At 59.5% G+C, this 115,343-nt stretch carries 93 protein-coding genes, 1 tRNA gene, 1 pseudogene and 2 riboswitches (2 of these 97 running past the window's edge); of the genes and pseudogenes, 43 read left to right on the top strand and 52 right to left on the bottom strand.

Going from position 1 to position 115,343, the window contains the following annotated elements:
* On the top strand, positions 1–454 hold the end of the coding sequence (locus tag ACIPZE_RS01030; protein ID WP_400770633.1) for an acetoacetate--CoA ligase. 1,502 nt of this gene lie to the left of the window's left edge; only the last 454 of its 1,956 coding nucleotides appear in the window; its start codon lies off the left edge, out of view; the stop codon is at positions 452–454.
* A gap of 6 nt (positions 455–460) precedes the next feature.
* Here the strand turns inward: ACIPZE_RS01030 and ACIPZE_RS01025 are convergent, their stop codons facing one another.
* Positions 461–1,567 (bottom strand): PilT/PilU family type 4a pilus ATPase, encoded by a 1,107-nt coding sequence (locus ACIPZE_RS01025; RefSeq protein WP_400770631.1) that lies wholly within the window; start codon positions 1,565–1,567, stop codon positions 461–463.
* A gap of 130 nt (positions 1,568–1,697) precedes the next feature.
* On the opposite strand from ACIPZE_RS01025, the gene ACIPZE_RS01020 reads away from it, so the two are divergent.
* Complete coding sequence (locus tag ACIPZE_RS01020; RefSeq protein ID WP_283436356.1) at positions 1,698–4,235, top strand: PAS domain S-box protein; 2,538 nt, start codon at positions 1,698–1,700, stop codon at positions 4,233–4,235.
* Between the two features lie 51 nt (positions 4,236–4,286).
* Entirely contained in the window at positions 4,287–4,562 is a 276-nt protein-coding gene (locus ACIPZE_RS01015; protein ID WP_007912322.1) for a peptidylprolyl isomerase, read from the top strand.
* A 131-nt stretch (positions 4,563–4,693) separates the two neighbouring features.
* On the opposite strand, the gene ACIPZE_RS01010 is transcribed toward ACIPZE_RS01015, so the two are convergent.
* From ACIPZE_RS01010 to ACIPZE_RS00965, 10 genes and pseudogenes are all read right to left on the bottom strand, one after another.
* Complete coding sequence (locus tag ACIPZE_RS01010; protein WP_283436355.1) at positions 4,694–5,638, bottom strand: sugar kinase; 945 nt, start codon at positions 5,636–5,638, stop codon at positions 4,694–4,696.
* 130 nt (positions 5,639–5,768) lie between these two features.
* Positions 5,769–6,983: an amino acid deaminase gene (locus ACIPZE_RS01005; protein WP_400770628.1), complete on the bottom strand. Its 1,215-nt coding sequence runs from the start codon at positions 6,981–6,983 to the stop codon at positions 5,769–5,771.
* Between the two features lie 39 nt (positions 6,984–7,022).
* Positions 7,023–7,787 (bottom strand): IclR family transcriptional regulator, encoded by a 765-nt coding sequence (locus ACIPZE_RS01000; RefSeq protein WP_129396138.1) that lies wholly within the window; start codon positions 7,785–7,787, stop codon positions 7,023–7,025.
* Between the two features lie 226 nt (positions 7,788–8,013).
* Positions 8,014–8,403, bottom strand: a complete 390-nt coding sequence (locus tag ACIPZE_RS00995; RefSeq protein WP_007912330.1) for a RidA family protein — start codon at positions 8,401–8,403, stop codon at positions 8,014–8,016.
* A gap of 31 nt (positions 8,404–8,434) precedes the next feature.
* On the bottom strand, positions 8,435–9,232 hold the full coding sequence (locus ACIPZE_RS00990; protein ID WP_283436353.1) for an amino acid ABC transporter ATP-binding protein: 798 nt from the start codon (positions 9,230–9,232) through the stop codon (positions 8,435–8,437).
* Positions 9,229–9,891, bottom strand: coding sequence for an amino acid ABC transporter permease (locus ACIPZE_RS00985; protein ID WP_129394116.1), 663 nt, complete (start codon positions 9,889–9,891; stop codon positions 9,229–9,231). Before ACIPZE_RS00985 ends, ACIPZE_RS00990 begins: the two co-directional genes overlap by 4 nt.
* 9 nt (positions 9,892–9,900) lie before the next feature.
* Entirely contained in the window at positions 9,901–10,563 is a 663-nt protein-coding gene (locus ACIPZE_RS00980) for an amino acid ABC transporter permease (protein ID WP_129394118.1), read from the bottom strand.
* 51 nt (positions 10,564–10,614) lie between these two features.
* Entirely contained in the window at positions 10,615–11,466 is an 852-nt protein-coding gene (locus ACIPZE_RS00975; RefSeq protein ID WP_283436352.1) for a transporter substrate-binding domain-containing protein, read from the bottom strand.
* A gap of 282 nt (positions 11,467–11,748) precedes the next feature.
* A pseudogene (locus tag ACIPZE_RS00970) lies at positions 11,749–12,018 on the bottom strand (type II toxin-antitoxin system RelE/ParE family toxin); the annotation flags it as partial.
* Positions 12,008–12,256: a type II toxin-antitoxin system Phd/YefM family antitoxin gene (locus ACIPZE_RS00965; protein ID WP_283436351.1), complete on the bottom strand. Its 249-nt coding sequence runs from the start codon at positions 12,254–12,256 to the stop codon at positions 12,008–12,010. The pseudogene ACIPZE_RS00970 and the gene ACIPZE_RS00965, both read right to left, overlap by 11 nt.
* Positions 12,257–12,503: 247 nt before the next feature.
* Here ACIPZE_RS00965 and ACIPZE_RS00960 point away from each other — a divergent pair, with 247 nt between their 5' ends.
* The 6 genes from ACIPZE_RS00960 to ACIPZE_RS00935 all read left to right on the top strand — a co-directional run bounded on the left by ACIPZE_RS00960 (position 12,504) and on the right by ACIPZE_RS00935 (position 21,527).
* Positions 12,504–12,935: a thioredoxin family protein gene (locus ACIPZE_RS00960; RefSeq protein ID WP_283436350.1), complete on the top strand. Its 432-nt coding sequence runs from the start codon at positions 12,504–12,506 to the stop codon at positions 12,933–12,935.
* Between the two features lie 176 nt (positions 12,936–13,111).
* Positions 13,112–14,266: a non-hydrolyzing UDP-N-acetylglucosamine 2-epimerase gene (gene wecB, locus ACIPZE_RS00955; RefSeq protein ID WP_283436349.1), complete on the top strand. Its 1,155-nt coding sequence runs from the start codon at positions 13,112–13,114 to the stop codon at positions 14,264–14,266.
* A complete protein-coding gene (gene nrfB, locus ACIPZE_RS00950) occupies positions 14,263–16,437 on the top strand; it encodes a cyclic di-3',5'-guanylate-activated glycosyltransferase NrfB (protein WP_129394127.1) in 2,175 nt (724 codons plus the stop codon). Before wecB ends, nrfB begins: the two co-directional genes overlap by 4 nt.
* Positions 16,434–19,595: a phage receptor gene (locus ACIPZE_RS00945; RefSeq protein ID WP_400770623.1), complete on the top strand. Its 3,162-nt coding sequence runs from the start codon at positions 16,434–16,436 to the stop codon at positions 19,593–19,595. Before nrfB ends, ACIPZE_RS00945 begins: the two co-directional genes overlap by 4 nt.
* Positions 19,595–20,467, top strand: a complete 873-nt coding sequence (locus ACIPZE_RS00940; RefSeq protein ID WP_283436347.1) for a DUF4434 family protein — start codon at positions 19,595–19,597, stop codon at positions 20,465–20,467. Before ACIPZE_RS00945 ends, ACIPZE_RS00940 begins: the two co-directional genes overlap by 1 nt.
* Positions 20,451–21,527: a diguanylate cyclase gene (locus ACIPZE_RS00935; RefSeq protein ID WP_400770621.1), complete on the top strand. Its 1,077-nt coding sequence runs from the start codon at positions 20,451–20,453 to the stop codon at positions 21,525–21,527. The genes ACIPZE_RS00940 and ACIPZE_RS00935 overlap by 17 nt, the downstream gene beginning before the upstream one ends.
* A gap of 202 nt (positions 21,528–21,729) precedes the next feature.
* Here ACIPZE_RS00935 and ACIPZE_RS00930 read toward each other — a convergent pair whose 3' ends face one another.
* Positions 21,730–23,289, bottom strand: a complete 1,560-nt coding sequence (locus ACIPZE_RS00930) for a transporter associated domain-containing protein (protein ID WP_400770619.1) — start codon at positions 23,287–23,289, stop codon at positions 21,730–21,732.
* A gap of 292 nt (positions 23,290–23,581) precedes the next feature.
* Positions 23,582–23,986, bottom strand: coding sequence for a MerR family transcriptional regulator (locus ACIPZE_RS00925; RefSeq protein WP_283436345.1), 405 nt, complete (start codon positions 23,984–23,986; stop codon positions 23,582–23,584).
* A 77-nt stretch (positions 23,987–24,063) separates the two neighbouring features.
* On the opposite strand from ACIPZE_RS00925, the gene ACIPZE_RS00920 reads away from it, so the two are divergent.
* Positions 24,064–25,287 carry an NADH:flavin oxidoreductase/NADH oxidase family protein gene (locus ACIPZE_RS00920; protein ID WP_400770617.1) on the top strand — a complete coding sequence of 408 codons (1,224 nt, stop codon included), beginning with the start codon at positions 24,064–24,066 and terminating at the stop codon, positions 25,285–25,287.
* On the opposite strand, the gene ACIPZE_RS00915 is transcribed toward ACIPZE_RS00920, so the two are convergent.
* From ACIPZE_RS00915 to cobW, 5 genes are all read right to left on the bottom strand, one after another.
* A complete protein-coding gene (locus ACIPZE_RS00915; RefSeq protein WP_400770615.1) occupies positions 25,284–26,930 on the bottom strand; it encodes a phospholipase D-like domain-containing protein in 1,647 nt (548 codons plus the stop codon). The two genes, ACIPZE_RS00920 and ACIPZE_RS00915, sit on opposite strands and share 4 nt — an antisense overlap.
* A 153-nt stretch (positions 26,931–27,083) precedes the next feature.
* The gene (locus ACIPZE_RS00910; protein ID WP_400770613.1) at positions 27,084–27,824 is read right to left on the bottom strand and encodes a VWA domain-containing protein; all 741 of its coding nucleotides are present in this window, start codon (positions 27,822–27,824) and stop codon (positions 27,084–27,086) included.
* The gene (locus ACIPZE_RS00905) at positions 27,749–28,750 is read right to left on the bottom strand and encodes an ATP-binding protein (protein ID WP_400770611.1); all 1,002 of its coding nucleotides are present in this window, start codon (positions 28,748–28,750) and stop codon (positions 27,749–27,751) included. Before ACIPZE_RS00905 ends, ACIPZE_RS00910 begins: the two co-directional genes overlap by 76 nt.
* Before the next feature lie 145 nt (positions 28,751–28,895).
* Positions 28,896–32,744 carry a cobaltochelatase subunit CobN gene (cobN, locus tag ACIPZE_RS00900; protein ID WP_400770609.1) on the bottom strand — a complete coding sequence of 1,283 codons (3,849 nt, stop codon included), beginning with the start codon at positions 32,742–32,744 and terminating at the stop codon, positions 28,896–28,898.
* Positions 32,745–32,747: 3 nt separating this feature from the next.
* Complete coding sequence (cobW, locus tag ACIPZE_RS00895; protein WP_400770607.1) at positions 32,748–33,821, bottom strand: cobalamin biosynthesis protein CobW; 1,074 nt, start codon at positions 33,819–33,821, stop codon at positions 32,748–32,750.
* Positions 33,822–33,919: 98 nt separating this feature from the next.
* A riboswitch (cobalamin riboswitch) is annotated at positions 33,920–34,132 on the bottom strand.
* A gap of 889 nt (positions 34,133–35,021) precedes the next feature.
* Positions 35,022–35,244, top strand: a riboswitch (cobalamin riboswitch).
* Positions 35,245–35,366: 122 nt separating this feature from the next.
* Here cobW and ACIPZE_RS00890 point away from each other — a divergent pair.
* The 4 genes from ACIPZE_RS00890 to cobM all read left to right on the top strand — a co-directional run bounded on the left by ACIPZE_RS00890 (position 35,367) and on the right by cobM (position 37,512).
* On the top strand, positions 35,367–35,564 hold the full coding sequence (locus ACIPZE_RS00890) for a CbtB domain-containing protein (protein WP_093430890.1): 198 nt from the start codon (positions 35,367–35,369) through the stop codon (positions 35,562–35,564).
* Between the two features lie 11 nt (positions 35,565–35,575).
* Positions 35,576–36,274 (top strand): CbtA family protein, encoded by a 699-nt coding sequence (locus tag ACIPZE_RS00885; RefSeq protein ID WP_397482822.1) that lies wholly within the window; start codon positions 35,576–35,578, stop codon positions 36,272–36,274.
* Positions 36,271–36,684, top strand: a complete 414-nt coding sequence (locus ACIPZE_RS00880; RefSeq protein WP_400770604.1) for a cobalamin biosynthesis protein — start codon at positions 36,271–36,273, stop codon at positions 36,682–36,684. Before ACIPZE_RS00885 ends, ACIPZE_RS00880 begins: the two co-directional genes overlap by 4 nt.
* A gap of 81 nt (positions 36,685–36,765) precedes the next feature.
* The gene (gene cobM / locus ACIPZE_RS00875) at positions 36,766–37,512 is read left to right on the top strand and encodes a precorrin-4 C(11)-methyltransferase (RefSeq protein WP_283436336.1); all 747 of its coding nucleotides are present in this window, start codon (positions 36,766–36,768) and stop codon (positions 37,510–37,512) included.
* 170 nt (positions 37,513–37,682) lie between these two features.
* Here cobM and nfuA read toward each other — a convergent pair whose 3' ends face one another.
* The 3 genes from nfuA to ACIPZE_RS00860 all read right to left on the bottom strand — a co-directional run bounded on the left by nfuA (position 37,683) and on the right by ACIPZE_RS00860 (position 41,812).
* Positions 37,683–38,267: a Fe-S biogenesis protein NfuA gene (gene nfuA, locus ACIPZE_RS00870; RefSeq protein WP_007912592.1), complete on the bottom strand. Its 585-nt coding sequence runs from the start codon at positions 38,265–38,267 to the stop codon at positions 37,683–37,685.
* A gap of 57 nt (positions 38,268–38,324) precedes the next feature.
* Positions 38,325–39,347 (bottom strand): acyltransferase family protein, encoded by a 1,023-nt coding sequence (locus ACIPZE_RS00865; protein WP_400770602.1) that lies wholly within the window; start codon positions 39,345–39,347, stop codon positions 38,325–38,327.
* A 170-nt stretch (positions 39,348–39,517) separates the two neighbouring features.
* On the bottom strand, positions 39,518–41,812 hold the full coding sequence (locus ACIPZE_RS00860; RefSeq protein WP_283436334.1) for a fatty acid cis/trans isomerase: 2,295 nt from the start codon (positions 41,810–41,812) through the stop codon (positions 39,518–39,520).
* A 156-nt stretch (positions 41,813–41,968) separates the two neighbouring features.
* Here ACIPZE_RS00860 and metH point away from each other — a divergent pair, with 156 nt between their 5' ends.
* Positions 41,969–45,679 (top strand): methionine synthase, encoded by a 3,711-nt coding sequence (gene metH / locus ACIPZE_RS00855; protein ID WP_400770600.1) that lies wholly within the window; start codon positions 41,969–41,971, stop codon positions 45,677–45,679.
* Positions 45,680–45,736: 57 nt separating this feature from the next.
* Here metH and ACIPZE_RS00850 read toward each other — a convergent pair whose 3' ends face one another.
* Positions 45,737–52,795 (bottom strand): NEL-type E3 ubiquitin ligase domain-containing protein, encoded by a 7,059-nt coding sequence (locus tag ACIPZE_RS00850; protein ID WP_400770598.1) that lies wholly within the window; start codon positions 52,793–52,795, stop codon positions 45,737–45,739.
* A 177-nt stretch (positions 52,796–52,972) separates the two neighbouring features.
* On the opposite strand from ACIPZE_RS00850, the gene ACIPZE_RS00845 reads away from it, so the two are divergent.
* Positions 52,973–53,191, top strand: coding sequence for a DUF2970 domain-containing protein (locus ACIPZE_RS00845; protein ID WP_129394150.1), 219 nt, complete (start codon positions 52,973–52,975; stop codon positions 53,189–53,191).
* Between the two features lie 6 nt (positions 53,192–53,197).
* On the opposite strand, the gene ACIPZE_RS00840 is transcribed toward ACIPZE_RS00845, so the two are convergent.
* Complete coding sequence (locus ACIPZE_RS00840) at positions 53,198–54,271, bottom strand: ABC transporter substrate-binding protein (RefSeq protein WP_283436331.1); 1,074 nt, start codon at positions 54,269–54,271, stop codon at positions 53,198–53,200.
* Between the two features lie 524 nt (positions 54,272–54,795).
* On the opposite strand from ACIPZE_RS00840, the gene ACIPZE_RS00835 reads away from it, so the two are divergent.
* Positions 54,796–56,454 (top strand): nitrite/sulfite reductase, encoded by a 1,659-nt coding sequence (locus ACIPZE_RS00835; RefSeq protein WP_129394152.1) that lies wholly within the window; start codon positions 54,796–54,798, stop codon positions 56,452–56,454.
* Entirely contained in the window at positions 56,438–56,932 is a 495-nt protein-coding gene (locus ACIPZE_RS00830) for a DUF934 domain-containing protein (RefSeq protein ID WP_129394153.1), read from the top strand. Before ACIPZE_RS00835 ends, ACIPZE_RS00830 begins: the two co-directional genes overlap by 17 nt.
* A 66-nt stretch (positions 56,933–56,998) precedes the next feature.
* Here the strand turns inward: ACIPZE_RS00830 and sohB are convergent, their stop codons facing one another.
* Positions 56,999–58,030 (bottom strand): protease SohB, encoded by a 1,032-nt coding sequence (gene sohB / locus ACIPZE_RS00825; RefSeq protein WP_129394154.1) that lies wholly within the window; start codon positions 58,028–58,030, stop codon positions 56,999–57,001.
* 206 nt (positions 58,031–58,236) lie between these two features.
* On the opposite strand from sohB, the gene ACIPZE_RS00820 reads away from it, so the two are divergent.
* Positions 58,237–58,947 carry a histidine phosphatase family protein gene (locus ACIPZE_RS00820; protein ID WP_400770595.1) on the top strand — a complete coding sequence of 237 codons (711 nt, stop codon included), beginning with the start codon at positions 58,237–58,239 and terminating at the stop codon, positions 58,945–58,947.
* A 64-nt stretch (positions 58,948–59,011) separates the two neighbouring features.
* Entirely contained in the window at positions 59,012–59,329 is a 318-nt protein-coding gene (locus ACIPZE_RS00815) for an SCP2 sterol-binding domain-containing protein (protein WP_053120860.1), read from the top strand.
* Positions 59,330–59,477: 148 nt separating this feature from the next.
* Here the strand turns inward: ACIPZE_RS00815 and ACIPZE_RS00810 are convergent, their stop codons facing one another.
* From ACIPZE_RS00810 to ACIPZE_RS00765, 10 genes are all read right to left on the bottom strand, one after another.
* Positions 59,478–61,052 (bottom strand): ABC transporter ATP-binding protein, encoded by a 1,575-nt coding sequence (locus ACIPZE_RS00810; protein WP_400770593.1) that lies wholly within the window; start codon positions 61,050–61,052, stop codon positions 59,478–59,480.
* Position 61,053: 1 nt separating this feature from the next.
* A complete protein-coding gene (locus tag ACIPZE_RS00805; RefSeq protein WP_400770591.1) occupies positions 61,054–62,076 on the bottom strand; it encodes an ABC transporter permease in 1,023 nt (340 codons plus the stop codon).
* Positions 62,076–63,140 carry a microcin C ABC transporter permease YejB gene (locus ACIPZE_RS00800; RefSeq protein WP_283436328.1) on the bottom strand — a complete coding sequence of 355 codons (1,065 nt, stop codon included), beginning with the start codon at positions 63,138–63,140 and terminating at the stop codon, positions 62,076–62,078. The genes ACIPZE_RS00805 and ACIPZE_RS00800 overlap by 1 nt, the downstream gene beginning before the upstream one ends.
* Complete coding sequence (locus ACIPZE_RS00795) at positions 63,127–64,977, bottom strand: extracellular solute-binding protein (RefSeq protein ID WP_400770588.1); 1,851 nt, start codon at positions 64,975–64,977, stop codon at positions 63,127–63,129. The genes ACIPZE_RS00800 and ACIPZE_RS00795 overlap by 14 nt, the downstream gene beginning before the upstream one ends.
* A 173-nt stretch (positions 64,978–65,150) precedes the next feature.
* Positions 65,151–67,805, bottom strand: coding sequence for a TonB-dependent receptor (locus ACIPZE_RS00790; protein ID WP_400770586.1), 2,655 nt, complete (start codon positions 67,803–67,805; stop codon positions 65,151–65,153).
* 117 nt (positions 67,806–67,922) lie between these two features.
* The gene (locus tag ACIPZE_RS00785) at positions 67,923–68,426 is read right to left on the bottom strand and encodes an RES family NAD+ phosphorylase (RefSeq protein ID WP_283436325.1); all 504 of its coding nucleotides are present in this window, start codon (positions 68,424–68,426) and stop codon (positions 67,923–67,925) included.
* Positions 68,423–68,899 (bottom strand): antitoxin Xre/MbcA/ParS toxin-binding domain-containing protein, encoded by a 477-nt coding sequence (locus ACIPZE_RS00780; protein WP_400771024.1) that lies wholly within the window; start codon positions 68,897–68,899, stop codon positions 68,423–68,425. Before ACIPZE_RS00780 ends, ACIPZE_RS00785 begins: the two co-directional genes overlap by 4 nt.
* Before the next feature lie 271 nt (positions 68,900–69,170).
* Complete coding sequence (locus ACIPZE_RS00775) at positions 69,171–72,098, bottom strand: TonB-dependent receptor domain-containing protein (RefSeq protein ID WP_400770584.1); 2,928 nt, start codon at positions 72,096–72,098, stop codon at positions 69,171–69,173.
* 283 nt (positions 72,099–72,381) lie between these two features.
* On the bottom strand, positions 72,382–73,338 hold the full coding sequence (locus ACIPZE_RS00770; protein WP_400770582.1) for a FecR domain-containing protein: 957 nt from the start codon (positions 73,336–73,338) through the stop codon (positions 72,382–72,384).
* Positions 73,335–73,841, bottom strand: a complete 507-nt coding sequence (locus ACIPZE_RS00765; RefSeq protein WP_129394164.1) for a sigma-70 family RNA polymerase sigma factor — start codon at positions 73,839–73,841, stop codon at positions 73,335–73,337. Before ACIPZE_RS00765 ends, ACIPZE_RS00770 begins: the two co-directional genes overlap by 4 nt.
* A gap of 297 nt (positions 73,842–74,138) precedes the next feature.
* On the opposite strand from ACIPZE_RS00765, the gene ACIPZE_RS00760 reads away from it, so the two are divergent.
* The gene (locus ACIPZE_RS00760; RefSeq protein WP_400770580.1) at positions 74,139–75,857 is read left to right on the top strand and encodes a hydrogenase maturation protein; all 1,719 of its coding nucleotides are present in this window, start codon (positions 74,139–74,141) and stop codon (positions 75,855–75,857) included.
* Between the two features lie 169 nt (positions 75,858–76,026).
* On the opposite strand, the gene ACIPZE_RS00755 is transcribed toward ACIPZE_RS00760, so the two are convergent.
* The 3 genes from ACIPZE_RS00755 to ACIPZE_RS00745 form a co-directional block, all read right to left on the bottom strand.
* Positions 76,027–76,101: transfer RNA gene (locus tag ACIPZE_RS00755), tRNA-Gln, on the bottom strand.
* A gap of 290 nt (positions 76,102–76,391) precedes the next feature.
* Entirely contained in the window at positions 76,392–76,910 is a 519-nt protein-coding gene (gene mug, locus ACIPZE_RS00750) for a G/U mismatch-specific DNA glycosylase (protein WP_400770578.1), read from the bottom strand.
* Positions 76,911–76,965: 55 nt separating this feature from the next.
* Positions 76,966–77,406, bottom strand: a complete 441-nt coding sequence (locus ACIPZE_RS00745; protein WP_400770576.1) for a hypothetical protein — start codon at positions 77,404–77,406, stop codon at positions 76,966–76,968.
* 168 nt (positions 77,407–77,574) lie between these two features.
* On the opposite strand from ACIPZE_RS00745, the gene ACIPZE_RS00740 reads away from it, so the two are divergent.
* On the top strand, positions 77,575–78,435 hold the full coding sequence (locus tag ACIPZE_RS00740) for a GyrI-like domain-containing protein (RefSeq protein WP_400771022.1): 861 nt from the start codon (positions 77,575–77,577) through the stop codon (positions 78,433–78,435).
* A 45-nt stretch (positions 78,436–78,480) separates the two neighbouring features.
* On the opposite strand, the gene ACIPZE_RS00735 is transcribed toward ACIPZE_RS00740, so the two are convergent.
* Positions 78,481–80,679 carry an OsmC domain/YcaO domain-containing protein gene (locus ACIPZE_RS00735; protein WP_400770574.1) on the bottom strand — a complete coding sequence of 733 codons (2,199 nt, stop codon included), beginning with the start codon at positions 80,677–80,679 and terminating at the stop codon, positions 78,481–78,483.
* Between the two features lie 222 nt (positions 80,680–80,901).
* Here ACIPZE_RS00735 and ACIPZE_RS00730 point away from each other — a divergent pair, with 222 nt between their 5' ends.
* On the top strand, positions 80,902–83,514 hold the full coding sequence (locus ACIPZE_RS00730; RefSeq protein WP_400770572.1) for an EAL domain-containing protein: 2,613 nt from the start codon (positions 80,902–80,904) through the stop codon (positions 83,512–83,514).
* A 13-nt stretch (positions 83,515–83,527) separates the two neighbouring features.
* Here the strand turns inward: ACIPZE_RS00730 and cydB are convergent, their stop codons facing one another.
* From cydB to ACIPZE_RS00705, 5 genes are all read right to left on the bottom strand, one after another.
* A complete protein-coding gene (gene cydB, locus ACIPZE_RS00725) occupies positions 83,528–84,529 on the bottom strand; it encodes a cytochrome d ubiquinol oxidase subunit II (protein WP_400770570.1) in 1,002 nt (333 codons plus the stop codon).
* Between the two features lie 12 nt (positions 84,530–84,541).
* Entirely contained in the window at positions 84,542–85,918 is a 1,377-nt protein-coding gene (locus tag ACIPZE_RS00720; protein ID WP_400770568.1) for a cytochrome ubiquinol oxidase subunit I, read from the bottom strand.
* A gap of 167 nt (positions 85,919–86,085) precedes the next feature.
* Complete coding sequence (locus ACIPZE_RS00715; RefSeq protein WP_129394173.1) at positions 86,086–86,298, bottom strand: hypothetical protein; 213 nt, start codon at positions 86,296–86,298, stop codon at positions 86,086–86,088.
* A gap of 94 nt (positions 86,299–86,392) precedes the next feature.
* A complete protein-coding gene (locus ACIPZE_RS00710) occupies positions 86,393–87,490 on the bottom strand; it encodes a catalase family protein (RefSeq protein ID WP_400770566.1) in 1,098 nt (365 codons plus the stop codon).
* A 118-nt stretch (positions 87,491–87,608) separates the two neighbouring features.
* Positions 87,609–88,748: a glutathione-independent formaldehyde dehydrogenase gene (locus tag ACIPZE_RS00705; RefSeq protein WP_400770564.1), complete on the bottom strand. Its 1,140-nt coding sequence runs from the start codon at positions 88,746–88,748 to the stop codon at positions 87,609–87,611.
* A 299-nt stretch (positions 88,749–89,047) separates the two neighbouring features.
* Between ACIPZE_RS00705 and ACIPZE_RS00700 the strand changes: the two genes are divergently transcribed.
* Positions 89,048–89,788, top strand: coding sequence for an NAD-dependent epimerase/dehydratase family protein (locus tag ACIPZE_RS00700; protein ID WP_400770562.1), 741 nt, complete (start codon positions 89,048–89,050; stop codon positions 89,786–89,788).
* Between the two features lie 109 nt (positions 89,789–89,897).
* Here ACIPZE_RS00700 and ppk2 read toward each other — a convergent pair whose 3' ends face one another.
* A complete protein-coding gene (gene ppk2 / locus ACIPZE_RS00695; protein ID WP_283436309.1) occupies positions 89,898–90,713 on the bottom strand; it encodes a polyphosphate kinase 2 in 816 nt (271 codons plus the stop codon).
* A gap of 186 nt (positions 90,714–90,899) precedes the next feature.
* Here ppk2 and ACIPZE_RS00690 point away from each other — a divergent pair, with 186 nt between their 5' ends.
* From ACIPZE_RS00690 to ACIPZE_RS00645, 10 genes are all read left to right on the top strand, one after another.
* Positions 90,900–93,026 (top strand): TonB-dependent receptor family protein, encoded by a 2,127-nt coding sequence (locus ACIPZE_RS00690; protein ID WP_400770560.1) that lies wholly within the window; start codon positions 90,900–90,902, stop codon positions 93,024–93,026.
* A 170-nt stretch (positions 93,027–93,196) separates the two neighbouring features.
* Positions 93,197–93,535, top strand: coding sequence for a hypothetical protein (locus ACIPZE_RS00685; RefSeq protein WP_283436307.1), 339 nt, complete (start codon positions 93,197–93,199; stop codon positions 93,533–93,535).
* A gap of 301 nt (positions 93,536–93,836) precedes the next feature.
* Complete coding sequence (locus tag ACIPZE_RS00680; RefSeq protein ID WP_283436306.1) at positions 93,837–94,367, top strand: glyoxalase superfamily protein; 531 nt, start codon at positions 93,837–93,839, stop codon at positions 94,365–94,367.
* 51 nt (positions 94,368–94,418) lie between these two features.
* Positions 94,419–94,796, top strand: coding sequence for a c-type cytochrome (locus ACIPZE_RS00675; RefSeq protein ID WP_400770557.1), 378 nt, complete (start codon positions 94,419–94,421; stop codon positions 94,794–94,796).
* Positions 94,797–94,881: 85 nt separating this feature from the next.
* On the top strand, positions 94,882–95,595 hold the full coding sequence (locus ACIPZE_RS00670; RefSeq protein ID WP_400770555.1) for a DUF695 domain-containing protein: 714 nt from the start codon (positions 94,882–94,884) through the stop codon (positions 95,593–95,595).
* A 310-nt stretch (positions 95,596–95,905) separates the two neighbouring features.
* Positions 95,906–97,510 (top strand): GIY-YIG nuclease family protein, encoded by a 1,605-nt coding sequence (locus tag ACIPZE_RS00665; protein WP_400770553.1) that lies wholly within the window; start codon positions 95,906–95,908, stop codon positions 97,508–97,510.
* A gap of 16 nt (positions 97,511–97,526) precedes the next feature.
* The gene (locus tag ACIPZE_RS00660) at positions 97,527–98,612 is read left to right on the top strand and encodes a hypothetical protein (protein ID WP_400770551.1); all 1,086 of its coding nucleotides are present in this window, start codon (positions 97,527–97,529) and stop codon (positions 98,610–98,612) included.
* Between the two features lie 92 nt (positions 98,613–98,704).
* The gene (locus ACIPZE_RS00655; protein WP_400770549.1) at positions 98,705–99,766 is read left to right on the top strand and encodes an alpha/beta hydrolase family protein; all 1,062 of its coding nucleotides are present in this window, start codon (positions 98,705–98,707) and stop codon (positions 99,764–99,766) included.
* 157 nt (positions 99,767–99,923) lie between these two features.
* Positions 99,924–100,145 carry a hypothetical protein gene (locus tag ACIPZE_RS00650; protein ID WP_064390312.1) on the top strand — a complete coding sequence of 74 codons (222 nt, stop codon included), beginning with the start codon at positions 99,924–99,926 and terminating at the stop codon, positions 100,143–100,145.
* A 38-nt stretch (positions 100,146–100,183) separates the two neighbouring features.
* Complete coding sequence (locus ACIPZE_RS00645; RefSeq protein ID WP_400770547.1) at positions 100,184–100,657, top strand: hypothetical protein; 474 nt, start codon at positions 100,184–100,186, stop codon at positions 100,655–100,657.
* Between the two features lie 204 nt (positions 100,658–100,861).
* Here ACIPZE_RS00645 and ACIPZE_RS00640 read toward each other — a convergent pair whose 3' ends face one another.
* Positions 100,862–101,986 (bottom strand): alkene reductase, encoded by a 1,125-nt coding sequence (locus ACIPZE_RS00640; protein WP_400770545.1) that lies wholly within the window; start codon positions 101,984–101,986, stop codon positions 100,862–100,864.
* A gap of 191 nt (positions 101,987–102,177) precedes the next feature.
* Between ACIPZE_RS00640 and ACIPZE_RS00635 the strand changes: the two genes are divergently transcribed.
* The 4 genes from ACIPZE_RS00635 to ACIPZE_RS00620 all read left to right on the top strand — a co-directional run bounded on the left by ACIPZE_RS00635 (position 102,178) and on the right by ACIPZE_RS00620 (position 105,723).
* Complete coding sequence (locus tag ACIPZE_RS00635) at positions 102,178–103,131, top strand: GlxA family transcriptional regulator (RefSeq protein WP_283436298.1); 954 nt, start codon at positions 102,178–102,180, stop codon at positions 103,129–103,131.
* A gap of 142 nt (positions 103,132–103,273) precedes the next feature.
* Complete coding sequence (locus ACIPZE_RS00630; protein WP_129394187.1) at positions 103,274–103,954, top strand: alpha/beta hydrolase; 681 nt, start codon at positions 103,274–103,276, stop codon at positions 103,952–103,954.
* A 31-nt stretch (positions 103,955–103,985) separates the two neighbouring features.
* The gene (locus ACIPZE_RS00625; RefSeq protein WP_400770543.1) at positions 103,986–104,741 is read left to right on the top strand and encodes an SDR family oxidoreductase; all 756 of its coding nucleotides are present in this window, start codon (positions 103,986–103,988) and stop codon (positions 104,739–104,741) included.
* Between the two features lie 52 nt (positions 104,742–104,793).
* A complete protein-coding gene (locus ACIPZE_RS00620; protein ID WP_129394189.1) occupies positions 104,794–105,723 on the top strand; it encodes a LysR family transcriptional regulator in 930 nt (309 codons plus the stop codon).
* A 119-nt stretch (positions 105,724–105,842) separates the two neighbouring features.
* Here the strand turns inward: ACIPZE_RS00620 and ACIPZE_RS00615 are convergent, their stop codons facing one another.
* Positions 105,843–107,048, bottom strand: a complete 1,206-nt coding sequence (locus ACIPZE_RS00615; protein WP_400770541.1) for an MFS transporter — start codon at positions 107,046–107,048, stop codon at positions 105,843–105,845.
* Between the two features lie 275 nt (positions 107,049–107,323).
* Here ACIPZE_RS00615 and ACIPZE_RS00610 point away from each other — a divergent pair, with 275 nt between their 5' ends.
* Positions 107,324–108,436, top strand: coding sequence for a Gfo/Idh/MocA family protein (locus ACIPZE_RS00610; protein WP_400770539.1), 1,113 nt, complete (start codon positions 107,324–107,326; stop codon positions 108,434–108,436).
* A 168-nt stretch (positions 108,437–108,604) separates the two neighbouring features.
* On the opposite strand, the gene ACIPZE_RS00605 is transcribed toward ACIPZE_RS00610, so the two are convergent.
* The 3 genes from ACIPZE_RS00605 to ACIPZE_RS00595 all read right to left on the bottom strand — a co-directional run bounded on the left by ACIPZE_RS00605 (position 108,605) and on the right by ACIPZE_RS00595 (position 110,664).
* Positions 108,605–109,285, bottom strand: coding sequence for a hypothetical protein (locus ACIPZE_RS00605; RefSeq protein ID WP_283436294.1), 681 nt, complete (start codon positions 109,283–109,285; stop codon positions 108,605–108,607).
* 86 nt (positions 109,286–109,371) lie between these two features.
* A complete protein-coding gene (locus ACIPZE_RS00600; RefSeq protein ID WP_400770537.1) occupies positions 109,372–109,680 on the bottom strand; it encodes a cupredoxin family copper-binding protein in 309 nt (102 codons plus the stop codon).
* Positions 109,681–109,695: 15 nt separating this feature from the next.
* Positions 109,696–110,664: a metallophosphoesterase family protein gene (locus ACIPZE_RS00595; RefSeq protein WP_400770535.1), complete on the bottom strand. Its 969-nt coding sequence runs from the start codon at positions 110,662–110,664 to the stop codon at positions 109,696–109,698.
* 153 nt (positions 110,665–110,817) lie between these two features.
* On the opposite strand from ACIPZE_RS00595, the gene ACIPZE_RS00590 reads away from it, so the two are divergent.
* Both ACIPZE_RS00590 and ACIPZE_RS00585 read left to right on the top strand, forming a co-directional pair.
* Positions 110,818–111,330 carry a sigma-70 family RNA polymerase sigma factor gene (locus ACIPZE_RS00590; protein WP_400770533.1) on the top strand — a complete coding sequence of 171 codons (513 nt, stop codon included), beginning with the start codon at positions 110,818–110,820 and terminating at the stop codon, positions 111,328–111,330.
* A complete protein-coding gene (locus ACIPZE_RS00585; RefSeq protein ID WP_400770531.1) occupies positions 111,323–112,066 on the top strand; it encodes an anti-sigma factor family protein in 744 nt (247 codons plus the stop codon). Before ACIPZE_RS00590 ends, ACIPZE_RS00585 begins: the two co-directional genes overlap by 8 nt.
* Before the next feature lie 233 nt (positions 112,067–112,299).
* On the opposite strand, the gene ACIPZE_RS00580 is transcribed toward ACIPZE_RS00585, so the two are convergent.
* From ACIPZE_RS00580 to ACIPZE_RS00570, 3 genes are all read right to left on the bottom strand, one after another.
* Positions 112,300–112,554, bottom strand: a complete 255-nt coding sequence (locus ACIPZE_RS00580; RefSeq protein WP_400770529.1) for a hypothetical protein — start codon at positions 112,552–112,554, stop codon at positions 112,300–112,302.
* 134 nt (positions 112,555–112,688) lie between these two features.
* The gene (locus ACIPZE_RS00575; RefSeq protein WP_400770527.1) at positions 112,689–112,985 is read right to left on the bottom strand and encodes a hypothetical protein; all 297 of its coding nucleotides are present in this window, start codon (positions 112,983–112,985) and stop codon (positions 112,689–112,691) included.
* A gap of 77 nt (positions 112,986–113,062) precedes the next feature.
* Complete coding sequence (locus ACIPZE_RS00570) at positions 113,063–113,428, bottom strand: hypothetical protein (protein ID WP_400770525.1); 366 nt, start codon at positions 113,426–113,428, stop codon at positions 113,063–113,065.
* A 37-nt stretch (positions 113,429–113,465) separates the two neighbouring features.
* Between ACIPZE_RS00570 and ACIPZE_RS00565 the strand changes: the two genes are divergently transcribed.
* Together ACIPZE_RS00565 and ACIPZE_RS00560 are read left to right on the top strand one after the other, a co-directional pair.
* On the top strand, positions 113,466–114,776 hold the full coding sequence (locus tag ACIPZE_RS00565) for an NYN domain-containing protein (RefSeq protein WP_400770523.1): 1,311 nt from the start codon (positions 113,466–113,468) through the stop codon (positions 114,774–114,776).
* A 137-nt stretch (positions 114,777–114,913) separates the two neighbouring features.
* Positions 114,914–115,343, top strand: partial view of a hypothetical protein gene (locus ACIPZE_RS00560; protein WP_283436286.1) — the 5' portion only. Its footprint extends 131 nt past the window's final position; 430 of the gene's 561 nt are visible here — the first part of the coding sequence; it begins with the start codon at positions 114,914–114,916; its stop codon lies off the right edge, out of view.

Here is a 115,343-nt window from a genome sequence, read left to right as displayed (position 1 = left end):
GGCGCAGGGCGATTACGCCGAACAACTGCATCACGGCAGCATGATGATTCACGGCCGCTCGGATGCCGTGCTCAACCCCGGTGGCGTGCGCATCGGCACCGCAGAGATCTATCGTCAGGTCGACAAAATCCCGCAAGTGCTGGACAGCGTGGCCATCGGTCAGCAATGGCAGGATGACGTGCGCGTGGTGTTGTTCGTGCGCCTGGCAGACGGCGTAACCCTCGACGAAGCCCTGCAACAGCAGATTCGTCAGGTCATCCGCGCCAACACCACGCCCCGGCATGTGCCGGCGAAGATTGTCGCGGTCAGCGACATTCCGCGCACGATCAGCGGCAAAGTCGTCGAACTGGCGGTACGTAATGTGGTGCACGGCGAGAAGGTCAAGAACACCGACGCGCTGGCCAATCCCGAGGCGCTGGAACAGTTTCGCCAGCGTGCCGAACTCAACGACTGAGTCCACTCAATCCATCAGGCCCCACTCACCCGAGGTGGGTGGCGCCGGGACGGCATCGGCCTGCAATTTCAAGCGCAGGCGCAGGTTGTTCACCGAGTCGGCATGCTTGAGCGCCTCGTCTTCGCTGATCGCGCCCTCCAGCACCAACGCGTGCAGCGCGCCGTCGAACGTCTGCATGCCGAGCTCGGTGGATTTTTCCATGATGCCCTTGAGTTCGCCCAACTCATTGCGCCGGATCAGGTCGCCGATGGTCGGTGTGCCCAGCAGCACCTCGACGGCAGCCCGCCGCTGCCCATCCAGCGTGCGCACCAGGCGTTGAGAAACAAAGGCTTTGAGGTTGTTGCCCAAGGCGTGCAACAACTGCGGCCGGCGCTCCTCGGCAAACAGGTTGATGATTCGCTCGAGCGCCTGATTGGCGTTGTTCGCGTGCAGGGTCGACAGCACCAGATGACCGGTTTCGGCAAATGCCAGCGCATGCTCCATGGTGTCGCGGTCGCGGATTTCACCGATCAGCACCACGTCCGGCGCCTGACGCAGGGTGTTTTTCAGTGCTGCATGAAAACTGCGTGTGTCGACACCGACTTCACGCTGGTTGATGATCGACCGCTGGTGCCGGTGGATGTACTCGATCGGGTCTTCAATGGTCACGATATGCCCGCTGCTGTGACGATTGCGATGATCGATCAGCGCCGCCAGCGACGTCGACTTGCCGGAATCGGTGGCGCCGACGAACAGGATCAGCCCCTGCTTGAGCATCACCGCATCGAGCAGCACCGGCGGCAGCTTGAGTTCCTCAAAACGAGGAATGTCGAGTTTGACATTGCGGATTACAATCGACACGTCATTGCGCTGTTTGAACAGGTTGACCCGAAAACGTCCGATGCCGGCGCGCGAGATCGCCAGGTTCATTTCCAGATCGCGGTCGAACTCCTGGCGCTGCTCGGCGTCCATCAGTGAATTGGCGATGATCGCGACCTCACCGGGTTTGAACGGCTGCTCACTCAGCGGCGTCAGTACTCCCTGGAAACGCGCACTGGGCGGCGCTCCCGTGGACAAGAACAGGTCCGAGCCGTGCTGCCCGGCAAAACGTGTTAACAGTGCATCGATTTCCATGGCCACAAGCACCCGCGAAGCTTCCTGAATTCAGACATGCCCTGCTGCCGTGACGCAGCAGTACATTGAGCGTCTACCGTCCTGAAGGATAGTAGACGCCGCTTAACGAACGACACGCAGGACAGACGTGATGAATGCCGTACCCACCCACGACGATGCGCAGGCGCTGATCGCCCGCACCGATTGGAGCCGTAGCCCGCTGGGCGATGCCAGTGCCTGGCCACAAAGCCTGCGCACCGCGGTGGACATCGTGCTGCACTCGCCAATGCCGATGCTGTTGCTCTGGGGCCCGCAGCTCACGCAGATCTACAACAACGGCTTCGCCATGCTCGCCGGCAACAAGCATCCGCACGCTTTCGGACAACCGGCACACCTTGTATGGCCTGAACTTCGAGACTTTACCGACCCGATTTACAGCGCCGTCCTACAAGGTCAGGTGCGCACCTACAGCGAGCGACGCTTTACCCTGCAACGTGAAGGGCAAGAATCCGACTTCTGGCTGGACTTGACCTACAGCCCGATCCGCGATGAAACCGCGCAAGTGGCCGGCATTCTGGTCACCGCCATCGAAACCAATGAACGGCGACGGATCGCCCTCGAACTGAAACAACGTTCGGAAGACAGCCTCAAGGCCCAGCGCGAATCCGAGGAACGCCTGCAATTGGCGCTGGCCGCCACTGACGCAGTCGGCACCTGGGATTGGGACATCGGCGAAGACCGTTTCATCGCTGATGCGCACTTCGCGCAGTTGCACGGTGTCGATCCGGCACTCGCCGATCAGTTGCCAATCAGCGACTATCTGCAAGGCGTGCACCCTGAAGACCGCGCGATGATCGCGCGCAGCATCAAACACTGCATCACCCACGGCACCGAGTACGCCGAGGAGTATCGCCTGCTGAGGCCCGATGGTGAGTTGCGCTGGGTATTTGCCCGAGGCCGCTGCTACAAGGATCATCATGGCCGGCCAGTGCGCTTTCTTGGCGCCGCGCTGGACCTGACCGAGCGCAAACACACCGAGCAGGCGTTGCGCCAGAGCCAGACGGAATTGCAGCTGATCATCAACGCGATGCCGATCCTGATCAGCTATGTCGACCGCGAAGAACGCTTCCGGCTGAACAACGCAGCCTATCTGGACTGGTACGGCCTGACCCCGCAAGAACTCTATGGTCGAACCATTCGCGACGTCATCGGCGAGGAAGCCTACTTCCTGCGCGCGCCGTACATTGCCGAAGCGCTGGCCGGCAGATCCTGTTCGTTCAGCCTGTACACCACGCACCGCGACGGCAGCAATCGTCACGCCTTGATGAACTACTTGCCGCGCCACGGCGCGGACGGCGCGGTCAATGGTTTCTACATCTTCGTGATCGATGAAACCGAGCGCAAGAAAACCGAAGAAGCCCTGCGCAACCTCAATGAAACCCTCGAAGAACGGGTCAGCGCCCGCACCGAGCAACTGGCGCAGGCCAATCAGCGTTTGCAGAACGAAATGTTCGAACGCGAACGCGCCGAGGATGCCTTGCGCCATGCGCAAAAAATGGAAGCGGTCGGCCAACTTACCGGCGGCATCGCCCATGACTTCAACAACATGCTCACCGGAATCATCGGCAGCCTCGATTTGATGCAGCGCTACATTGCCGATGGCCGCGCCGACGAGATCGGCCGCTTTACCGAAGCAGCGGTGTCGTCTGCCAATCGCGCGGCCGCTTTGACCCACCGTCTGCTGGCGTTTTCACGACGCCAGTCGCTGGATCGCAAGCAGCTCAACGTCAATGAGCTGATTCATTCACTGGAAGATCTGATCCGCCGGACCAAGGGCGATCCGATCGAACTGAAGTTGCGTCTGGCCGCTGACCTCTGGCCGGTCAGCACCGACGTCAGCCAGTTGGAAAACGCCCTGCTCAACCTGGTGATCAATGCGCGTGACGCGATGCCTGAGGGCGGTGAGCTGTTGATCGAAACCGCCAACGTCTACCTTGATGGCAGCGACATCACCACGCTGGAGCCGGTCAAGGCTGGTGATTACCTGATGCTCGCGGTCAGCGATAACGGCACGGGCATGACGCCGTCGGTCAGGGCCAAGGCCTTCGATCCGTTCTTCACCACCAAACCGATCGGTCAGGGCACCGGCCTTGGCTTGTCGATGATTTACGGATTTGCCCAGCAATCGGGTGGGCATGTGAGCCTCGACAGTCTGCCGGGGCAAGGCACTTGCGTGCGCCTGTACTTGCCGCGCCTGCATAGCCTGGAGCGGGAGCAACCGGCCGTTGCTCCGGTCCGGCAGCCAGTGCCGTCGGCGACCGGTGAAACCGTGATGGTGGTCGAGGACGATCCGGCGGTGCGCATGCTGGTGCTCGACCTGCTCCGGGAATTGGGATATCAGGCCTTTGAAGCCGTAGACGCAAAAAGCGCTTTGCCGCTATTGGAGTCGGATCTGCGCGTCGACCTGCTGGTCACGGATGTCGGTCTGCCGGGCATGAATGGCCGGCAACTGGCGGAGATCGCCCGCCAGCATCGCCCAGGCCTGAAAATATTGTTCATGACCGGTTACGCGCAGAAGGCTGCCGAACGTCAGGGCTTTCTCGAAGACGGCATGGACATGGTCGCCAAACCGTTTGCGATTGAGCTGCTGGCGAACAAGATCCGCACGATGATCAGTCAAAAGCCGTGACTTGAGGCATAATCCGCGCCCCGCCGTCACCCCGTTATCAGGTACCGCAAGATGAAAGCCCAAGCCCGCCACATTCTGGTGAAAACCGCCGAAGAGGCCGAACAGCTCAAACAGCGCATCGCCAAGGGTGAAGCGTTCGATGTCCTCGCCAAGAAATTTTCGACCTGCCCGTCCGGCAAACGCGGCGGCGATCTGGGTGAAGTGCGGCCGGGGCAGATGGTCGGCGCGATTGATGCGGTGATTTTCAAAAAACCGCTGCGCACCGTGCATGGGCCGATCAAGAGCAAGTTCGGTTACCACCTGGTGCAAGTGTTCTACCGCGACTGACAACTCCATGTAGGAGCTGCCGCAGGCTCGGGCCGCGATCGGACGATCTGTTGATCCTGTTGTTAAAAATCAGGATCAACATCAACAGATCGTCCGATCGCGGCCCGAGCCTTCGGCAGCTCCTACATGGGTTATTGCTTCGCTTGTTTGGGGATCAGGGCGCCGGGGACCTGGATCACTTGGCTGGCCAATTGATGCCCGGCCTCGGCAGCTTCGACCGGGCTGCCGCCGAGTAAACGACTGGCCAGATACGCGGCACTGAACGAATCCCCCGCCGCCGTTGTGTCGACAACCTTCGCAACCTTCTGCGCCGGCACCTCAAACGTCTGTCCATCACAACGAATCAGACACGCCTCGGCGCCACGCTTGAGGACCACTTCCGGCGTGCCGATCTGCGCATACGCCTCGAACACGGCAGCGTCATCGACATAACCGAACAATGCCTGCTCGTCATCGACCGTCAGCAACGCCAGATCGACATACGGCAAGACACTGCGATAAGCCGCCTGCGCGTCTTCCCGTGAGGCCCACAGACGTGGCCGGTAGTTGTTGTCGAAGACGATGCGGGCGTCACGTTGCCGGGCTTCGATCAGCGTCTGGATCAATTTCTCGCGACCGAACGCACCCAGCACCGCGAGGGTGATGCCGCTGAAATACAGCACGTCATAGTCGGGCAATGCCGCCAGAATCGGCTCGGCGGCCGGTGTGGTGAAGCAATCGCGCACCGCCGCTTCGTTGCGCCAGTAAAGGAAACGCCGCTCGCCATTGGCGTCGGTCTGAATGCAATACAGGCCGGGCAAGCGTCCGGGCAGGCGCTGCACCCGTTCGAGGCCGATGCCTTCGCTGGTCCAGATCGCGCACATGGCATCGCTGAAACTGTCATCGCCCAACGCGGTGACGTAATCGACCTGCGCCTTGTCGCCCATGGCGCGCGACAGGTAAACCGCCGTGTTGAGCGTGTCGCCGCCGAAGCTCTGTTGCAGGCTGCCGTCGGCGCGCTGCTGGAGTTCGATCATGCATTCGCCGATCAGGGCGATGCGCGGGGTGTTCGGGCCCAAGGGGCTGAGGGTGTTCATCTTGTGGTGTCTCTGTTGATTCGCAGGTGTCTGGACTGGCGCCTTCGCGAGCAAGCTCGCTCCCACAGGAGAATGCATTCCAAGTGTGGGAGCGAGCTTGCTCGCGAAGGCCGCGACTCGGTCTCACGCCTTAGAAACAGGTTTCCATACTTTCGATCACCGACAACTGCTCATCCACCAGCAAGCCCACTCGCCACTTGTCAAACGTCAGGCACGGGTGCGAAGTCCCAAAGGAAATGATGTCGCCAACCCGCAATTCAACGCCCGGCGCCACGCTCATGAAGGCATGCTGATCCATCACCGCCGTCACCTTGCAGGCACCGACATCGTCGCCCACCGCCGGCACCACACCCGCCTTGTAGCGCAACAACGGCACCGGCAAGCCAGCGTCGTAAGCGACATCACGCTTACCCAGTGCAATCACCGCAAAACCCGCTTCCGGCAGCGACTGCACATGCGCCCAGACTTCCAGCGCCGGGCGTAAACCTTCGTGCAGATCACTGCGGCGGTCGAGCACGCAGCACTGCGCTTCTTTATAGATGCCGTGGTCGTGCGCCACATAACTGCCCGGACGCAACACGCTGAGGAACCGCCCGCCGGCGTTCTGCGCTTCGAACGATTCGGCAATCAGGTCGTACCACGCCGAGCCCGACGCGGTAATGATCGGCTTGCCGATGGCAAACGCGCCGCTGTCCTGCAACTGCACCGCCAGACGCACCAGCGACGCAGCAAACTGCCGAATCCCGCTGACCGCGTGATCGCCGTGAATCACCCCTTCGTAACCTTCGATACCGGTCAGGGCCAGCGCCGGCTGTGCGTTGATCGCCTTGGCCAATTCGATGACTTCCTCCTCGCTGCGGCAACCGCAACGGCCACCGACCACGCCGTACTCGATCATCACGTTCAGCTTCACCCCACGTGAAGCGAAGAACGCCCCGAGATCGGCGACGTTGTCCGGGTGATCGACCATGCAATAGAAATCGAAAGACGGATCAGCCAGCAGATCGGCAATCAACGCCATGTTCGGCGTGCCGACCAGTTGATTGGCCATCAGCACCCGACGCACGCCGTGGGCATAGGCCGCCCGGGTCTGCGTGGCGCTGGCCAGAGTGATGCCCCACGCGCCGGCGTCGAGCTGACGCTTGAACAGCGCCGGGGTCATGCTGGTTTTGCCGTGAGGCGCAAGTTGTGCGCCGCTGTCACTGACAAACTTCTGCATCCAGCGGATGTTGTGCTCCAGCGCTTCGCGATGCAGCACCAGCGCCGGCAGGCTGACGTCGCGCGCCAGGTGCGCGCCGATGGCAGCTTCGCCTTTTTCCCCGGCAGTATTGATGGCAGTCGTCATGGTCGAACTCCTCACTTTCGCGGCCGTAGGCAGCCGCGGTTATTCGTTGATGCGCCGGGCGAGGCTATTGGCGCTCTCGATCAGCACCCGGCGATAGTCGTTGTAATTGTTCTTCGCATCGGCCCGTGGAGCGACGATGCACAGGGTGCAAATGGCCACGCCGTTACGGTCTTTGACCGGGGCGGCGAAGCAATGGGTAAAGGTGTCGGCGACGCTGTCGAAGGAGAAAAATCCGTCGATGCCGGCCTGACGGATTTCCGCCAGGAAGCGCTCCAGCGGCAGGCGTTCGCCGTCGGGCAGGATGTAATCGCCTTCGTCGATCAGGTCGATGATCTGTTGATCGCTCAAGTGCGCCAGCAGCAAGCGCCCGGAAGCGGTCCACGGAATCGGCGCGTTTTCACCGATATCAGAGGAAATGCGGAAATGCCGCTCGCCCTCCTTCATCAACGCCACCGTGTATTTGCGCCCGTTGAGCAGGCACATTTGCGCGGTTTCATGGGTCTGGCTGACGATTTCCTGCAAGGCGTGATCGGCCTCGCGACTGAGGTCGAAATGACGCAAATGCGCCTGACCGAGGAAGTACAACTGGCGCCCCAGATAGACATGACCGTCCTTGCCCACCGGCTCGAGAATCCGTCGTTCCAGCAACGAGGCAACCAGTTCGTAGACCGTGGATTTCGGGCTGCCGATGCCGTTGGCGATGTCGTTCGGACGCAACGGCTGGCCGATCTCCTTGAGGAAATCGAGAATATCGAACGCCCGGTCCAGACCGCGTGCCCGGCGCTTGATGGTGTCTTCGGTCATTTCATTGGTTCCCATTCAAAGTCGCCGGATGGTAACTGGCCCGTGAGGTTGTGTCAGTTGGATTGCTGCCCTCACCCCCCGCCCTCTCCCAGAGGGAGAGGGAGCCTGACTGTATCGATGCACATGTTGTGATCAGCCGCCAAAACCTGCATCGATGCAGATCAGTCCCCTCTCCCTTGGGAGAGGGTTAGGGTGAGGGGCTGCGGCCTAAGCAACGCAGCAATTTTCAAGCCTTTTTCTTGTACGCGATGCAGTCGATCTCGACCTTGCAGTCGACCATCATGCTCGCCTGCACACAGGCCCGCGCCGGTGCGTGCTCGGGTTTGAAGTACTCACCAAACACTTTGTTGAAACTGCTGAAATCCCGTGGATCGTCCAGCCACACGCCGGCACGCACGACATCTTCCAGGCCATAACCGGCCTCTTCGAGAATCGCGATCAGGTTCTTCATGGTCTGGTGGGTCTGCTCGACGATGCCGCCAACGATAATCTCGCCATCAACCGCCGGCACCTGCCCGGAAACGTGCAGCCAGCCATCCGCTTCAACAGCGCGCGCGAAGGGACGTGGCTGGCCGCCAGCGGCGGTGCTGCCGGTGCCGTAACGAGTAATGCTCATGGGTATTTCTCCTGATTACAAAAGTGAAAAGTCAGAACCGCGTGCTTTTCAGAAACTCAGCCAGACGCGGCGATTGCGGGCGTTCGAACAAGTCCTTGGGAGGCCCCTGCTCTTCGATCCGCCCCTGATTCATGAAAACGATCTTGTCGGAAACCTCGAAGGCGAACCGCATCTCGTGGGTGACCAGCAACATGGTCATGCCGTCTTCGGCCAGACCCTTGATCACGTTGAGCACTTCGCCGACCAGCTCCGGGTCGAGCGCCGAAGTGACCTCATCGAAAAGCATCAGGCTCGGATTCATTGCGATCGCCCGGGCAATCGCCACGCGCTGTTGCTGACCACCGGACAACTGGCCGGGAAAGTGATTGCGCCGCTCCAGCAGGCCGACGCGCTCCAGCCATTTCTCGGCGAGCACTACGGCTTCGTCCTTGTGCATCTTCTTCACCTTGAGCAAGCCGAGGGTGACGTTCTGCAACGCGGTCAGATGCGGAAACAGATTGAATTGCTGGAAAGCCATGCCCGTCATCGCGCGATGCCGAGCGATGACTTTTTCCGCATGACGCACACGCTTGCCGTTGGTCTCGTCATAGCCGATGGATTCGCCGTCGAGCAGAATCTGCCCGCCCTGGAACTCTTCGAGCATGTTCACGCAACGCAGCAGCGTGGTCTTGCCCGAACCGCTGGAACCGATCAGCGTCACCACGTTGCCGCGCTGCATGCTCAGGTCGACACCTTTGAGTACTTCGACCGCGCCGTACTGTTTGTGCAGGCCACGGATATCCAGCAGGGGCTGGACGTTTTCAACGTTGGAAACTTGAGCTTCAGTCATGGCAAGGCCACCCGTTTTTCAATGTGCCGGCCGAGTAATTCGATGCCGTAGTTGATGACGAAGAACAGAAAACCGGCGAACAGGTAGAACTGCAGGGTCATGAAGTTCCGGGCGATGATCTGTTGAGTGCTGAGCAGCAATTCGGCGACGCCGATCACCGAAAGCAAAGTCGAGGCCTTAACGATTTCGGTGGACGAGTTGACCCAGGTCGGCAGGATCTGCCGCAGCGCCTGAGGCAACAGCACGTAGCCGAGGGATTGATAAAACGTCAGGCCGATGGCTTTGCCCGCTTCCATCTGCCCGCGCGGCAGCGCTTGCAACGCACCACGGACAATTTCCGCGACGTGCGAGCCGCAGAACAGTGTCAGCCCCAAGGCGCCCGCCTGAAACGCACTGATCTGCCAACCCAGCGCCGGGGCCATATAGAAGCAGGCCAGCACCAGCACAAACACCGGCGTGCCGCGAATCAGATCAACGTAAAAGCGGAACGGCGCGCGCATCCAGAACTTGCCGTAAGTCAGCACCAGACCGGCGACCACGCCAACCATCGTGCCGAGCAGAATCGCCAGGGCCGACACTTGCACGCTGGTCAGGAAACCCTGCCACAGCGGCTCGCGCGCGACCCACAATTCATGTAACCAACTGGGAGATTCGTACATCGCAGGCTCCTATCGGCGAATTGCCAGACGCTGCTCGAGGTAACGCAGCAGCAAGGCGATGAGGTAACAAGCCGCGACATACAGCGCCGTGGTCACTAGCCAGGTTTCGATCACCCGGTAGCTCTCGACGTTGATCTTGCGCGCGTAATAGGTCAGCTCCGGCACCGCAATCGCAGCGGCCAGCGAAGTGTCCTTGAACAGTGAAATGAAGTTGTTCGACAGCGCCGGCAGCACGTTGCGCAGCATCACCGGCACAGTGACGTAGGCCTTGACCTGCCATTCGCCGAGACCGATCGCCAGCCCGGCTTCGCGCTGACCTTTGGGAATGCTCAGCAAACCGCCACGAAACACTTCGGTCAGGTACGCGCCGGCATACAGCGACAACGTAATGATGAACGAGGGGATCTTGTCCAGACGGATCCCCAGGCTCGGCAGTGCAAAGTAGATCAACAGAATCAACACCAGAATCGGCGTGTTACGCACCACCGTGACGTACACCGAGGCCAGCACCCGCAAGGCGCGATGCTTTGAGAGCAAGGCAAACGCCATCAGCAGGCCGATCACGCAGCCGATGGCGATCGACACCAGTGCCAGTTCGAGGCCCAGACCGAGCCCCGCCAGCAAGGTGTCGAAATCGCGCCACACGGCGGCAAAATTCAACTGATAGTTCATGGTCAGCAGTACCTTGAGCGGGGCGACGACAATCGCCCCACTCTCACGGGATCATTTGAATTCGACTGGGAAACCGATGGCTGGCGACGGCAGATCGACGCCGAACCATTGCTTGAAGGAGGCGGCGTAGGTCGGGAACTCGACGCCAGTCATGGCTTCATGCAGCGCGGTGTTGACGAAGTTCAGCCAGTCCTGATCGCCGCGTTTCACCGCACATGCGTAGGTTTGCGGGCTCCACGCATAGGTCGGGCTGCGGTAGCGGCCAGGGTTCTGCACCATCAGGTATTTCACCGAAGACTGATCGGTGGCGGCGGCATCGGCGCGGCCGGAGTTCACTGCCTGATACATCAGGTCAACGCTGTCGTACTGATCGACCTTGGCTTTCGGTAGTGCCTGATGCACCAGTTCTTCGGCATACACGTTTTGCAGCACCGCCACGGTCACGCCGTCGCCAGCGGCTTGCAGGTCTTCGATTTCCTTGTACTTGCTGTTGTTCGGCAGCAACAGGCCAACGCCTTCGCGGTAGTACGGCAGCGTGAACGCGACTTGCTGCGCACGGCTGGCGGTCACGGTGATGAACTGGCAGCTCATGTCGACCTTGTCGGTGAGCAGGTTGGGAATTCGCGCATCGGACGACTGCACCACGAACTCGACCTTGCTCGGGTCGTTGAACAGACCTTTGGCGACGATCCGCGCGATGTCGATATCAAAACCCTGCAATTTGCCATCCGCGCCCTGGAAGTGCCACGGCGCATTGGTGCTGCCGGTGCCGACAATCAATTTGCCCCGGGCCAGCACACTGTCGAGCTTGCTGTCAGCCGCCTGGGCGGACATGCCCATGACAGCGGAAGAAGCCGCGAGAACAAAAACACACGCTTTGAACAAGGAAGGTCGGCGATGCATGGCAAGCACTCCAGGGTTGTTTTATTCCGCTATACCGGAACACGGTTTGTTACTACGGAATAGACAGCAGAAAGTGTGCCACAGGATTCGCGAGGAATCTGCACTGCAATGAAATGATTTTTGAATCAACGAGATACGTAAGATAGGCGGCGAGGTATCACCGGGCGTGGCCGCTGCCAGGCGCTACCGTTGGCAACAGAACGCGGGTAGCAGGTTCCCAATTGGGTCATTGCGCGTCGATTTGGTGCGACCTAGGTTAAGGACTGATTGTTCAACGCTTGCTGCGTTTTCATAAATATCGCCTCCCTCTCTCTTACCGATGGCTATCACTGTGACAATCAACACTTCATCCTTTACCCGGTAAACCATTCGATAACCGGCACTCCGAAGCTTGATTTTGTATGCATTGCCCAAGCCTTTGAGGCGATCCGCAGAGACATGGGGATTGAGCAGCCGCTCCGAGAGCTTTTTTTTGAACTGCTCCTTCAGACCTGAGCCCAACTTAGCCCATTCTTTCCAAGCCTTTTCTGAAAACTCCAGCTCATAGGTCATCTAATGACACCCTTATGGTCGGGTCGTTTTCTCGCTCCTTGCAAAGCGCAATCAGCTCCAGATCTTCAATGCGCGCCATCATTGCCTCGTATTCCTTTGCAGGTACGCAATAAAACGCGGGTTCATTTCGATTAAGAATCGCTACCGACCTCCCGCCACCGGCAGCCACCGTCCCCATTGGATTTTTTTTCAATTCAGAAATACTCGCGACTACATCAGAAAGAACGATATGGACCATAAGAGTGCTCTTTAAAGTGCTTTAAGTAGCGCTAAAAATAGCATCTCAAGAAGCTCACGGCTTCAATCGATTGAAGGTATCACGCGATATCCATCAGCAGTTCTGCATTACCTGTCAGCCCGCTCACGCATTTTGGTAGGAAAAAACCCGCACCTGCCAACGACACCTGTAATTTCTGACAGTAGACCCACCCCGCGTCCTCCTTTAGCGTCATCCAACCCCCGAGGTTGTTGAAAAGGAGAGTTCAATGAGCGTCGTCATTCCGAGTGAAGATCTGGCTCCGGTCTATCGCAAGGCCCTGAAAACCTGGCGCCCGGTGATCCTGTATTTCGCCAATGAGCACTGCCCGGCGTGCGAATGGGCGGGGCCGGTATTTCGCCAAACAGCTGAGCCCTATCGGCATCGCGCCAATATCTACATGCTCGACACCAGCCAATCGCCGCGCCACCCGCTGGTCACCGGCACTCCCACGGTGCTGTTCTACAAAAACGGCAAGCTGCTGAAAAAGCTCAAAGGCATCGGCACCGAAGATACTCTCGCGCGGGATTTCGCCCTGCACATCGGCAAAACCAAAGCACCGACCTCCCCGCGCAAACCAAAGCATGATCTGAGCTGGTTGCGCCGCACTTTTCGTTCCCTGTGCACCGTCCCGCGTGCACATCGATGGAACTTTTCCTGAAAGTGCCACCTAAGAGCCATCAACCGATGGCACTTTCGTTCCAAATCATCGGTAACAAACTAGCCTGAGGCCGGATTGGACAAGCTCCCATCCGGCTGCTTTCCTTTATTTCTCAGCAAGAGAACACACGTCAAAGGCGCTTTTGCCCTGGCGTTGCCATGTCCCAGGAGGGGTCAATGTCTTTCAAAGTCATGATGGTTTTCGGTACTCGTCCGGAGGCCATCAAAATGGCCCCGCTCGCTCGGGTTCTGCGTCAGTGGCCGGACATCCAACTGAACATCTGTTCTACCGGCCAGCATCGCGAGATGCTCACGCAAGTGCTCGATGCCTTCGAACTTTCGGTCGACGAAGACCTGCAAGTGATGACTCAGGGCCAGACCCTCAACGGTCTTTCGCAAAATCTGCTGGCGCAACTGGATCAAGCCTATGCACGGGTCAAGCCCGACATCGTGCTTGTCCACGGCGACACCACCACCAGCTTCATTGCCGCCCTCGCCGCCTTCAATCGGCAACTGCCCATCGGTCACGTTGAAGCAGGCCTGCGTACCGGCAATCTGCGCGCGCCCTGGCCGGAGGAAGCCAATCGGCGCCTGACCGGCGTCATCGCTGACCTGCACTTTCCGCCGACCTCGAAATCCGCCGCCAACCTGCTGCGCGAAGGCGTGCCTGAGGACAACATTGAAATCACCGGTAACACCGTCATTGATGCCTTGCTGTGGATGCGCGCGCAACAGCAGCAAACCGGTTGGCACCCGGCAGCGGATTCGCCGTTGGCCGTACTCGATGATCAGCGCAAGATGATTCTCATCACCAGCCATCGACGGGAAAACCTCGGCGACGGTTTCCGCAACATCTGTGAGGCGCTGGCCGAACTGGCCGAGCGCTATCCGCAGGTGCAATTCGTTTATCCGGTACACCTCAATCCGCTGGTGCAGGAAGTGGTGTACGGCATGCTTGCCAATAAACCGAACATCTATCTGGTTGCGCCGCAGGACTACCCGAATTTCGTCTGGCTGATGGGCCGTGCGCACTTCATCCTCACCGATTCCGGCGGTGTACAGGAAGAAGCGCCGGCGATCGGCAAACCCCTGCTGGTGCTGCGCGATGTCACTGAACGGCCATCGGTGCTGGAAAGCGGCACCATGCTGCTGGTCGGCACCGACAAGACCCGCATCGTCAAGGAAGCCGCACAACTGCTCGACGACGAAGAGACCTATACGCGCATGAGCCGTGTGCATTTCCCTTATGGCGATGGCCACGCCAGCGAATTGATTGCCACCCGCCTCCACGCCTGGCTGAGCACTCGCTCGGCGGCGGGTGAAGGGGTATGAGTCTGGGTTGGGTCGACTTTTTTGCGTATGTGCTGTTCGGTCTCAAATATGTGGCGATTGCCCTCGCCCTGCTGATGTTCGTCCTCGGTCTCGATGATCTGTTCATCGACCTCGTGTACTGGTCCCGCAAGCTGATCCGGCGCTGGCGGATCTACGAAAAATTCGACCGCGCCGATGAAGAGCGCCTGTACGCGATCCCGGAAAAACCACTGGCGATCATGGTGCCGGCATGGAATGAAGTCGGTGTGGTCGGCGAAATGGCGCGCCTGGCCGCCTCGACCATCGACTATGAGAACTACCAGATTTTTGTCGGCACCTATCCCAACGACGCCGAAACTCAAGCGGACGTCGATGCGGTCTGCCAGCACTACCCCAACGTGCACAAAGTAGTCTGCGCGCGCCCCGGCCCGACCAGCAAGGCCGACTGCCTGAACAACATCATCGACGCGATCCTGCGCTTTGAAAGCGAGGCGAAAATCCAGTTCGCCGGGTTCATCCTGCACGACGCCGAAGACGTGATTTCACCGATGGAATTGCGCCTGTTCAACTATCTGCTGCCGAACAAGGACCTGATCCAGATCCCGGTCTACCCATACGCGCCGGAGTGGAAAGGCTTCACTGCCGGCCACTATGTCGATGAGTTCGCCGAGAACCACGGCAAGGACGTCATCGTCCGCGAGGCCTTGACCGGTCAGGTGCCCAGCGCTGGCGTCGGCACCTGCTTCAGCCGCAAGGCCATCAGCGCCCTGCTCGAAGACGGCGACGGTATCGCTTTCGATGTGCAGAGTCTCACCGAGGACTACGACATCGGTTTCCGTCTCAAGCAAAAAGGCATGAAGTGCATTTTCGCCCGCTACTCGGTCAGCGATCCGAAACTGGCGCTGGAGCAACCGTGGGTGTTCGGCATGAACCGCGAGTTCTCCCAAGTGATCTGTGTCCGTGAGCATTTCCCTCGGGATTTGCAGCATGCGATCCGGCAGAAGTCGCGCTGGATTGTCGGCATCGTGTTTCAGGGCACCAAGAACCTCGGCTGGAGCCGCAAAGGTCTACTCAACTATTTCCTCTGGCGCGACCGGCGCGGCCTGATCGCCTACATGCTGAGCTTCCTCGTCAACCTGCTGTTCGTGGTCTTGATGGTGATGTGGCTGGTGACGGTGATTTCTCCCGAGTCGTGGCGCTATCCTTCAATTCTTTCCGACAGCTCTCTGCTGCCGATATTGCTTTGGCTGAACGGCTTCATGCTGCTCAACCGGCTGTTTCAGCGCGGCTGGTTCGTCACCCGTTATTACGGACTGGGCGAGGGCCTGCTGTCGGCACCACGAATGATGTGGAGCAACTTCGTCAACTTCTTCGCCAATCTGCGCGCGCTGAAACAAGTCATGGAGATGGGCGACTCCCGGCGCGTGGCGTGGGACAAGACCACCCATGAATTCCCCGCCCTGACCAAAGCCCAACGCACACCGCTGGGCCATCGTCTGGTGGAAAAAGGCCTGCTGACCGAGGAACAACTGGAAGCGGCGATCACCAGTCCGGTACGTCGACGTCTGGGACGTGAATTGTTGTTGCGCGAATACATCGACAGCACGCAACTGGTGCAGGCACTGGCCGAACAACTTGATCTGGAGTGGGCGCCGCTCAACCCATTCAAACTCGACAAACGCCTGATCGACGCCGTGCCGCGCCGTGTGGCATCGCATTATGGCGTGCTGCCGGTGGCTGAAGATGGTGAAACCCTGGTGCTGGCGTCGGAAGGTCCGGTCAGCCAGGTATCGCTCGGTGCGATCAGCCGTCAATTGAAACGCCCGGTACGCTGCCGACTGGCACCGCAGGGCCGTGTGACTTTGGGGATTCGTCACTGGTACGCCAGTCACCGACAGAATGAGGAAGTGCGTCATATGCTTGAAGTGCTTGAGCGTCATCAGGACGATGAAGCCTTGCTGGAACGCGTCAGCCGCCATCAGGTGTTGCTGGGCAATTTGCTGCAGGTACGCGGGATGGTGCCACCCACCCTGTTCAATCAGGCATTGATCGATTTCGACGCCGAAAACATGTCACTCGGCGAACATCTGATTTCCCGCGGCATGATCACCCAGGAAGTACTCGATCAGGCCCTTGCAGATCAGGCCAGCGAACAACAAGCCGCCTACCGCATCGTTCGGGAGGCTGCATGAAGCCTGTGCACCGTCACACCCTGTTGATGGGTAGCCTGCTGCTCGGCATGAGTACGGCGTATCCGCTGCACGCCGCGCCGCTGAGCGATTTCGAACAGTTCCGCAGTTACCCCTACATGGATCGCAGCTACCGCGAAGCAAAAAAGGGCAACTGGAAAGAAGTCGAACGACTGATGCGGCACTTGCTGGAAAAAGTCCCGAAAAATGACGAGGCACGCGCCCTGCTGGTGGAATCGCTGGCCAGACAACGGCGCTATGGCGACGCCGTCCAGGCGCTGCCGAACAATGACAGCGCAGCCGTGCTCGATTTACGCCTGACCTGGATCGAACAGGATCCGCCGAGCAGCACCCAGGTCGAACAATGGATGGCCACCAGCGACCTGAATGACCGCATACGTCTGTGGCAGGCCTATAGCTTGAGTCTGGCCAAGTTCGGCGGCGCGGCCAAGGCGCACGACTGGCTCGCCCAACTGTCGCCCCGAGGGGACGACAACATCCTGCGCCTGGCGCGTGCCAATTGGTCAGAGCAACTGCGCGACTGGACGGGCACCATCGAACAACTGGCGCCGCTGGCGGCGAAAAAACAACTGGATGCCGAAGGTTGGCAGCGCCTGGCCAACGCTTATGTTCAGCGTCTCGACGAAAAACCCTTGCAGCAATTGCTGCAACAGGCACCGACACCGGAAGCCGCGCGCCAAGTGCGTCTGGCGATGGTCGATCGCGCCATCGCCATCGGTCACGATCAGCAGGCACAACGCTGGTTGCAATCGTTGCCCGCCTCCGATCTGGCCGATCCGGCGCAACGCCAGCGTCTTTGGGAACTGGCACGGCAGACCGATGATGTACCCACCGTGCAACGCCTGAGCAACGATTTGCAGCGACCTTGCCTGGAAACTGCCGATTGGCTGTCGCGTCACGACCCGGAAGCCGCGCTGACGCAATTGCGCGGCTGCCAGCCAACGGATGATCCACAAAAATGGCTGGTGCTTGCCCAGCGCCTGCAAGCCACCGATCTGTTGCAAAACACTCGTTTGCCGGAGCCGTGGGACAGCCGTCGTCAGGCGCAGTTGGTGGATGTCTGGCAGGAACAGGGCGACAGCAGCAAAGTCATGGTCTGGCTGGCCGGCCAGACGCAAACGCCCGCCGTGGTCAAACGCCGCGCCGAACTGGCGCAGACCATGGGCCGGCGCACCGAAGAGCAAACCCTGTGGGAATACCATTACCGTCAGACCGGCAACCTGGCGTCGCTGAATCAGGCGAGTTTCCTCGCACTCAATAGCGGCGACCGCCAACACGCACAGCAACTGCTGGAAACCGCTTATGACCGCCATGACGGACGTCTGCCCGGCGCCGCGCTGCAACGACTGGCCGGTCTGTATGCTTCATCCAGCGATATCACGGCACAGCAACAACGGCGTATGGCGTCGCTGCTCGGGCATGTCGACGGCGCCACTCGCGGTCAACTGCTCGCGCAGCTCGCGGAAAAAGGTCAGTGCGATGTCGTGCAACAAGCCGTCGGTGACCACCCGCAAACCATCGGCGACTATCGCGCCCTTGGCCGCTGTGCGATGCCCGATCGTCCGGGCGAAGCCGTGGTTTATTACCAGCAGGCAGAAAAGCTCGGTGACCGCAGCAGTCGTTTGCCGTTGGCCTACGCGCTGGAAGCCGCTGGCGATTCCACCGCTGCATTGGCCATCTGGCGCAGCATTCCCGCGGCGCAACTCAGCGACAACGCCCGCCTGACCGTGAGTCGCAGCGCGCTGAACGCGGGCGACAATCAAGCTGCCGAACGTTTCTGGCAGCAAAGCAGCACACGCGGCGCCAATGAATGGGCATTGGGTGCGGCAGTCGCCGATGCTCGCGGCGACCATGCACAAGCGTTGCAACGACAACGTCAGGCCCTGCAAACAGCCCCGGATGCCGGGCATTTCTACGCGGCCTCGGTCACGGCACAGAAAGCCGGCGATCTTGCGCAAAGCAATGCATGGCTGGCCGAAGCCGTGCGGCGTGAGCCGGGCAATCCGCGTTATCGCGCCGATTACGGCATGCGCCTTGCGGGCGCCGCCACCCGTGAACAACGCGCCACAGCCATCCCTTATCTGCAGCAGGCTACCCGCGACTTCCCCGAGGATTATCACCTCGGCGAAACCCTCGCCTGGCGTTATGACGAGGTCGAGGACAGCGCTTCGGCGCGCAAAGAACTGCGCCGCGTCATCGATCTCGAACAGAACCCGGTGGCTGCCGACGATGAAGATGGCAGCATGGAAGCCCGGCGTTATCGTCAGCGGCGCGCCCATGAAGCCTTGTCTCGCCGGGACAACTTCACCATCGCCAGCACCTGGTCACCGGCCGGCGTATCGACCAACGACTTCCTGCGCAATGACAAAAGCCAAGGCTCGAATCGCAGCCCGAACTCGCAAAACGTCCAGGTTGCGATGTGGGATCACGCCCTCGGTGAAGAACCGAGTCGCGCCGGCAGTTCGTTGTCGGTCTACGGCCGTGTGCTGCTGGGTGGTCAGAGCCGCTCCAGTTACGCCGAATCCGTCGCGGCGGGCGTCGGTCTGCGCTACAAGCCGTGGGGCACGCAGAACATCAACTTCTATGGCGAGATCTACAAACAGAGCCAGTTCGATGACCAGGACAATCATGGCCTCAGCCTTGGCCAGTTGATCAATCCGGACAAGCTCTCGGATCAACTCGACGATCATCGTCAGGACGGTCACACCACCACCGACTACCTGTTGCGCGCCACTGCATCGTTTCTCGATCAGGGCAAATACCGCAACGACTGGCGCGTCGACGAAAGCGACTGGGATGAACGCTTCCTCTACCTCGATGCCGCATGGTGGACCAAGGTCGGCGATCATCAGTGGCTGTCGCGGTTCCAGCAAGGGCATACATGGAAGCTGCCGTTCAACGGTGCGCAGACGATCATGCCGTATGGCTTTCTTGAGTTTGCCAGCCAGGATCCAAGCAACGACTGGCGGCAGGATCTGCGCACCGGGGTCGGTTTGCGCTGGCAATGGTGGTACGACGATGACCGCTATAACGCCTACCGCTCGAAGCTGACAGTGCGAACCGAGTATCAACAGGCGCTGGGCGGCAATCTGTATGAAGGTGGCAATGGTGTGCTGCTGGGCGTGGAGTGGAATTTCTGATGGCTCGATGGATGCTGTTTGTCTGCCTGCTGCTGGGCACTGTGGTCGCGCGAGGCGATGAGCGCGTGTTCTATCAACCGTTGAATGTCGATGCGGGTCTCACTCAGGCGCAGTGGCTACGGATATGGCAAGACACGGCGAAACAAGGCACGCGTACGCTGATCGTACAGTGGACCGCTTACGGCGACTCAGACTTCGGCGGCGCTAGCGGCTGGCTCGCCAACAGTCTGCAACTGGCACAACAACAAGGACTGCAACTGGTACTCGGGTTGAAGATGGATCCGGCCTATTACCAGCGTATCGACGAACTGGACAGCGCCGGTCTCGCTAAATACTGGCAAGCGCAACTGGGCCAATCGCTGGCGCAGCAGCAGAAGCTGCGCGAGGACTGGAAGCTGCCGGTGAGTGGCTGGTATCTGCCGCTGGAGCTGGATGACTTGCACTTCCTCGCGGCGGATCGCCGGGCAACGCTGCAACGTCAGCTCAAAGGCCTCGCCGGCAAACTCGACGCACCGCTGCACGTCAGTGCATTCAGCGCCGGCAAGCTCGCGCCGAACATCAACGCGCAATGGCTGGGCGAGTTGAGCGCTGCGGGCGTTCAGGTCTGGTGGCAGGATGGCGCCGGTACCGGCCGCTTGTCGCCCGTGGTGCGCAGCAGCTATGCCAGCGAACTGCCCTGCTCCGTCGGTATCGTGCGAGAAGCGTTCCGCCAGGTCAGTGGTGACGGCCAGCCGTTCCACGCCGAGCCTGCCGCCCCGGATGTGACGTCGAGCGGTTGTCACGCCAGCGCGGTGTTTTCTCTGCGCTATCGCCCGTGGGGCCGGGTGATTCTCGACAACCAGCGCAAGGCCGGCAATGTACAAAATCATTGAAGACGAGGTCCTGAAAAAAACCGCGCCCGCTGAATTGCGGGCCGAGTTTGTCCAGCACGAATTCGAGCGCCTGCATTCCTTCAGCCTGTTGATCTTTATCGTCAGCATCGCCATGTGGCTGATCTTCGACTTGATCGTCAGTCTCCTTGGCGGTCAGGGATTCACCTGGCGATCAATGCTATTCGTGGCGTTTTTCTCTGTGCTGACCATGGTGTTGTGGTTTACCCGCCAGGCCCGACATTTCGATGTTCTGGCGGTGTTGCTGGTAGTGGGCCTGACCGTGGGTATTCGATTGATCGTCAGCGGCTTGCCCCCGGCCGTACACAGCTCCTGGCTGGTGCTCGCTGCGGCCGCCATGCTCTACAGTTTCTCGGTACTGCCGCTGAGTCGCCGGGCATTCTTTATCGTGCAGTTCCTGATCTGGCTGCTGCTCAACCCGTTTATCAACACCACCACCAGCCTGCTTGAACTCAGGGGCGTACTGACCGCCTGCTACAGCGTGTTTCTCTGTGCGTTGACGATTTACACGTTCCTCAAGCTGCGCGAAGCCAAACTGTACAACTACATCATGTCCAGGCTGCTGCTGGATCAGGCCTACAACGACACGCTGACGGAAATCCCCAATCGTCGATCGTTCATGACCCTCGCGGAAAAACACCTGCGGGCAGAGCCTCGCGTGCATGACCACTACCTGTTGATGATCGACATCGACAACTTCAAGAAGGTCAACGATACCTATGGCCACGACATCGGCGATGAGGTGCTGAAACGCATCGCTGCCGATATCAAAAAGGTCATGCAGCAGTTCGATTACGCACGCCTGGGTGGCGAGGAGTTTGCAATTTATCTGGCGGGAGTGCAGCGCGAGGAGGTTGCAGCGCTGGTGGGCGAATTGTGCCGCGTGGTGCGGGAGCAACCGACCCGGTATCCGGTGACGATCAGTATCGGCGTGACCCGGGTGGAAGACGACGATTCGCTGACGCAGGCGCTGGTCAAGGCAGATGCGGCGTTGTATGAGTCAAAGCATACGGGCAAGGATCGCTACACTTTTCACAAGTAAACTGTGTATCGGCAGATAGATTGCCATCGCTGGCAAGCCAGCTCCCACAGGGTTTTCAGGTGTACACAAATTCAATGATCTCACCCGGAACATGTGGGAGCTGCTCCCACAAGATTGATGGTGTACCCAAAATCGATGGGCACCCGATAAACCTGTGGGAGCTGGCTTGCCCGCGATACGGCCGGAACAGGCGCCGTGATCTTTAAGCGGTATCACGCTCCAACAACACCCGTGTCACGCGTCGCTCTTCAACCGCTTTCACAGTCATCCGCCAGCCTTCGTGCACCAGTCGATCGCCGATCACCGGCAAACGATCCAGCAGGCTCATGACCAGCCCGGCCATGGTTTGATAATCCTCGGTCGGCTCGGCGCCAAACCCGGTGCGCTGACGAACCCGCGCCAGGTTCAATGCGCCGCTGACCAGAAACCCGCCCTGCTCCTCGACGACATCCGGGCCTTCGATTTCGCTGGCATCAGGCAACTCGCCGGCGATCGATTCGAGAATGTCGGTCATGGTCAATACACCGACAAAATCGCCAAACTCGTTGACCACAAAGGCAATGTGCGTCGAGGCCGCGCGCATCTGTTCCAGCGCGTTGAGGATCGAATAGCTGTCGAGCAGGTTGATGGTCTTGCGCGCCAGATGTTCCAGGTTCGGCTCGGTGCCGGCCAGATACTCCTTGAGCAACTCCTTCTTGTGCACGAAACCCAACGGCTCATCCACCGCACCGTCACGAATCAACGGCAGACGCGAGTACGACGAATGCATCAGCTTCGTACGAATTGTCTCAGCGTCGTCGGCCAGATCAATCCAGTCGACATCGGCGCGTACTGTCATCAGGTTACGAATCGGTCGTTCGGCCAGTTGCAGTACACCGCTGATCATCACCCGCTCGCGACGATCAAACAGCTCCGCATTCGGCGCTTCACCGTCGTCGAGCAGATCGGAAAGCTCCTCACCGACCTCTTCCACCGCCAGTTTGCGACCACCGAGCAAACGCATTACCGCGTGTGCCGTGCGTTCACGCATCGGACGCAGGCCTTGCATCGAACGCTTGCGACGGGCGCGGGCGATCTGGTTGAACACCTCGATCAGGATCGAGAAACCGATCGCCGCGTACAAGTAGCCTTTCGGAATGTGGAACCCCAGACCTTCAGCCGTCAGGGCAAAACCGATCATCATCAAAAAGCCCAGGCACAGCATGATCACCGTCGGGTGCGCATTGACGAAGCGCGTCAACGGCTTGCTGGCGACGATCATCAGGCCGATGGAAATGATCACCGCGATCATCATCACCGCGAGCTCATCAACCATGCCCACAGCGGTAATCACTGCGTCCAGCGAGAACACCGCGTCGAGCACGACGATCTGCGCGACAATCGGCCAGAACAACGCATAAGAGGTATTGCTCGAGCGCTCGCCGACATGCCCTTCAAGGCGCTCATGCAGCTCCATGGTCGCTTTGAACAACAGGAACACGCCACCGAACAGCATGATCAGGTCACGGCCGGAGAAGCTCTTGTCGAAGATTTCGAACAACGGCTGCGTGAGGGTGACCAGCCAGGAAATACTCGCCAACAGGCCCAGGCGCATGATCAGCGCCAAAGACAGGCCGATGATGCGCGCGCGATCACGTTGATGCGGCGGCAGTTTGTCGGCGAGGATTGCGATGAACACCAGGTTGTCGATGCCCAGCACCAGTTCCAGCACGATCAGAGTCAACAAGCCTAACCAGGCTGTGGGATCCGCTAACCATTCCATAAAACGTCTCGATCTCTCTTCAGTGAATTCAGGCTGCCGGACACGGCAAAGCGCAACGCGAAGGCTCAGGAGCCGCGTTATCAACGATAGTCGGGTGTCGGAAAACTGGATGCTGCGAGTGCGTCAAGACCGCGCCATGGCGCGAAAAGGAGGTTCTCTGTGGCAGAGACGGGGGAGGCTCCGAGAGGGTGTTCATGTAATTCCTGAATGAAAAATGGCCTTGAAGCCTACAGGCTCAGGCCACTTTTCCTACAGCAACAAATCATTTCAAAATCTGTACTACAACCCGAAGTCAGTGCTTGAAAGACTTCAATACCCTTTCCGCATTGGCGTTACAGCCCATACCGTCCGGTCGGCTGCGAATGTCGTCGATCACCGCCAATAGTTGCTCTCTGCTTTGTGCCAGATGCAACTGCATCGCCTCGATCTGCTCGACTTTGCGGCTCAGGCTCGACACCAGGTCGTCTTCATTGAACTCCCCGGTCAGCGGGTCTGGCAGCAGCAATTTAAGCTCATCGAGACTGAAACCCGCCTGTTGTGCACGCTGAATGATGTTCAGGGTTTGCAGCACTTGCGGCGGATAGCGCCGATAACCGTTGCCCTGCCGCTCGACCTTGGGGATCAGGCCCTGCGCTTCATAAAAGCGAATGCGCGAAGCGCTCAGCCCACTCATCTGCGCCAATTCACCAATTTTCATTGCAACCCCGTTTGCCCGCTTGACATTAAAGTTAACTTTAAGCTTAGCCTCGCTCCATTACTGATGAGGAGTCAAGCATGTCGCCCTTTCAAATACTCAATCTGCCCAACGGTCAGTCGCTCGATAACCGTATCGCCAAAGCGGCCATGGAAGAAAACCTTGCCGACCGCGAACAGGCGCCTTCTGGCGAACTATTCCGCTTGTATCAAGCCTGGGCTGAAGGCGGCGCCGGGCTGTTGCTGACCGGCAACGTGATGATTGATCGACGCGCCATGACCGGCCCCGGTGGCGTAGTGCTCGAAGACGAACGCCACCTGCAGCAATTCCGCCAGTGGGCCAGCATCGGTCGCAGTGGCGGCGCGCACTTTTGGGTGCAGCTCAACCACCCGGGGCGGCAGACCATGGCCAACCTTGGACAGCAAGCGTTGGCACCGTCGGCGGTTGCGCTGGACCTGGGCAAGTTCTCGAAGATGTTTGCCGAGCCCAAACCGATGAGCGAAAGCGACATCGAAGAAGTCATTCAGCGCTTTGCCAACAGTGCGGCGCTCGCCGAGAAAGCCGGTTTTACCGGGGTGCAGATTCACGCTGCGCATGGCTATCTGCTCAGTCAGTTTTTGTCTCCGTTGACCAATCGGCGTACCGACCGCTGGGGCGGCTCGCTGGAAAACCGTGCGCGCCTGCTGCTGTCGGTGATCGAGGCGGTGCGCCAGGCGGTTTCGCCGCAGTTTTGCGTGGCGGTGAAGCTCAATTCGGCGGACTTCCAGCGCGGCGGTTTCGACACCGACGATGCGCGCCAGGTGATCGAATGGCTCAACCAATACCCGATCGACCTGCTCGAACTCTCCGGCGGCAGCTATGAGGCACCGGCGATGCAGGGCGAGGCCCGCGACGGGCGGACGCTGGCGCGTGAAGCGTACTTTCTGGAAATGGCCGGCGAACTGGCCAGTGTCGCGCGCATGCCGGTAATGGTCACTGGCGGCATTCGTCGTCTCGCCGTGGTCGAACAAGTGCTCGACAGCGGCATCGCCATGGCCGGGATCGCCACCGCGCTGACCCTTGAACCGCATCTGGTCAAACACTGGCGCGAAGGCCTGGAACGCAATCCACAACTGCCGCCGATTCGCTGGAAACGCAAGGCGCTGGCGTCTTTGGCGAACATGGCGGTGGTGCGTTTTCAGATCGATCGTCTCAGCCGCGGTCGCCAGCCGCAGCCAAGAGTGTCGGCGCTTTGGGCGTTGATACGGGACCAGTTATATCTAGGTCGACGAGCGCGGCAGTATCGCCAGGCGATGGGTGTTTAACGTCCGGCAAAACGCAAACGAGACAACTGTCGCAAATCCCCGTCAACGTAATAATCGTGAGTCCAACTGTCATCCACGGCCAACGGCTGCACCTGCTTCAACGCCAGCTTCTTCGCGAAATAGCGAAAGCGGTAGTGCTCGTAGAAGCGCAGCAACTCCAAGCCATAGCGGTCGGCCAGATCGGTATCACCGCGAATGATCAGGTAGTTCTCGTCGTTGCCGTTGCTGGCCGAGGTGCTGAGGTTGTGACTGCCGCTGATGATAGTGGGCGCGTCGGTGGTGAAGTCGGTGACCACCGCTTTGGTGTGCACCAGCAGATTGCCTTTCTGGCCTTTCATGTTCTCGCGCAGCCAGCCTTCCAGACCGGTGTTGAGCAGCGCGGTGGCGGCAAATTCGGCGCTGCGATCGGCGTGGTATCCGGTGATGCGGCTGGCAGTGTTTTGCAGGCCGAAACGCAGGATGTCGTCGTGCGGCTGGCCGAGCAGCGCGTTGAGAATGGCGTCGGGCAGGCTGAATGCGGTGACAAACAACACGTCTTTTTTAGCAGCCTCGATGATCTCGACGAACTCGCGCAAATCCGCGCCGCCGCTGCGTGGCGAGAAGCCGGCGAACAGTGTTTGGGTCGGATCCATCGGGTTGTGTTCGCTGATCCAGGCGCGAGTTGCGCCGACGTCGGCCGGCGTCGCCCAGATTTCTTCAAAGGTTTGCAGATAGCGGCTGCTGACCGCGCCATCATCGAGAACGTGCACGACGTTGGCCTGCCGGTAAACACCGTTGGCAGTGAAGTTGGTACTGCCACACAACACTGCTAGCGGCTGACGCTGGCCAGCCGTATCGAGGCGGCTGAGAACAATAAACTTGTTGTGAAAAATGTTGTGGGTAACACGCCCGCACTTGCTGGCGGTCGGCAGTTTGGCCAGGCTCGCCTGATTGATGGCGGTGTCTTCGTCATCCGCTCGCGCGTGATACAGCACCCGAACCTTGACCCCGCGCTCGAACGCCGCGTTGACCGCATCGACAATCGCCTGCAACTGATACTCGTAGATCGCGATATCCAGCGCCCACTGGCCGTCGACCGCACGCTCGATAAACCCCAGCAATCGCCCGAGCAGACCGTTTTCCAGCCATTGCCGTGCAGCATCGGGCCAGGCCTCGATGGGCATGTTCTTGTTGGCGCTGATCTGCGCGTCGAGGTCGGGAAACTTGCGCTGAAAGGCCTGACTGGCGGCCACGGCGCGATTGAAAATCACGCTTTGATGGGTCGGATGTCCGTCGTCAGAGGTGATGGTCAGTTGCAGTGATTCGCCCAACTCCGGCGCGTCGGCGGTGCCGTAGGCCAAATGAACACGGTATTGAAGGGTCATCCCCGGATTGACCGCGTAATCGGCCCAACGGAATTTCTGCAGCGGCGCCTTATCGCTCGGCGTGGCGTGGAATTGCGCGAAGGTGTGAGCTTTGCCGGGAAAGGTCAGGCTGTTGAAGAGGAACAGCCAGGGTTTGTCGCCCTGCTGCTTTTCGATGGCAAACCCGAGCAGGCCTTTGCGCCGCGATGCGGCAAGATCGATGGCGAGCAGCACGCCGTTGGTGCCGGCGTAGGCCTTGACGCGGAAATCGTCTTGAGGGTTTTTGACCAGGATGCGCATCGCTCACTCCTTGTGATTGGGCTGCGCAACAGCATAGTGCAGTGCTGCGGATTATCTTGTGCGGTATCCGCACCGAGTCGATGCCATCGCGGGCAAGCCACGCTTCCGCAGGTTTGCGGGTGCAGGAGAAGGCTAGCCCGCGATGAGGTCCGATCAGACCACAGCGACATCATCGATGTGCCGATACTGCAGATCCAGCGCGCTGGCCAACTCCCGCGCCCGCCCCAGCCGAATCGGCCCGCGTTCGATGTCGATCAACAGCCCTGGGCATTCCAGCCACGGCGATCCAGACAAATCCTTCAAACGCCCATCCGTCACCAGCAGCATGCGCTGCTGCTCGGCCGGAAAACGTTTACGCCGCAACGCCAGCCATTGCTGCGCCTGCTCTAGCGCCGCGAGCAACGGCGTGCCGCCGCCCGCTCCTAACGCATCGAGCCAGACGCGCAAACCGCTGGACGCTTTCAAACCTTGCACCTGCCATTGCGGCGTCGTCCCGCTGGCGGTCAACAATGCCAGACGTGCACGCTGTCGATAGGCGTCATCGAACAATTGCGCGAGCAGGCCTTTGGCATCGCTGAGGGCTTGATGCCGGCGAGTCGACGCCGAGGCATCGACGATCACCAGCCACAGTTCATGCGGCGAACGTGTGCGTTGCTGGAACAACAGGTCGGCGCGGGTCCGAGGGCGACCGTTGAGCAAAGTACCCGCCCAGTTCAGCGCGCCGTTGCGGGCAGCATGACGCTTGCCTTGGCGGCCATGATCGAGTTTTCCGGCGCGGGGTCTGGCATTCGCCCCCGCGTCGGATCGGGGGCGAATGCCTAGGGCTTTTTTGGCCAGACCGGCACTTCGCGGCGGGCGCCGGTGGTGAGTGCCGGCGCGGGCATGTCGCCCCACTGGCCCTGCCCTTCGCTCGGGCTGGCCTGAGTGTTGGCCGGCGCTTGCGCAGGCGGCTGAGGACTGCCGGCCGGCTGCTCGCGGCGCCGATGCCGCAGGGCAAATTCGGCTACCGCGTCGATGTCTTCCGCGCCAATCACCTCGGCGCCGCGCCAGGCGGCATGCGCGCGAGCCGCACGCAGCCAGACCAGATCGGCACGCAAACCGTCGACCCCGGCAGCAAAGCAGCGCTCAGTGATTTGCGCAAGCGCGGCATCGTCCAGCGGAATGTTGGCCAAGGCAATGCGCGCGTTTTCACAACGTTCGCGCAGGGCGTGCTGCTGCGTGCCCCATTGCGCACAGAAAGCTTGCGGATCGCTGTCGAAATCCAGTCGACGACGGATGATCTGCCCGCGCTCGGTTGGCACAGTGTTGCCGCTGAGGGCGACGTTCAAACCAAATCGATCGAGCAACTGCGGACGCAATTCGCCCTCTTCCGGGTTCATCGTGCCGATCAGGACGAACTTCGCCGAATGGCGATGGGAAATGCCGTCGCGCTCGATCAGGTTGGTGCCGCTGGCGGCGACATCGAGCAGCAGATCCACCAGGTGATCGGGCAGCAAATTGACCTCGTCGACGTAGAGCACGCCGCCGTCGGCCTTGGCCAACACCCCAGGCGAGAACTGCGCACGTCCCTCGCTCAGCGCCGCATCGAGGTCGAGGGTGCCGACCAGACGTTCTTCGGTCGCGCCCAATGGCAACGTGACGAATTGGCCGCTGGCGAGCAGATCCGCCAAACCTCGGGCCAGCGTGGATTTGGCCATACCGCGCGGGCCTTCGATCAGCACGCCGCCAATTTTCGGGTCGATGGCGGTCAGGCACAGGGCGAGTTTAAGGTCATCGGCGCCGACCACGGCGGAAAGCGGGAAATGCGGGGTGTCGGTCATTTGCAATACTCAATCATGGTCGGTGAAATACTTTCAAACGGTGGAAGCGAGCTTGCTCGCGAAAACGGTGTGTCATTCAACGCAATGGGTGCCTGATACGACGCTTTCGCGAGCAAGCCCGCTGCCACATTTGGAGTGGGTTGTGTCAGCTGTCTTCTTCTATGTCCAGCAGGAGGTTTTCCAGTGCCTCTTTATAGGCGCCCGGTTCCTGCCACATGCCGCGTTGCTGTGCTTCGAGCATGCGCTCGGTCATGTCGCGCAAGGCATGCGGGTTATGTTCGCGGACAAACTCGCGCGTCGCCGGGTCGAGCAGGTACGCATCGGCAAGCAGCGCGTATTGATGATCGTCGATCAACTGCGTGGTCGCATCGAATGCGAACAGGTTATCGACCGTCGCCGCCAACTCGAATGCGCCTTTATAGCCGTGGCGTTTGACCCCGTCGATCCATTTCGGATTCGCCGCCCGCGAGCGGATCACCCGATTCAGCTCTTCTTTGAGCGTGCGAATCCTTGGCAGATCAGGCTGGCTGTGATCGCCGTGATAACTGGCGGCGGCCTCTCCACGCAGGCTTTCCACGGCGGCGAGCATGCCGCCCTGGAATTGGTAATAGTCGTTGGAATCGAGCAAGTCGTGTTCGCGATTGTCCTGATTCTGCAGAACGGCCTGCACCTGACTCAGGCGCTGGACGAATTGCTCGCGGGCGGCGGTGCCCTCGTCGGCACCGCCATAGGCGTAGGCGCCCCAGTTCAGATACACCTCAGCGAGGTCTTCGCGGGTTTGCCACAGACGTCCATCAATCGCGCCCTGCACGCCCGCGCCGTAAGCACCGGGTTTGGCGCCGAAGATCCGCCAGCCGGCCTGACGCCGCGCGGTGTCTTCGTCGAGGCCCGATTGCAACAGCGCCTCGCGCTCGGCGCGCACTTTGGCGGCGAGCGGATTGAGATCGTCCGGCTCGTCCAGCGCGGCGACCGCTTGCACGGCGGCATCGAACAGGCGAATCAGGTTGGCGAAGGCATCGCGGAAGAATCCCGAGACTCGCAGCGTGACATCGACGCGCGGACGGTCGAGCAGACTCAGCGGCAGAATCTCGAAATCATCGACACGCTGACTGCCCGTCGCCCACACCGGGCGCACGCCCATCAGGGCCATGGCCTGCGCAATATCGTCGCCGCCGGTGCGCATGGTCGCCGTGCCCCAGACGGACAGCCCGAGCTGGCGCAGGTGATCGCCGTGATCCTGCAAATGCCGCTCAAGAATCAGCGTCGCCGACTGGAAACCGATGCGCCAGGCGGTGGTGGTCGGCAGATTGCGCACGTCCACCGAGTAGAAATTGCGCCCGGTCGGCAGCACGTCGAGGCGACCGCGACTGGGTGCGCCACTGGGGCCGGCGGGGACGAAACGGCCGCTGAGGGCATCGAGCAAACCGCGCATTTCCGCTGGGCCGCAGGCGTCCAGGCGTGGAGCGACGACGTCGCGCAGATTGTCGATGATCGCATTGACCTCCGCCCACTGCGGTCCTTGTAGGAGTGAGCCTGCTCGCGATGGCAGTGTGTCAGTTAAATCAATGTTGGCTGACTTTCCGCTATCGCGAGCAGGCTCACTCCTACAAGGGGATTGCAATGACTGGGAGATCAGTTCGGTGGCGAACAGTTCGAGGCGTTCGCGGGTGTCGCCGGCGGTGCGCCAGGCTTCCTCGCTTTGCGATTGCAGTGCAACCGGGCGCGGGCCAGTCCAGGGTTCGGCCAGCACGCAGTCAAGCGGATCGAAGCCGAGTGCGAACGCTTTGGCCAAGGCTCGCAGCAAACTCGATTGCGCGCCTTTGCCGTCACCACGCGGAATGCGTAGCAGCGCCAGCAAGGTATCAATGCGCAAGCGCCCGGTTGGCGATTCACCGAAGATGTGCAAACCATCGCGAATCTGCGATTCCTTCAGATCACACAGATACGTATCCAGACGCGGCAGCCAGATCGCCGCATCGGCGTCACTGTCCAGGCCGGCATCGAGTTGCAGTTCACGGTCGATCTGCGTGTCTCGCACCAATTGCAGAATATCGCGCTGTAACTCGCGGGCACGACGCGGATCGAGCAGTTGCGCTTCGTAATATTCGTCGGCGAGCAATTCCAGATTACGCAGCGGGCCGTAGGTCTCGGCGCGGGTCAGCGGCGGCATCAAGTGATCGATGATCACCGCTTGCGTACGTCGCTTGGCTTGAGCGCCCTCGCCCGGGTCGTTGACGATAAACGGATAGATGTTCGGCAGCGGCCCGAGCAGCGCGTCCGGCCAGCAATTCTCCGACAGTCCGACGCCTTTACCCGGCAGCCACTCGAGGTTGCCGTGCTTGCCGACATGGATCACGCCATGGGCGCCGTAGGTGTTGCGCAACCAGAAATAAAACGCCAGATAAGCGTGCGGCGGCACCAGATCCGGGTCGTGATAGACCGCGCTCGGATCCACCTGATAACCGCGCGCAGGCTGGATCCCGACGAAAGTCAGACCGAATCGCAGCCCGGCGATCATCATTCGCCCATCGCGAAACATCGGGTCGTTTTGCGGCGCGCCCCAACGCTCGAACACGGCGTCACGATTGGCTGGCGGCAGTGCATTGAACATCGTCAGGTAATCGTCCATTGCCAAGCTTTGCTGACACGGGCGGAGGTCTATTGTGTCGAGGTCATTGCTGACGCCACCGAGTAATTGCTCGATCAACGCGGTGCCGCTGTCCGGCAGTTCGGCCGGTAACGGATAACCCTGTTGCTGCAAGGCCCGCAGGATATTCAACGCCGCCGCCGGCGTATCGAGGCCGACGCCGTTGCCGATACGTCCGTCGCGGGTCGGGTAGTTGGCGAGGATCAGCGCGATACGCTTTTCAGCGTTCGGCACCCGTGCCAGTTCGATCCAGCGCCGCGCCAGTTCGGCGACGAAGTCCATGCGCTCGGGTTGCGCGCGATAGCAGACCACATCGGACTGACTGCGCTCGCTGCGCCAGGCCAGATCCTTGAAGCTGATCGGCCGGCTGATGATGCGCCCGTCAAGTTCCGGCAAGGCAATGTGCATCGCCAGATCGCGTGGACCGAGGCCCTGTTCGCTCGCGCGCCAGCCGGGTTCGTTGTCCTGCGCGCAAATCGCCTGAATCACCGGAATATTGCGGCGAAACGGCCGCAGATGCGGTGCTTCCGGGCTGGATTGGGCGAAACCGGTGGTGTTGAGAATGACCCCGGCCTCGACTTCGTCCAGCCAGTCCTCGACCACCGCCAGGCAGCCGGGCTCTTTCAGGCTGGCCACGGCGATTGGCAACGGGTTAAGCCCCGCCGCCTGCAAGCGCAGGCAGAAAACATCGATGAATGCGGTGTTCGCCGCTTGCAGGTGGGAGCGGTAAAACAACACCGCCGCGAGCGGATTTTCGGGCAGCCATTCGGCTTGCCAGTCACTCAGTGCAGCGGAGGTTTTGTTCGGGTGATAAATCGCGGTGCGTGGCAGGGTTTGCGGCTCGTCCCACGGGTAATCACGCGCGAGCCAGCGGCTGGCCAGACAGCGGAAAAAATCCAGCGCGTTGGCCATGCCGCCCTGACGCAAAAACTGCCAGAGCCGGTCGCGATCCTCGGCGTTGACGGTGCTCAAGTCGCTGAGCTCCGGATCGGGACGGTCATCGCCCGGCACCAGAATCACCTGCACACCGCGCTCGGCCAACTCGACCAGACGCTCGACGCCGTAACGCCAATAAGCAATGCCGCCGTGCAGCGAAATCAAAATCACCTTGGCGTGGCGCAGCACTTCGTCGACGTACAGGTCGACCGACGCGTGATTCTGCACCTGCATCGGATTGGCCAGACGCAGGCTCGGGTAATCCTCGGGCAATTGCTGCGCGGCTTCGGCGAGCAGCGCCAGGCTGGAATCGCCGCTGCACAGGATCACCAGCTCGGCGGGGGTTTGTCCAAGGTCGGCAATGTTGTCATCCGAGACGAATCCGCCGGGCTGGGTCCTGAGCAGGTGCATGGCTTAAACGCTGAGCGCGGCGCGCAGTTGCGCTTCGAGTTGCACCGCGTCGAGCTCCTGACCGATCAACACCAGACGCGTGACGCGCGCTTCATCGGCGCCCCACTGACGGTCGAAATGTTTGTCGAATCGCGTGCCGACACCCTGGATCAGCAAGCGCATTGGCTTGTTCGGAATGGCTGCGAAGCCTTTGACACGCAGGATGCCGTGCTTGACCACCAGTTGTGTCAGGGCGTCGAGCAGCAGGCTTTCGTCGGCTTGCGGCAGTTCGATGGAGATCGAATCGAAGGCGTCGTGATCGTGGTCATCGTGGTCGTCATCGCCTTCACCATGGTGGTGATCGTGATGGCTGTGGCGGCTGTCGATGTGCTCTTCGGAACCGGCGCCGAGGCCGATCAGCACGTCGAGTGGCAGACGACCGTTGCTGGCTTCGATGATTTTCACCGCTGGCGGCAGCTCTTCGGCGACTTCTGCGCGCACGCGAGCGAGGTCTTCCGGGCTGGTCTGGTCGGCCTTGTTGAGGATCACCAGGTCGGCGCTGGCCAGTTGGTCGGCGAACAGTTCGTGCAGCGGCGACTCGTGATCGAGGTTCGGGTCAAGTTTGCGCTGGGCATCGACCTGATCCGGGAACGCGGCGAAGGTGCCAGCGGCCACGGCCGGGCTGTCGACCACGGTAATCACTGCGTCAACGGTGCAGGCGCTGCGGATTTCCGGCCACTGGAAGGCTTGCACCAGAGGTTTTGGCAGGGCCAGGCCCGAGGTTTCGATGAGGATGTGGTCTAGGTCGCCGCGACGCGCGACCAATTCGCGCATCACCGGGAAGAATTCTTCCTGAACGGTGCAGCACAGGCAGCCGTTGGCCAGTTCATAAACGCGGCCAACCGCTTCTTCTTCGGTGCAACCGATGGAGCATTGCTTGAGGATTTCACCGTCGATGCCCAACTCGCCAAACTCGTTGACGATCACCGCGATGCGACGCCCCTGAGCGTTGTCGAGCATGTGCCGCAGCAGCGTGGTTTTGCCCGAGCCGAGGAAGCCGGTAACGATAGTGACGGGGAGTTTGGCCAGTGTTTTCATCGGTATGCCCTTTGGCAAGCGGCGGGCATACGGGACGAGAACCGGCAACGCGCGTGCGTGCCCGGAGAGTTCGCCACCGGATCACCCCGCCCGGTTGAATTGAGAATCTGTGACGAGGCAGGTCTCCTGGCTGACGGCGTTCAGGCGCGGGGCCTGGCGTTTGCTGCGCCTTCCCGCGGGCTCATCGATTGAGCTGGCAGTGGCGTGGCAGCGAACATCGCCGTTCACAGTTGCGGGGGCAGCCGCGGCATTGACCGCGTTCCCTTCTTAGCTTCGACAGGTGTCAAAGAACCTCGAAAGCGCAAGGCTACGCATGGCTTGCTTATGGGTCAATGTTTGGGTTTTTTTGGATTGGGAGCATATCCGTTGCTGCGGGTGCGGCCGCTGGCGGTTTCGCTCTTACAGCGAGTCACCTTTTCCAAACGCCGAAAAGGTAACCCAAAAGGCTTTGCCCCGGCGTACGGCACTTCGCTGAGGCTCAGTGTTCCCTCGCTACGGTGTCCATCCGGGGGCATCGCCTACGGTTTGCTTCGCTGCACCTCCTCTCGATGTGTTCGACTTCGTCGAACGGCGCTGCGCGCCTATCCCCCCGGATGAACACCTCCGCTCGGCCTGCCGAAGGGGCAAAAAAGCCAGATCAAAAGCCAGATCAAGAGCCCCTCACCCTAGCCCTCTCCCGGAGGGAGAGGGGACTGACCGAGGTGATTGCGAGAGATACGCCGACGTGCGATACCGCGTTGAGCTCAGATTCTGAAAAGCCCACAAATCGGCTCCCTCTCCCTCGGGAGAGGGCTGGGGTGAGGGGCAGCAACAACGCAAATCAAAAGCCGAACACCCGCGCTCCTCACCACTCGATAGGCCGAGTGTCAGCTCGCCTGCTTTTGATCTTGATCCACGAGCGACGTCGGAAGGCTGAGTGGAGGGATTGATCCGGGGCGGGAGCGCAGCGACCGTTTGGCGCAGCCAAACACAGCGAGAGGAGGTGCAGCGAAGCAAACCGTAGGCGATGAACCCCGGATCAATCCCGGAGCGAAGGAACCCGAGCCTTAGCGAGGGCCGAACGTCAGGGCAAAGCCTTTTCGGTTACCTTTTCGGCGTTTGGAAAAGGTGACTCGCCGTAAGGGCGAAACCCTAAGCCGCCGTTACCGCAGCAACGGATATGCCCCCCATCCAATTGACTCAAATCCCCCCTCATGCTCTCCTACACAACTTGTTACGGGTGCCCTTCACAGGGTGAAACGGGAAACCGGTGAATCATGTGCTTTACTCAAGCCCATGTCAGTCCGGTGCTGCCCCCGCAACGGTAAGCGAGCGAAGCGTCAAAACCACTGTGCCCGTGCGGCATGGGAAGGTGACGCTTGCAGGTCGGCCTGACGCCAACCCCTCGTGAGCCCGGAGACCGGCCCGCAACACACAGCCCGCATTTGTGCGGTGCTGAACATAACAAACCCGCGGTGGGCGGGCGCTGTTCGAACCTCTGCGAGCCTGACCCGCAGGGGTTTTCATGCGCTCTATTCACCCGCTGACACTCCAGAGGGAAGCGCCATGTCGATCATCAGCAGCACCGGCAGCAACACGGACAAAATCGCCAGCACCACCACCCTGAGCCAACGCCTCACCGCCGCGATCTTCGCGTCGATTCTCGGCGCCAGCCTGGTCTACTTCGCCGGTTTCTCGCACATCGAAGCGGTACACAACGCCGCCCACGATACCCGCCACAGCGCCGCGTTCCCGTGCCACTGAGACCTGCCGACATGATCAAGCGTATTGCGCAAACCGCAGGTTTCACCGGCCTGCTGGCCGCCCTGCTCCTCACCCTGCTGCAAAGCTTTTGGGTTTCGCCGCTGATTCTGCAGGCGGAAACCTTTGAGAAGTCCGAGCCGGTGGCGGTTCACGAACACGCCGCTGGCGTAGCTGCGCACACCCACGATGCCGAAGCCTGGGAGCCGGAAGACGGCTGGCAGCGCGTGGTTTCGACCACCGGCGGCAATCTGGTGGTTGCGGTCGGTTTCGCCCTGATGCTCGCGGGTCTGTACACCCTGCGCGCGCCAACCAAAACCTCGCAAGGCCTGCTCTGGGGTCTGGCCGGTTATGCCACTTTCGTCCTCGCGCCGACGTTGGGTCTGCCGCCTGAATTGCCGGGCACCGCTGCCGCTGATCTGGCATCGCGCCAGATGTGGTGGATCGGCACTGCCGCGTCTACGGCTGTCGGCCTGTCGCTGATCGTGTTCAGTCGTCACTGGCTGATGAAAATCCTCGGCGTGGCCATTCTGGCCGTGCCGCACGTGATCGGCGCTCCGCAGCCGGAAGTCCATTCGATGCTCGCTCCCGAAGCATTGGAAGCACAGTTCAAAATCGCTTCGCAGTTGACCAACGTGGCGTTCTGGCTGGCCTTGGGCCTGATCAGTGCCTGGTTGTTCCGCCGCAAAAGCGATGGTCAATACCACGCATGACGACTGCCAGCGCAGCGCCGACCCTGGTGGTCGGCCTGGGCTGCCAGCGCGGCTGCCCCGCCAGCACGCTGCGCGCGTTGCTTGACCAGGCGTTGCAAGCCCATCGCATTGAACTGCAAGCGGTCAAAGCCTTGGCCAGTATCGACTTGAAACGCGATGAGCCGGGTTTGCAGGAGCTCGCTGCACAACTGGCGCTACCGCTGCTGTACTTCAGCAGTGCAGAACTGGCCAGTTATCAGCAGCAACTCAGCCACCATTCGCAAATCGCCTACGAGCGCACCGGTTGTTACGGTGTGGCAGAAAGCGCGGCGTTGGCACTCGCTGAACAGCTGATACAGGCGCCAGCAAAACTGCTGATTTCCCGGCAAAAATACGCTCAGGCCACGTTGGCATTGGCCGGTGCAGCGTAAAATCCCGATAATCTCCCCGTTTGATCATGAGCAATCTTCATCTGAAGCATTGCCCTGCCCCGTTTTTCACAGGATTTCTTCATGACCGTCTACTTCATCGGCGCCGGCCCCGGCGACCCGGAATTGATCACCGTCAAAGGCCAGCGTTTGATCCGCAGCTGCCCGGTGATCATCTATGCAGGCTCGCTGGTGCCAGCAGCGGTGCTGGACGGTCATCAGGCGGAAACGCTGGTCAATAGCGCCGAACTGCATCTGGAACAGATCATCGACCTGATCAAGTCTGCCCATGAAAAAGGCCAGGACGTGGCCCGGGTGCATTCCGGCGATCCGAGTCTGTATGGCGCGATTGGCGAGCAGATTCGCTATTTGCGCGAGCTGAGCATCCCGTTCGAAATCATTCCCGGGGTAACCGCGACGGCGGCGTGTGCGGCGTTACTGGGTGCCGAACTGACCCTCCCGGATGTTTCGCAAAGCGTGATCCTGACCCGCTATGCGGATAAAACCGCGATGCCGGCCGGCGAAGAACTCGCCAGCCTGGCGCAGCACGGCGCGACCATGGCGATTCATTTGGGCGTGAACCACCTGCAGAAGATTCTGGTAGAGCTGTTGCCGCATTACGGCGCGGATTGCCCGATTGCGGTGATTCACCGGGCGACATGGCCGGATCAGGATTGGGTGGTGGGGACACTGGCGGATATTGCCGGGAAGGTTGAAGCCAAAGGGTTTCGGCGTACGGCGTTGATTCTGGTTGGGCGCGTGCTGGGCAGTGAAGTGTTCAGCGAATCATCGTTGTATCGTGCCGGGCATGCGCACCTTTACAGGCCCTGAATTGAAACACGGAGCGTCCCGGGCTGCATTCCCACGCAGAGCGTGGGAACGATCAAAATTGCATACCAAAGGTGGGAGCGAGCCTGCTCGCGAAGGCGTCGGTACATTTCACCCATAAAAAAACGGCGCTCACGGGGCGCCGTTTTTCATGTCCGCAGTGAACACCTTACTCAGTAGTAGGCGTTTTCTTTCTGCGTGTGGTCGGTTACGTCGCGAACGCCCTTCAACTCCGGGATGCGCTCAAGCAACGTGCGCTCGATGCCTTCCTTCAGCGTGACGTCCGCCTGGCCGCAGCCCTGGCAACCGCCACCGAACTGCAGAACGGCGATGCCGTCTTCAACCACATCGATCAGGCTGACCTGACCGCCGTGGCTAGCGAGCCCCGGGTTGATTTCGGTTTGCAGGTAGTAGTTGATGCGCTCGTTGACCGGGCTGTCGGCGTTGACCATCGGTACTTTGGCGTTTGGCGCCTTGATGGTCAGTTGGCCGCCCATGCGGTCAGTGGCGTAATCGACAACGGCATCGTCGAGAAACGCTTCGCTGAAGTGATCGATATAGGCGGTGAAGCTTTTCAGCCCCAGCGCGGTGTCTTCAGGTTTTTCTTCGCCCGGCTTGCAGTAGGCAATGCAGGTTTCGGCGTACTGGGTGCCAGGCTGGGTGATGAAGACGCGGATGCCGATGCCCGGGGTGTTCTGCTTGGAGAGCAGATCAGCCAGGTAATCGTGGGCGGCGTCGGTAATGGTAATAGCGGTCATGGAAACTCCTCGCAGGCTTGGGCGCAGTTTACGCCAATCGTTGCGCCGGACAAAGTCCTAGTATTTTTGTCGGGAAAGATTCTCGTCGGGCGTGCCATCGACCCGCGCTTTGAGCCAGCGATAACTGCGCTTTTCCACCCATTCGTAGCTCAGCCACGAGCCAACGCCAATCGCCAGCGCACACACAACAAACATCAGATACGGGTTGATGGCGTAGCGCTGCGCAATGAACCCACCCGCTGACAGCACCAGAACGTGCATCAGATACACCGAATAGGAGCATTCACCGAGTAGTTTCAGCACCCGGCTGCGCTCGACATAACGCTCAAGTGAAATGCACGCCATTACCAGCACGGCGCTCGGCACGCCCCAGTTGAACAGCCTTGGTGCCGGTGCCAAGTGGTAGATCGTCAGCAGTGCCGCGACAATCGCCAGCAGCGGCAACCACAGGCCGGCGCCGATCCAGCCCCGGCGATAAAGCATGCCGATGCCGATCCCCAGCAAGAACTCGTAAACAATGTCCGATCGATAGAACTCGCTGATCCAGCCAAACCCGGTCCATGCTTGCGAAACGGCAAACAGCAACGCCGCAACCACCAACAGCCGCACCTGCAAGCGAAACAGCAGCGCCCAGGCAAATAGCACGTAGAAGAGCATTTCGAAATTGAGTGTCCAGCCGACATTCAGTGTCGGGTAGAACCCGTATCCGCCGGGATTCTCGGTGGGAATGAACAGTAATGACAGCAGCAGATGCGCCCAGTCCACAGTCTGGTCCGGCAGCAACGGCTGGGCAAACACCACCAGCAGCGCCATCAACAGCGTGTACAGCCAGTACGCCGGAACGATGCGAAACAATCGGTAGAGCAGAAACCGCGCCGGTGGCAGCGGCTTGTTCTCGGTGGAAAGGAAAATCACCAGGCCGCTGATGACGAAGAAAATATCGACGCCCACCGCACCTTTGTCGATAAACAGCTGGCCAATCGGCCCACGCGCCTCGAAGTCGAAGAAAATCTGCATGAAGTGGTGGCAGACCACCGTCCACGCCGCAAGCGCACGCAGGGCCTGCACTGAAATCAACATCGCCCGCTCTCCCGGTCTCGACTAACCCCTATAGGAGCTGCGGCACGCTGCGATCTTTTGATTGTTGGTTTTCAAGATCAAAAGATCGCAGCCTCGTTTCACTCGACAGCTCCTACACGGGGGATTTGTGTTGGTGCTGATAAATGGGACAGCGGGTGGGTGGCAAAAGATCAAAGATTCTCGTAGCGGTTCATGTCCAGCACGCCCTCTTCCACCGGGTCGGTTTCGTGCAGGTACTGGCTCAGGTCATGGAAATAGAACCAGAACTGCGGATGGCTGCGACGAATCCCCCAACGCTCGACGATTTTCTCGAAACGGTTGGCGTCCTTGGCGTTTTCCAGTGCATCGACGAACGCAGGCACCTGATCGGCCGGAATGTTGAACATGAAATTCGGGTAACTGCTGAGCACGCCCGGGTAAATGGTCAACGTGTCCAGCCCTGGCTGATAACGCAGCGATTCGCCGGTAAGAAACGCGACGTTGCTGTGCGCGCGGTTGCGCAACAGGCTGTACACCTCGCGTTTGCCATCGGCGGTCTCGATGCGCAGCATGGTCGCTTCCGGCAGTTGATCGATCACTTTCAGCCCCGCCGCCGGGCGCGAAGTCAGTCGGCTCAGCGCCTGCTCGGCGTTTTGCAGCGCCGGGGCGATATTCGGCCGCGAGCAATAGGCGCCAGCGCAGCGGTTGATCGGATCCGGTCGCGCATTGAGGTCGCCATAGCGCGACAACAGTTGCATGGCGAAGTCGTATTTCGGGTCTTTCTCGTCAAGCTTCAGCGCGCTCGGCTTGTCGTCGTCGATGGATTCGTAATCGAGCCACATCTTGAACTGGCCGCTGCTCTGGTACCAATCGTCGAGGTAATCCTCACGCGAATCGGCGGGCATCAGGCGCAGGAAGTTCTGCTCGGCACCGTTGCGGATCAGGTCGAAGTACAGGCGGGTCTGCGCCTGGTGGGAAACGTTGCCGAATACATCGAAGTTGACCGCCAACTGATAATACGTCCGCTCAAGCAACGGATAGTCGAACAGCCACATCGTCTGCGGCACTTCGCCGATCAAACCCTTGGTCACCGAAGCGCTGTCGAAGTGGCGGAAAATGCTCAGCAGCGCGTTGTCATTGCCGGCCCACAGCGTCGACCAACTCGGCGCCGGTTGATCGGCGTAACTGTCGCGACGCAGCGCTTCGTATTCATTACGTTTGTCGCGGTAGTTGTGCCACAGGGTCAGCACGCTGCCGACATCGTCGTTCTGCCCCGGCATCGCCAGCAACGGCGTGGCCTGGCCGCGATAGTTCGGGTCGGTGATGTACAGGTCGTGTTCCGGCGCCTGGAACAGCGCCCAGAAGTTGTCACGGATTACGTCAGTCGCGATCTGCCCACGGCATACTGGCCCGCGAATAAAGGTGCGGACGAAGTACTCGGCGTTATCGAGCATGAACTGATACCGCGCCTGCGCCGGGATCGCCTCGAAGGTGGCGAACGGGTTGGCGCGGCTATTCGGGCCATAACCCGGCAAGGCGTTGACCTGCCAATTACCGCTGTAAAACAGACTTTTGACCCGCGCCATCTTCGCCGCGCTCAGCGGATAGGTGATGTGGGTTTTATGTACGATCACCCCTTGCACCGGCCACAAGCGGTAATACACCTGCGTGCCCGGATCGTCATTCGGACGGCGGGTGGCGATCAGGTCGATCGGCTGGCCGCTTGGTGTACGCGACCGCACCCACTGGAAGAAATGCCCCGGCTCGCCGTCCTTGAAATAGATGTGCGCGAGGAACCAGTGTTCGTAAAGCCAGCGCCCGACCAGAGTGCCACGAGCGCCGGGCATGTTGAGCAGGTTTTCCCACTGGGCGATTTGCAGTGCTTCTTGCGCATTTGGCGCCAGGCCTTGCTCGTCAATCGGCGCGCCGGAGGCAAGCCAGCGTTGCAAAGTCTGATATTGCTGATCGGTCAGCCCGGTCACCGCCAGCGGCATGCCTTCTTTCGGATGGGCACCGGCATAGCCTTCAAACTCGGCCGGCAGCGCGCACATGTTTTCGCGGTTCAGACCCAGCACGATGTCTTCCGGCAACTTGGCGTTCGGCGTCAAAGGCGTCTTGTGCCCGAGTTCGAGCATGCGCGCCATCAGCGCCGCCTGACTGCCCTGCGCGTCGAGTACGGAATAGAAATCTTTTTGCTGCCAGGCACGTTTGCCGAAGGCGTCGTAGAACAGCCGGGTGGTCGGCGCCGCCTGCGTGCGCTCGCCGTCATACACCGGCATCTTGCTGGCGCCCCGGGCCGCGCCCTCGCCACTGCCCAGGTTGAGCTGGCAGGCGGAGTCATAGCACGCATGGCAGGCCACGCATTTCTCGGTAAAAATCGGCTGGATATCACGGCTATACGAAATGGCAGGAGAGATCACGGGCTCTTGCGCAACGGCGCCCCAGCTTAAAAACAGCAAGACAATGCTGACGACGCGGTACGACATGCCGGTGATCCCGATCCTGTAAAAAAACGCCACGATTCTACAGTATGACGCTCGTACCAACATGAGCGATATTCATGCAAAAGCGCCACATGCTCTAAAAGCGCACAGGTTTGTTATGATCCCGCTCCTTCGTAATGGTCTTTCCGAGTAGTCCAAATGTCCGATCGCAGCGTCCGCCTTCAAGCTCTCAAGCAAGCTCTCAAAGAGCGCATCCTGATACTCGACGGCGGTATGGGCACGATGATCCAGAGCTACAAGCTCGAAGAGCAGGATTATCGCGGCAAACGCTTCGCTGACTGGCCAAGTGACGTCAAGGGCAACAACGACCTGTTGGTGATCACCCGTCCCGATGTAATCGGTGGCATCGAGAAAGCCTACCTGGATGCCGGCGCCGACATTCTGGAAACCAACACCTTCAACGCCACGCGCATTTCCATGGCCGACTACGGCATGGAAGAACTGGCCTACGAGTTAAACGTAGAAGGCGCACGCCTGGCGCGCAAGATTGCCGACGCCAAGACCGCTGAAAACCCGGAAAAACCGCGCTTCGTCGCTGGTGTCCTCGGCCCGACCAGCCGTACCTGCTCGCTGTCGCCGGACGTCAACAACCCGGGCTACCGCAACGTGACCTTTGACGAGCTGGTGGAAAACTACACCGAAGCCACCAAAGGCCTGATCGAGGGCGGCGCCGACCTGATCCTGATCGAAACCATTTTCGACACCCTCAACGCCAAAGCGGCGATCTTCGCCGTGCAAGGCGTGTTCGAAGCGTTGCACATCGAACTGCCGATCATGATTTCCGGCACCATCACCGATGCCTCCGGCCGCACCCTGTCGGGCCAGACCACTGAGGCATTCTGGAACTCCGTCGCGCACGCCAAACCGATCTCGGTCGGCCTCAACTGCGCGCTCGGTGCCAGCGAATTGCGTCCGTACCTGGAAGAGCTGTCGAACAAGGCCAGCACCCACGTTTCCGCGCACCCGAACGCCGGCCTGCCGAACGAGTTCGGCGAGTACGACGAACTGCCGTCGGAAACCGCCAAGGTCATCGAAGAATTTGCCCAGAGCGGCTTCCTCAACATCGTCGGCGGTTGCTGCGGTACCACGCCGGGCCACATCGAAGCCATCGCCAAAGCTGTTGCCGGTTACGCACCGCGGCAGATTCCGGACATTCCCAAGGCTTGCCGCCTCTCGGGTCTGGAGCCGTTCACCATCGATCGCAGCTCGCTGTTCGTTAACGTCGGCGAGCGCACCAACATCACTGGCTCGGCGAAATTCGCCCGGCTGATCCGTGAAGACAATTACACCGAAGCGCTGGAAGTCGCCCTGCAACAGGTCGAGGCCGGCGCCCAGGTGATTGACATCAACATGGACGAAGGGATGCTCGATTCGAAGAAGGCCATGGTGACCTTCCTCAATCTGATCGCCGGTGAGCCGGACATCTCCCGCGTGCCGATCATGATCGACTCGTCGAAATGGGAAGTCATCGAAGCCGGGCTGAAGTGCATTCAGGGCAAGGGCATCGTCAACTCGATCAGCATGAAAGAAGGCGTCGAGCAGTTCATACATCACGCCAAACTGTGCAAGCGCTATGGCGCCGCCGTGGTGGTAATGGCGTTCGACGAAGCCGGTCAGGCCGACACCGAAGCGCGCAAGAAAGAAATCTGCAAACGCTCCTACGACATTCTGGTCAACGAAGTCGGCTTCCCGCCGGAAGACATCATCTTCGACCCGAATATCTTCGCGGTTGCCACCGGTATCGAAGAACACAACAACTACGCTGTGGACTTCATCAACGCCTGTGCCTACATTCGCGATGAGCTGCCGTATGCGCTGACGTCGGGCGGCGTGTCCAACGTGTCGTTCTCGTTCCGTGGCAACAACCCGGTGCGTGAAGCCATTCACTCGGTGTTCCTGCTGTACGCGATCCGCAACGGCCTGACCATGGGCATCGTTAACGCCGGTCAACTGGAGATCTACGACCAGATCCCGGTCGAGTTGCGCGACGCCGTTGAAGACGTGGTGCTCAACCGCACGCCAAACGGCACTGACGCCCTCCTCGCCATTGCCGACAAATACAAGGGCGACGGCAGCGTCAAGGAAGCCGAGACCGAAGAGTGGCGCAGCTGGGAGGTCAACAAGCGCCTCGAGCACGCTCTGGTCAAAGGCATCACCACGCACATCGTTGAAGACACCGAAGAGTCGCGCCAGTCGTTCGCGCGCCCGATCGAAGTGATCGAAGGTCCGCTGATGTCCGGCATGAACATCGTCGGCGACCTGTTCGGCGCCGGCAAAATGTTCCTGCCACAGGTGGTGAAATCCGCCCGTGTGATGAAGCAGGCCGTGGCGCACCTGATCCCGTTCATCGAGCTGGAAAAAGGCGACAAACCGGAAGCCAAGGGCAAGATCCTCATGGCCACCGTTAAAGGTGACGTGCACGACATCGGCAAGAACATTGTTGGCGTGGTCCTCGGTTGCAATGGCTACGACATCGTCGACCTCGGCGTGATGGTGCCGGCAGAGAAGATCCTGCAGGTGGCCAAAGAGCAGAAGTGCGACATCATCGGCCTGTCCGGTCTGATCACGCCTTCGCTGGACGAGATGGTCCATGTCGCTCGCGAAATGCAGCGCCAGGATTTCCATCTGCCGTTGATGATCGGTGGAGCCACCACCTCCAAAGCGCACACGGCGGTGAAAATCGAGCCGAAGTACAGCAACGATGCGGTGGTTTACGTGACCGATGCCTCGCGTGCGGTCGGCGTGGCGACGCAGTTGCTGTCCAAGGAACTGAAGGCCGGTTTCGTCGAAAGAACCCGCGCCGAATACGTTGAGGTGCGCGAACGTACCGCCAACCGCAGTGCCCGCACCGAACGCCTGAGCTATGCCGCCGCCATCGCCAAGAAGCCGCAGTTCGATTGGGCGACTTATCAGCCGGTCAAACCGAACTTCACTGGCAGCAAGGTGCTGGACAACATCGACCTCAAAGTCCTGGCCGAATACATCGACTGGACACCGTTCTTCATCTCCTGGGACCTGGCCGGCAAGTTCCCGCGCATCCTCGAAGACGAAGTGGTCGGTGAGGCCGCTACATCGCTGTACAAAGACGCGCAGGAGATGCTCGCCAAGCTGATCGACGAGAAGCTGATCAGCGCCCGTGCGGTATTTGGCTTCTGGCCGGCCAACCAGGTGCATGACGACGATATCGAGCTGTACGGCGATGACGGCCAGCCATTGGCCAAACTGCATCATCTGCGCCAGCAGATCATCAAGACCGACGGCAAGCCGAACTTCTCCCTTGCCGACTTTGTGGCGCCGAAGGACAGCGAAGTGACCGACTACGTCGGTGGTTTCATCACCACCGCCGGCATCGGCGCCGAAGAGGTGGCCAAGGCTTATCAGGACGCTGGCGACGATTACAACTCGATCATGGTCAAAGCCCTCGCCGACCGTCTGGCCGAGGCTTGCGCCGAATGGCTGCACCAGCAAGTGCGTAAAGAGCACTGGGGTTATGCCAAGGACGAAACCCTCGACAACGAAGCGCTGATCAAAGAGCAGTACAGCGGCATCCGCCCTGCTCCGGGATATCCGGCCTGCCCGGATCACACCGAGAAAGCTGCGTTGTTTGCGCTGCTCGACCCGGAAGCTGAAGAAATGCGCGCCGGACGCAGCGGCGTGTTCCTCACCGAACACTACGCGATGTTCCCGGCAGCTGCGGTCAGTGGCTGGTACTTCGCCCACCCGCAAGCGCAGTACTTCGCCGTGGGCAAGGTCGACAAGGATCAAGTGCAAAGCTACACCTCGCGCAAAGGCCAGGAGCTGAGCGTAACCGAGCGCTGGCTGGCACCGAACCTCGGCTACGACAACTGATTACAGGGGTTATTGCCGACGCCGGATTTACCGGCGTCGGCAACTGCGCGTGCTGTTCTATGCGTTGGACAGATGACTTGAAGAGCCGGCAACAGGCGTTTTTGCAGCATTGATTGCATCGATCTCCTGCTGCGAAAGCTCGATCATCTTCACGTTGCGTTTGGCCGTACGGTCGAACAACCGGCTCAAGTACTCTGGATCGTCAGCGCTCAGAACGTCATCTTCGGCGTCACCAAGCAAGTCCAGCTCTTCCAGTTTCCTGAAGTCCTCGGGGAACTTCTCCTGAAGGTATTCCACCCAGTAATCGCGCTGAATCAGATCTTCGAGAAATCTGTCGGACCGCTCGGCGTTGCTGACTTCGGTTCGCGCCTCCACCAGTTGTTGCGGGCTGACGCCCGAAGCATAGGTCATGTTTTTCGGCTGCCCCGGCAACTCCAGGCCATCCTCCCAGCCGTCGGTCAAACCGATTCGATAACCCAGGCGCACCTCGGCCTCATCGAAACCACTGCGTGCTGCCGCCGCCTTTGCCAATTCGTCGACTTTGTCCAGGCGAAACAGTCGTCGCGACAGACTCAACAACACCCCACCTTTTGCGTCTGATCGACCTGACGGTAAATCCCGCAACGCGTTATGGGTAAACACCTTGGTTTCCAGCCCGCTGAAGGTAAGGATGCGTCCATCGACGCAGGTCCCGTGGGTGGTAGCGCCGGCGAAAATCACTTCCCTGAGTTCGGTGTCAGCTGCGGCCGCTTCCATGACGGTCCATACCCGTCGCGTCAGATCCGCGTTGGCGACCCTGAACTCTCGGCTGTCCTGCAATCGCTCAAGCAGATGAAAGAACGCCGCGCTGTCCGGTTCAGCAGCCAGTTGCTCCCAGAGCGTATCCCGAGCCGCCAGTTGTTCAGGAGGCAGATTGGCAAGCCATGGGGCTTTGTATTGCGCCTGCGACGGATCGATAGGTAGGGTTTCGTCGGATTCAATGCTGTCGGTCGTTTCGGTCAAGCCGCCGGCGGCGTCGTCAACCATCTCTTCGAGATCCGTGCGTGAAAAACCCAACACCCGATGGCGCTCACCTTCCGCCTGATAGGCCCTGAGCCGCTCGAGGCTTTCTTCGGACAAGTTGTAGTTGTCGGTCAAGTCCGTACCGTTCATCAATTGCTCGTGACTACCGTCAAGTGCGTCCACGGGCAGCGTGGTGATGTCGTTACGGCTCAGATTGAGCATGCGCAGGTGCTCCGACTCCAGCGCACCTTCCGGCCATGCGTACAGATTGTTGTTGCGCAAATCGAGGGCTTCCAGCCGCCCGAAATAGTTGACATCGAACGACTCGAGGTTGTTGTAGCTCACATCCAGCCAGGTCAGGTGTTCAAGCCCGGAAAGCGACTCGTACAAGAGTTCGGGATCGTAGAGACGGTTGCTCGACAGTTCCAGACGCTCCAGCGCAGACATGTTCCGGATCGACTGCGGCAACGCTTCCAGTTCATTGCCGCCAAGCTCCAGAGTCCGTAGCTCGGTAAAGGCACCGAGAAAACCGTTGGCGCCATCGACAGTCACCCTTGTGCCCGTCAGGTTGAGCGTGCGGACATGCGCAAAATCTTCCGGTAGTGCCGGTATGTCTCCCAGTTGCAAACCGTTCAGGTTCAGCACCGCTTGCGTCACCCCTTCCATGTTGGGCAACCTTGCCCGCCAACAGGTGAGAATTCTCCAGGCCGCCAGACTGCGGGTTTGCGAAGAGATAACCCAGTCCGCACCGCGAATTTCGCGGGTGTAGAGCCAGCCATTGAGTTGCCGCACCAGCGTTTCGAAAGTCTGGTTCCAAGCGTCGATACGAGCACCTGTTTCGATTTCCGTCGCTCCGCTACTGCGCATCTGGCCAATCAACTGCGACGCCTGTTCGGCAGTAAAGGCCGGTTGCATACGCTGAAAAATATTGATCATCAGCGTTTCACCTTCGCCAACTGCCGCCTGGGGAAGTGGCAGCAATTGCCTGGCGATGGAGATTCCGCTCTCTGCTGGTGGAAAGGTCAGCGGGACCGGTTCTTCGGCAAATGCTTGCAGCGCTCCTTGGGGCAGTCCGATTTCAAACTCGATACGCTGTTGCGCAGCTCGCAGCGCAACCGTCGTTGCTGGCGTCAAAGGATTACCGGACAGATTGCTGTTGATCAGCGCATGGCTGTCCAGCAGGGTCTGTGGCAGCGTGGCGATGTTGTTATTGCGCACATCCATCCAGGTCAGTTGAGCCAGATCTTCAGCTCCCGCAGGCCACGCTTGCAGATCGGCATTTCGCAGATTGAGCGCTTTCAAGCGCGACAGGCCACCGACGTTCAACCCAGTTAACGGGTTGTTATGCAGGTCCAGCTGTTCAAGCGCCGGGAACGCCTCCAGGCTTGACTGCAACTGCTGAGTGTTCACCAACAGATTGTCGGAAAGGTCCAGCCGGTTCAGCCTTGCCAGGCTGCCCGGTTCGATCGGCAACGCGTGCAGAGCGTTGCCACTCAGGTTGAGCGTTTGCACTTCTTGAAAGGCGCTGACGAAATCGCGCAGTTGCAAGGCATCGACGCGCTGGCCCAACAGAAGCAAGGTACGCACGTGAGAAAACGCATCGGCAGGCAATTTCGGCAGCTCGCTCAGCATCAATCCCGATAAATCAAGGGTCGAAGCGGAAACCGTCGAACCGTATCGCTTGAAAAGCCCTTTGCGCCAATTGGTCCTGATGGCATGGATGGCGTTGGATCGCCCGATTATTTCCCTGAGCGTTTCCTGAAAGGCCATGGCCTTTTGCAGCCACTCGACAAGCTGTTTGTCGAGCGTTGCAAACTGCTCGCTCAGGGCTTCGATTGCGGCGTAGCGCTGTTGTTCATCAGGCCATTGCTGGAAAAACCGCTCGAAGATACTTTGCGGCGCCTGGCTCAGGCCTTCGCCCAAACGCTGCAACTCGCCTTTGCAGTAATCGCGGATCATCGCTTCGCGGTCTATCAGGTGCACGGGGAGTGTCCTGGCGTACTCGTAGGCGACCTTGAAGTTTTCGCGGGAAAATCTCGACCAGTCCAGTGACAAACCGGACCATAACTTTTCGTGCCCCTTGAGCAACCCCTCAGGCAAGTTACTGATCCCGGTATCCTTGAGGCTCAGTCGTTGGAGCTCCGGGAGTTCAAGCACGCCGGTCGGCCATTCCAGCAAGGAGTAGGCGACGATCTCCAGCTTGCGCAGCTTTTGCAGGTGGCTGACGTCGAATGTGATCGGCTGATAGCTTGCAGAACACACGGTCAGTTCTTCAATCCGCACCAGCATGCCCAACCGTGCGGGCATGTCAGCGGCAAACGGGACGGCGCTGTAAAGCGTCAGTCTTTTCAACGCCGGCATCCCCTGCAAGATTTGCGGCACATTGCTGAACAGTTCGCTCGTCGCATTGATGCGCAACTTTTCCAGGTTCGGGAAAACAGCCAACAGTGAGTCGGCATTCGCATCCGTGATGCAGCGGCCGCGTACGCTCAACTCTCGCACGTGCGAAAAGTCCGCAGTCAAGGCTGGCAACGGCTCATCACAGATCAATTCCAGCTGTGCATAACGCGGATGGTCCTGCGCCAGCGGTGACTCGCGCCAACTCTGTTTGATATTGCGCACGACGCTCGCTCTGCCACCGATCAACGATTGCAGCGAGAGTTCCGGCGTCGACTCGCCCTCCCATTCGGCGAGTGTCGAGTCGAGCTCTCGCCATTCACGCGTGCGCCTTTGCAGAAGCTCGTAGATCTGCATGTCAGTCTTTCCCGACGCCAACTGCTGAAGAATGAAGCCGCCCGCTTGTTGATCGGTGAGGCCCGGATAAACATTCTGAACCCGTGTCACCAGCAGTGGATTGACGCCCTGCCCGCGTCCACTGGCGTAGTAACCGAGGCCATGACCCGGCACGCGCAGCGCCGGTTTGAAGCGCTTGCCGGTGCCATGACGCGTGCCGGCCAAGCGGGCCAGTTCAGCGCGATAATGATGCACGTGATCAATCACCAGACGACGCAGGGACGCACTCTGACTGACGTCAGCAAGCCCCAAGGCCTGACGGGATTTGTCGGGCAAGGCATGCATGACCGAGGCAAAAAAATTATCGCCTTGCCGAGGAATGCCATTGAGTGCCTCTGCATGTTCGTTGAAGGCCTGATAGGAGGGCCCCTGCTTGACCAGGTATTTCAGTTGCCGCGAAGATTCGCTGCCGACACTATCAATCAACGGTCCGTGAGTGCTGCCCTCGCGCACTTCGAGACGCACATCGTCTGACCAGCCAGGCAGTCTTTCGAGTACGCGCAAAGCGAGCCACTGACTCCCGGATGCGGCCAGGTTATCCATGTGTAACCCGACGACCGCATGATCGAAGCGCCTGCCTTGAGCGTACCTGCGCGATTCTTCAAGCAACCGCAACGGCAACCGCCCGCCTGTTTCCAATCGCGCGAGTTCTTCGGCATTGGCCTGCATGCATACCCTGATCGCTGCAGAACTGCCGAGCCCGGGCGTGGCCTTTTGTAGGCGGCTGATCCACGGGGCCTGCAATGCCGGTTCGGCATAGAGCTGCTCGAACATTGTCGGTTGACGGGTTTTGAGGAAGTCCACCAACTGCGCTCTGAACTCGACGGGCCGGTTTGCGCTGACGCGGGCCGCTTCAGATCCCAGCAGGCGGACTATTTCCTGCTCGTCCAGCGCCTCAAGAAGGATGGCGGGCATTTCGGCAGTCAGCACATCGGCGCGGGCGATCTGAATCGGTGCCTTGAGAGCGCCACCTGGAAAAAGTGACGCGTCACCATGCTTGACACTCGCGCCTGACAAACCCGGGCCGTCGAAAACCTCAAGCACGCGTCCGGTGGGCCATCGAGGCATTTGCGGCAGCAATGACATTGCCAGCAGGAAAGGTTCCTCAACGGTGGAACCGTCCTCAATGTTCTCGATGATCCGGCTCACGGCCTGGTCAGCCTCGAACAGGCGCAATGTATCGGCCAACGCCAGTGGCGCAGGCGAATGGTCCAGATGCATCTGGCGCAGAGCGTCATCACTGACCCCGCTGAGATCCGCGATGTTGAGCAATTGCTCATCGGAAAAGGCTTCGGTGCAATGGCCGATGCGCCGCAGCAGAGTCAATCGATCCCAGGTCAGCGGTCGCTCGAAGGTATGTCGCCAGGCGCCCAGCCGGTTGTGTTCGAGGATGGGCCGATAGGCTGACGCATCGGTCGGATGGAGAATGCGCCATTGTTTCAGTTGTTCATCAAAAGCCGTTTGATACACCTTGCCCTGCTGACGAATGTAGGTCTTGCCATTCAGTCGATGCAGGCCTTGCGCATCAGGGACAGACGCGGCGAACGGACCGTCAGTGCTTTCATAAGGCGCAAGATCAGGTGCCCACAAACGTGGTTTGCCGTCGAGGCGTTCAACGGGCTCGGCCTTCTCGATCACCGGCACCGATTTGGCCGCACTCAATCTGCCCAGGCCCTTGCCTGCACCTGCCATTACTCCGATCAGCGCGAGGTTTTCTGCAACATCGACCAAGTGTCCCTTGGCCGCCTGGCGATCACCCTCAGTCCATTCGATAGCGCCCTCGAACGACTCATACAGCAATTGACCGGCCATTACCGTCATCATGATCTCGCCCAGCACCGGTACGAACATCGACACCATGTTCAACGCGAGCATGCCGAATTCCAGCAAGTGATTGAGCCGTTTCGCCCGCACGTTCGCGTCGACATCCGCCGTCGGTACGGCGCGGGCACGCGCATCGGCGATGAATTTGTCGCAATGCTGTTCAAAGAGGTACTGCCACAGATCGGTATTGGCGGCCCAAATGCCTGCCGCGCCGTTGCGCACGATACCGAACGGATCGAGGTAAGGATCCTCCTCTGGTTCACGCTTGCCCTGGTGCTCGGGCGGCAGTTCCTTGATCTGCGTGAAAACCGAGACCGGCGGGATCATCTGGACGACTTTTACCCAGATCGAACGCAACGGGTCTGTCGGTGCATCTGCCGCAGGCCGGGTGAATTGACTGAAGTAATAAGGACGGTCGGCATAGGTGAAGAACTGACTGAAAAAACGCTGGTAGGCCGTTGCCGGCTCACTCGACGGCGAAGCGTCCCGTGCAGTGAACTTGCGTTTGAAGACTTCGCGCATCTGCGCTGAGGTGTAGCGTTTGAGCGGATGTTCCGGGTCATGGGGGATGTAGACGATGAAATCGTTGGTGTAGCGATACTGTTCGCTGATGCTGAACACTACGCAGCCGGTCATCCGGTGTTTCATCAGGCTGAGGTCGCGAAACCAGACGGATTTCTTGCCCAGGCGCGGATGGACTTCGCCATCGACGACCGACAGGAGCATTCGGTAGTCGTCTGGCTCGATGTCCTTCTTCAGCAACGCCAGTTCGGCGGCTGCGCGCATCGCGGTTTTCTGACTGCTGATGAATTGCTCACGCAATGTTCCGCTCGACTGGAAAAACGCTTTCACACGCGTCTGATAGAGCGCGCCAATATCCAGTGTTCGACACAGCGAGAGAAACTGTGTGACGGTCATATCGAGTGTCACCGCCTGGAACGTATCGGCGGTCGAAGCAGCGACGAAAAATCCGGATTCGCGATGAAAGGCCCCTTCCTCACATTCCGCCGCTTCGAAGTTATGCAGAGCCGCTTGCAGCATGGGCAGCTTCAGCACTTCGAAGGTCGACACTTCGATTTCCAGCACGCTGACTTGCAGAGGGCGCCTGAGGCATAGCAGGGTTTTATTGACGTCGAGTTCAATGTTGAATTGGCTTTTAAGCGCCTTTTTCAGTTGAGCCTCGGCAAAAACCTCGATGCTTTCAAGCGCGGCCATGCTCTTGTCCAGTCGTGACTGGGCAAGAAAGCCTTCGGTGGTATGCGCTTGCAAGTTACGCCGTTGCTCGACGGACAGCTGCTGATACCAGTCGGGTAATTGCGTGCCGGCGTTTTTAATATGAGCGCGGCGCTCGGGGCTGGCGTCGATCAACCAATCGGGGACCATCTGCTCGATACGCTTGCCGTGAAGACTGGCGCTGGCCAGCGTCTGCTTATCGAGGCTCAACGGAGGGTTGGAAGACTGCGCAGCTGCGGGCAGCGTCGGGGGATGAATGGTCATTCTGTCGCTCCTGAAAAGTGGAACGACAGGACACCATTCCTGCCGGGGCGAACTGCGGTACATAGTTATCGCATCGGCGATGAGTTGTTACCAATCGCTTCAGCTGAGCAGCCCACGGCAAGGGCACTCTTCGGTGAATTGACTATGCTGTCTGGGACACACACAGACGGGGGATTTATGGACGATCCAGTCGACAACAAGCCACCCAGCTTCTGGCAGATGCTGCACAGCGTCATGGCCGCGGCGTTCGGGGTGCAGAGCGGGAAAAACCGGGCCAGGGATTTCACCCATGGCAAACCCAGCCATTTCGTGATTCTGGGCATTCTGTTCACGGCGGTATTTGCCTTGACGCTGTTGGTCATCGTCAAAGTCGTACTGCATTTCGCCGGGGTCTGAAGCCCTTCAGTGCATCAGGGTTTGCAGATCGAACGGATAGCGATACGAGGCCGGACGGCCCTTCGCCGAAAGTTGGCGGAAATTCACGTCGTAGTTCGGCGCTTTACCCATGGCGAGCATTTGTCGGGCGTGGGCCTTGTCGACCAATTGCAGTAATGGAATCTGCCGGTCACGACCGCCGTACTGATCGAGGTCGACACCAAGTTCATGGTCATGCAGCTCGACCAACGCCCAGCCTCCCAAGGTGAAATGGCCACCCACCAGCGCACTCAATCGCCCATCGACGACAGCCTGCAACGCGGCGGGTGAGGTGTTGACTGCGCTGAACAGCACATCTTTGCCGGGGGTTTTGCCGGTCTCGACAAAAGCGCGCATGGCACCGAAGGCCATTTCATCGTTGGCCGACCACACCAGCGAAACCTCGGGATAACGCTTGACCAGTTGTCTGGCCTGCTCATAGGCGCGTTGCTGAGTCCAGCCGCTGTAAACCAGTTGTCGCAAGCGCACCTGCGGATGTTCGGCCAAGGCACGCTGCATGCCGTGCTCGCGCAACTGCGCCGACGGTGTAATTTTCAGACCGGAAAACGCCAGCACTTCGATCTGCCGGTCGCTGGCTACGGGAGGGTGCAGACGAATCAGCTCCTTCATCATCATATAGCCGCCCTCCTCGTCATTCGGCACCAGACTGCCGATGCGGTCCGCTCGCTCACCCAACAGCGCTTGCTGGTTGGGCGTCAATGCCGCGTTGACCATGAACAGCTTCACGCCGCTGCCCTGCGCCAGTCGCAGAATCTGCGGCGCGATGTACTGCTCGTTGACGAACACCAGGTAATCGGGGCGACTGGGGCCCTGCAAGGCAATTCTGGCCTGGGCCAGGGTGAGTTCAGGTTGGCGCTGGGAATAGAGGATCTGCAGATCAATGCCCAGATTACGCGCGGCCGACTGCATGAACTGCGAATAACTGATCCAGAACGCTTCTTCGGTCGAGCCCGGATTGAGGAACAGCACCGATTCCGCCCGCGCGCTGATGCCGAAGGCTGCGCCGAACACGAGAAGTCCGATATGGAGAAACTTGAACATGAAGCATCCGGGCCCAAGGAAATATGGCCGCGCATTATAGCCATCGATCAACCGGCTATTGACGCTTGATCCCGTTTTTTGTCCGACAATCGTCGGACCCGGGCCCGGATGGGTCGTTTACTGATGACTGACCCAGAATACCGCTGTTCCTACAACCAGAATGATCAGGAACAAAATGGCCCATGCATCGACACTGCTATCGCTTTTTCTTGCCTTGGTCGGATTGCTCATTGCATCGCCTCTTATCGGTTTTATCGGTGATTGCAGAAAGACTCGACCACAGTTAAGACGATGATTGTCCGCACGACAAATGTGGGTTAGTTGACAGCCATTCTCGTTAGGCGATTTGGTTCTTTACATATACTCAAACATCACTTTTGCGCATAACTGCAAACGGGTATATTGCCCCGGCTCCTCTAGGGAGTGCGCGGCCGTGCGCGCAGAATTGCAGAGGCACAATCGGACTCCGGCAAGCGAAAACGCAGTGCTAATCCGAATGGCCCAAGCCTGAGAACAGGACTTATATGTACGTATATGACGAGTACGATCAGCGGATCATCGAGGACCGCGTCAAGCAGTTCCGTGATCAGACCCGACGCTATCTGGCAGGTGAGCTGAGCGAAGAAGAATTCCGCCCCCTGCGCCTGCAAAATGGCCTCTACATCCAGCGCTTTGCGCCGATGTTGCGTGTGGCGGTGCCTTACGGCCAGCTGACTTCGCGTCAGATGCGCATGATGGCCAAGATTGCCCGCGACTACGACAAGGGCTACGCCCACATCAGTACGCGGCAGAACGTGCAGTTCAACTGGCCGGCGGTGGAAGACATCCCGGACATTCTGGCTGAATTGGCGACCGTGCAGATGCACGCGATCCAGACCAGCGGCAACTGCCTGCGCAACGTCACCACTGACCAGTTCGCCGGTGTTGCCGCCGACGAAGTGATCGATCCGCGCCCATGGTGCGAAATCGTCCGTCAGTGGACGACGTTCCACCCGGAATTCGCCTACCTGCCGCGCAAATTCAAGATCGCCGTCAACGGTTCGACCGCTGACCGTGCCGCTATCGAAGTCCACGACATCGGCCTCGAGCCGGTGCACAACGCCGCTGGCGAACTGGGTTTCCGCGTGCTGGTCGGCGGCGGTCTCGGTCGTACGCCGGTGGTGGGTGCGTTCATCAATGAGTTCCTGCCATGGCAGGACCTGTTGAGCTACCTCGACGCCATCCTGCGGGTCTACAACCGCTACGGTCGTCGCGACAACAAATACAAGGCGCGGATCAAGATCCTCGTCAAGGCACTCACGCCAGAAGTGTTTGCGCAGAAAGTCGATGCGGAAATGGAGCACCTGCGCGGTGGCCAGACCACACTGACCGAGGCCGAACTGCAGCGTGTGGCCAAGCATTTCGTCGATCCGGACTACAAGGCGCTGGACAACCAGACCGTGCAACTGGCCGATCTGGACAAAGAGCACCCGGGTTTCGCTCGCTGGCGCACCCGCAACACCCTGGCACACAAGAAGCCGGGGTATGTTGCCGTGACTCTGTCGCTGAAACCGACCGGCGTTGCTCCGGGCGATATCACCGACAAGCAGCTGGATGCCGTTGCCGATCTGGCCGACCGCTACAGCTTCGGTCAACTGCGCACATCCCACGAGCAGAACATCATTCTGGCCGACGTCGAGCAAAGCCAACTGTTCACCTTGTGGGGCGAGTTGCGTGAAGGTGGTTTCGCCACGCCGAACATCGGTCTGCTGACCGACATCATCTGCTGCCCTGGCGGAGATTTCTGCTCGCTGGCCAACGCCAAGTCGATTCCGATCGCCGAATCGATCCAGCGCCGTTTCGACGATCTCGACTACCTGTTCGACATCGGCGAACTCGACCTGAACATCTCCGGTTGCATGAACGCTTGCGGCCACCACCACGTCGGCCACATCGGCATCCTCGGGGTGGACAAGAAAGGCGAAGAGTTCTACCAGGTTTCCCTCGGCGGCAGTGCCAGCCGTGACGCCAGCCTAGGCAAGATCCTCGGCCCGTCCTTCGCCCAGGAAGTCATGCCTGACGTGATCTCGAAGCTGATCGACGTGTACGTTGAACAACGTACCGAAGACGAGCGCTTCATCGACACTTATCAGCGTATTGGCATCGACCTCTTCAAGGAACGCGTCTATGCAGCGAATCATTAAGAACAACGCGGTTGTCGACGAAACCTGGCACTTGCTGCCAAAGGATTTCAACATCGACGAGATCAGCAACTGTGACGACTTGATCGTTCCACTGCAGTTGTGGCGCGAACACAGCCGCATGCTCAAGGCTCGCGACGGTGGCCTGGGTATCTGGCTGGACGCCGACGAAGAAGCCGAAGAAATCGGTGAAGACGTGGCTGAGTTTCAGGTGATCGCGCTGAATTTCCCGGCGTTCACCGACGGCCGCAACTACTCCAATGCTCGTCTGCTGCGCGACCGTTATGGTTTCAAAGGCGAGCTGCGGGCGATTGGCGATGTGCTGCGCGATCAGCTGTTCTACATGCATCGCTGCGGTTTTGACGCCTTTGCCGTGCGCCCGGATAAAGACCCGTACGAAGCCCTGGAAGGTCTGAAGGATTTCTCGGTGACCTATCAGGCTGCCACTGACGAACCGCTGCCGCTGTTCCGTCGCCGCTAAGCCCGCAGGTTTACGCGATACAAAAAAACGCCGGTCATTTGACCGGCGTTTTTTTATGCTTGCGGTTTACCAGAAACGTTGCTGGGTCAAACGGCTCCACCAGCTCAGCAGCACGCGGTCGACAGAACCGCTGGCGGCCATGCCGATGCGCTCCTGCAGGCTTTTGCGCTCGGCATAGTGCAAGTGATAGACCTCGGCTTTCTTCGCCCGGTCTGCGAGGTACTCGTCACTGGTCTTGAGCTCGTCCACCAGTTGCTTGTCGAGCGCCGCGACACCGAGCCAGACTTCACCGGTAGCGACGTCATCGATCGCCAGTTGTGGCCGGTAACGCGCGACGAAGTTCTTGAACAGTTGATGGGTGATGTCCAGGTCTTCCTGGAACTTCTCGCGACCTTTCTCGGTGTTTTCGCCAAATACGGTCAGGGTGCGCTTGTATTCACCGGCGGTCAGCACCTCAAAATCGATGTCGTGTTTTTTCAGCAGGCGGTTGACGTTGGGCAACTGCGCAACGACGCCGATCGAGCCGAGAATCGCAAACGGCGCACTGATGATCTTCTCACCGATGCAGGCCATCATGTAGCCGCCGCTGGCCGCGACCTTGTCGATGCAGACCGTCAACGGCACGCCGGCTTCACGGATCCGCGCCAGTTGCGATGACGCCAGGCCATAGCTGTGGACCATACCGCCGCCGCTTTCGAGACGCAGCACGACTTCGTCTTTCGGGGTGGCGAGGGTCAGCAGTGCAGTGATTTCGTGACGCAGGCTCTCGGTAGCCGAGGCCTTGATGTCACCGTCGAAATCCAGCACAAACACCCGCGATTTGACCTCGGGTTTGTTCTTCTGCTTTTTCTCGCTCTTTTCGGTTTTCGCCTGGCCTTTGCGTAAAGCCTTGAGCTGGTCCTTGTCGAGCAAGGTCTGCTCCAGTCGCTCACGCAGGCCTTTGTAGAAATCATTGAGCTTGCTGACCTGCAACTGCCCCGCCGACTTGCGCCGGCCTTTACTGCGCAATGCGGCAAAACTGGCGAGCACCACCAGAATGGCGATCACCAGGGTGACGGTCTTGGCCAGAAAACTGGCGTACTCGGTGAAAAACTCCACAGCGACTCCTTAAAACAATGCGCGGGTGCAAAACACACGCTCGGGATAAGTCCAGCATACCCATGCGCCGGCTCGTCGGCCAGCCGTGAAACCTCTGGCAACACCCCTGTAACGGGCATTTCAAACAAGCGTATGTTTTTTCATTGACAGCTCGGCGGCATCCTCATAACCTCGCCAAACCTTCAACGTACCGGGATGACGCGGACGTGGGCAGCATCTATTTGATTCGACATGGCCAGGCCTCCTTTGGTGCAGACGACTATGACGTCCTGTCGCCGACCGGTGTGCGCCAGGCAGAAGTACTCGGTCAGCACCTCGCTGAACTGGGCATCCGCTTCGATCGCTGCCTTGCAGGTGACCTGCGTCGCCAGCAGCACACCGCCACCAGCGCAATGGAGCAATTCACTGCCAAGGGCCTGCCGGTTCCGATTCTCGAAACCGATTCCGCATTCAACGAATTCGACGCCGACGCGGTGATCTGCGCGTTGCTCCCGGCCATGCTGGAAGACGAACCGGAAGCCCTCGACGTCCTGCGCAATGCCGCGCAAAACCGTGCCGAGTTCCAGCGTATTTTTGCCCTGATCATCGAGCGCTGGCTGGCCGGCACCTACGACACGCCGAGCCTTGAAAGCTGGCTGGGCTTCGTCGAACGCGTCCAGGCCGGGCTGCAGCGAATTCTTGAACAGGCCGGCGATAAGCAGAAAATCGCCGTGTTTACTTCCGGCGGCACTATCACCGCCCTGCTCCACCTGATTACCCAAATGCCTGCCAAACAGGCTTTTGAATTGAATTGGCAAATCGTCAACACCTCGCTCAACCAGCTGAAGTTTCGCGGTCGCGAGGTGGCTCTGGCTTCCTTCAACAGTCATGCACACCTGCAGCTGCTGAAGGCTCCGGAACTCATCACTTTTCGCTGAGTCCGGATAACTGTGACCCTTGCTGTAATCACTCAGCTCCTATTACCCAAGAAAGGATCGAACCATGACCTCCGTAGCTGATGCCGTAAAAGCAATGCAAGCCAAGTTCAACCCAGCCGCTGCTGCCGGTCTGGATCTGGTCTTCGGTTTCAACATCACCGACGAAGACAAGCAGTACTCGCTGATCGTCAAAGACGGCACTTGCGACATCCAGGAAGGCGAAAACCCGGACGCCAACTGCACGCTGGTGCTGGATAGCGAAACCCTGAAAGGTATCGTCAGCGGCGAAACCGACGGCATGCAGGCTTTCATGGGCGGCAAGCTGCGCGTTGAAGGCGACATGATGTTGTCGATGAAACTGTCCGAGCTGTTCCCTGCGTAACAGCGCTGTTCAGTGACACAAAAAATCCCGCCCCTGTGGCGGGATTTTGCGTTTCAGCCCATGTAGGAGCTGCGGCACGCTGCGATCTTTTGATCCTGTTTTCAAATATCAGGATCAAAAGATCGCAGCGTGCTGCAGCTCTACAGGATCAACCACTGAAGGACGCTGCGAGTAATTCGCGGGTATACGGATGTTGCGCCGAATGGAACAACTCGGCCGTTGCCCCACGCTCCAGCACTTCGCCATCCTTCATCACGATCAAGTCATGCGCCAGCGCGCGCACGACCGCCAGATCATGGCTGATGAACAGATACGTGAGGCCATGCTCCGCCTGCAAGCGCCGTAGCAGCGTGACAATCTGTTTCTGCACCGTGCGATCCAGCGCCGACGTCGGCTCATCCAGCAAGATCAGATCCGGCTTGAGGATCAGCGCCCGGGCAATCGCGATACGTTGGCGCTGGCCACCGGAAAATTCATGTGGATAGCGATGCCGCGTTGCCGGGTCGAGGCCCACTTCGCGCAACACATCGATCACTGCCTGCTCGCGCTCGCGAGCATTGAGATCGCTGTGCACCTGCAAGCCCTCGGCGATGATCTGCTCCACGCACAGGCGCGGGCTGAGGCTGCCAAACGGATCCTGAAACACCACTTGCAGACGTTTGCGCAAAGGTCGTAGCTGCCTGCCGCTCAGTTGCTCGAGTGCCTCGCCCTGAAAGCGAATGCAGCCCTCGGCATCGATCAAACGCAGGATCGCCTGCCCCAGCGTGGACTTGCCGGAGCCGGACTCACCGACGATGCCGAGGGTCTTGCCACGCTGCAGGTTCAGATCAATGCCGTTGACGGCTTTCAGATACGACTTGGCTCGCAACCAGCCACCGCTCAGGCGAAAGTGCACCTTGAGATCGCGCACCTCCAGCAAATCCTCCGCAGCATCGCGACACAACGCCTCCCCACCCGGCTCGGCATTGAGCAGTTCGATGCTGTAAGGATGTTGCGGCGCACTGAACAATTGCTCGCAGGACGCCTGTTCAACGATCAACCCGGCGCGCATCACTGCCACGCGCTGGGCGATGTTGCGCACCAGATTCAGGTCATGGCTGATGATCAGCAACGCCATGCCCAGGCGCTCCTGTAGTTCCTTGAGCAGCAGCAGAATCTTGCGTTGTACGGTGACGTCCAGTGCAGTGGTCGGTTCGTCAGCGATCAACAATTGCGGCTCGCAGGCCAGCGCCATGGCAATCATCACCCGTTGCCGCTGGCCACCTGAAAGTTGGTGCGGATAGGCCTTGAGCCGCTCACGCGGACGTTGAATGCCGACCAGCTCCAGTAGTTCGACAATACGTTTGCGCGCCGCCGCACCCGCCAGCCCTTTGTGCAAAACAAGGCTTTCGCCCAGTTGCCGCTCGATCGTGTGCAAGGGATTCAGAGAGCTCATCGGCTCCTGAAAAATCATCGCAATGCGGTTGCCGCGCAGTTGCCGCAGATAGCGCGGGTGCACGCCAAGCAGTTCTTCGCCGGCATAACGGATGCTGCCGTCGATTTGACTGATGTTCGGGTCGAGCAGCTGCAAGATGCTGTGCGCCGTCACAGATTTGCCGGAGCCCGACTCACCGACCAGCGCAAGGCACTCACCGGGGCGAATGTCGAGGTCGATGCCGCGCACCACGGGCTGGCCATTGAACGCTACCCGCAAGTCGCGTATTTCGATCAGATGTTCATGCATATCAAGTCCTCGGATCAAACGCATCGCGGCAGGCTTCGCCGATGAATACCAGCAGGGAAAGGATCAACGCCAGGACGAAAAACGCGGTCAGCCCCAACCAGGGTGCTTGCAGGTTGTTCTTGCCCTGGCCGATCAGTTCGCCCAGCGAAGCACTGCCGGCGGGCATGCCGAAACCGAGAAAATCCAGCGCGGACAGGGTCGCAATTGCGCCGGTCAGAATGAACGGCAGATACGTCAGGGTCGCACTCATGGCGTTAGGCAGAATGTGCCGGACGATCACCTGTGCATCGCCAACGCCCAGGGCGCGCGCAGCTTTCACGTACTCCAGGCCACGACTGCGCAAAAACTCGGCACGCACCACGTCGACCAGACTCAGCCAGGAAAACAACGCCATGATCCCCAGCAGCCACCAGAAGTTCGGTTCGACGAACCCGGACAAAATGATCAGCAGATACAGAACCGGCAGCCCCGACCAGACCTCCAGCAAACGCTGACCGAGCAGGTCGATCCAGCCGCCGTAATAGCCTTGCAAAGCCCCGGCAGCAATACCGATCAACGCGCTCACCGCAGTCAGCGCCAACGCGAACAGCAGCGACACCCGCGCGCCGAAAATCACCCGCGCCAGGACATCCCGCGCCTGATCATCGGTGCCCAGCCAGTTTTCGCCGGTCGGTGGACTCGGCGCCGGTTCCGTCAGGTCGTAATTCACCGTATCGAACGCGAACGGAATCGGCGCGAACCACAAGCGCCCGCCCCGCCTCTCGATCAGATCGCGTACTTGTGCACTGCGGTAATCCGGCTGGAACGGCAGTTCTCCGCCGAAATCCTCTTCGGTGTAGCGCTTGAACGCCGGGAAGAACCATTCGCCCTGATACGTGACCAGCAACGGTTTGTCATTGGCGATCAACTCGCCGCCGAGGCTCAGGCCGAACAGTGCGAGGAACAGCCACAGCGACCACCAGCCACGCCGATGGTCTATGAAACGCGCCCAACGGCGCTGGCCGATTGGAGATAACGTCAGCATCAGGCAGCCCTCACGGTGAAGTCGATACGCGGGTCGACCAGCGTGTAACAGAGGTCGCCGAGCAGTTTTATCAAGAGGCCGAACAAGGTGAAGATGAACAGTGAGCCGAATACCACCGGGTAATCGCGTGACACCGCCGCTTCATAGCTGAGGCGACCGAGGCCATCGAGGGAGAAGATCACTTCGATCAGCAGCGAGCCGCCAAAAAACACTGTCACCAACGCCTGCGGTAACCCGGCGACCACCAGCAACATGGCGTTGCGAAACACATGGCCGTACAGCACCTGCCTTTCGCTCAGGCCTTTGGCGCGCGCTGTCACCACGTACAGCCGTGAAATCTCATTGAGAAAACTGTTCTTGGTGAGGATCGTCAGCGTGGCGAAACCGCCGATCACCAACGCCGTCACCGGTAGCACCAGGTGCCAGAAATAGTCGGCGACCTTGCCCCACAGCGACAGTTCGGCGAAGTTTTCCGAGATCAGCCCGCGCACCGGAAACCAGTCCAGCGCAGTGCCGCCGGCAAACACCACAATCAGCAACAGCGCGAACAGAAAGCCCGGCATCGCATAGCCGATGATGATTGCCGCGCTGCTCCAGACATCGAACGCCGAGCCGTTGTGCAAGGCTTTACGAATGCCCAGCGGAATCGACACCAGATAAGTGATCAGCGTCGCCCACAATCCCAGCGACAAGGTCACCGGGAGTTTTTGCCAGATCAGTTCGGTGACGCTGGCGCCGCGAAAGAAACTCTGGCCGAAATCCAGTTGCGCATAGCTCTTGAGCATCAGCCACAGGCGTTCGCTGGCAGGTTTGTCGAAGCCGTACTGACGCTCGATGTCCGCCACCAGTTTCGGGTCCAGCCCGCGCGTCGCTCGGGATTCGCCACCCATCGTTTCGACATGGCTGGCGCCCACTGCCGCACCGACGCCGATGCCCTGCAAACGCGCGATGGCCTGCTCCACCGGGCCTCCGGGTGCAGCCTGGACGATGACGAAGTTGACCAGCAAAATGGCGAGCAGGGTTGGCACGATCAGCAGCAGACGCCGCAGGCTATAACCCCACATGGGCGTACTCCTTTGGCTGTTGCTGCATCTGCGCGTGGGTCAATGCGCTGGGGCTGATTTCCCACCAAGTGTCGAGACCGGCGTCATACAGCGGCGCAGTTTGCGGGCGGCCGAACCGGTTCCACCAGACCGTGGAAATACCCGGCGGGTAATAGTTGGGAACCCAGTAATAACCCCACTGCAACACCCGATCCAGAGCACGCGCGTGACGCAGCAGGCTCTCGCGACTGTCGGCTTGCGCCAGTCCTTCGAGCAGCGCGTCGACCGCCGGATCCCGCAAGACCATGTAGTTGTTCGAACCGGGATCAGCGGCGCCGTCAGCACCGAAATAATTGAACATCTCGCGCCCCGGCGCCTGACTCACCGGGTAACCGGCGACGATCATGTCGTAGTCGCGGTTACGTACGCGGTTGGTGTATTGCGCGGTGTCGACCTGGCGGATATCGAAGCCGATGCCGATCTGCGCAAGGTTGCGCTTGAACGGCAACAGCAGCCGTTCGAAACCCTTCTGGCCGTTGAGGAAGGTGAAGTGCAGCGGTTCACCGGCAGCATTGACCAATTGATCGCCGCGCGGCGTCCAACCCGCCGCTTCCAGTAACTTCAGCGCCTGTAATTGTTCGGCGCGAACGTTGCCGCTGCCGTCGGTTTTCGGCGCCTGAAACACTTGCGTGAACACCTCGTCCGGTATTTGTCCGCGCAACGGTTCAAGGATTTTCAGTTCCTCGGCGTCGGGCAACTCGGTGGCCGACAAGGCGCTGTGAGAGAAGTAGCTGCGCTGGCGCAGGTACATGCTGCGCATCATCTGCCGGTTGCTCCATTCGAAATCCCAGAGCATGGCGATCGCCTGGCGCACGCGGCGATCCTGAAATTGCGCTTTCTGCAAATTGAAGACAAAACCCTGTGCACCTTGCGCCGCCCCCGGCGCCAGATGCTCACGCAGCAGTTTGCCTTGCTCCAGCGCCGCGCCGGCATAGCCGATGGTGTAACTGGTGGCCGAGAATTCGCGGTTGTAATCGAAGCCGCCAGCCTTCAGCACCTGACGCGAAACGTCGGTATCGGCGAAGAACTCCACACTCAACTGATCGAAATTGTACAGCCCACGGGTGATCGGCAGATCCTTGGCCCACCAGTCCTGCACCCGTTGAAATTTGACGCTGCGCCCGGCATCCACGGCGCTGACTCGATAGGGGCCGCTGCCTGGCGGAATCTCGAAACCTGCACCCTCCGCGAAGTTGCGGCTGCGCCACCAATGTTCGGGCAGCACCGGTAATGTCGCCAGATCCAGGGGCAAGGTGCGGCTGTCATTGTTCTTGAAGTTGAAGCGCACTTGCGTCGGCGACTCGACGAGCACTTCAGCGACATCGCGAAACTGCTGGCGGTACTTGAGGCTGCCTTGGCTGGTGAACAATTCGAAGGTGTAACGCACGTCTTCAGCGGTGATCGGCGTGCCGTCGTCGAAACGTGCGTTGGGGTTCAGGTAGAAACGCAACCAGCGGCGATCGGGATCAAGCTCCATCTGCTGCGCGACCAGACCGTAGACGCTGTAAGGCTCGTCCTTGCTGCGATAGGCCAACGGCGCGTAAAGCCAACCGTCAATGTCGGCAACGCCGGTGCCTTTGTCGGTGTAGGGAATCAGGTGATCGAACGGGCCGCTTTCCAGTGAGGAGCGGCGCAGGCTGCCGCCCTTGGGTGCGTCGGGGTTGGCATAGGCGAGGTGCTGGAAGTCAGCGGCGTATTTTGGGCTTTCGCCGTAAACCGTCAGGAACGGTTGCGGCGCCGCCCATGCCATTGGGCTGAACAGCAGACAAAGGCTCAGAATGGGGTGTCTGGCGAACATTTGGCAGATCCTTTTTACGTGGTGCTGTTACTGGGCCGCGAAGGCGTCCGATCAGTCACCAGAAATTTTTCAGCAGGCTAGCCGTGCCCCTGCAGGCGCTGCCGCAGGCTGCGATCTTTTGCTTTTTCAAGATCAACAGATCGCAGCCTGCGGCAGCTCCTACAGGGGGTCATTCAGAATTTGTAGGCGACCCGGGTGTACAGCGTCCGCCCGAACGGATCGCCGTATTTCGGGTCGTAACCGCTCTGGAACGTGTAGGTCTGGTTGCTGAATGGCGGCTCACGGTCGAACAGGTTTTTCGCGCCGAGGGTCACGCTGAGGGTCTTGCGCCAGGTGTAGGTGCCGGCCAGGTCCCAGACGTTGTAGGAACCGACGTAGTCGTGCGCCTCGCGATCCGAGTCGTGATAACCGCTGGTGTAGCGGTTGGTCAGGCTTGCGCCGAACGGGCCGTAGTTCCAGCTACCCGTCAGGCTGTGACGCCAGCGCGCCACTGCGCCCGCCGAAGCGAAGTCGCCGCCACGGAAGTCGCCGAGCTTGTCGATGTAGTCGCCCTTGAGCTGTTGCTGGTAGTCATAACGCGTGACGTAAGTGCCTTGCAGACCGATGCCGAAATTGCCGTACGGCGTGCTCGGCAAGCGATAGTCGAAGCTGACATCGACCCCGTTGGTCTTGATCTTGCCGAGGTTGGCCAGACCGGTGACGACATGATCAATGGAACCGTCAGGCTTGCGGACCAAGCGATCCGGGTACAGCTCCGGGTTCTCGAAAACCGCCGACTCGGGGAACTCGGCGATCTGGTTGGCAATGTCGATCCACCAGAAATCCAGACTGGTGGTCAGGCGGTCGAACGGCTGATAGACAAACCCGACGGTGACGTTGCGCGCCGTTTCCGGGCTCAGCTCGGTGTTGCCCCCGGTGCTGCGGTTGAACTGTTGCGCACAGTCACGGTTGGCGATGCCGCCGTTGCTCGGATTGCCGCCGGGGCACAGACGCGGGTCGTTGTAGTTGGCATTGGTGAAACTGGTGAAATTCGGGTTGTACAGTTCATACAGCGACGGCGCGCGGAAACCTTCGCTGTAAGCGCCACGCACCACCAGTTCCTTGAACGGCTGAAAGCGGAACGAATATTTCGGGTTGGTGGTGCTGCCAAAATCGCTGTATTTGTCGTGACGCACCGCCGCAGACAGTTCGAGGCTATCGAGTACCGGCACGTTGACCTCGGCGTATTCGGCCGAGACGCTGCGATCCCCGGCAACGCTACCGTTGGGGTCGACGCCAAGGCTTTGCACATCGCCGGCAAACTGCGCGAAGTCCTGATGGAAGTCTTCCTTGCGGTATTCGCCGCCCAACGCCAATGCCGAAGGCCCGGCACCGAACCAGTCACCGATCTCGCGACTGATACGCCCGTCGATGGCCTTCACCCGCCCTACCGCCGTGGCGTAATCGCCGTCCACCGCGTTGGCTGCCAACAGCGCCGAACCTGCTGCTGTCTGCGGGCCAAAAGGGTTGATCACACCGTTGGCAATGCCGGCGCTGACCGCATGGTCGTTGACGTAGCCGGCTTCAATACTATTGATCACTTTGTTCTGGTTGTACGAGGCACCGAGGTTGTAGTCCCAGCCGACGAGCGTGCCGTCGAAGCTCAGGAGTAAGCGCTGACCGGTGTTGTCGTCCTCATGCTGCCGTACGCCGACAGCGCTTTCACGCCAGTTCACATCCACTGGCTGCGTCGGGTCAAGCGCAAAGCCACTCGGGCCAGGAGTAATGCCGTTGCCCGGGTAGAACGCGGAGCCCGGATTGACCTGATTGCCCATCAACGTGCCGGGGCCGATCTGTGTGCGGTTCTCGTTGCGCGCCCAGAAATACTCGAGACTGACGTTGTGGTCATCCGAAAGCTTGCCGGTGGCTTTGGCGAAGGCCGAGGTCTTTTCGGTTTCCGGCACCAGATCGAGATAATTCCACAGGCTCTGGCGGCAGATGCCGTTGCGCGAGAGCAAGCCCGGGGCGTTGCAACCAGACCCCGCCAGCGGATTCGTCGCGTTGCGCCCCTGACTCCAGTTCGCCGGCGAGGCTGTACCCGAGGTGTAATCAAGACCACGACCGGGCTGATAGTTGTAGGTGTAGCCACGATCATCCGCCGCCAGGCGTTGTTGTTTGTCGTAGCTGACCACGCCGAAAACGTTGAAGCGGTCATTCTGCAAATCACCAAAACCCCAGCTGCCGCTGAAATTGCGGCTTTCACCACCGCCGGAATGCGTTGGCGTGTCGTAGTTGCTGCTGATCTGCCCTTCGGTGAGGCTGGTCTTGGTGATGAAGTTGATCACGCCGCCGATGGCATCGGTGCCGTACAGCGCCGAAGCACCATCGCGCAATACTTCAACCCGGTCGATGGCAGCGAACGGAATTGTGTTGAGGTCTACCCCGGAGCCATTGATTGCGTTGGTGGCGTTGTTGCTCAGGCGACGCCCATTGAGCAGCACCAGCGTCTTGTTCGGGCCAATCCCGCGCAAGTCCGCATAAGACGCCCCGCCGCTGCTCGAGCCCACCGAACGGCCCGAGCCGACTGAGGACTGGTTGGCGGAAATGCGACTGACCAGCTCTTCAGTGGTGGAAACGCCCTGCTCACGCAGTTCTTCGACACGCAGGATGGTCACCGGCACTGCGGTTTCGGCATCGACGCGGCGGATTGCCGTGCCGGTGACTTCCACCCGTTGCAGTTGGGTAACGGGTTCATTTGCCGAGCTATCAGCGGCGATCGCCGGCAACGTGTTGATAGCCAGCAGCAAGGCCAGGCTCAAAGGCGATTTAACGGGTGAAAACTGAATCATGAACAGCCATCCCTGCGTTTTGGTTTATGCAGGGATGTGCGACGACGCAGAGGGATTTATAGAGCGCGGGTTAGACCGTTGGGTGATGAGGTTATGCAAAAAAACAATGCTCACACATCAGGTCGATGCCATCTCCTTCAACAGCCGGGTATCCAGGCCAAATCGCTCCTGAGAGACCATCTTGAACTGCCCCTCTGCCAGTTCGCAGCTCACCAGCAGATTCCACGAATGACGGGTTGCCACCGAGGGGATCAGCACAAATGGATGCTCGGCCAATAATGCGTCGACAAACAGCTGTTGATTGGGTGACGGTCGTGAGGGGTTCAACCAGTAAGGATTCGGCACTTCTTCTGGCTGTACGATTCTGACCCTTGCATCACTGATGACCTCAAAGCACGTGAGTACATGCGGCTCGCTGTCCAGCGCATCAAAACTGCGATTGGCTGCCACCTCGAGAATGGCCGAAGACGGATCGACCGACGCGTAAACGACTCGCCGACCGGGCGCATTCCATCGACCACCCTTCAGCTTTGAACCAACCCCGCTGTCCCACGTACCTCCGTATGCCTCCCGGTCCAGCCGCCAGGCGTACCATTGCTCGTCCCAAGGCAAAGGATTCATGGGTAGCCGCCATACAAGATCTGATTCAGGTATTGCTCGACCATCTGAAAACCCAGTGGATGAAGGGTCAATTCCAATGGCACGTGACCGTTCAGATAAGGGCTCGGCTTCTGCATCCACTCCTCGGCCCGGGACAGTCCCGCAAATGCACGAATGGCCAGCTCAAGTACCAACGCATATTGATAGGCGATGACGCTCTGCCGGGGATCAAGCCGAACCGGATCACCTTGCTTCATAAGCCGGCGCACGATTCTGACAGACTTGCCGGTGATCCGTTTGACCATGTCACCTTGCAGGTACATTTGCGAGGTTGAAAGCATGTTGACGACGTCACTCAGCTCAAAACCATCGTTCGTCAGCTGAACGATCAGCATCGCATCGTCACCCATGTTCTGGCCATGCACGAGCAGCTCGACAGGTTTGCCCTCGACCTTCTTCAGCCCCGTAAGCCTGGGCGCTTTCGTTACGGGCATCACGGCATCCTCAATGGGGCATCTGGCGCGATCGTCGCGCCAAAGATGGCGAGGGGAATAAGTAGGCGTTTCATGCTCGATGTGTTGGGTACGCATAATCCATCCTTTGTCTGGGCTCCGAGCGCTCAAACCGCTCAGCGACTTCAATGTCACGACCGATGCTATAGATCCCGCGTCCGACGACCAACCTGAAAAAGTCGTCGGAAAAATTCCCTGCTTGCCGCAAAAAACGCCGTTTTTCGTAGGACGCCATCGAGAAAAAATCGCGCAATCAGCCGCCGAAGTGATAGCTCACATCCAGCCACCACTGCCGCCCGTACGGGTCATAGTTGCCGGTCGGGTAGTACGGCCAGCCTGCCGAATCATCGTGTTTAACCTGATTGAGCAGGTTGTTCACGGTCAGCCCGACACTCGCCCGATCATTGAGTTTGTAACGTGCGCTGGCGTTGAACACCGTCCAGGGCGACAAACGCCCGTCCCCCGCGCCATTGGTGACCGAACCGTAGCGAATGCCCATCAGCGTCGCCGTGGCTTTCTGATAATCCCAGGTCAGGCTGGCGTTGACCTTGCTGCGCCAGTCGTAGTTGGTGCGCGAGGTACGCCAATCCTGGGTCGGCGCTTCGTCCGACTCCTTGTAGTAATGCGACAGCACCAGGGTGTAACCCAGCGCCGAACTGAAGGCGCCGTATTGCCCGGCGCCCCAGCGGATGTTGCTCTTGAAGTCCAGGCCACTGACACGTTCGCTGGCGGCATTGATGGCGTTCACTCGCACGCGCTGTAACTGGTTAGGATCGATGGCCGCATTGCCGGCGTTGCGATCGATGCGTGCCAAGGTCGATTGGCAATTGGCCGAGTTGATGTCCTGGGTGCCATTGCGACATTCGTTTTCTTCTTGCAACAAACGGTTTTCGTCGACGGTGGTCAGCAAGTCGTCGATCTCGACACGCCAGAAATCAGTAGAAAAATCGAAGTTGCGCGACGGCGACCAGACAAACCCGTACGTCCAGGATTTACCCCGTTCAGACTCCAGATTCGCAGTGCCGCTCTGGGTGTAATCGACCCGCCCGCGATCACAGGCGCCCTCCACGCCCTGGCTGCAACCGTAGTAGTCGATCTGCGCCGGGTAGTAACCGTTGCTGTCGGATTGATAGATGTAGTTGAGGTCCGGCGCGCGGAAACTGGTGCCGTAACTGCCGCGCAGCAACAGGCTGGTCACCGGACGCCACTCCAGACCGAGGTTGTAGGTTTTCTGTTGCTCGGTGCGACCGCTGAACTTGTACTGATCCCAACGCCCCGCCGCCGTGGCCAGCACGGTGTCGGTGACCGGAATGCTGAACTCGCCGCCCGCCGCATAACGCTTGCGCGAGCCACCGGAGCTTTGCGCCGGGCTAACGCCGTAGAAACTGCCGTCGTTGAGGCCGTCATCCGGGTCGACGCGGTATTCCTGCTTGCCCGCCTCGAGCACACCGGCGAACCCTACCGGGCCGGCCGGCAGATCAAGCAGATCGCCATTGACCGAGGCGTTGTAGCTGGTCGACACCGACTTGCTGCTCTGGGTCAGGTTGCCGCGAAACTGCTGCCATTCCTGCGGCGTCAGTGGCCGGTCAAGACGCGATGCATCCGGGGCGAACACCGGATAACCGCCGCTCACGCCCAACTGCGGGCCGAGGTAAAAATCCTGGATTGATGAAATCGGCGTGTAACGGGTGGTTCTGACGCTGCGATATTCCGAGCGATTGGCCGCCAGGTCGTAACTCCAGCCGGTGTCGGCGATCTTGTCGGAGAGGCCGAGGGTGCCGGTCCACGACGTGTCGCGCCACTTGCTGTTATTGCTGGTGCGCCCGCCAATTTCTTCTTCGCCGAATCGACGATACCAGCGCTCCAGGTTGCCGCTGTTCTGGTTGATGAAGTCCGGCGAGGTGAAGGTCGGGCCACGGGTGTTGTTCTGGATGTGGTCGAGGCCGTACATCAAGTCGGCGAAGACCTGGCCGCTGTCGCTGAAATGCCAGGTGCCCCGCGTGTAGCCGTCGTAGTTTTCCTTCTGGGTCTGCACGGTCCAGTAATCGTTGTACATCTGATCGGTGCGGCAACGCCCGCCACTGTTGAACAACTTGTTGCCGAAGGTGCCCTGATAGGCACCGCAACCCGGGCCGAGATAGCGACTGTTGCTCAGATCGCGGCGGTAGCCGACATCCGCCAACGGGCCGCTTTGCATGAAGCCACGGTCATCGGCCCAGATCGGGTCACGGTTGGTCAGTTCGAGTCCGAACAACCCGTCGAAATCCCCCCAACTGCCGCCGCCGCTGATCTGCAAGCGCTGGTTATCGCCGCCACCGCGCTCGCTGGTGCCGCCCTTGAGGTTGACGTCGACACCGTTGATCTTGTCTTTGAGGATGATGTTGACCACCCCGGCGATGGCATCCGAACCGTAGATCGCCGAGGCGCCGCTGCTGAGAATTTCGATGCGTTCGATCACCGCTGAAGGAATGTTCGCCAGGTTGGTGAAATTGACCTTGCCGTCGTACGGCGTGGGGTAATCCGCCACACGCCGGCCGTTGATCAGCACCAGCGTATGGTTGGGGCCGAGGCCGCGCAGGTTCAGCGCGCTGGCGGCCGGTTGCCAGGTGTTGCCGTAGTCTTCGCCTTGGGTCATGCCGGTGTTTTGCGTCTGGGTGGCCAAGGCGTCGTAGACGTTCTTGTAGCCGCGCGCTTCCATTTCTTCATGGGTGATGACGTTGACCGGCGTCGCGCCGTCGCTCTGTGCACGGGCGATGCGCGAGCCGGTGACGGTGACTTTTTCCATGCGGTAATCGGCATTGGTGACGGGCGCCACCACAGTGACTTTGGCTGGCACTGGTGCGGCAGCGTCAGCGTCAGCTTCACGAATGCTCAAACCCTGATTGCTTTGCTCGACTTGCAGGCCGCTGCCGAGCAAGGCCTTTTCTACCGCTTGCCGGCCGCCCAAAGCACCTCGCACGGCCGCGCTGCGCTTGCCTTGCACGAGGTCCTGACTGAAGGAAATCGGCACGCCGGCCTGCCGCGAGATATCCAGCAGCACTTCGTCGAGCGGGCCGCTGGCAATGTCGAACGTGAATACCGCCGCAGCGGCTTCCTGCGCCAGCGCTGGCAACGGCGCAATGCCCATGGCCAGTGCAGCGGCGAGGGTCAGTCGAGGTAATTGTTGTTTGAATGAGAACATCGAGGGGCTTCCCTGTTGAAGGCATCTGCAGGGAATGAGCAGCGGGCCGGCGCTTTTTATAGGCCGGCATTTAGGCCAAGAAGTCATATCCCTATAACCGAATAGAACGCACCGCGCTGCCGCAAATCTCGATCCTTGCTTCCCGTAGAAGCTGCCGCAGGCTGCGATCTTTTGATCCTCAAAAACAACATAAAAAGACCGCAGCAACCTGTAGGAGCTGCCGCAGGCTGCGATCTTTTGATCTTAAAAAACAACATCAAAAGATCGCAGCCTTCGGCGGCTCCTACAGGGGGTTGGTGCGGGGGGCGATGGAGACCCAATAGGGGTTGTGCCAAGTCACGCGGATCGGCAGCGAACGCTCGAGCAATTGCAGCGTGCGGTCACTGTCATCCAGCGGATAGAGACCGCTCAGGCGCAGATCGGCGACCTCCGGACTGACATGCAAAATGCCCCGCCGATAGCGACGCAGGCTGTCGATGACTTCACTCAGCGGACGGTCGCGTACCTCCAGCCGTCCTTGCGTCCAGGCGCCTTCGTGGCCTCTGCTGCGCTCCATGGACAGCACGCCAGCGGCGTTGAAAATCAAACTCTCACCCGCCCCGACCACCTGCCGCGCGCCACCCGCCGTGAGCACTTCGACCTGCGAATGGAGCATCACCAAACGCGTGGAATCGTCGCCCTGCTGCACCAGAAACTTCGTCCCCAACGCGCGCATGCGACCGTGTTCGGTCTCGACCACAAACGGTCGCGACGGATCCTTGGCGACGTCGACCAGCAACTCACCACTGCGCAGTGCCAGCAAGCGCTGAGTGCTGTCGAACAAAGGCACCACCCGGCTGCGCGCATTGAGGGTCAACGCGCTGCCATCCTGCAGAGTGAAATCACGGCGCTCTCCGGTGCCGGTCGACAGTTCACCCGCTTCGGGCAGCCAGCCATAACGCCGCCCGAGCAAACCGGCCAACACGGCAACAGCGAGCACGCTCAAACTGCCGCTGATAAAACGTCGACGACTCGACGGCGCATTCAGGCTGTGCAGCAGGCTGTTGCGTGGCAATCCACTCAGGCTCGGATTGCGCAGCAGATTCAAACCGCCGCCCATTTGCTCGATGATCTGCTGATGCCGTGGATCGGCCGCGCGCCAGGCATCGAACGCCGCCCGCTCGCCGAGGCTGACGTCGCCCGACTGCAACAACGCCATCCATTGCGCCGCCTCATCGACCAGCGTTTCGTCGGGCCTCATGCCTGCATCGCCTGGTAGCAACGCTTGAACGCTTCAACCATGTATTGCTGCACGCGACTGGTCGACACGCCGAGGCGCTGGCCGATCTCGCTGTAAGTCAAACCGTCGAGCTGGTGATAGAGAAACGCCGCTTTGGCTTTGGCCGACAGACCGTTAAGCAGGCGATCCACCGCCAGCAACGCCTCGATCACCAGCGCGCGCTCTTCTGGCGATGGATGCACCGGTTGCGGCGCCAGCGCCAGGCTTTCCAGATAGGCACGTTCGAGATCCTGACGACGCCAGCCTTCATAGACCAAGCGCCGGGCAATGGTGGTCAACAGTGCGCGCGGCTCACGGATGGCCGTTGGATCCGGCAGCGCCAGAACCCGCAGAAACGTTTCCGATGCGATGTCCTGCGCGCCGTGCGGGCAACCCAGCGTGCGGCCGACGGCAGCGCACAGCCAGCGATAGTCCTTTTGGAACATTTGCCCAATGATCTGGTAATGCGGGTTATGCCCACCCATGCCTTGCTCCCTGAAACGGGGTCCACCCGCTGCGAAAAACCATCGTTCTGCCGGGATCGTCCGGCTCTGATCAGGCGCGACTGTGCAATAGCGTCGAAAACATTTGAAGGAATAAAAAATAATCATAAACAAACAATTTTGCATAAGACCCTTCATCGCCGCAGAAACATTGGCCAACACAACGTTGACCCTGGTCACGAGTGCACGCCTGGACACTGATTAATCTTCCGGCTCCATCGAAGGCCAGGGACGGCTCACCGGGAGCCCGCGGCTGATCCCATTCAAGGAAGAACATTCATGCGACCACTCAACATCATCCTGCTGTCGTCGGCGTTCAACGGCCTGACGCAACGCGCCTGGCTGGAATTGCGTCAGGCCGGGCACTCGCCCAGCGTCGTGCTGTTCACCGACGAAACTTCGGTGTGCGAACAGATTGAACACAGCGGCGCGGACCTGGTGATCTGCCCGTTCCTCAAGGACCGCGTACCGCAAGCGTTATGGAGCAACACGCAACGTCCGGTGGTGATCATTCATCCAGGCATCGTCGGCGATCGTGGGGCCAGCGCGCTGGACTGGGCGATCAGCAACGAACTGTCGCGCTGGGGCGTCACCGCCTTGCAAGCCGTGGAGGAAATGGACGCTGGCCCGGTCTGGGCGACGTGCGAATTCAATCTGCCGTCGGAGCTGCGCAAATCCGAGCTGTACAACGGTCGGGTCAGCGATGCGGCGATTCGTTGCATTCGCGAGGTGGTGGAGAAATTCGTCGACGGCTTTGTGCCGGTACCGCTGGATTACGCCAATCCGACCGTCCGCGGCCGCCTGCAACCGAACCTGAAACAGGTGGATCGCAGCTTCAACTGGCACGACTGCGCGCGTTTCATCAAACGTTGCATCGATGCTGCCGATGGCCAGCCGGGTGTGCTGGCGAGCCTCGCCGGCGGCCAGTACTACGTGTACGACGCGCATCTGGATTCGCGCAGCGGCCTGCCCGGTGAGATTCTCGCCGTGCACGATGATGCGGTGCTGGTGGCGGCAGGTGATCAGAGCGTGTGGCTCGGTTCGCTACGGCGCAAACCGCAACCAGGCGAAGAAACCTTCAAGCAACCGGCGCGGCATTTGCTCGCCGGGCCATTGGCCAATGTGCCGACACTGGACTGGTCGATCGCCAGCCAGCCGTTCAGCGACGAGGCGTATCAACCGCTGCGCTATCGTGAGTCGGGGCATGTCGGCGAGCTGACCTTCGAGTTCTACAACGGCGCGATGAGCACCGAGCAGTGCCAGCGCATGGTCGAAGCGTTGCGTTGGGCCAAGTCGCGCGACACGCGGGTACTGCTGATCAGGGGCGGACGCGGCAGTTTTTCCAACGGTGTGCATCTGAATGTGATTCAGGCAGCTCAGGATCCCGGCGCCGAGGCCTGGGCGAATATTCAGGCGATCGACGATGTCTGTGCAGAGCTGCTGAGTGCGCGGCAACTGGTGGTCAGCGGCGTGACCGGTAATGCCGGCGCTGGCGGTGTGATGCTGGCGTTGGCGGCCGATATTGTCTTCGCCCGGGCCGACATCGTGCTCAACCCGCACTACAAGAGCATGGGTTTGTATGGCTCGGAATACTGGACGTACAGCCTGCCCCGCGCAGTCGGCCCGGCAATGGCCGAGCAATTGACCCAGGCGTGCCTGCCGGTCAGCGCCCACCAGGCGCTGCAATTGGGCATGGTTCAGGAAATCGGCCCGCGCTGCCCGGATGAGTTTGCCCTGTGGCTGCTGCAACGCGCCAACGCCGTGCTTAGCGATCCGACCTACGCCGCCGTGCGCGAGCGCAAGTCGCGGACTGATCAAGTGCTGATTCAGCAGTGCCGCGACAGTGAGCTGCAAGAGATGCAGGAAGACATGCTCTACAACCGCAGCGGGTTTGCCGAGAAATGCCACCACTTCGTCTACAAGCGCAAGGTGTGCGGGACACCGGCGCGGCTGGTGGCGGATTGGGCGCGGGGGCAAGAAGTCGAGTTGGCGGGTTGAATCGACGGTGAATGGGCTGGAGCTATCGCGAGCAGGCTCACTCCTACAGTGGGAACGCGTCCTCATGCAGGAGTGAGCCGTACTCGCGATCACGACGGTACATTCAGCATCGTACAAATCGCAGGCATAAAAAAACGCCAGTTCTCGCGAACTGGCGTTTTCTTGAATATGGCAGGGGCGGCTGGATTTGAACCAACGCATGGCAGGATCAAAACCTGCTGCCTTACCGCTTGGCGACGCCCCTGTATCTCACACTGTTTATCTGTCTGTGTGCGAATGCGCGGCAATTTACCAACATTCCTTCCATCTGTGAAGCCCTGAATGAAAAAAAATTTGTTTTAAAACAGCCAGTTATTATTTTTCGGGGATGTAAAGCCGTTCCCGGGGCCATTTTGGCGGCCCGATGGTGGCGAAATCAGCCGCCCATTGCGCTGTGTTGAGCGCCACCGCCACCTGGATGGTAGCGACCTGCGGCGCAGCCTCGACTGCATCAATCCTGGCTGGCGAGAAAAAATTGCCGTGCCCACGGCCAGGTCACTGCACAGCGGAACTGGCCAGCCGCAGTTGCCGGTATGCCGCCACCAATTGCTCCTGCGTAAACGCAAGATTGCGCCCGCTCGGGTTGGGCAGCACCCACACCGCCGCGTTACCGAAGGTTTGCGTCTGCAACCCCCACGCGACGTGCTTCTGGCCCGACAGCGCGGCATACGCCACCTTGCCGAGAAACGCCACGTAGCGTGGCCCATGCTGGCGGATCTTGTCCTCGAAAGCTTCCGCCGCCGCGCTGAATTCCGCCTGCGACAACTGATCCGCGCGCGCGGTTGGCCGGTCGACCACCGCCGTCAGGCCACAACCGTATTGCAGGATCGAACGATCCTGCTCCGCCGCCACTTCATGCGGGGTGAACCCGGCCAGATGCAAAGTGCGCCAGAAGCGATTACCGCGCCCGGCAAAGTGATGCCCCTGAGCCGCCGCCAGCAGCCCCGGGTTGATCCCGCAGAAAACCACTGCGAGATTCTCTGCGAGGATGTCTTCGAGCCCTTCGCCCGCCATTCGATCACCTACCCTCAAACGCGCCTCGAGCGCCATGAACCGCGTCAAATCAAACTTACAAAACCCGCTTGAGCACCGCCAACGAAACGCGCGGCACGATCATCTTCTCGATCAGGGCAACCACTTCCTTCGCGCCAAAACAACGAAACATCACGCACCCGGCGTCGGTATCCAGGCGGATGATCCGGGTGATGAAACCGCCGTCGATGCACACACCCTTGATCATGCCGAGCGGAATCTCGATGTCCAGCGTGCCGTCCTGCACCAAGCGGTTCATGGCGTTGGCGTTGAGTCGCAGTGCGGTTTTGGTCAATTGCATGCTGCCGCCGACCCACAGGCCGCCGTAGGCTTGCTGGAACGCTTCCATTACTCCGGCCAGCACGTTCACATTGCCGGCGCCGACGCTGTCGTAGAAATTGCCGACCTCTTCGTAATTCACTTCAACGTCGGCCACCAGAAAGTTGACCAGTTTGGACTTGACGATTTTTTCCGCCATCCGGGTATCTCCATGACGTAATGGTTATTCCATGCAAACGCGGTGCACGCTGATGTGCGCTGGCCGGGACTTATGCCACATTTGAGCAAACCCGGCTAGGCGCCATCCCGGCGCTTTCGCCGATGCTGTGCAGACCGCATTCCAAGGAGACCTCAGCCAGTGTCCGAACTGCCGACCCCAGCCGCCTACACCCAGCGATTCAACGCGGTACTTGCCTACATCGAGGCCCATCTCGAAGGTGACTTGTCGATCCACGCATTGAGTCAGGTGGCGAACTTTTCGGCGTTTCACTTCCATCGGCAGTTCAGTGCCTTCGTCGGCGTACCGGTTTCGCGTTACGTGCAGTTGATGCGCTTGCGCCGGGCGGCGCACCGGCTGAGTGCGACGGGGCCATATTCGATACTGGATGCCGCAGCGGACGCCGGTTTCGACAGCCCGGAGGCTTTCAGCCGAGCGTTCAAGCGCGACTTTGGCATGGCGCCGAGTGCGTTCAGGAAGGCCGCCAACTGGCAGCACTGGAATGCGGTGTTCGCTATTCCTCATTTTCCCAGGAACGTGATCATGCACACAAGAATCGTCGACTTCGCCAGCGTCAGAGTCGCCGCGCTGGAACACCACGGCCCACCAGGACTGGTCAACGAAAGCGTGCGCACATTCATCGAGTGGCGTATGCACAGCGGCCAATCACCGGTGACGACGAGCCGGACTTTCGGGATTCCCTATGGCAACCCGGACACCACGCCTGCGCAGGATTTCCGTTTTGCCGTGTGCGGCGAAATTGACGAGGCGGTAGCGCCCAACGAATTCGGTGTACACGAACGCGTCATCGCGGCAGGACGTTACGTGGTGGTGCGACACACTGGTTCACCGGACCACATCGGCGAATCGATCTATCCGATTTACCGTGACTGGTTGCCCGCCAGTGGCGAGGAACTCAGGGATCAGCCACTGTTTTTCCATTACCTGAGCGTCTACCCCGAGACGCCGCAAGAGCACTGGCAAACGGATATTTACGTGCCGTTGCAGTAAACGCAAAACCCGTGATGAAGACATCCTTCACCACGGGTTTTGATTTTATCGGGCGGTAAAACCGGCCCGCGCCGTGTGCAGCTTCTTGTAGCTCTCGATCAGGCGCAGATGCCGGTCCAGACCTTCCAGTTTCAGGCTGGTCGGCGTCAGGCCGTAGAAGCGTACGCTGCCGTTCACCGAGCCAATCGCCGCGTCCATGCGCTCGTTGCCGAACATGCGGCGGAAGTTGGCTTCGTAGTCTTCCAGTTGCAGATCCTCGTCCAGCTCCATCTCCAGCACCACGTTGACCGCTTGATAGAACAAGCCGCGCTCGACGGTGTTGTCGTTGTATTGCAGGAAGGCTTCGACCAGATCCTTGGCCTGATCGTACTTCTGCAGGGCCAGACAGATCAGTAGACGCAGCTCGAGAATGGTCAACTTGCCCCACGGCGTGTTGTCGTCGAACTCGATGCCGATCAGCGTGGTGATTTCGGTGTAGTCGTCCTGTTCGCTGTTTTCCAGGCCTTGGGCGAGGTTGCGCAGACCGACCTTGCTCAGGGTGTGCAGATTGAGGATGTCGGCACGAAATTGCAGGGCTTTGTTGGTGTTGTCCCAGATCAGGTCTTCGACCGGGTAGATCTCCGAGTAGTCCGGCACCAGAATCCGGCAGGCCTTGGCACCGATGTGCTCGTAGACCGCCATGTAGACTTCCTTGCCCATGTCTTCAAGGATGCCGAACAGGGTCGCGGCCTCTTCGGCGTTGGAGTTTTCGCCCTCGCCTGAGAAGTCCCACTCGACGAATTCGAAATCCGCCTTGTCGCTGAAGAAACGCCACGACACCACACCGCTGGAGTCGATGAAGTGCTCGACAAAGTTGTTCGGCTCGGTGACGGCCTGACCGGAGAAGGTCGGCTGCGGCAAGTCGTTGAGTCCTTCGAAACTGCGGCCCTGAAGCAATTCGGTGAGGCTGCGTTCCAGCGCCACTTCCAGGCTCGGGTGCGCGCCGAACGAGGCGAACACGCCGCCGGTGCGCGGGTTCATCAGGGTCACGCACATTACCGGGAATTCACCGCCCAGCGACGCGTCCTTGACCAGCACCGGGAAGCCCTGCTCTTCCAGGCCTTTGATGCCGGCGAGGATGCTCGGGTATTTTTCCAGCACTTCCTGCGGCACGTCCGGCAGGGCCATTTCGCCTTCGAGGATTTCGCGTTTGACCGCGCGTTCGAAGATTTCCGACAGGCACTGCACCTGCGCTTCGGCCAAGGTATTGCCGGCGCTCATGCCGTTGCTCAGGTAGAGGTTTTCGATGAGGTTGGACGGGAAGTACACCACTTCATTGTCCGACTGGCGCACAAACGGCAGCGAGCAGATGCCGCGCTGAGTGTTGCCGGAGTTGGTGTCGAACAGGTTCGAGCCGCGCAGCTCGCCGTCGCGGTTGTAAATCTTCAGTGTGTACTCGTCGAGAATTTCAGTCGGCAACTCGTCTTTCGGGCCAAGCTTGAACCATTGTTCGTCCGGGTAATGGACGAACTCGGCGTTGGCGATCTCTTCGCCCCAGAACTGGTCGTTGTAGAAGAAGTTGCAGTTCAGGCGCTCGATGAATTCGCCCAGTGCCGAGGCCAGTGCGCCCTCTTTGGTCGCGCCCTTGCCGTTGGTGAAACACATCGGCGAATGCGCGTCGCGAATGTGCAGCGACCAGACGTTGGGTACGATGTTGCGCCACGAGGCGATTTCAATCTTCATGCCCAGGTCGGCGAGAATCCCCGACATGTTGGCGATGGTCTGCTCTAGCGGCAGGTCCTTGCCGGCAATATAAGTGCCCGCATCGGAGCCGGAGGCCGGCATCAACAAAGCCTGCGCATCGGCGTCGAGGTTGTCGACTTCTTCGATGATGAATTCCGGGCCGGTCTGCACGACCTTCTTCACCGTGCAGCGGTCGATCGAGCGAAGGATGCCTTGGCGATCCTTGTCGGAAATGTCGGCCGGCAACTCGACCTGGATCTTGAAGATCTGGTTGTAGCGGTTTTCCGGGTCGACGATGTTGTTCTGCGACAGGCGAATGTTTTCCGTGGGGATGTTGCGGGTGTCGCAGTACAACTTCACAAAGTAAGCCGCGCACAAGGCCGACGACGCGAGGAAGTAGTCGAACGGCCCCGGTGCCGAGCCATCACCCTTGTAGCGAATGGGCTGATCGGCGATCACCGTGAAGTCGTCGAACTTGGCTTCAAGTCGAAGGTTGTCGAGAAAGTTGACCTTGATTTCCATGCGGGATTACCAGAATACGGCTAAACGAATGGCCGCCATTATCCGGTTTTTCAGCGGGAAGTCTTGTGCTTTCGGGATTCACCGCTGATCGGCAACTGCCCCTTTGACGGGCAAATTGCAGCGGGTTCACTACGCTTTTGAGGGCAGTCGCGCAGAAGAATCGGAACATTGCACCCACGCCATGGTTCTAGATTCAACAGACAGCGGATCAAGGACGAGCACATGGACATTTCCAGCTATGCGGCGCCCCTTCCACCCCGGCAAGGTGCCGTCACCCGGCGCCTGGCCTTCGCCGTCGGCGCGCTGTTCGTCACTGGGGTGATCGCGGCCACCGTCGCCCTGCTTGGCATTGCCAACCGCCTCGACCGTGAAGAAATCGAAGAAACCCGGTTTTACTCGGCCCGCGCCCTGGAAAACCGCATCACCGCCTCGAAAAACTACCTCAGCAGCTACGCTTATTGGACCACCGCCTATGAGCATCTCGGCGATCCGGTGGACACAAACTGGGCATACACCGAGCAGAACATCGGCAAAACCCTGTTCACCAGCGACGGCTATGACGGCGTGTTCGTCCTTGACCGCGAACGCACGCGCTACGCTGTGGTGCGTGGCCAATTAGTCGATGCGGACATCGCCGCGTACTTGCAACTTCCGGCCGCCGCGCTGGTGGATCAGGTGCACGGGCTGGCCGACCTGAGCAAACCCGTCAGCGTTTACGCCTTGTTCGAAGGCTGGCCAGCGTTGGTCTCGGCGGCGGCGATCCTGCCAAACGATGAACGCCCGTTGGGCGATCCGCAGAAAACCTCGGTGCTGGTGTTCGTCGACAAACTCACCCCGACCAAATTGCGTGCGATCGGCAGCGGCTATGGCCTGCGCAACCTGACCCTCGCCCCCGATGAAAGCATCGCGCCAGACCGGCCACGGGTGGCGCTGGACAGCACCGGTTTCAGCCTCATCGCTGATCAGGAACGACCGGGGCAGCAACTGTTGTGGTCGTTGTTGCCGACTCTTGGCGCAACGATGTTGGTGCTGATGCTGTTGACGGCCTACTTTTTTCGGCATGCCCTGCGCTCCTCGCAATACGTCGATAAAAGCTTCGCAGTGATGCAGGCCTCCAACATCGCGCTGGAGTCGGTCAACCGTGGTCTGGAAGCCAGCGAAGAACGATTTCGCGCCGTTGCGGAAGCGGCCTCGGACTGGATCTGGGAAGTCGACCGCGACTTGGCGCTGACGTATCTGTCGGCGCGTTTCAGCGAAGTGACCGGTTACTCGCACACCCTGTGGCTGGGGCAAGACATTGGTCAGTTGCTGTTTTGCGACACCACGCCGCTGCAACTGTGGCTGCGCAAACTGACCGAAGAAGCCAATGCCAGCGATCTGCGCTGCACCTACCGCGATCAGTCTGGCCAGCAACGTCACTGCCGCTTGTCGGCCCGGCCGATTTTCGACAAGGACGCATTGATCGGTTATCGCGGCACCGCCAGCGACATCACCGACGAGGTCGCCGCCCACGCGCAGATCCAGCACCTGTCGATGCACGACGCCCTGACCGGCCTGCCCAACCGCAACAAACTCGCGCGTTATCTCGACGAAGCCCTGCTACTCAAGGAACACGCGCCGGCGCTGTCGCTGCTGATGATCGACCTGGACAACTTCAAGCCGATCAACGATTCCCTCGGCCATCCCGCCGGCGACGCAGTGCTGCAAGAAGTCGCCGCACGCCTGCGCGAGTGCACCCGCGAACACGACATCGTCGCGCGGCTGGGCGGCGACGAGTTCGTGGTGGTGCTCAATGGCATGGACAGCCACAACGAAATCGACAAGTTCTGCACGCGGCTGATCGGCAGCCTGCATCAACCGGTGCTGTTCGAGCAGCATCCGTTGCACGTCGGCGCCAGCATCGGCATTGCCCTCAGCCGCCGCCACGGTTATGTCGCCAGCGATCTGATCCGCTACGCCGACATCGCGCTGTACAAGGCGAAATCCGAAGGCAAGAACACTTGGTGCTATTTCGAAGCGCACATGAGCGATCAGATCCAGACCCGTCGACAACTCGAAGATGACATGCGCCATGCGCTGACGCACAACGAGTTCGTCCTGCATTACCAGCCACGCTACAAGGTTGATGGCAAGCACATCGTGTCCGTCGAAGCGCTGGTGCGCTGGCAGCATCCGATTCAGGGCTTGCTAGCACCGGACGTGTTCATTCCGCTCGCCGAGCAGACTGACTTGATCGTCCCGCTGGGCCGTTGGGTGCTGCGTGAGGCTTGCGAAACCGCGTTGACCTGGCCGGCGGATATCCTGCTCTCGGTGAACCTGTCGCCCGCACAGTTTGCCGTCAGCGACGTGGTCGAGGATGTTCGCGAAGTGCTGGTGCAAACACGTTTCCCGGCCAGCCGCCTGGAGCTGGAGATCACCGAAAACGTCATGCTCAACGACACCGACGGTGCGCTGGCCACCATGAACGCCCTCAAGGAACTCGGCGTGCGCCTGAACATGGATGACTTCGGCACGGGCTATTCGTCCCTCGGCTATCTGCGCGCTTATCCGTTCGACGGCATCAAGATCGACAAGCGCTTCATCGCCTCGATCAGCAGCGGCAGCAACGACCGCGCGGTGGTACAAGCCATTATCGGGCTGGGCAAAGCCATGGGCCTGACCGTCACCGCCGAAGGCGTCGAAACCGAAGAACAACTGGACATTCTCGGCAAGGATCAATGCAACGAGGTGCAGGGTTACTTCATGAGCCGACCGATCGACAAGGCCGCGTTCGCACAGTTGCTGGAAAGCTCGAGAAGCGCGCAGCCCAAGCAAAAGAAAGGTCGCGTGACCTGAGCCGATTGGCCCGTCACGCTTGCCCTCTTACTCGAACCTTGCCACTGAAAACGCGAAAACCATAGGTGTTGTAAATCAGCGTCACCGGGATCAGTACGGCGAAACCGATGAGCATGAACAACTGGCTTTTCGGGCTCGACGTTGCCGCCTGCAAGGTCAGATCCGGTGGGACGATCAACGGATACAGCGCCACCAGCATCAGGGCAAAGGCCAACACAAACACGCCGAGTGCGGCGAACAGCGGTACAAATTGCTGACGTGTGCCAAACCCCAAGGCAAATACCGTCAACAACACCGCAAGCACGACGCCTGCCGACATCCACACGCGTGGATCGCTGAGCCGCTGCGCATATTGCGGCTGTAGCGTCGCCGTCCAGCCGACCAGCACAATCAGCAACAGCACGGTCGCCACCGCCAGTCCTCGCGCTTGCCATGCCGAGCGCAATTGCAATTGCCCGACGCAACGCCAGTGCAGCCAACATGCGCCGAGCCAGGTGTAGCCGATAACCAGCACCACTCCGCTGAACAACGGGAACGGGCTGAGCCATTCGCTGCCATTACCGCTGTATTGCCCGCCCTGATGCGCAACACCCTGCACCAGCGTGCCGAGCACTATGCCCTGCGTCACGCCGGTGAGCAGCGATCCACACAGCAACAAGCCATCGACCGCGCGTTTGCTGGCTTCGCCGGGGGCTTGATCACGAAACTCCAGGGCAACCGCGCGGACAATCAACGCCAGGAACATCAGGATAAAAGGCCAATACACCGCTGGCAGCAGCACGGCATACGCCAACGGAAACAACGCCATCAGCCCACCGCCGCCGAGTACCAGCCACGTCTCGTTGGCATCCCAGATCGGCAGGATCGTCACCGCCATCGCGCGGCGTTCCTTGGGGTCGCGGGTCATGCCCATCAGCACGCCGACGCCCAGATCGGTGCCGTCGAGCAATACGTAATTCATTACCGAGAACACCAGGGCACCGGCACACAGCAAGGTAATCCAGTCGATGTCCATTGCTGAAGTTCCTCAAGAATGGCCCGTTTCATCTGCCAGGGTTGGCTGTGGCCCCGGCTCATCCTCGTGCGGCGGCTCACGCAGCAGACGCAACAATACCCACAGGCCGATGCCGAAGATCAGCAAGTAAAACAGCAGGATCAGCCAGGTCGCCCCCATTACTTGCGCCCGTGACACCGACGACAGGCTGTCCGCCGTGCGCAGCAGGCCATAGACGGTAAACGGCTGACGACCGACCTCGGTAACGACCCATCCGCTGAGCATCGCCAGAAAACCCGCCGGGGCCAGCAATACGTTGCTCCATAGCCAGCCGCGTGACGTGTACAGGCGCTGTCGCCAGCGCAGCCGCAAGCTGACAAGGCCTTGTACCAGCATCAGGATTGCCAGCCCGACCATCAGGCGGAAGGCGAAAAACACCGGTGCCACCGGCGGGATGTCAGCGCGCGGAAACTCATCCAGCGCCGCAATCGTGCTACTCAGGTCATGGCGCAAGTACAACGAGCCAATCCGTGGAATCGCCAACTCCCAGTGGTTGCGCCGCTCGCTCATGTCCGGCCAGGCAAACAGCCGCAATGGTTCACCCGCCCCTGGCGCTGGCCGCGTCCATGAGCCCTCGATGGCCGCGACCTTTTGCGGCTGGACCTCAAGCGTGTGCAGGCCATGCAGATCGCCAACCACGATCTGCAGCGGCACCAACCCAACGATCACCCAAAGCGCCATCGAGAATTGCAGACGCGCTCGCGGATTGTCCGAAGCCTTGAGCAATTGCCAGGCGCTGATACCGCCGACAAAAACGGCGCTGCCGAGCAACGCAGCGATGGTCATGTGCGCCAGTCGATAAGGAAACGACGGATTGAAAATGATTGTCCACCAGTTTTCGGCGATGAAACGACCGTCAGCAGCAATCGAAAAACCGGCGGGCGTGTGCATCCAGGAGTTGGCCGAGAGAATCCAGAACGCGCTGATCAGCGAACCTGTGGCCACCGCGCACGTTGCAAAAAAGTGCAGGCGTGGCCCGACTTTCTTCCTGCCAAAAAGCATGATCCCGAGAAACCCGGCCTCGAGAAAAAACGCCGCCAACACCTCATAAAACATCAACGGGCCGAGCACATCGCCGGCCTGCACCGCCAATCGCGACCAGTTCAGACCGAACTGGTACTCCAGAATCAGTCCCGACGCGGTGCCCACCGCTACATTCAGGGCAAACACCTTCAGCCAGTAGCGATAGACATCCAGATAAACCTTGCGCCCGGTCTTCAGCCACAAGGCTTCCAGCACCATGAGGAAATTCGCCAGGCCAATGGTCAACGCCGCCAGCACGATATGGAAACTGATCGTGATCGCGAACTGTGCACGGGCCGCCATCAGCGCGGAATCGATCGTGTCCATGCAGGCACTCACCCGCTGAAAAATACCGCGATTTTGTTGCCCACCGGATCGCGCAGGCAGGCGATGTAAAAGTCAGCGGATCGCTTGATAAAACCCGAACGAACGCTGCACCTCGTTGGCACCGATAAACAGATATTGAACATGGGATTTTTCTCCGATCACAGTGATCAATGGGTTCCCCCGCTATCGCCGGTGAACACACTCCCCGCATCACGCACCAGTTGCCGCCATTCGGCACTGGTGATCAACCCTTGCTCCTCCATTTCATCGGCAGCCTTGAGCAATTCGTCGTACTGCTCCTCCGGGTCCAGGTGTTTGTGCGACTGCGTCGCCAGTTCGCGCCATGCCGCCAGTTTTGTCTGCTTTCGCTGATCGAACATAGGGACTACTCCTTGAGGACTCCCCCGGTAGAAAGTCGCCGGATGGCAGTGGTTCAGGACAATCGACGGGTGGAACGCCGATTCGTCCCCGACACTAACGGGGCTCGTGAATCGGGCAACCGTTATGCTCACCGCGAAAACGCGCAGACATTTCATAAGCAGGCTTTCTCACCCGCATCACCCCACCCAAAGGACGATGGCTCGCGAGGCCGTGCCAAGGGCTGAACGACATGCCGTCATCGATTTCCTCAACGTTTTCGGAGGACCACGCGTTCTGTGCATCGACCTCTATGCGAGCGACGGTAATGTAAGGGCTGAGTTTTTCCGGCCATTCGACCGATGCATCCTCAATCGGCATTTTTTCCAGGTCAGTCGCCAGCTGTACGCGAACCTCCCAGATCCCCGGGTTCTGCGCAAAAAAGTCTTTGATCGCCTGGCGCAGGCCGTCGGGATTGCCGGCAAAATCAACGTGCTGATGGGTCAGAGCGGTCAACGCAGGAGAGAGCGGCACCACCGCCAGTTTCGCGTAATAGGTGCCATACAGAATCGGCGCAACGGTGCTGAAACTTTCCCCGAGAATATGCGTTTGCGGGTGGCCGCCAAGACTCTTCAACGTGCCACTTTCGCCGCCGACCGATTCGATGGCCGCTTCCACACCGCGCAGCAACGCAGAAAACGCTTTCTTCAGCCCCGGCGCCTTGTCTGTGGTCTTCGCCAACAACTTCAGCGACTTGAGAAAGGCCTTGGGCGTGGCGGAGGTGAAGGCTTTGGCATTGATCATCACAAAATCCTGAGTGACTGCCCCTTCACTGCCCGGCAGGCGCGCCCCCTCGACACCTGTGATCTTCAGCGCCAGGCCTCTTGGGGTCGACACCTTGTCATCGAGAATGTCGCCGGGGTTGGTCGAGAAACGCAAAACCACCGGCAATGTCACCGGCGTCGCAAAGAGCCCTTGAGCGAGTTCAGCCGGTAAGTTATCGAGCACCGTGATCCGCCCGCGCAGCAAGCCATGGGCTTTGGCATGAACGCTGCGCGTGGCGTGACCGTTGTCCTTGAAGGTGGTTTCCATAATGGAATGCAGGGCCTTGGCCAACTCCTCGCTGGTCTGCGCCTCGTCATCGGGGATCTGCTCGAAAGAAGGCTCGAACGGCAATGGCCTGACTGCCCTGCTGACGGCTGGAAGGTCGTTCATGAAAGGTATCTCCACTCGGCAATGGAATCACGGATAAGCGACTGTTCTTATGGGTATGGCTTGCGCAAAGCGCTGGAGAAACGCGCCGGCGGGAGTGCCGCCGGCGCTGGCAAGCGACTCAAGCGGCTGGTTTGAGCACGACTTTTGTCCAGCCGTTATCACGCGCATCGAAATGCTTGTAGGCATCCGGCCCTTCGGCCAGTTTCAGGCGATGCGAGATGATCTGCGCAGGGTTGGCGCGGCCGTGATGAATGAGCTCGGCGAGGCGACGGTTGTAGTGTTTGACGTTGGCTTGACCAGTGCGGATCTGCTGGCCCTTGAACCAGAACGAGCCGAAATCGAAGGCCATCTTGCCTTGCTTGGCCAGTTCGTTTTCAGCGCCCGGATCCTGCGGCACAAACACGCCGACCACACCGATACCGCCGGTAGCCTTGGTGGAGGCGACAAGGTTGTTCATGGTCAGGTGATTGGCTTCGTGGCCATGGCGATCGCAGCACTGATAACCGACGCACTCGCAGCCACGGTCGGTGCCTTTGCCGTGGGTCAGATTGAGGATCTGATCCACCGCCTCTTTCTCCAGCGAATTGATCGGTGTCGCGCCCAACTGGGCGGCCAGTTTCAAACGGTCAGGATGATTGTCGACGACAAAGACCTGCGACGCGCCCTTGATCATCGCCGAGTGCGCCGCCATCAAGCCAACCGGCCCGGCGCCATAAATGGCAATGCTCTCACCTGGCAGCAGACCGGCCAGTTCAGTCGCGTGCCAGCCTGTCGGGAAGATGTCCGAGAGCATGACGTAATCGTCCTCGCGCTCCTCGGCATCTTCGGGCAGCACCAGACAATTGAAGTCGGCATACGGCACGCGCAGCAATTCAGCCTGGCCGCCCTGATAAGGCCCCATGTCGGCGAAACCATACGCGGCGCCCGCGCTGCCGGGATTGGCGGTCAGGCAAAAACCGGTCAGGCCTTTTTCGCAGTTCTCGCAGAAGCCGCACCCGATGTTGAAAGGCAGACATACCCGGTCACCGACCTTGACCCGATCAACGCCAGCGCCGACCTCAATCACCTCACCAAGATTCTCGTGGCCAAACACCCGGCCGGTCTCCATCGAGGTGCGCCCTTCATACATGTGCAGATCCGAACCACAGATATTGGTCGTGGTGATTCGCACCAGAACGTCGGTAGGTTTCTCGATTCTGGCATCCGCGACAGTCTGCACGCTGACATCACGCGGGCCGTTGTAAACGATTGCTTTCATGGTGTTCTCCCGTTAGCCAGACGACGGGGAAATTTCGTCTGCTCAGACTTATCTGTCAGAGCGGCAAGAACGTATGTTCAATGGATTGCAGCGCGTGTCTGACGGACGGTCTGCAAAAGCGCTGAACGTCGAAAACAGTGAATTTTATGAAGGTGCCGCTTTCTATTTGCGAGCTGCGTGCACGGCTGATCAGGTATTGCCGGGAATCGGCAAAGACCTTGATGTGCAACATCCGGGGATGATATTCATCGGATTGGCCGAGCGGCCAGAATGGAATCTCACCCTGAGGACACACGGAAATGAGTACGCGAAAAATCCTGGTCACCGGTGCTGCGGGCAAGATCGGCAACGCTTTCTGGATGGCCTATGGCGATGAACTGGACTTGCGTTTGGCCGATGTCGACGACAGTCGTTTTCCGGATTCGCTGGAAAGCTGCACTCTCGATATCACCGACCTACCCGGCTGCCTTGCGGCCTGTGAAGGCATAGACACGGTGATTCACCTCGCGGCGGATCCGAATCCCGACGCGGACTTCATGACCTCTGTCCTGCCGGTGAATATGGTGGGGACCTACAACATGCTGCTCGCCGCGAAGACGCAGGGCTGCAAGCGCTTTATCTTTGCCAGCAGCGCCCAGGCGATTGAAGGCTATCCGAAGGATGTGCAAGTTCACGAATGCATGGCGCCGAAACCCGGCAATCTTTATGGGGTGGGCAAAGCGTTCGGGGAAGCGTTGGCGTCGTTGTATGCCAACGACGGTGAGATGACGACCATCGCCGTGCGCATTGCCAACGTCAACGAATTCCATCCGGGTGAAGTTCACAGCCACAGGGACGTCGCTGCGTTTATCAGTGTGCGGGATGTCGTGGCGTTACTGCGCAACTGCGTTGAAGCCGAGCTGAGCGGATACCACGTGGTCCATGGCGTCTCGAACAACCGCTACAAGCGCCTTGCCATTGACCAGACCAAAGCGATCGTCGGCTACGCGCCGCTGGACGATGCATTCAACATTCTGGAAGGTCGCACTCAGCAAGATTGATTGAAACCTGTAGGAGTGAGCCTGCTCGCGATTGCGCAATGTCTGTGCCGAAAATGTTGGCTGACACTGCGCCTTCGCGAGCAAGCTTGGCGCCTGCGGTTCTGCTGGCTCAGAATTTTTGCGCGACGCGTTGATAGGGGTAATCCGGCTCGCGGTATTTACCCGGTTTCTGCCGTTTGGGCAGTTCGATCTTCTCGCGTTTCACATCCTCATACGGAATGCGGCTGAGCACGTCAGTGATGATGTTCAGCCGTGCCCGGCGCTTGTCGTTCGAGTCCGCCACCAGCCACGGCGCATGCTCGGTGTCGGTGTGTTTGAACATCTCGTCCCGCGCCCGTGAGTAGTCGTACCAGCGGCTGTAGGACTTGAGATCCATCGGCGTCAGTTTCCAGGTCTTGCGGCCGTCGTTGATGCGTGCTTCAAGTCGACGGGTCTGCTCTTCGGGGCTGACTTCGAGCCAATACTTGAGCAGGATCACCCCCGACTGGACGATGGCATGTTCGACCCACGGGATCGACTTGAGGAATTTGTCAGCCTGATCCTCGGTGCAAAAGCCCATCACCCGCTCGACGCCGGCGCGGTTGTACCAACTGCGGTCGAAGATCACCACTTCACCTCCTGCCGGCAAATGAGGCAGGTAGCGCTGAACGTGCATCTGGGTTTTTTCCCGATCCGTCGGTGCCGGCAGCGCCACCACGCGAAAGATTCGAGGGCTGACGCGTTCGGTCAGCGCCTTGATCGTCCCGCCCTTGCCGGCGCCATCACGCCCTTCGAAGACGATGCAGACTTTGACGCCCTTGGCGATCACCCACTCCTGCAACTTGACCAGCTCAACGTGCAGCTTGCGCAACTGCTCAAGGTAATCCTTGTTTTTCAACTTCGGACTTTCAGGCGCCTTGACGGCCTTCTTTTTGTCTTTTGCCATGACCGAGCCCTCACGAATGAATGCGGAAACAAAGCGTTTATTGACGCGGCAAACCAGACACGTGAGGTTAGCCCACGACTTGCGGTTTGCCATTAACGGGCAAAAAGCCAAATCGCCATGTGTTTCCTTCGTTCTTTGTTACGTCGCACTGTTCATTGTCCGCCCCTTGTTCGCTGGAGTTTCTCGATGCCGTCGCCCAAATCCCTGCCCATTGCCCTGCTGGGCCTGGCCCTTGCCTGCCCGGCGATGGCCGAGACTCAAGGAATGGAACTGGGGCAAGTGCTGATTTCGGCCGACGAGCGCGGCGGTGCAGACGCCAGCGTCGAAGAAGCCAAGACCCGGCTCGATCAGGTGCCAGGCGCCACCAACGTCGTCGATATGCGCCAGCCTTTGCAGGGCCGCGTGGCGAGCAATCAGGACGTGCTGGCCTATCAACCGGGTGTTTACGCGCAGTCGGCGGGTAACGAGGGGGTGAAGATTTCCGTGCGTGGTTCCGGCATCAACCGTGCGCCGGGCGCCCATGCCTCGGGGCTGTACACGATGCTCGATGGCCTGCCGTTGACCGGCCCCGGCGGCACGCCCTATGAATTGCTCGAACCCCTGTGGGTCGATCACGTTGAAGTGTTGCGCGGCGCCAACGGTTTTGACCGTGGCTCGCTGGCACTCGGCGGCGCCATCGATTACGTCAGCCACACCGGTTACAACGCACCGAAACTGCAAGTGCGCTACGCCACCGGCAGTCACGGTTATCAACAGCGCCAGGTGAGTTCCGGACAAGTGCTGGGCGACTTCGATTACTACGTGTCGCTGACCGATGCCAACGCCGACGGTTATCAGGATCACACCGCCAGCGAAAGCAAAGGCCTGATTGCCAACTTCGGTTACCGCTTCAACCCGAATCTGGAAACACGCTTCTACATCCGTTACCGCGAAACCGACAACGACCTCGCCGGCCGCGTGACCAAGCATTCCATCGAACATGATCCTCGCGCCGCCAACCCTTCCTACGTGTCGCGCGACGACAGCCGCAAACAGCCCGGCAGCACCTTCATCGGTAACAAGACCACGTTCTACATCGACGACGATTCGAGCATCCAGACCGGCCTGGTCTATCACGATTACCCAATGGACCTGCGCGAAGGCCCGAACCGCCTGAAAGTCGCCTACACCGACGTCAGCGGCACCTTCGACTACAAACGCCGCGACACGATTTTCGGCATGGAAAGCCGCAGTAATGTCGGCCTGCGCGTGACCAAACATTTGCCCAACGACGGCGCCAGCGAAATGGTGCGCATCCCCACCGGCAACACCGCCGGCTACGCGCCGGGCACGCACATGCGCAACTTCACCTATCAGGGTTCGGACACCGTCCTGCACTTGGGCAACGACCTGGAAATCGCCGACGACCTCTGGCTGACCACCGGCCTCGCCGCCATCTACACCCGCCGCGAAAGTGACGTGACCTACCCGCAAAGCGGCGGCAAAACCAGCATGAACGACTGGGACTACGCCCCGCGCCTCGGCCTGCGCTACCAGATCACGCCAGACCTGCAAGTGTTCGGCAACCTCAGCCGCTCGGTCGAAGCACCGCACCCGTGGTCGCTGATCTACAGCTCCAACGTGCGCTTCCCGGCCGGCAATGGCGCGGCAACCGGCACGCAAAAAGATCCGGTCAAACTGCAAAACCAGACAGCGACCACGCTGGAACTCGGTGGGCGCGGTGACAGTGTCGTCGGCGAATGGAGTCTGGCGTGGTATTACGCGCAAGTGCGGCATGAGCTGCTGTCGGTGCTGCCGGATGCCAATGCCGTCACGCCGTATGAGTTGAATGCCAGCCCGACCGTGCACCAAGGTGTCGAAGCCAGCCTGAACAGCCAACTCTGGTCGGCTGCCGATGGCCGACAGTTGAGCTTGCGCCAGGCGTATACGTTCAGCGATTTCCACTATCGCGACGATGAGCGCTTCGGCGATAACCGCTTGCCGGGGTTGCCGATGCACTACTACCAGGGCGAATTACGTTATGACTGGCCGCAGGGTTTCTTCGCAGCGGTGAATACCCAGTTGGTTTCCAAAGTTGCAGTGGATTACGCAGACAGTTACTACGCCGATCCTTACGCACTGTTTGGTGCAACGCTGGGCTACAACGCGCCGAAGGGTGACTGGCAAGGTTGGGTGGATATGCGTAATTTGACCAACAAGCACTACGCGGCGACGGTCACGCCGGGCTATGACGATAAAGGAGCGGATGCCGCGCGGTCGACGCCGGGTGAAGGGATGGGGGTTTATGTCGGGGTTTCGTGGAGTTTGCTCTGACACTTCTTCGAGTAGTTCCTTCAGACGGCTACTCAACTGGCTGTGACTTGGATGAACAACCCTTTGCGATGTGAAATCGAGAGTGTTATCTATGCGACTTTTCTCGGCCTCTGGCGCCCAGGGAAGTTCGACAGTCAGCGGTTTGGACAAGCGTTTTCCATGGAAGCATTATGAAAACAGACATCACAAAACAGCTGATCCAGGGCCTCCCACAACACAGCAGTCCTCGCGAACTACTCATCCAGGTACTGGAAGCCTCGATCGAGTTGGTATCGCTTCCTGACAATGATTTCAGCTGGTCTTCATGGGCGGATGAGGATGCGGCAAAAACCGAACTGGAGTTGCTGCTTGATTCGCTCAGAGCTGGCGCGCTACCCGACAAGCTTCACATCGCCGTGCTTTTCGCTCCTACTGGACCGCTTCAAGAGCTCAGTCTCAGCAGCGGATGGGCAGATACTTTTTTGAAAGTCGCCGATAAATTCGATGAAGCTGAAGCGCGCCTGTGGTGAGTGAAGGCACGTCCCGGTCTGGTTTTGCAAACGCTTTGTAGGAGCTGCGGCACGCTGCGATCTTTTGATTTTGCATTTAAAGATCAAAAGATCGCAGCGTGCCGCAGCTCCTACAGGGGCGTGGGGACGGCTTTCGTTGTGTTGGGCCGCTGTGTATCATCGGCGCAGGCTGATGCTGCCTGCCGCTCGCTTCCGAAAGGAAAGGTGAAAGCATTGCTTCTTTTCCCCAAATCCCTGCGCATTTCTTGAAGTCGAGGTTTGGCAACGCGAGCACCAGAATATCTCGACCACAGGAGATACGATGCTTTCAATCGAACAAGCCAAGCAGATGGCCAAACGGCTGCGCGCCGCGCTGGCGTCGAGCGATCAAGCGATGACCCATTGCGCAGCACTGGAAACAGTCGCGCAGCAATTGGGCTACAAGGACTGGAACACCGCATCGGCAATGCTGCCTGCGGCAAAACCCGAATCTGCAATCACCTTCGATAAAGCCATTCCGATCCTGCGAATTTTCGACGAAACCAAAACCCGCGAGTTCTACCTCGACTTTCTCGGTTTCAGTGTCGAATTCGAACACCGGTTCGAAGCGGATCTACCGCTCTACCTGGGGATCAGCCGCAATGGCCTGCAACTGCATCTTTCCGAACATCATGGCGATGCAAGTCCAGGCTCGACGGTGTTTGTGCCGATGCATAACATCGAATCGTTCGGCGAAGAATTATTGAACAAGCGCTATGGGTACGGACGTCCGAGTGTTGTGCAACAGGACTGGGGCAAGGTCCTGGAAGTGTACGACCCCTTCGGCAACCGCATCCGCTTCTGCCAGAGCTGATCGTAAAATGCGGACCGGATAGTCCGGTCCGCCACAAGGACATGTGAAAAAATGAAAGTACTGCTTATCGCGGCGCTTGGAATTCTGTCGGTTGTTCAAACATCTTTGTCCGTTGCCGATAACACCAATGGCAAGAGTCTTTTTGTGCAGCGATGTGCGATGTGCCACGGAGCCGATATCAAGGCAACAGGCCCCTTGGCAAATAAAAGCCAGCCGCCGACACCTGACCTGACAACGACCGCCTTCAAGAAACGCCTGAATGATTATCCGGGGGTCATCGTCTCCTCGATCATCCTTCGCCCCAATGGCGACTTGATTCCAAGGACCCTGCGCGAGAACGGCGTAAAAATAGCGCCGCACGCCTGGAGCGTTGAAGACTTTCGCGACTTGAATCAATACATGAGTAGCGTGATTTCAAAAAGTCGCTGATTTTATAAGCGGCATTGATCAGGCATTGCCCGCACGCCTCTCGCCGCCCAACTATTCCCCCGCCCCTCCCAAGGAAGGCACGTTTTTGAAGCGCATTAAATTCAACAACCAAAACACCCTTAATCGCACTTTGCCGCTGCTACTGCTGTTGGCATCAACAGTTCTGCTCAACACGGGATGCGCCCATCCTCCGCCACCGGTCGAACGCGACCCGTGCCTGGATGAAGGCCCAAGCCAGAGTGCCGCTTACGAGGACTGTGTGGTTGACCGTAATGACGAAAGAGATGCGGCACTCAAGGCCATTCTTGGCACTGGTCCTGGTCTTTATACACAAGCACGTCTCGCCGAGCCGGGGGAGGACCCTCTACAGGATTCCGACTACCCGGATATCCCCGGTCCCATGAACTATCACACTGCCAACACAATTTCCGCGGCGGAGCAGCAAGCGTTGCCGTTCAAGATGAAAGTCCGCTGGAACTACACTTCCCGGAAGTTCCTGCCGCGACCTCGCGATCTGGTGCGCATGAATGAAATGGAAGTTTTGCTAAGGTCGGCCGCAACGGAAAACGGCCTGGCGAAGTGGGTGTGCACCGTGACCGGTGAGCAACGTCGAGAGTGGGTTTTCTACGCCCGAAGCGACGCTGATTTCATGACTCGCATGCAAACGATACTGGCCGCGACCGGGCCGTATCCCGTCGAATGGAGCGGTCGTAAAGATCCTGCGCACAAGGTCGATGGGACAAGTAGCGCCAACGCTTCCGGGGAAATCCTTATTACCCCGAAACTGTGCGTGGAGTGATATTCAGGGGCTCTTGCGGCAGAGCGTGATTAACCTCCGCCGCCATCTGTTCAGCACTGCTCATCCCGGCGTTTGCTGATATCGCTAGCGTTTGCTCTGCTATCAAGTCCTCCCGCGCCCGGTTGCGCCCGGCACCGTTCCGCTCGTTCAGGGCGTTCGTTCCTGAAGTCTCTGTTGCTTATGGGGCTTGTCGCGCCTGGCGTATCCGGTCACCATCCACGTATTAGCCATCTAATTGCCACCACGCGATTTGGCTCCACTTCTCTTGTGAAACATCAAACAAAACGCCTCACTAACAAGGACAGAATGCGTGGCCAGCGAACTTCAAGCACCTTCCAGCACGATATTGCCCCCGAATCCTCAGGATGCAGTCTTGGCGACCTTGCCACCCATGGCCAACCTGATTGTTGATCGCGCTATCGATAACGTGACCCGCAAGTTGGTGGCAGGCTACCGCAACAAACGCAACGCCACTCCGAACGCCAACCACACCGATTTCAGTGCCGAGGCTAAAGAAGCTTTGAAAGCGACTTCGGCCCAGTCCGTCATGCAGGTCGCAAACCGCGGCCAGGCGTGGAAAGAGATGATTCAGAAGAGCCTGACGCATGGCATTTCATCGCTGGCAACCTTGAAGTTCGATGGCAAGTTCACGATCGAGAATGGCCAACGACCGGATGATTTCAAGCAGAAAATGCCCAACGCCCCCGGCGTCTATGTTGTCTTCGATAAATACGATAAGCCTGTGTATGTGGGCGACAGCGAGAACATGCAATCGCGCTGGAATGCCGGCCATTTCAACGAATACAAGCAGGGGCAGAAACCTGGAGCAGAGCCTTACAAACTCGCCGATGTGATGGAAACCGGTTGTACCGTCCGGTTCATCAATATGGAATCCAAAGAGACCGCCGCCGCATTGGAAGCCCATCTGATCAGGGAGAACTTTGCTCAGTTCAAGGACGTGAGCAAGAGCGAGAAAAATTCTTCTGCGGACGAAGATGCCAAACGAGAGCCGGCATTGTCCGACGGCAGGCTTAGGAACAGAAAGGAGGAGCTGGCGACTGAACAGGGCACCCGCAGCAACCAAGAAGCGAAGAAGATCAAAGACACATCGGGGGCGACCATTTCTCTAGCGGCCGGTGCAGCCGGCGAGGCTTTCAAGAATGTTGGTTATGACATCTTCGAGCGACTGACGACGACTGCAATCAAAGCCATCAAAGATGAACTGGTAGACGTGTTGAGTGGAGGCGTCGCCAAGATCAAGGTGCGCGTAGATCGGATGTTGAAGAAGATCCTCGCAGTATTGCGCAATGTATTGGAAAACCCGCTACAGCTCTTGCGTGGTATTGCCGAGTTCATCGTCAACGCCCTGTCCAAGACCATCGGCCAGATCTACAACCTGGCGCGCAACCTTTTCGATTTGGCCAACAACAGCTGGCAGCTCTACAAAGGGGCGCAGACGATGCCCCGTGAGGAGCTCGTCCGCAAAATCAGTGAAACCGTCATCATTAGCGGATCATTGGTGATATGGGATTCGCTCGACCTGATGCTGGAAAAATGGCTGGTAGCACAGACAGGTGGCGCCTTGGCCCCATTCGCGCCTTACATCTCAGCAGCCGTCGCTGCCGTGGGTTTCGGCATTTCAGCTCATGCCCTGCAGGGTTTCATGACCCGCATTATCAACGCAGTCATCGCCTTCCAGGACGGGCAAGTGGAGGTGCTGAACGCTGAGCGCGCAGCGTGTGAGCAACTCATCATTGTCGCAGAAAACGAACTGGCGCTGATTGGCGATCTGGGTGGCTACATCGAGTCAGAGCTGATGGTTCTGGGACAGATGGAAGCTTATACCCGTACGTTGTCGATTCATGAGCCCATTGCCGCGATCGACCCTCTCACTCTCCGTATTATCCGCTCCTGATTCGAGAAGCACGCCTATGAACATGCATAACACCCCCGCCAGGCTTCCTGCTGTAATGCGACGTGCCGACGGTATCCTGACAGCCGCCAACCACCAAGAGATCAGGGACTTCACGCGAGCCCTTGAAGAGGCGGTTCTGGACATAGAACGGGCATCACGCCAGAGTTTAGAAGTCAAAGACCAGGCTAGCTCACTAATGAACAGTCTGGAGAGCCGGAACTGGTGGGGCCAGCTCACCTCGGGGTTGTCAGGTAACACCGATAAAGAGCTGGCCATTCTGGTTCAGGGACTGGGCGCCAGTCTCGTGGTCACCCAGAAAGTGCTGCAAGTCATGTTGAAGGTCATGACCCAGAAAAACCAGGTGCTGCAGGGATTCAATGAGGCACTGGTCAACAAAATCGCGATGGTCACGGCAGATACAAAAACCCTCGATGGCAATCAGAGAGCCGTGGTCAAAGCTTTCCTTGACCAATTGCAGCAGCAGGTCTGCGACCAGTTACAACAGCAAGACATGGTCGATAGTCTGGAACTGCGCATGATTGACTGTGAAGCATGGCGCGAAGAAAAAGAAATCCATGAACAGTTTGTCAATGCGCAGTTGACCAGGCATGAGCAAAGTCAACAATCGGCAACTTCGCGCACCCAGGAACTGGAAGGCAACGTTAAAGTTCTTACCGATCAGACAGGTCGACTCGCACAGCATCGAACCCTTGATGATGCACGGATAACTGAACTGGCGCTGAAGACGCAGGCCTTCTCACAGCAACTGCCAGCGCTCGACAATTGCAATCGCGTACTTGCCGGCCGTGTGGATGTTCTGGAAGCTGAGCGTGCTGACTTGGCCAGGCAGATGCACCTATTGACCGACCGCACCAAGACGGCGGAGGCTGCACTAACGCAGCAATCTGCAACGATCAGTCTGCTGCAGCAGGTTGATATTGAGCAGAAAACTCTGCTTCGCGCCGTTGAACAGCGGCTGTCGTCACTGGAAACTATCGATAGTTCGTCCCGAACCACAAAGGCGCGAGCCATCCACTATGCACCGACGCTGGTGGCTTGCCTGCTGGGAGCGCTGGCGATTTATCTATCGCTGGCAACGTAAGCAAGCTACAGCGCAGTGTGCAAACTGTGTTGCACACTGCCAGCGGATTGCAAATTGCCATCCCCTCCCCCCAATCATGGAAGATCCACTCATTGAAACCAGCTCTCGGTGCCCTGCTTTTAACCTGCCTGACCACCAGCGCGCTCGCTGACGTCAACGCTATCGGTTTCCAGTCCTCGACCCTGCCCGACCCGCACAATGAGCGAGCGCTGGAGATGGTCGTCTGGTATCCGGGTAAAACCACTGCCACACCCCAATTGATCGCCGACGATGTGGTGTTTGTCGGCAATGCCGCCGTGCGCGACGCGCCGCCCACCGCAGGCGAGCATCCACTGGTGGTGCTTTCCCACGGTTATCGGGGCAACTGGAGCAATCAGGGCTGGCTGGCGAGTGCGTTGGCCCAGCAGGGTTACATCGTCGCGGCGGTCAACCACCCCGGCACCACCACCCATGACCGTAGCTTGCAAGCTGCCGAGCAGTTGTGGCAGCGGCCGGGCGACCTGAGCCGGGCGATTGCGGCGGTGACCTCGCAGCCGCAGAAGTTTGGTGCCGTCGCACCGCGCCAGATTGCTGTGGTGGGCCATTCGCTCGGCGGCTGGACGGCCATTGAAATCGCCGGTGCGCGGTTCGATCCGGAGCTGTTTGCGCGTGACTGCAAGGTTCATCCGCAACTGGCCAGTTGCATCAATTACGACAAGATCAATCCGGCCAGCACGCCCGCACTGAAAACTCAATTGGCCAGCGACTTGCGCGACAAACGCGTCACCGCCGTGGTTTCCCTTGACCTCGGTTTTTCGCGCGGGATGACCAGTGAAAGCCTGGCAGCGCTGCCGGTGCCGGCGCTGGTGATCGCTGCCGGTGCGCCGTCGCAGGATCTGCCTGCGCAACTGGAGTCAGCCGACCTCGCCAAACGCCTGCCGCAGGGGTCAACGCAGTATGTCGAGATCCGCGATGCCAGCCATTTCACCTTTTTGGCCATGTGCAAACCGGGTGCCGTGGCACTGCTTGAAGAAGACGTGCCTGGCGATGGAATCATTTGTGGAGATGGCGAGGCTGCGCGTCCTCGGGGGGTTATCCAGCAGCAGGTTGCAACGTTGATCAACGAGTTCTTGCAGCAGGCCTGGAAGCAGCAAGACAATCTGGCGAAGCGCTGACAGCGAGGCTTTTGCAGACAGGAACAACCGGTTTATCAAGTGCTTGTGTGAGTGAAGCTGAGCGGATGAGTGCAGCAATGCCATTGATGTGCCACTACTGAAATAGTATGTTACTCAAAATCCATCCCCAGCTTCACCCCCGCACAAGGAAGACGTCATGTCGCTCAAAGGAAAGATAATCTCCGGTTATCTGGTCATCGGCTTGATCTACGCGCTCTACTCCTGGCTGTTCAGCTCCATCTACTCCCACGCAGGCTTCTTCTACAACCTCGGCCGGGGCCTGATGTGGCCAGCGGCGATGTTCCCGGCGCTCGGCGCATTCATCGGCGGTGTCGTACTGGTGATCATCGCCGGCGCCTACGCGCTGAGTCGCCGCTAAGGCTTCTGCACTTCAAAATCTTTCAAGGACAAATGCTCATGGGCATGAAAAAAATCACCCTGGCCGTGTTGCTGGCAACGGCGCTGGCCGGCTGTGGTGGCAGTAAGGACAAGGCGCAGGAACTGGTCGAGGCCAGTGGCATGACCAAGCAATATGGCAGCATGGTCGAGATGGTATCCACCGCTTACGCCTCGCGCTATCCGATGCTTGAGCGCGAGCAGATTCGCAACGTCGTGCGCGAAAACATCGATCCCGAAGACTTGAAGGACAAGGTCGTCGAGATCTACGCCGACCACTTCGACAACGACGAACTCGACCTGATGATTCGCGCCAACCAGCATCCCGAGCAGGCCATGGCGATCATCCTGACCTCGAAAAAAGGTCGCGATCTGGCTGAAAAAGTCATGACCATCCAGACCACCATCACCAAAGACATGCAAGAAGCGATGGCGGACAGCGATGAGGCAATCATCGACGCGCTGGATGATTTGAAGGATGAAGCGCAGGGCTGAGACCAAGTCGCCAGCGCGCGGAATGGCGCCGTGCCTGAAGGGCCTGTGACTGGCCCTTCAGGATTATCGATTGAGCACTTGTGTGAGTGAGGGGCAACTGCCGCAAGCGATCAACGCTGCGGCAATCGCCACGGTATTCGACAGTTTTCATCCTGAAACGGTGGGCATGCCCTCTCGACGACAGCATGCCCACGCTCTCATTGCTTAAGCCTCAGCGGTAACGCCCTTGGCCCGTTCTGGCACAAAAGTCGGATAGTCCGTGTAGCCGCGCGCAGTACCGCCGTAGAAGGTGTCGCGGTCGTAGTCATTGAGCGGCCACTCACGACGCAAACGCTCAGGCAAATCCGGGTTAGCAATAAAGTCCCGACCAAACGCCACCATATCGGCGTCCCCGGCTTGCAGGATCGCCTCTGCTGACTGCGCGGTAAAACCACCCGCTGCAATAATCAACCCGCGATAGTGCTGGCGCATCAGCTGCGACGCGACCGGAGCCTGGTCCTTGCTGTCATCGATGACGTTGCCCAGTACGCGCGGTTCGATCAAGTGCAGATAAGCCAGATCGAGGCTATCCAGCCTTTGCACCACGTAGGTAAACAAGGCCTTTGGATCGCTGTCCTTCATGTCGCCGAAGGTGCCGCTCGGCCCCACGCGCACCGCCACTCGCTGACTGCCCCACACGGAAATCGCAGCCTCGGTGATCTCCAGTAAAAACCGCGCGCGGTTTTCGATGCTGCCACCGTAGCCATCGGAGCGCTGATTGCTGCCGTCCTGCAGGAACTGGTCGATCAGATAACCGTTGGCGCCATGAATTTCCACGCCGTCGAAACCGGCTTGCAGTGCCCGTGCAGAGGCGCTGCGGAAGTCTTCGACCAAGTCTTTGATTTCGGCCTCCGTCAAAGCGCGATGCGGGCTGCTGGTGACCCAACCGTCGGCGGTGTAAGCCACGCCGTTATAAGCCACTTCGGAAGGTGCGACAGGCAATGCGCCGTTGGGCTGCATGTCCTGATGCGATTGTCGGCCGGCATGGAACAGTTGCAGAAAAATCGTCCCACCCTTGGCGTGCACGGCTTCGGTGATGGCTTTCCAGCCGGGGATCTGTTCGTCGTTGTACAGGCCCGGCGAACCCAGATAACCGTTGCCGGTCGGCGACACCACGGTGGCTTCGGAAACGATAAAGCCGCCCTGCGAAGCGCGTTGCGCATAATAGGTTTGCATCAGTTCACCGGGGCGATCGCCCGCTTCGGAACGCATGCGCGTCAGCGGCGCCATGACAACGCGGTGTGACAAGGTGTAAGGCCCAAGATGGATTGCCGAAAACAGTGAGGACATGATCGTGACTCGCTTGAAGGAAGAAGGTTTGCCTGCATCGCTCATCAAAGCCGTTTCGGCTTGTACGGGGTGCGGGATGAAGCGCACTGTAGGCAAACCGTCGGCAGGGAAAAACGGCCTGCGGGGCCGTTCTTTGCGGACTGGTTGTCCGCAATCACCGCTGTCATCCGATCGTTGAGGAGTGTTGCACCGTGCAGAAAGTGGCCTTAGTGATACGCGAGGATTTCCAGGTGATGAGCCTGGCCGCGTTGTCTGCCTTCGAGTTCGCCAACCGCAGTGCCGGCGAGCCGCTCTACGACATTCATGTGTTGTCCGAGCATGGCGGGCCTGTCGCCAGTTCGCTGTTTGCCTCGGTGCACACCGAACCGTTCAGCAATGCCGTGTACGACACGATTTTGGTGGCGGGCGCGATGGATCGCTCATCGACGCCGGCGGGCGTTGTCGCGTTTTTGCGCGAAGTCGAACCGCGTGCGCGCCGGGTTGGGGCACTGTGTGTCGGCGCGTTTGCCCTGGCCGAAGCCGGTTTGCTCAGTGGTCGGCGGGCGACCGTGCACTGGCGGCGTGCGGCGGAGTTGCGCCGCGACTTTCCGCAGATCACCGTCGATGAAGACCGGATTTTTATCGTCGACGGCAAAATCTGGACCTCCGCCGGCATGACCGCCGCGCTCGATTTGACGCTCGGCATGGTCGAAAAGGACCACGGCGCCGCCCTCGCCCGTAGCGTCGCGCAGAGTCTGGTGCTCTATCACCGCCGCGCCGGCGGGCAGTCGCAGCACTCGCAACTGGTCGCGCTCAACCCGACGTCCAACCGCGTCCAGCAAGCCCTCGACTATGCCCGGCGCAACCTGCGCAAAGACCTGCGCAGCGAAGATCTGGCCAACGCCGCGTGCCTGAGCCCGCGCCAGTTCAGCCGGGTGTTCCGCACCGAAACCGGCACCTCACCGGCCAAAGCCATCGAAAACCTGCGTCTGGAAAGCGCGCGGCTGTTGGTGGAACAGGGTCGGCACTCGCTCGACAACATCGCCACGGAAACCGGCTTTGGCGACCGCGACCGCATGCGCCGGGCGTTTCTGCGCGCTTTCGGGCAATCGCCGCAATCGCTGCGCAGCGCCGTCGAACCGCTGGAAGAGTCGCTGCCCGTGTGAATCGCCAACCTGCATTTGCGGCCAAACGGCTTTGGCCGGAAACGTCGGTTTTACGGCCCATCCGCCGCCCTGCTCACGCATAGCATTGTTCCTGAAGTCACCGCACGGGCAACCCGCCCGCTGCTGACACAGGAGATCAAGCATGAGCAGCATCCAACACGTCATCCTCGTCCACGGCGCCTGGGCCGACAGCACGTCCTGGCACAAGGTCCGCGCTGAACTGACCGCCGCCGGCCTGAGCAGCAGCACCGTCGAACTGCCCCTGACCTCGCTGGCCGCCGATGCCGCAGCCGTCGCCGAAGTCATCGCCGCCAGCCCCGGCCCAGCGCTGCTGGTCGGCCATTCGTACGGCGGCGCAGTCATCAGCGAAGCCGGAGAACACCGCAACGTTGCCGGTCTCGTCTACATCAACGCTTTCACCCCGGATATCGGTGAATCGGCGTTGGGCCTGACCGAACGGGTCGAGCCTTCGCTGATGAGCGCAGAGATCCGTGGCGACGACGCCGGCAACCTGAGCCTGACCTACAACGGCGTCTACCAAGGCTTTGCACAAGACGTCAGCGACGCCGAAAAGCATCAGCTGTTCAGCCATCAACGCCCGACTTCCGCTGCCGCCCTGACCGCCCCGCTCACCCGCGCCGCTTGGCGCAACAAGCCGAGCTGGTACTTGGTCGGCACCCTCGACAACGCGATTCCCCCGGCGCTGCAAGAACTGTTGGCGAAAAAGATCGGCGCCATCAGCACCTTCGTCGATGCCGGTCACTGCTCGATGATTTCCCAACCCGACGCGGTCGCCGAACTGATTATTCGCGCCGCCAAGTAATCCTCTTTCATTCCCTTTGCGAGCACTCATCATGAAACTGACTGAAAACACTATCTTCATCACTGGCGGCGGTTCAGGCATTGGCCGTGGTCTGGCTGAAGCGCTGCACAAACTGGGCAACCAGGTGATCATTTCCGGCCGCCGCCAAGCCCATCTCGCCGCAGTCGTCGCCGCCAATCCGGGCATGCACGCAGTCGAGCTGGACATCACCGACCCGGCGAGCATCGCCAAGGTCGCCGAGCAACTGATCCGCGACTTTCCGCAGCTCAATGTGCTGATCAACAATGCCGGGATCATGCTTCCCGACAGCGCTGCCAGCGTTATTGACGATGAATTGCTGGTGTCGACCATCACCACCAATCTGATGGGGCCGATTCGCCTGACCTCGGCGCTGATCGAGCATCTCAAGCGAGCCGATAACGCCTACGTGGCCTACACCTCTTCGGTGTTGGGATTTGTGCCGATGGCCTTGACCGCCGTGTATTCGGCAACAAAAGCGGCCCTGCATTCTTACGCCCTGTCGCAACGCTTCATGCTGCGCGACACCTCGGTCAACGTGCTGGAAATCGCGCCGCCATGGGTGCGCACCGAACTGATGGACAGCTCGGAAGCGGAACTGGCCATGCCGCTGGACGAGTTCATCGCCGAAACGATCGCCGCGCTGGGCACCGACGCTGTCGAAATCCTCGTCGAACGGGCCAAGCCTCTGCGCGCCAATGCCGGGCCGGATGAACACGCCTTTGTCACCGCGTTCAACAGCCAACTGGTTGAACTCTACGCCCAGTAAATCCCCCGGCAGCCCACAGCGATGTGGGCTGCCCGTCCCGGAGCGTTCCCGCATGCATAACCTCGACAACCTCAGTTCGCTGAAGATCTTCTCCCGCGCGGCTGAAACCCGTAGCTTCACCGAGGCCGGCAATCAACTGAGCCTGTCGGCCTCGGCGGTCGGCAAGGCGATTGCGCGGCTGGAACAACGTTTGGGTGTGCGCCTGTTTCATCGCAGCACGCGCAGCATTCAATTGACCGAAGAAGGCCTGCAATTTCTCGACGGCTGTCGACGGATTTTCGACGAGATGGAAGCCATGGAAGCGGGCCTCGCGCTGACTCGATCGGCGCCGCATGGTCGTCTGCGCGTGAGTTTGCCGCTGGCCGGGATGTTGATGACACCGACGCTGACTGCGTTTATGCAGGCGTATCCGGAGATCGAACTGGACCTGCATTTTTCCGACAATCTGGTCGACATCATCAATGATGGTTTTGATGTGGTGGTGCGCACAGGGGATGCTTCAGATTCGCGGCTCATCGCTCGTAGCCTGGGCAACTATCACCTGAAACTGGTGGCCTCACCGGCTTACCTGAAACGCGCGGGTACGCCGTTGAAACCGGCGGATCTGATTGATCACAGCTGCCTGCATCATCGTTTTCCCACCAACGGAAAACTGGAGCGTTGGCCGTTGATTGCGCCGGTCGACAGCGAGGATGTGGTGGTGCCGGTGGCGACCACGTCCAGCACGGTTGAACCGCTGATTGCCTTGGCCGAAGCTGGCCTCGGCATAGTCTGCATTCCAGATTTCGCCTGTCGTCAGCAACTCGCTGCCGGGACGCTGGTGCAGGTCTTGGGCGAGTACACCGAACACACCGGCACCTTTCGCGCGGTGTGGCCGGCCAACCCGTATCGCTCGCCGAAGCTGCGGGCGTTTGTTGATTTCATGGCCGCCCACTTGCTCGCCGCCAAGCCTGCCGCGCCAACCATGCGCCTCAGCGCCTGAAGCCCCCACCCCCAGTAGGAGCTGCCGCAGGCTGCGATCTTTTGATCTGTTTTTGTAGAGTCAAAGGCAAGATCAAAAGATCGCAGCCTGCGGCAGCTCCTACATTGGGTGGTGGACATTCAGGTCTTGCGGGTGTTAACCGCTAACACTAGCAACGCGGCAATACCGGCGACCACGCAATACCCCAGGGACTGACTCACGCCTAACCCATCCACCAACAACCCGCCGCCCAACGATCCCAGCGCAATCGAGATCTGAAAGTTGGCGACAAACAACGCCATCCCACCCTCTTGGGCATCCGGTGCAGCCTTGGCCATCCAGATCTGCAACACCAACGGCAACGCGCCGTAAGCCAAGCCCCACACCGCCATCAACAGCAACACCCACATCGGCGACGTCGCCCACCACGCCAGCATTCCCAACGCGCCAAACAACAGGCCAATCGTCGCCGCCAGCAGCGTTTTCACGCTGAAGCGCTGCAAGCCACCAACAATAAAATTGCCGCCCAACCCCACCAACGTGTAAGCAAACAAAATCGCCGAGATCGACGCCGCGTCAAAGTGCGCCTGCTGGGCCAAAAACGGCGTGACGTAGGTGTACGCAGCAAACTGCCCGCACAGCGCCAAAAACATCACCAACAAACCGACACGACCGTTGCCCGTCAGCACTATACCGAGCAGATCCCGCGCCGGCATGGCGCGCTCAACCGGCAACTTCGGCAGCCACAACGCTTGCGCAACAAAGCTCAGCACCGACAACCCCAGCGCCAATGCGAACGCGCCCGTCACACCGAATATCTCACCGATCAACGCCCCGGCAGACCCGCCGAGCAACATACCAATCGAGACCCCGGCAAAGATGATCGACGTGGCGCGTGCCACCGACCCTTCCTGCACCAGACGACTGCCAATGCCCGCGCCCACCGCCCAGAAACCCCCGAGGCCGATACCAAACAGCACCCGGCCGATCAGCAAAACCGCAAAACTGCTCGCCAGCATCGACAGCAGATTGGCGACCACCAGCAACGCCGCCAGGCTCAGCAACACATAACGCCGATCGATCCGGCCAACGCCAATCGCCAACAACGGCGCGGCCAGTGCGGCGAGCAAACCGGGCGCAGTCACCAGCAACCCAGCGGTGCCCTCGCTGACGTTCATGCCGGCGCTGATATAGCGCAGCAAACCAATCGGGAGGAATTCGGTGGTACAGAAAACGATAGCGCTGATGGCCACGGCAAACACCGCCAGCCACGCATTGAGCGGTTGCGCCGAGTCGACGGCAGCAGCCACGTCGGCGTCTGCACAGTCAGTCGTTGGAAAAGACATGGGATCACTCCAGAAATGAATGGAACACCGCAGGCGCCAACGTTAGAGCCAGTGACCTCTGCGGTACTGGCGCCAAGGATCCGCGTGCGTCGCCGGCGGAAAAAGAGCCTGGCTTTCCACTCACTTGTGCCGCCGCTGTCCGCAGTCGCTGTTGCGACGAGTCCGCCGATTCACCCCGGCGCAGTCCGCAGAGTGACGAACGCCACACCCTTTTTCCGCCGGGCACCGCTCAGCACAATCGCTGCCTGCCAATCACGGCTTTTTCGAGGTATGCGATGAACACTTCAACCCCCACGACTCCCCGTATCCGCGTCGGTCTGGTCGGTATCGGCAACTGGGCCAAGCATGGCCACGTACGGGTTCTGCAACTGCTGCCACAGTATGAAATCCGCGCGATCTATTCCCAGCGCGAAGCGGCCGCGAGCGAGGCTGCCGCTCAGTACGGCATCCGCCATGTCGTCGGTTCGCTGGAAGAGTTGGTCAACCATCCGGAGGTCGATCTGGTGGTCGTGCTGACCACCGCGCCGCAACATGAAGTGGCGGTGCGCGCCGCCATCGCCGCGAAGAAAGACGTCTATTGCGAATGGCCGCTGACGCCGAGCACAGCAACCTCGCAAGAGCTGCTGCGCCTCGCCGAAGCTGCCGGGGTGCGCACCATCGTCGGCTTGCAGCGACGCCTGGCGCCGCACAATCGTTACCTGCGCGACCTGCTGCAAAGCGGTTACGTTGGCAAATTGCGCTCGGTGCGCATGCACGTCAGCATGAATTATTTCCAGGCCCTGCGCCCCAACGCCCTGCGCTGGACGGCGCCGGCAGAAAACTTCTCCAGCGTCATCGCGATCTACGCCGGGCACTTTCTCGACATGCTGTTGACCGCCACCGGTTGGCCACATCAGGTCAGCGGTTTACTGGTCAACCAGTTTCCGCTGGTGACCATCCGCGAGACCGGGGAAGTACTCGAAAGCGCCGCACCCGATCAACTGGTGCTCAGCGGTATGCTCGGCGACAACGCGGTACTGTCGGTACACATCGAAGGCGGCAAGCGTAACGGCTCCGGCGTGCAGATCGATATCACCGGTGACGCCGGAGACCTGCGCATCAGCAACCGCTCAGCGTTCGGCGACATCGGTGACGACTACGTGATCGAAGGCGCCCACGGCGACAACCTGCCGCTGCAAGTGCTGCCAGTGCCAGAGGGTTACGACCCGCTGAAATCCACCGAACTGCCGTCGGCGGTGCTGGAACTGGCGTATCTGTATGCCGCTTATGCCGATGACATCAAAAACGGCACCCACAGCGCCGGTACATTTGCCGATGCGGTGCAGATGCATCAACTGCTCGACACAGCTCTGCTGTCGCACATAGCCCGCGAACAGATAGCGGGATGATCTGCAGAAGATTTTGGCGTGGTGACAAGATCCTGAGTCAAAGTCTCGAGCTCGACCGTAACGTGTAGGAGCTGCCGCAGGCTGCGATCTTTTGATCTTGTTTTTCAAGATCAATATCAAGATCAAAAGATCGCAGCCTTCGGCAGCTCCTACAGGGGGGGCGGCTTCTTATAGGGCCGTCACTGTCGAGACGCCTAGCGTTGTCAAACGGGTGTCCAGTTTCCTCAAGTAGGAGACCGAAGCTTTATCGTATTTCCGAAGCAGGTTTTTCGTTTCATTCATCAAGTCCATTTTTGAATTGAGCGCTTCAACGAGTTCATCCGTTTGCTGGGCGTCCAATCGGCCATTGACTGCATCTTGCTTGACTGTCATAAAACGGGCATGGCACTCGATCTCTGCGGCCAGCTTTTCGATATCAGAGTGTTGGTACTTTGTAGGGCGCGAGCATGGATTGGACGAGGATCGATTGTCCGTAGGCCGAATGTCGATCTCATCGATATTAATAAGTTCGTTTGCCATATCCTTACCGAAGTATCTGGAAAGCTTGAAGTGCTCAGCGATCAACTGCTGGCGCCAACCTCGGCGAAACTCCATATATTCATCCAGCGGCCCTTTGGAAAAATCTTCCCAACCCTTCTGATCCATCCCTTTCAACAACTTGGCAAGGGCGTTGTATCCGTTATCCATAAGACGACTGGTTTCCTGTGCAGTGGTCTGTGCACCGTCGAGAAAACTTACCTTGTCCGCTCTTTGATCTTGATGTGCCTGCTGGTAGGTCGTACCTCCCAGGGTAATAGCAGCAGTGAGAAGTGAAATTGAAAGAGTTTGCTTCCATGACAAATCAGCCATCAATGAATCCCGAAATTATTTGTTATCGCTCTATATCGGCAACTGAGCAAACTTCGTGAACCACTGACTGGCATGAAAATCAGGGGTCACTGCGTCACGATAATCTTGCCGATCATCTGCGGATGCAACGCACAGAAATACTCAAACTCCCCCGGCGTATCGAACACCCAGGAAAAACTGTCATCGGTGTCCAGCGCCCCCGAGCGAAACACCTTGTGGGTTTCCGCCACGGTGTGCGGGATCTGATCGTCGTTCACCCACGTCACCTTGGTGCCCACGGCCACGGTCAGATCCTTGGGATCGAACATGAATTCCTTGATGTCGATCTTCACGTCCTGCGCCCATGTCGGCGTTGACATTATCAGGCAGAGCAGCGCCGCAAATCGCGTTTTCATCGTTGCGCCCTCCCCTTAAACCAATGTCGAATCGATCAGCGCCAGCGGGTGATCACCCTGTGTCGCGCGCACATCGGTCAGCCCCAGATAATTGCGCAACTGATCCGCCGCCACGGTCATCGGCCCCGGCGAAGGTGCCGCGCCCGGTGCCGGTTGCGGGTACGCCGTGCCACGGGCGGTGTGGAAGGTGATGTTGCCCTCGACCTTCTGAATCACCTGATGAATGTGCCCGTTCAGCACCGTCACCGAGCCGTATTTGCGCAGCATCGCGATCGCCTGATCGCCGTCCTCGGTGCCCCAGCCCCACGGCTGATAGATCGTCCATAGCGGAATGTGCGTGAACACCACGATCGGCGTGCTGCTCGACACCGCGCGCAAGTCATCGGCCAGCCAGGCGAGTTGATCGGCGCCGAGATTGGCCTCGCGCCCGGCCTGAAAATTGAAGACATTCACCAACGCAATGAAATGCACACCGTGGTCATCGAAGCTGTACCAGCCGTTGCCTTTGGTGCCTTTGCCGTAGCGTTGCAGATACAGCGCGCCGCCGCCCGCATCGAGGGTGTCGTGCTCGCCGGGGACGTAATGCACGGTGGCCGGCAGCGCCTTGAGCAACTGCGCCGCCGTGTCGAACTCCTCGGCTTTGGACAGGTGCGTGATGTCACCGGTGTGGAGGATCAGCGCCGGGGTTTTCGGCAGCGCGATGACCTTGTCGATCGCCACTTGCAAGGTCTTCACCGGCTCCGGATTGGCTTCCTTGTTGAAGCCGATGTGCGAATCGCTGATCTGCACGAAATGAAAAGTGCTGGCCAACGCCTTGGGATCGCTGACGTTGCCCGCCGCATCCAGCGCGAAGGCTTTCGGAATGCCGCCGTGCAAAGCCCAGATAACGCCGGCCCCGGCCCACGCCGAGCACTTGAGCAGCGCGCGTCGGTCCGGGTTGAGCAAGCTGTCGGTGCGGCGTTGGGATTTTGTGTGCATGTCCATCGGTGTGTCCTCGCGGGCGAACTACAGTGAGGTAGCTGACACGAGGGAAACCAAGCGCGGCGGCGGTTTATTCCGCACAAAAAAATAAATAATTTCGCGGGAATAAACGCCCACGCAGCACGGTTATAGAGGTGTGACGGTGCGGAACCAACCATGAAGCAATTTGAGGAACTGATCGCGCCCCATCTGGACGCCGCCTACAACCTCGCGCGCTGGCTGACCGGCAACGACAGCGCCGCACGCGACGTCGTGCAGGAAAGCGCCTTGCGCGCCTTCAGGTTTTTGCAGCGTTTCGCCGATGGCAACGCCAAAGCGTGGTTCCTGACCATCGTGCGCAACGAAAGCTACACCTGGCTCAAAGCCTCGGCCGGCCGGCATTGGGTGCCGATTGACGACGACATCGGCGAACACGAAGGCGCGCTCAGCCACAGCCAGACCCCGGAACTGCTGGCCATTCACAGCGAAAACGCCGCACTGCTCCAGCTAGCCCTGAGCGCCCTGCCGCCAGCGTATCGCGAGGTGATCGTGCTCAAAGAACTCGAAGACCTGCCCTACAAAGACATCGCTCTGGTCGCCGACATCCCGATCGGCACCGTCATGTCGCGCCTGGCCCGTGCCCGCGCGATGCTCAAAGTTGAATTACTGAAGTTGCACGATCATGAATGAACTTGATTGCCCGGTGTGCCGGGTGCGGTTGCAGGGTTATGTGGATCAGGAGCTTGAGCCCGCGTTGGCTGCGGAGGTGGCGGCGCATTTGGCTGCGTGTGCGCAATGCGCGCAGGTGTGTGCGGAGGTGAAAGCGCTAAAGGTCAGCGTGAAGCGCCATGCCGCGTATTACCCGGCGCCGGCATCGTTTGCCGCCAGTCTCTTTGCACCTGAAGCGCCGCCGATTGGCTTGATGGAACGCTGGCGAAAATGGTTCGCCCCCGCTTTTTCCGCGACGGCGTTAGCGTTGGCGGTGATGCTTTACGTCGCCACGCCGGGCAGCGAACAACCGTTGATGGACGAAGCCGTGTCCAGCCACGTGCGCTCGCTGATGGGCGAACACCTCAACGACGTCGTCTCCTCCGACCGCCACACCGTCAAACCGTGGTTCACCGGCAAACTCGACTTCTCGCCGCCAGTGTTCGACTACGCGGCGCAAGGTTTCCCGCTGCTGGGCGGCCGCCTCGACTACCTGCAACACCAAACCGCAGCAGCGCTCAGCTATGGCCACGCCAAGCACATCATCAACGTCTTCATCCTGCCGACTCCCGACGCTGACAAACCGCAGCGAGCCCAATCGATCCGCGGCTTCAACGTTGTCTCGTGGCAAACCAACCACATGCGCTACGTCCTCGTCTCCGACGTAGAAAAAGTCGAACTGCAAACCCTCAGCCAACTCCTGCAAAACACCCCTTAACCCACATCCCACACTTTTTTACGCCGAACCACAAACCCTGCACCACCCCAAATCCCTGTAGGAGTGAGCCTGCTCGCGATAGCGGTGGGACAGTCAAAAAAGATGTTGGCTGGACGGACGCCATCGCGAGCGGGCTCACTCCTACAGGGGGTTGCGTGTTTGCCCAGGCTCTAAGCACGCAGCGGACACTGTGGGAGCTGGCTTGCCAGCGAAGGCGTCCGCCCAGCCAACCGCTAGACCGAATCAGACGCAAGCTTCAGCATCCTGGTGAAGTGAGCAATCGCCAGATGAATCTCATCCTGAGTATCGCCGTCCCAATCCTCAACGGTCAGCAATTCAGCCTTCAGCGCGTCAATTCGATCACGTATTTCAGCGACTTCTTCGTCCCCGCATTGCTGCGCAATGGCCACCCACTTATCATCCGAAATACTTTGCTGCACGGAAAGTCCGGCACTCGCTTGCGCGATCAATGCTGACAGTTTGCTCATCAAATGCCCTCATCTATTGCGTGTAGGCCGTCGGCCCGATGCTCCCACCGGTAACTTTGGATGACGTAGTCAATCGACATCGTTGCGCTCGTGGCCATCCAAGTGTGAGTGTGCTCGGGGTATCAAACGCCCCCTCACTCATAAAACTTACCAGCCAACAAAATCGCCGCACACCGCTGCCAGACATTAGACACGGCAACATCAGTCTGAGTATTCCTCGACGTAGCCACCGCCCAAGCAGCCGCCGCATCGAGAAACATATCGACCGATCCATTTTCCCAACCCAGTGCACCGGCTCCATAAGGAGAGGATGGCGTCGCCTTCTCCATCGCCCGCTCACGGGAGAAATCAGCACCCAGCGCCGCAACGAATTCGATGAACGATTGCTCATCGGTCACGCGCTCCAGCAACTCGTCAAGATCTACAGACATATCCAGCCTCGCATTGAACGATTAACGCCAGGACGCAGCCAGGCAGGCACAAGCAAAACAATCACGAACTACAAACGCTAGGTAACAACCTCAACATAACTCGACTCCGCGCCACCGCTAGCGCCGGACAACCACCCCCACACAAAACTCAACGTAGTTCGTCCTGCGTCATTCACGCCAACAATGCCGCGGGACCAACCGGACAGAATTTCACTCTCGGTTGTCAGGCAATGAAACAGCAACTCAATGGTGTCAGGGCCGGTCACGCGTCCTACTTGGTGACCCATACGAATCCGCCCCCCTTGGTAAGTGCTGGAAATGCCCGAACCCTCAACACAGTAATGAAACACCGTCCCGCTACCCGACAGCCCCTGCGTGTTATCCGCCACTGCGAATCGACGATCGTGCAAACGCTCGCTGACTTGAGAAAAGAGGGTTTCCATAAAAGTCGCGTCCTTGGTCGAGAGGGCTTATTCCAGTATGCGAGCATCCTACCCGATCGGTTTGCGGAAGCGGCCAATTCGAGTTCGTCAGCGCCCCGCCACTGCAGGTCGCCCGGCCTCGCACATTCCGGACTTGAAACCATGCCTGCGCGCGGGCCAGGCAATCACAAACCTGACGCCCACCGACACCACCATCGCCCATGAAAACGATGGCGATGCCTGCTACCTGAAACGGGCTAGCATGCAAACTCAAAGCGGACACCTTGGTACCGCCGCATCAAGGCTACAACACAGCGCGCTTTTGCCTACAAATCTTACAGACTTGGCTGGCTTGCCTGCTTTCCCTTTCAGTTTTATCGTTTCCCCGTCACTGTCCATCATCGAAAGCGTTGGGCAAGCAAGGTCCTATACAAAGCTTGATCAAACTGAAAAGGAGTGGTTGACGCCTCTATTGACCCCACCTAATCTGCTCCCATCCCGCCCAAGGCAGTACGCCGTCCTACCCATCCAGGACGCGCCTAACCCTTGGGCGTTTTGTTATCAGGAAGAAAACATGCCCACAGCGGTATTGGTCGATGGCGCCTTTTTCATCAAGCGCTTTCGAAGGATTGAACCTCAAAACGCGTTCAATGCTGAGCGTGCTGCAGATCTTGTCCATCGGTGGGCCATTGCTCACCTCTTTAGCAAAATCCCTTCGCGTTCCAACGGCCAGCCTCCAGACCTTCAACAGCGGTATAGAAAAGAGTTGTATAGAATTTTTTTCTACGATTGCCCTCCTCTAGACACCAAGCAACACAACCCCATTACCAAAAAATCCGTGGATTTTTCCAAATCGAAAGAAGCGGTTTTTCGTAGGGAGCTTCACGCCAGACTACGAAATAAACGCAAACTGGCACTGCGACTCGGACATTTGTCAAAAGATGTGAAATGGACGATCAAACCTCTGAGAATTGCAGAGTTATTGAAAGGTAAAATCCAGATCACCGACCTCACAGAGCATGACGTCAGCATCGAGACCAGACAAAAAGGCGTCGATATGAGAATCGGTGTAGATGTCGCGTCCCTGTCATTCAAGCAGCAGGTTGACCAGATTGTATTGATAGCAGGAGACGCTGATTTTGTTCCCGCAGCGAAAATGGCGAGACGTGAAGGCGTTGATTTCATACTCGACCCAATGTGGCAAAGTATCCCGGATGGATTGATGGAACATATCGACGGCTTGCGCTCAACATGTCCAAAACCACCGATACGGCCGAATGATCTGGGAGTGGCAGAAACAGCGCCGATCAATGCAGAGCAAGCCTTGAGTGTTACGCAACCACCTCAACATAACTCGACTCCCCATTAGCTCCAGCCAACCGTTACCTCAGCGCAGCACGATTTGCGGCCGTATTCTGCCAACCCAACCGCACCGTCGTGTTTGACGGCCCTCCCGGCCCCACCTAGTCTGCCCAAGGCACTCTTTCAGCGTTCACGGAAGGCCGGATGAACAACTTCCCAATCGTCGCCACCGTTCTCTCGATGATCCTCGGGCTCTCCGTCACTCGTCTGCTGCTCGGTGTATTAACGGTATTCCGTATCCGCCGTTTGGCGGCGCCGGATTGGGTTGCGCTGGTTTGGGCAGTGATATTGTTCACCACACAGTTGGAATTTTGGTGGGCGGTCAATGCATTGTCGTCGGTCAAACAAACCTTCAGCTTCGTTGAATTTCTACTGCTGGTGATGCTGACGCTCTCGCTGTTCGTCACAGCCGCCCTGTTGCTGCCCAGCCGCAGCGAGGACGAACAGCACGGTTTGCGTGTCTACTTCGAACAGGATGGCCGTTACGCCTTGCTGTCGCTGTCGACCTATCTGTGCCTCGGGTTGATCGTCAATGTCACGCTGTTCCAGGCTAACCCGCTCGCACTGTGGGGCC

Source organism: Pseudomonas sp. NPDC089741 (genome assembly GCF_044748825.1).
GTDB lineage: Bacteria > Pseudomonadota > Gammaproteobacteria > Pseudomonadales > Pseudomonadaceae > Aquipseudomonas > Aquipseudomonas helmanticensis.
This window is presented reverse-complemented; position numbering and strand designations above follow the sequence as displayed.

Coding starts and splice junctions, on each gene's coding strand:
- ACIPZE_RS00905 (WP_400770611.1), bottom strand. CDS start 28,750: ATGACCGACACCCCGCATTTCCCGCTTTCCGCCGTGGTCGGCGCCGAT.
- ACIPZE_RS01000 (WP_129396138.1), bottom strand. CDS start 7,787: ATGACCGAAGACACCATCAAGCGCCGGGCACGCGGTCTGGACCGGGCG.
- ACIPZE_RS00605 (WP_283436294.1), bottom strand. CDS start 109,285: ATGGCTGATTTGTCATGGAAGCAAACTCTTTCAATTTCACTTCTCACT.
- metH (WP_400770600.1), top strand. CDS start 41,969: ATGTCCGATCGCAGCGTCCGCCTTCAAGCTCTCAAGCAAGCTCTCAAA.
- ACIPZE_RS00770 (WP_400770582.1), bottom strand. CDS start 73,338: ATGAGGCCCGACGAAACGCTGGTCGATGAGGCGGCGCAATGGATGGCG.
- ACIPZE_RS00985 (WP_129394116.1), bottom strand. CDS start 9,891: ATGTACGAATCTCCCAGTTGGTTACATGAATTGTGGGTCGCGCGCGAG.
- cobW (WP_400770607.1), bottom strand. CDS start 33,821: ATGAAAACACTGGCCAAACTCCCCGTCACTATCGTTACCGGCTTCCTC.
- ACIPZE_RS00730 (WP_400770572.1), top strand. CDS start 80,902: ATGGACATTTCCAGCTATGCGGCGCCCCTTCCACCCCGGCAAGGTGCC.
- ACIPZE_RS00835 (WP_129394152.1), top strand. CDS start 54,796: ATGTACGTATATGACGAGTACGATCAGCGGATCATCGAGGACCGCGTC.
- ACIPZE_RS00945 (WP_400770623.1), top strand. CDS start 16,434: ATGAAGCCTGTGCACCGTCACACCCTGTTGATGGGTAGCCTGCTGCTC.
- ACIPZE_RS00920 (WP_400770617.1), top strand. CDS start 24,064: ATGTCGCCCTTTCAAATACTCAATCTGCCCAACGGTCAGTCGCTCGAT.
- ACIPZE_RS00915 (WP_400770615.1), bottom strand. CDS start 26,930: ATGCGCATCCTGGTCAAAAACCCTCAAGACGATTTCCGCGTCAAGGCC.
- cydB (WP_400770570.1), bottom strand. CDS start 84,529: ATGGACATCGACTGGATTACCTTGCTGTGTGCCGGTGCCCTGGTGTTC.
- ACIPZE_RS00735 (WP_400770574.1), bottom strand. CDS start 80,679: ATGGAAATCAAGGTCAACTTTCTCGACAACCTTCGACTTGAAGCCAAG.
- ACIPZE_RS00680 (WP_283436306.1), top strand. CDS start 93,837: ATGCTTTCAATCGAACAAGCCAAGCAGATGGCCAAACGGCTGCGCGCC.
- mug (WP_400770578.1), bottom strand. CDS start 76,910: ATGGCGGGCGAAGGGCTCGAAGACATCCTCGCAGAGAATCTCGCAGTG.
- wecB (WP_283436349.1), top strand. CDS start 13,112: ATGTCTTTCAAAGTCATGATGGTTTTCGGTACTCGTCCGGAGGCCATC.
- ACIPZE_RS00810 (WP_400770593.1), bottom strand. CDS start 61,052: ATGCATGAACATCTGATCGAAATACGCGACTTGCGGGTAGCGTTCAAT.
- ACIPZE_RS00700 (WP_400770562.1), top strand. CDS start 89,048: ATGAGTACGCGAAAAATCCTGGTCACCGGTGCTGCGGGCAAGATCGGC.
- ACIPZE_RS00960 (WP_283436350.1), top strand. CDS start 12,504: ATGAGCGTCGTCATTCCGAGTGAAGATCTGGCTCCGGTCTATCGCAAG.
- ACIPZE_RS00570 (WP_400770525.1), bottom strand. CDS start 113,428: ATGGAAACCCTCTTTTCTCAAGTCAGCGAGCGTTTGCACGATCGTCGA.
- ACIPZE_RS00980 (WP_129394118.1), bottom strand. CDS start 10,563: ATGAACTATCAGTTGAATTTTGCCGCCGTGTGGCGCGATTTCGACACC.
- ACIPZE_RS00645 (WP_400770547.1), top strand. CDS start 100,184: ATGGGCATGAAAAAAATCACCCTGGCCGTGTTGCTGGCAACGGCGCTG.
- ACIPZE_RS00780 (WP_400771024.1), bottom strand. CDS start 68,899: ATGCCCGTAACGAAAGCGCCCAGGCTTACGGGGCTGAAGAAGGTCGAG.
- ACIPZE_RS00580 (WP_400770529.1), bottom strand. CDS start 112,554: ATGAGCAAACTGTCAGCATTGATCGCGCAAGCGAGTGCCGGACTTTCC.
- ACIPZE_RS00965 (WP_283436351.1), bottom strand. CDS start 12,256: ATGGTCCATATCGTTCTTTCTGATGTAGTCGCGAGTATTTCTGAATTG.
- ACIPZE_RS00925 (WP_283436345.1), bottom strand. CDS start 23,986: ATGAAAATTGGTGAATTGGCGCAGATGAGTGGGCTGAGCGCTTCGCGC.
- ACIPZE_RS00685 (WP_283436307.1), top strand. CDS start 93,197: ATGAAAACAGACATCACAAAACAGCTGATCCAGGGCCTCCCACAACAC.
- ACIPZE_RS00625 (WP_400770543.1), top strand. CDS start 103,986: ATGAAACTGACTGAAAACACTATCTTCATCACTGGCGGCGGTTCAGGC.
- ACIPZE_RS01025 (WP_400770631.1), bottom strand. CDS start 1,567: ATGGAAATCGATGCACTGTTAACACGTTTTGCCGGGCAGCACGGCTCG.
- ACIPZE_RS00760 (WP_400770580.1), top strand. CDS start 74,139: ATGCGACCACTCAACATCATCCTGCTGTCGTCGGCGTTCAACGGCCTG.
- ACIPZE_RS01005 (WP_400770628.1), bottom strand. CDS start 6,983: ATGACGACTGCCATCAATACTGCCGGGGAAAAAGGCGAAGCTGCCATC.
- cobN (WP_400770609.1), bottom strand. CDS start 32,744: ATGCACCTGCTCAGGACCCAGCCCGGCGGATTCGTCTCGGATGACAAC.
- ACIPZE_RS00630 (WP_129394187.1), top strand. CDS start 103,274: ATGAGCAGCATCCAACACGTCATCCTCGTCCACGGCGCCTGGGCCGAC.
- ACIPZE_RS00850 (WP_400770598.1), bottom strand. CDS start 52,795: ATGACCATTCATCCCCCGACGCTGCCCGCAGCTGCGCAGTCTTCCAAC.
- ACIPZE_RS00720 (WP_400770568.1), bottom strand. CDS start 85,918: ATGGACACGATCGATTCCGCGCTGATGGCGGCCCGTGCACAGTTCGCG.
- cobM (WP_283436336.1), top strand. CDS start 36,766: ATGACCGTCTACTTCATCGGCGCCGGCCCCGGCGACCCGGAATTGATC.
- ACIPZE_RS00640 (WP_400770545.1), bottom strand. CDS start 101,986: ATGTCCTCACTGTTTTCGGCAATCCATCTTGGGCCTTACACCTTGTCA.
- ACIPZE_RS00660 (WP_400770551.1), top strand. CDS start 97,527: ATGAACATGCATAACACCCCCGCCAGGCTTCCTGCTGTAATGCGACGT.
- nfuA (WP_007912592.1), bottom strand. CDS start 38,267: ATGACCGCTATTACCATTACCGACGCCGCCCACGATTACCTGGCTGAT.
- ACIPZE_RS00650 (WP_064390312.1), top strand. CDS start 99,924: ATGTCGCTCAAAGGAAAGATAATCTCCGGTTATCTGGTCATCGGCTTG.
- ACIPZE_RS00705 (WP_400770564.1), bottom strand. CDS start 88,748: ATGAAAGCAATCGTTTACAACGGCCCGCGTGATGTCAGCGTGCAGACT.
- nrfB (WP_129394127.1), top strand. CDS start 14,263: ATGAGTCTGGGTTGGGTCGACTTTTTTGCGTATGTGCTGTTCGGTCTC.
- ACIPZE_RS00840 (WP_283436331.1), bottom strand. CDS start 54,271: ATGTTCAAGTTTCTCCATATCGGACTTCTCGTGTTCGGCGCAGCCTTC.
- ACIPZE_RS00785 (WP_283436325.1), bottom strand. CDS start 68,426: ATGAATCCTTTGCCTTGGGACGAGCAATGGTACGCCTGGCGGCTGGAC.
- ACIPZE_RS01015 (WP_007912322.1), top strand. CDS start 4,287: ATGAAAGCCCAAGCCCGCCACATTCTGGTGAAAACCGCCGAAGAGGCC.
- ACIPZE_RS00790 (WP_400770586.1), bottom strand. CDS start 67,805: ATGATTCAGTTTTCACCCGTTAAATCGCCTTTGAGCCTGGCCTTGCTG.
- ACIPZE_RS00610 (WP_400770539.1), top strand. CDS start 107,324: ATGAACACTTCAACCCCCACGACTCCCCGTATCCGCGTCGGTCTGGTC.
- ACIPZE_RS00805 (WP_400770591.1), bottom strand. CDS start 62,076: ATGCTGACGTTATCTCCAATCGGCCAGCGCCGTTGGGCGCGTTTCATA.
- ACIPZE_RS00830 (WP_129394153.1), top strand. CDS start 56,438: ATGCAGCGAATCATTAAGAACAACGCGGTTGTCGACGAAACCTGGCAC.
- ACIPZE_RS00860 (WP_283436334.1), bottom strand. CDS start 41,812: ATGTCGTACCGCGTCGTCAGCATTGTCTTGCTGTTTTTAAGCTGGGGC.
- ACIPZE_RS00975 (WP_283436352.1), bottom strand. CDS start 11,466: ATGCATCGCCGACCTTCCTTGTTCAAAGCGTGTGTTTTTGTTCTCGCG.
- ACIPZE_RS01010 (WP_283436355.1), bottom strand. CDS start 5,638: ATGAACACCCTCAGCCCCTTGGGCCCGAACACCCCGCGCATCGCCCTG.
- ACIPZE_RS00590 (WP_400770533.1), top strand. CDS start 110,818: ATGAAGCAATTTGAGGAACTGATCGCGCCCCATCTGGACGCCGCCTAC.
- ACIPZE_RS00745 (WP_400770576.1), bottom strand. CDS start 77,406: ATGGCGGAAAAAATCGTCAAGTCCAAACTGGTCAACTTTCTGGTGGCC.
- ACIPZE_RS00845 (WP_129394150.1), top strand. CDS start 52,973: ATGGACGATCCAGTCGACAACAAGCCACCCAGCTTCTGGCAGATGCTG.
- ACIPZE_RS00890 (WP_093430890.1), top strand. CDS start 35,367: ATGTCGATCATCAGCAGCACCGGCAGCAACACGGACAAAATCGCCAGC.
- ACIPZE_RS00815 (WP_053120860.1), top strand. CDS start 59,012: ATGACCTCCGTAGCTGATGCCGTAAAAGCAATGCAAGCCAAGTTCAAC.
- ACIPZE_RS00565 (WP_400770523.1), top strand. CDS start 113,466: ATGCGAGCATCCTACCCGATCGGTTTGCGGAAGCGGCCAATTCGAGTT.
- ACIPZE_RS00600 (WP_400770537.1), bottom strand. CDS start 109,680: ATGAAAACGCGATTTGCGGCGCTGCTCTGCCTGATAATGTCAACGCCG.
- ACIPZE_RS00865 (WP_400770602.1), bottom strand. CDS start 39,347: ATGTTGATTTCAGTGCAGGCCCTGCGTGCGCTTGCGGCGTGGACGGTG.
- ACIPZE_RS00940 (WP_283436347.1), top strand. CDS start 19,595: ATGGCTCGATGGATGCTGTTTGTCTGCCTGCTGCTGGGCACTGTGGTC.
- ACIPZE_RS00765 (WP_129394164.1), bottom strand. CDS start 73,841: ATGGGTGGGCATAACCCGCATTACCAGATCATTGGGCAAATGTTCCAA.
- ACIPZE_RS00885 (WP_397482822.1), top strand. CDS start 35,576: ATGATCAAGCGTATTGCGCAAACCGCAGGTTTCACCGGCCTGCTGGCC.
- ACIPZE_RS00995 (WP_007912330.1), bottom strand. CDS start 8,403: ATGAGCATTACTCGTTACGGCACCGGCAGCACCGCCGCTGGCGGCCAG.
- ACIPZE_RS00775 (WP_400770584.1), bottom strand. CDS start 72,098: ATGTTCTCATTCAAACAACAATTACCTCGACTGACCCTCGCCGCTGCA.
- ACIPZE_RS00930 (WP_400770619.1), bottom strand. CDS start 23,289: ATGGAATGGTTAGCGGATCCCACAGCCTGGTTAGGCTTGTTGACTCTG.
- ACIPZE_RS00800 (WP_283436328.1), bottom strand. CDS start 63,140: ATGTGGGGTTATAGCCTGCGGCGTCTGCTGCTGATCGTGCCAACCCTG.
- ACIPZE_RS00795 (WP_400770588.1), bottom strand. CDS start 64,977: ATGTTCGCCAGACACCCCATTCTGAGCCTTTGTCTGCTGTTCAGCCCA.
- ACIPZE_RS01020 (WP_283436356.1), top strand. CDS start 1,698: ATGAATGCCGTACCCACCCACGACGATGCGCAGGCGCTGATCGCCCGC.
- ACIPZE_RS00585 (WP_400770531.1), top strand. CDS start 111,323: ATGAATGAACTTGATTGCCCGGTGTGCCGGGTGCGGTTGCAGGGTTAT.
- ACIPZE_RS00715 (WP_129394173.1), bottom strand. CDS start 86,298: ATGTTCGATCAGCGAAAGCAGACAAAACTGGCGGCATGGCGCGAACTG.
- ACIPZE_RS00710 (WP_400770566.1), bottom strand. CDS start 87,490: ATGAACGACCTTCCAGCCGTCAGCAGGGCAGTCAGGCCATTGCCGTTC.
- ppk2 (WP_283436309.1), bottom strand. CDS start 90,713: ATGGCAAAAGACAAAAAGAAGGCCGTCAAGGCGCCTGAAAGTCCGAAG.
- ACIPZE_RS00990 (WP_283436353.1), bottom strand. CDS start 9,232: ATGACTGAAGCTCAAGTTTCCAACGTTGAAAACGTCCAGCCCCTGCTG.
- ACIPZE_RS00675 (WP_400770557.1), top strand. CDS start 94,419: ATGAAAGTACTGCTTATCGCGGCGCTTGGAATTCTGTCGGTTGTTCAA.
- ACIPZE_RS00935 (WP_400770621.1), top strand. CDS start 20,451: ATGTACAAAATCATTGAAGACGAGGTCCTGAAAAAAACCGCGCCCGCT.
- ACIPZE_RS00690 (WP_400770560.1), top strand. CDS start 90,900: ATGCCGTCGCCCAAATCCCTGCCCATTGCCCTGCTGGGCCTGGCCCTT.
- ACIPZE_RS00595 (WP_400770535.1), bottom strand. CDS start 110,664: ATGGACATGCACACAAAATCCCAACGCCGCACCGACAGCTTGCTCAAC.
- ACIPZE_RS00620 (WP_129394189.1), top strand. CDS start 104,794: ATGCATAACCTCGACAACCTCAGTTCGCTGAAGATCTTCTCCCGCGCG.
- ACIPZE_RS00575 (WP_400770527.1), bottom strand. CDS start 112,985: ATGTCTGTAGATCTTGACGAGTTGCTGGAGCGCGTGACCGATGAGCAA.
- ACIPZE_RS00880 (WP_400770604.1), top strand. CDS start 36,271: ATGACGACTGCCAGCGCAGCGCCGACCCTGGTGGTCGGCCTGGGCTGC.
- ACIPZE_RS00615 (WP_400770541.1), bottom strand. CDS start 107,048: ATGTCTTTTCCAACGACTGACTGTGCAGACGCCGACGTGGCTGCTGCC.